Origin of the sequence: Hymenobacter citatus (genome assembly GCF_014333615.1) — a bacterium.
In the GTDB taxonomy this organism is placed as follows: domain Bacteria; phylum Bacteroidota; class Bacteroidia; order Cytophagales; family Hymenobacteraceae; genus Hymenobacter; species Hymenobacter citatus.
This window is the reverse complement of record NZ_JACSCY010000009.1, coordinates 1-115,343: the sequence shown is the minus strand read 5'-3', so window position 1 is coordinate 115,343 and position 115,343 is coordinate 1. Positions and strand designations below refer to the sequence as shown.

The window sequence follows — 115,343 nt, the reverse complement described above, 5'->3', positions numbered from 1 at the left end:
ATTATAAATGTGGTCGAAGTAATAAATGTTGATTTTGGTATTGGGCGCAGAAGGAATAACGGTTCCATTTCCTACCCGTGTCACATCTATACTAGTACCATCGCCGAAGAAGAAAGTAGAATTGGGCTGGTCTGCCACATCACGACTCGGTAGTTTGGTATACAGCACCATCTTGAAGAAGATGCGGCGCGGGTTGCGGGCGGGTGTGGTATCGGATTTGGCTTGAATGTCGCCGGCCCGGATATGTGAGGCGTAAGTGGCCAGCGGTAGTAACCACAAAATAAAAAGGGTTACCACTGCGAGTGGTAACCCTTTGCGCCAAGTAAGTAGGCTTACGTTCATGATAAGATGACTGATAAAGTTAACTGATAACCTGATGGTTACAAGTTAACGATTTATCTGCACCCAACCCTTATACGTGCGCTTGGTATTGTTGAAATCCAGGAACTCTACCTCAGCTTGGTAGAAATACATGCCATCGGCTAAGCGCGGGGTGCTGCTACCCTCGCCCACATTGCCGCCACCACTCCAGTTGATGCGTGGGTCCTGATTACCTTCGTACACCTTCACACCCCAGCGGTTGAACGCCCGGAACGTGATGCGTCGCACAGGGCTAGAAATCTTCGGCACGAAGGTGTCGTTCACACCGTCGCCGTTAGGCGTGAAGATGTTAGGCAACAGGAAGAATAGGCAGTCCTCGGCGCAAGCTTGGTTGCTGAGGTTGCTGCGCTGCCCAATGTTATCTACGGCTTGCACTTGGTAACACCCCGCAGAGGAGGGTAGGTTGCGGTGCACGTAACTCATAGTCGTTACGGAGTCTATAAGTGCGAAGGGCGCCTCAGCCGTGGCCTGGTAGAAAATGCGGTAATACACGATGCCGCTGGGGTTGCAGCCCGCCGGATTATTGCTATCCAGTGTCCAGGTGAGACGGTTGGTGTAGGTGAAGCCCGTCGGCGGGAAAGCGCCGTTTGAGGTGGAGCCCACCGTGCTGAGGCTGTCGCAGTTGAGCGAGCGAAGCGTGAGCACCGGCGTGCACGGCACCGCCCGAATGCACAGCTCCTGGCTCAGGTTGATCAGGTTGGTGGGTAGGCCCGCACCGCTGTACGAGCCGTTGGTCCGCATATAGTAGCAATACGTCTGTCCCGACGTCACACTTCGGTCGGTGTAGGTGCCGCCGGTGGCCGTGCCCGTTACGGTAGCAAGTTGCGTGAAAGTGGTGCTATTCTGCTCACGCCGGAAAATGACGGTTGGTTGCAGCGCGTTGTTCCAAGGCACATTATAGGTCCAGTTCAGCACATTGCCGGCGGTACCCTGGTCGGGCCTACCTGCTAGCAGTACGCTACTGGCCGGCCCCACCGACTCGGGGGTGGTAGACGCCGCCGTGAAGAACTCCAGCCGGTAGTTGTAGCCCGTACCTACGGTATTTAGGCCAGTGTCTACAAACACCGTGTCGTTCAGGTTGGTGGTCGTAAATACCTGCTGGGTAGGGTTGGCACTCTGCCCGGTAGCCCGGAACAAGCGGTAGCCGGCAGGCTCTGAGAAACCCGCGCTGCTGGTTGGTTTCGACCACCGCACCGTTATTTGCCCGTTGGCATCGGTGCGGTCCACTGTCACGTTACGCAGCAGCGCCGAGCGGCCGGAGATGGTCACGCAGGCCTCGGCCGAAGCAATACTCTCACCGCCTTTGGGCAGCGGGAATACGGCGTAGATGCGGTAGCAATATGTTTTGCCCCGCTGTAATCCCTGCCCGTTGTTATCATCCACAAACGAGCTCAGGTTGGCCCCTACTGCCCCTACCTGCACAAAGCCCAGGCCGGCCGGTATACCTGTGGTACAGGAATCGGGGTTGAAGTTCGACGGTCCTTCCTTCCGAAAAATCAGGATTTGGCTGGCCTGCTGGCAGATGTACCGGTCCCAGGTGAGGGTAGCCCGCGCTCCGCTGCCGCTGATGAGCTGCGCCTGCAAATTCTGCGGCGGCGGCCCCACCACCCGAATGCTCCACACCTTCTCGTCGATCAAGGGAGTATTGCCACTGCTGGGTCGGTCCTGCGCCTTAAACGTTACCAAATAGGGGTCGCGGCGCACGTCGTTGCATTCAGTATTCCACTGGAAAGTACCGGTTGCCGTAGGTGGACCGAGGGCCGTTTGCCGGAAGGTAGCCGGCGGAAAAATTCCGCTATAAGCAAATAAATCCACTGGGTTGCGGTCAGGATCGGTGGCCGTCACAACACCGTTCACCGTGGTGCCGGCCACCACGCAGATGTCGCGCGGAATCGTTATTTCAGGGCGCAGGTTAGTGCCGGGCACTACCGTAATCTGCATGTCGCGTACTACGCGGCCAATCAGGCGCGGCCGCGCACCTGCCACGCGCCGCCACTCCTGTATTTCGATAGCGACGTTATACTCACCCAGGCCAGACGAGCTAGGCGAATTCCACACGAGCTGGCCCGTATTAGGGTTGATGGTGAAGATGGACTTAGCGCCCACACTAGCGCCAATGTATGGTACCTGCACTCCTGGCGCATCCCGAATATTAGGATATTGAAAGCCAGGAATAACACTGGCCGTTACCACATTATTGAATACGTTAATCAAATCCTCCACTAGCGCCTGGGTGCGCTGGCTGGGTTGCAAGCTGTACACCAGCGAGTCGCCATCGGCATCGAAAGCCGCCGGATTATGTAGAAACACTTGGTTGGCCGCAGCTTTATCAATAGCCGGTGCCTTTAATACTGGTGAACGGTTGATGCCCAGTGATGGGTCGATCGTAACGCGGGTAGTAATATAAAAAGCGTACGTATCCGTACGCCCCGCCATATTCAGAATACCGTTGTTACGATATTCTCCTACGTAGCTTACATTATACTGCCCAAGGGCGTTATAGGTGTGTTCGAAGTAGAATACGTTGATGTCCGTATCCGCTGAAACCTGCGCGAAACCAGTTCGAGGTACATCCTTGATACTCGTACCATCGCCAAAGAAAAAAGTGGCCGTTTCTGCCTTCACCGATGAACCGCGGTTGGTATACAAAATCATCTTAAAAAAGATGCGGCGCGGGTTGCGGGCAGCCGTGGTATCAGACTTCGCCTGGATGTCGCCGGCCCGAATGTGCGACGCTTGCGCACGCGGCCCCAAGCCCAGAAACAGCATAAAAGCTAATATAAGCCCCAGAAATAGCCTGCGGCCCCAGCAGAGTAGCGGAAGGATCATATAGTGAACAGCTTAGAGAGCGGGAAGAAGAGTAGGAGAATATCAGGAAAAATCCGGTAGGAAACCAACAAATGTAGGACCACTGGTGTTGTGAAATGGTTTCAGGATTCTAACGGCGGTAGCTCCGGATAGATTCATGAACGATGAAACCCCTATCTAGATTGTTTCCTAGTAGGTCGGGGTGTACCTTTGGCCGTTGCAATTACATCACCTTCGCAAACCATTTCGCAGCTTTTAAATGAGTTGGATTAGTAAAACATTTTCCAGCAGCATTGGTCGCAAAATCATTGTGGCCATCACGGGCTTATTCCTGTGCTCCTTCCTTGTTGTCCACCTGATTGGCAACCTGCAACTATTTAAGAATGATGATGGCGTTGCCTTCAACATTTACTCCCACTTCATGGGCACCAACCCACTTATCCGCACCTTAGAATGGGGGCTATTGTTGGGCTTCGGTTTCCATATCTACGAGTCGCTCACGCTGTGGCGCCGCAACCAGGCCGCGCGCAGCGTAGGGTACGTATCGAACCACTCAGAGCAGAATAGCAAGTGGCAGTCGCGCAATATGGCCTTATTGGGCACCATCATTCTCATCTTTCTGTTGGTGCATTTATACAACTTCTTCTACCGTGCCCGCTTCGGCGAGCTGGACCCCGACATCAACAACAACGACGACTTGTATACGCTGGTAGTAAGCTCCTTTCATCAGTGGTGGTACGTGGCTCTGTACGTGCTGGCTCAGGTAGCGCTCTGCTACCACTTGCTGCACGGCTTCAAAAGCGCCTTCCAAACGTTGGGGCTCACGCACCGCAAGTATACGCCTGCCATTCAGGCTATTGGCTACGCCTTCTCCATCATCGTGTGCGCGGGCTTCGCCATTATGCCGCTGTACTTTTTCTTCTTCACCAACGGACAGGGCGAGCCGATTTCGTCGGTAGCGCCCTTGGTTGATTCCATTAACTTAGCGCTAAAGTAATGTTTCCGGACTCAAAAATTCCCGATGGTCCTATAGCTGAAAAGTGGGACAAGCATAAGTTTGACGTGAAGCTGGTGAACCCGGCTAACAAGCGTAAGTACGACATCATTGTGGTGGGTACTGGCTTGGCAGGTGCCTCGGCTGCCGCTTCTCTAGCGGAGCTGGGCTACAATGTGAAAGCATTTTCCTTCCACGACTCGCCCCGCCGCGCGCACAGCATTGCTGCACAGGGGGGCATCAATGCTGCTAAGAATTATCAGAACGACGGCGACTCCGTGTTCCGCCTGTTCTATGACACGGTGAAAGGGGGAGACTATCGCTCCCGCGAAGCCAACGTGTACCGCCTGGCGCAGGTGTCGGTGAACATCATCGACCAGTGCGTGGCGCAGGGTGTGCCATTTGCCCGCGAGTACGGCGGATTACTGGCCAACCGCTCCTTTGGTGGTGCGCAAGTGTCGCGTACGTTCTACGCTCGTGGCCAAACCGGACAGCAGCTGTTGCTGGGTGCCTACTCGGCCCTGAGCCGTCAGATTGCCTACGGTAAGGTAAAAATGTACACCCGCTCCGAAATGCTGGATCTGGTGGTAGTAGACGGTAAGGCCCGCGGTATCGTAACGCGTAACCTGATTACCGGCGACATCGAAACCCACGCTGCCCACGCCGTAATTCTGGCAACGGGTGGCTACGGCAACGTGTTCTACCTGAGCACCAACGCCAAGTACTGCAACGTGACGGCCGCATGGCGTGCCCACAAGAAAGGTGCTTTCTTCGCTAATCCCTGCTTCACGCAGATTCACCCTACCTGCATTCCTGTATCGGGCGACTACCAGTCGAAGCTGACGCTGATGTCGGAGTCGCTGCGCAACGACGGGCGCGTATGGGTGCCCAAGGAGAAGGCTACTGCCGAGCGTTTACGCAAGGGAGAGATTCGCGTGGCTGATATCAAAGAAGCTGACCGCGACTACTTCCTGGAGCGTAAGTACCCTGCTTTTGGTAACCTCGTGCCTCGTGACGTAGCCTCGCGTAACGCCAAGATGATGTGCGACGAAGGTCGTGGCGTAGGCTCTACGGGCCTAGCCGTGTACCTCGACTTTGCCGACAGCATCAAGCGCAACGGCGCCGATTGGGTAGCCGCTAAATACGGTAACCTGTTTGAGATGTATGAGAAGATTACGGGCGAAAATCCGTACGAGCTTCCTATGCGCATCTACCCCGCTGTGCACTACACCATGGGTGGTCTGTGGGTAGACTATAACCTACAAACCACGGTACCCGGTTTGTACGCGGCTGGCGAATGCAACTTCTCCGACCACGGTGCCAACCGCCTCGGTGCTTCGGCGCTGATGCAGGGTCTGGCCGATGGCTACTTTGTTATTCCGTACACCATTGGCGACTATCTCGCCAAAACGCCGCCTACTCCCGTTACCACGCAGGACCCTGCCTTTGCCGAGGCCGAAGCCGGCGTACGGGCGCGCATCGACAAGCTGATGAGCATTAATGGCACGCGCACCCCTACCGAATTCCACAAAGCCCTAGGCCATATCATGTGGGAGTATTGCGGCATGGCCCGCACTGCCGAAGGTTTGCGTCATGCCAAAGCCGAAATTCAGAAGCTTAAGCGTGAATTCTGGTCTGACCTGAAAGTGGTGGGTGTAAACGCTGACCTCAACCAAACGCTGGAAAGCGCTGGCCGGGTTGCCGACTTCTTGGAATTGGGTGAGCTAATGGTAGACGATGCACTGGACCGCAACGAAAGCTGTGGTGGTCACTTCCGTGAGGAATATCAAACGCCCGAAGGTGAAGCCCTTCGCAACGATGACGACTACGCGTACGTGGCAGCATGGGAATACCAAGGTGAAAATCAGCCGGAGAGACTAAACAAAGAAGAGTTGCATTTCGAGAACGTGAAGCTCACGCAACGCAGCTATAAGTAATTTATTGAGCTGTTAGCCACTGGCTGTTAGCTATTAGCGATATGCTGATAGGGTTATAGTCCACAAGAGCTAACAGCCATCAGCTAACAGCTAATAGCCAACAATAAAATGGCCGGAAGTAACCCCAACGCCAAGCCGATGAACCTCACTTTAAAGGTGTGGCGGCAAAAGAATCGTAACTCGGAGGGTAAGATTGTGGATTATCAGGTGAAAGATATTTCGCCGGATATGTCCTTTCTGGAGATGCTGGACGTGCTCAACGAAGACCTTCTGCATAGAGGGGAGGAGCCGGTAGCCTTTGATCATGACTGCCGTGAGGGCATTTGCGGATCGTGCAACCTGTTCATCAATGGGCGGGCACACGGACCGGAGAAGGGCACCACTACCTGCCAGCTTCACATGCGCAAGTTCAGCGACGGTGATACCATCACCATTGAGCCCTGGCGTGCCAATTCTTTCCCCGTAAATAAAGACCTGAGCGTAGACCGCTCAGCTTTCGACCGCATCATTCAGGCCGGCGGCTACATCAGCATCAACACGGGTGGTACCCCCGACGCCAACGAAATTCCGATTCCGAAAGAAATTTCGGACCGGGCGTTCGAGGCGGCTACCTGTATCGGTTGTGGCGCGTGCGTAGCGGCCTGCAAAAATGCTTCCGCCATGCTGTTCGTGTCGGCTAAGGTGTCGCAGCTGGCGCTGTTGCCCCAGGGCCACGTGGAGCGTAAGTCGCGTGTGGAGAACATGGTAGCACAAATGGACAAGGAAGGTTTTGGTGCCTGCACCAACATCGGTTCGTGCGCGGCAGAGTGCCCAGTGGGCATTTCGCTGGAAAACATTGCTATCCTGAACCGCGAATTTTTGGCCGCCAAGGCTACCTCGAATAACCTATCGTAGGCAGCGCGGTTGTACTGTACGGAAAGGCGAAGTGGGATTCCACTTCGCCTTTTTGCTTTCTCTCGTTTCTTTACGCGCATGATTACCATTATCGCAGGCACCAATCGGCCCAACTCCCGCGCTCGGCTAGTAGCCGACCTGTATGGCCAACTATTGGCCGATTTAGGGGCAGACTACCAACTGCTGGATCTGGCAGAGCTGCCGGCCGATTTCATCGAGACGGCCCTCTATGCGAATACCGGCCAGCATGCGGGCTTCAACCAGTTGGCCGCCAAAGCGGCTGCGGCCGAGAAGTTGGTGTTTATTGTGCCCGAATACAACGCGTCGTTGCCGGGGGCACTGAAGGGTTTCATCGATGGCCTTCCCTACCCTGGCGGTATCCGCGGCAAGAAGGCTGCGGTGGTGGGCCTGGGAACCGGTGCGCAAGGCGGTGCGCTGGCGCTATGCCACCTCACGGATATTTTGATGTACCTGGGCACAGTGGTGCTTCCTACCCGCGTGCGCCTACCCTTCATCGACCAATACCTTACGCAGAACGGCACCTTGAGCCATGAGCTATACATGCAGCTGTTGCGTGAGCAGGCAGCTCAGTTCATCGCGCTCTAGAAGGCTATCGGGCTGTCGGCAGCTTTTCGGAAAAGCAAAGCAGATCCTCCTGTTTTGCTTTGCTTTTACTGCGGCGTACCTACCTTTACGACTGTTTCTACTGCTCTGTTTGCCTGTATGACCCGTTGGTTTGCTGTTTTTCTCACTGCCTTGGTGCTGCTCCAGACGTTCAGTCAGGAGCTGCGGGTAGTGGATTATCAGCTACACAAGGAGCGGATTACAAAGCTGTTCTGCGTGAACAAAGCCCGGCCACAGCTCCATTGTAACGGCAAATGTCATTTGGCCAAACAGCTCCGCAAGGCCGCCGACGAGGAGGGCAAAGCGCCCAATGGCGCCGTGGTCAAACTTAAGTTTGAGGCGCTACCCTTGCTGCGTGTACACGTTGCACGACAGGTTTTTTATGCTGTCGTATCGCGCCGGTTTGCGCCGCGGCGAGCTGTGCACTACACTTTTTCGCCAGAACACGGCATCTTTCATCCCCCAAGCTTCTGGGCTTAGTTTTCGAATAGGGCGTACTGTCGTCATACGGCAGGCGCAACATTGCGCGTTTCTTACAAGGAGCGTGCGCTCGACTATCTATTTGCTTTTCAGAAGTTTCCCGATGAAATTTTCCCTACCTACCTTTTGGGTAGCCGCCGTGGCTACCGTATTTTCTCTGGCTGCCTGTAACGATAAAGAAAAAGACGCCCAGCCTGCTGTAGGCACAGTGGATATTGAAATGGAGCATGTAGTGGGCAATAGAGCATTGGCTCTCAACACTACTACATACACCAATCCGGCTAGCAACGAGCAGTTCACCATTTCTCGCTTCAACTACTACATTTCCAACGTCAAACTGCAAAAAGCCGACGGTACGGAGTACGCCCAGCCTGAGAGCTACTACCTAGTACAGGAGTCAGATGCTGAGTCGAAACACCTGCACCTGAAGGATTTACCCACCGGCGACTACACTGGTATATCCTTCGTGGTGGGCGTGGATAGTGCCCGCAATGTAGCCGGCGCCCAAACTGGCGCGTTGGACGTGAACAACAACATGTTCTGGAACTGGAACACGGGCTACATTTTCTTCAAGATGGAAGGCAACGTATTGGCTTCCAGTTCCTACCCTGCCAAAGCCTTTTTGATGCACGTAGGCGGCTTTACAAAACCTTATAATGCTGTACGCACTGTGAAGCTGGCGTTTCCGAGCAGCAACCTATTGGTGCGCGCCGACCATAGCCCCGAGCTGCACCTGAAAATAGACGCTTTGAAGGTGCTGAATGGCCCGCAACCCATTCAATTGAGCACGTTTATGGGTGCGCATATGCCGGGCGCCAATGCTGTGCAAGTAGCCAATAATTACGCGGCGGGTATGTTCTCGGTGGAGCACATTCATGCAAACTAGCAATGGGCACGGCCATTTCGCGGATGCTGACAGCCTCGCTGGTCCCGTTGCTGGGGCTGGCGGGGCTGCTGGTGGCCGGTTGTCAGCCTGATGCGGACGTGCTAAAGCAGCAGGCTGTACCGGGCGACACGCTTCCCAGCAACTTTCCTACCCCCGCCTACGCGCTGGAAACCAATCTGCCCGACCGGGCGACATTTGAGTTGGGCCGCACGCTGTTTTACGACCCACGGCTGTCACGCACCGGCGACGTGTCGTGCGGCTCTTGCCATCAGCAGTTTGTGGCCTTTGCGCACGCCGACCACCGCGTAAGTCATGGGGTAGACGGCTTGCTGGGTCCGCGCAATGCGCCGGCGCTACAAAATCTACGGTGGCGCCGGGAGTTGCTATGGGACGGCGGGGCTAAAAATCTCGAAACCATGCCGCTGGCCCCGCTCACCAACCCCGTGGAGATGGATGAGACGCTCGACAATGTGCTCAAAAAGCTCAATGCCGATGCCGACTACCAACGCCGGTTTGCGAAAATCTACGGCAAGTCGCCTATTGATTCCTACCAGTTTCTGCGGGCCTTGGCGCAGTTTACGGCCTCGCTTACCTCCGCCAATTCGCGCTACGACCACTACGTACGCGGCGAAGCGGGCGGACAGTTGAGCGAACCGGAGCTGCGCGGCCGTGCGCTGCTCGCGCAGAAATGCACGCCCTGCCACAGCACCGATTTATTTACGGACGAAACCTACCGCAACAACGGTCTGGACCGGGAATTTTCGGCCGATTCGGGGAGGGCGCACATCACCAACGTAGCGCAGGATAGGGGGCTGTTTAAGGTGCCTTCTCTGCGCAACGTGACCAAAACGGCGCCTTATATGCACGACGGCCGCTTTGCTACCCTACCCCAAGTGCTGGCCCATTACGACCACGGCGTGCAGGCCTCCCCTACCCTCGACCCGCTGCTGCGCCAGCCGGGTGGTCAATTGGGCATCCCGTTGACGGCACAGGAACAAGCTGATTTGCTGGCTTTCCTGGAAACACTGACCGATACGGAGTTTTTGCAGGACCGCCGCCTGGCCGAGCGCCAATAAGCGCGTGCTGCCGCTGCAAGGTTAGCAGCCTTTCATTCCTTTTTGCTTTTCACATGAATAAAATAGTACTGCCTACCCTGGCGTTTCTGCTACTCGCCGTGCCTACCTGGGCCTGCGATATTTGCGGCTGCTTTATGGGTATCACGCCCTACGACAACCAGAGCGGCTTTTCGATCATGCACCGCTACCGCGTGTTCAATGGCTACCAGCTGCTTGGGCAGCCCCACCGGCTGTTTCCGGCAGGCGTGCAGCCGTTTGTTCCATCGAATCCAAACTCCGACACGGGTTACAAGCACAACCACCAGGGCGACCCTACCGACTATGAGGCCTACCGTGTAGTGGAGCTGCGCGGCAAGTATTTTCTGGCTCGCCGGCTGGAATTGAACGCCTTTGTACCCTACGTCATGAACACCAGCCAGAGCAACGGCCAGCAACTCAATGTGGCCGGCGTGGGCGACGTAACGGTTTTCGCAGGCTACCACCTCATCCGCAATATCGAGACGCTGGGCATTCAGAGCCGCCTGATTGTGGGCGGCGGCGTGAAGCTGCCCACGGGCGACTACCGCCGCACCAACGCCGCCGGCCAGCGCTACGCTATGCTGAACCAAGTAGGCACCGGCACTACGGATGGGTTTGTGTACGCCAACTACATCGGTAGCCTGCACAACTTCGGGCTGAGCGTGAATGCCAGCTACCGCCGCACCACCCGCAACAGCTTCCAGAACAGCATCGCGCCTAGCGCCACCAATTTTGCTACCCTGTTCTACCGCCTACCCTTGGGGCCTAACTGGCAGGTTTATCCCTCGGCGCAGTTCTACTACGAGCGCACCAAGGGCGAAATGCTGGACGGTCAGCTCACGCACGAGCACGAGATGAACGACGCCCTACTCGGCCCCGGCCTTGATGTGTACTATAAGAACTTCTCCCTGAATACCAGCGTGCAACTCCCAGTTTACACCGCCACCACCGACCACCCCGCCAGCGCTGGCCGCATTGTGCTAGCCGTTGGGTACAGCTTCAAGCAGACGAAGTATTTGGTGAAATAAATGGTGAAGTGGTGAGGTTGTGAAGTTGTGAATGAAAACCTCTGTCATCCTGAGCTTGCGAAGGATCTTCTCACGTGTGAACGACTGACGTAACAACGACTTGTTCAACTGACATAAATTCCTTCGTAAGCTCAGGATGACAGAGGTTTTCATTCACAACTTCACAACCTCACCACTTCACCACTCCCTACAGCTCCCGCAAATGCTTGCCCGTTTGCCTACCCCAAAGTCCGTGTTTACTTTCCCCCACTATCTGGGCACTGTAGATGCCCTGGTGCCCGGAGAACAGGTAGCTTACCACGCACGCCAAGCCGATGTACAGCCCTCCTTCGGCCCCAAATAGCTCCAGCCCCATAAGAGTGCAGGCTAAGGGCGTATTGGCCGCGCCCGCAAAAACTGCCACGAACCCCATGCCCGCCAGCAGTGGCAACGGCAGCGGCAGCAGCAGCGCCAAGGCGTTGCCCAGGGTAGCGCCCACAAAAAACAATGGCGTCACTTCGCCCCCTTTGAAGCTGGCGCCCAACGTAAGCGCCGTGAGCAGGATTTTGAGCGCAAACGCATACGCCGGCAACTGCACACTGAACGACTCGACGATTACGGGCACACCTAGCCCGATGTAGCGCGTGGTGCCTAGCATCCACACCAGCAACGCCACCACGGCCCCGCCTACCACCGGGCGCAGGGGTGGGTAGGCAATCAGCTTTTTGTAGAAACCACTCACCAAGTGCGTAGCAGAGGCAAATGCCCGACCTGCCAGCCCAAAGGCGATGCCCGCCGCGGCGGCACTCAGCAGCCCTAGCACACTGGCCGTGGGCGCTACCATGTGGGGGTAGTGCGTGTGGCCAAGGCCATGTACATCGGGCAGATACAGCCCCCACCAGCGCGTTACATAATCGGCGCTGATGGCGGCCAGGAAGCTGGGCAGGATGGCATCGTAGCGCAGGCGGCCAATCAGAAAAACTTCCAGCCCAAACACCGCCCCGGCCAGCGGCGTACCGAAAATGGACGCGAAACCAGCACTGACGCCCGCAATGAGCAGCAATTTCCGCTCGCGGCGGTGTAAGCGTAGCGGACGCATGAGCTGGTCGGCGAGGGTGCCGCCCATTTGTACGGCCGTGCCCTCGCGGCCCGCTGAGCCGCCAAACAGGTGCGTGAGTACCGTGCCCAGGAGCACCAGCGGCACCATGCGCAGCGGCAGCGTGTGTTGCGGCTGGTGGATTTCATCCAGAATCAGGTTGTTGCCTTTTTCGGCCCTACCTGCCAGGTAGTGGTACATCAGGCCGATGAGCAGGCCGCCCGCTGGTAGCCACCAGATAATCCAAGGGTGCAGCTCGCGCCACTCGGTGGCCCAGGCCAGCGCTGCCAGAAACCCCGCCGAGGCCGTGCCGGCTAGCAATCCGATAATGGCGCTCAGAAACAGCCAGCGTAACAGAAAGAATACCTGCGGCCGGTATTCGTGCAGGAAGGCAACGGGAAGGTAGCGCATACGTGCGCCCAAAATACGCAAATGCCAGGGGTAGGCGTTCTACAACTTGCCTCCTATTGGTAACCCGAAACCATTTGCCCGGCACGCAACGTTGCGGCCTTATCGTGTATCTTGCTTACTGCATGCCCCTTTCTACCCCGCCCATGGCTTCATTACTCCGTTTCCTGCGTGGCCGTTTTTGGCCCGTTGTGCTGGTACTGGCCGTGGCGTGCAGCCCGAAAGGTACGATGGATGAGGAAGAGGAAGACCCAATCATAGCGCCTACCCCGTATGCGCTGCCGCTGCCGGCCACCTTTCCGCAAAACCCTACCATCCCGACGGATAATCCGCTCACCAACGAAGGCGTAGCGCTGGGCCGAATGCTGTTTTACGAAACGCGTTTGTCGCGTGATAATTCGATGTCGTGCGGCTCCTGCCACCAGCAGAGCAAGGCTTTCACCGACGGCCGGGCGCGGGCGCTGGGCGTGGACGGGCGGCAGCATCCGCGCGGCGCTATGTCGCTCACCAACCTATTATGGGAGACTACCCTAAACTGGGACGGCGCCGCCTCGACCCTCGAAACGCAGGCTCGCATCCCCATTGAGAACGAGGTAGAGCTGCACCAGCCGCTGACCGCGGGCGTGGCCAAGCTCCAGCAAACCGACTTCTACCCTCCCCTCTTTCTGAAGGCTTTCGGCTCGAAAACTATTACGGAGGAAAACACGCTAAAGGCACTGGCACAATTTGAACGCACGCTGATTTCGGCCAACTCCCGCTATGACCGCTACTTTGCAGGCGACCGGTCGGTGCTGACCCCCGATGAGGTGCAGGGCCTGCTGCTGTTCAACAACCACCCCGAGCCTAGCCACGGCATTGCGGGGGCCAACTGTTTCCACTGCCACGGCGGCACACTGTTTACGGCCCGCGACTTTTTCAACAACGGCCTCGACCTCAGCTTCGCGGATAATGGCCGCGGGCAGGCTACCCAGCAGGCATTCGACAACGGCAAATTTCGGGCGCCTACCCTGCGCAATATTGCCCTCACAGCCCCCTACATGCACGATGGCCGCTTCACTACCCTAGAGGAAGTGGTGGATCATTACAGCGACCATGTCCAGCGTCAAAGCCCCAACATCGACCCCAATATGCTGGATGCTACCAATGTGCCGTTTAGCAGCCAGCTCAGCCTCTCGGCCACTCAGAAACGGCAGCTAGTGGCCTTCTTGAAAACGCTGACGGACACGACGTTTGTGCAGGACAAGCGTTTTGCCAATCCGTTTACTCCCTAACTAGCAAGCAATAACCAGTTGCTTGCGGGCAAATTGTGTACTTTGCCGACATGAAACGCTGGTTTGCCTACGCGCTGCTCCTGCCGGGGCTTTTCCTGTTGATGGGTTGTTTTACGACGGCCCGCGAGCCTCACTCGCCGGCAGCCCGACCTGCCCGCGCCCCGCGCACACTCACCCCCGACCGGGAAATTGCCGAACCTGCGCAACCTGAAAAGGAAACCCCACCTAAGTCGTAGCATGGCGCAGCCGCAGGCATTGTTGTTACGACGGCGAAAAACTCAACGGCTCGTTGCACCAGCATTCTGCGTCGATACGCTCCGCTGCTTTCTGCCCTACCCCCTCCTATGTCCCGCTTACTATTCCTCTCCTTACTGGCTAGCTTGTCTAGTAGTGCCGCATTTGCTCAGTCGCAACCTACTACCCCTGCTCCCTTAGATTCGTTGAAGCTGGTGTATATGGGTTCTTCTGTACCGGCAGGTGTGGGAGCTACCAACCAACACGGCTACACGGCGCTTTATTCCGATTTGCTGGCAAAGCGAGCCGCCGCTGGGGTAGGGTTGCCTTGGAAAACGGCCAACATCAGCGTCTCCGGCAACAATACCATTGCCGTGATAAAGCGCTTCGATGCCGATTTGCTACCCCAGCACGCTAAGTATGTGGTGTTTGCCCTAGCGCTTGGCAATGAAGGCATCAAAGAAAAAGGCCAGCCAATTTTTGAGCAATTCAAGACCAATCTGGTCGCGCTCATCAACCAGGCACGGGCGCAAGGCATGGTGCCTATTATTACCAACGGTTACACGCGTAACGACTACGGCCCCGAGCAATACGATTTCACGCGCCGCATGAACTTGCTCATCCAGAGTTGGAACGTGCCCAGTATCAATCTACTCGGCGCCGTAGACGACGGGCAGGGCCGCTGGACTACGGGCTACTGGTACGATGGGCTACACCCCAACGACCGGGGCCATGCGGAAATGGCGCATACTATCGTCCCCTCGCTCTTTGATGCATTGCACGCAGGCAAACCCCTACCCTCCCACCGCCCAAGCAAGGGTATCAAGCTCACCAACACGGCCAGCCGGCCGGCGCCTGCCATCCGGTTGGTGCCCGAAGATGTGGTGCATCCTTTCACCACTATTATTCGCTTCAAAACCGGTACGGCTGGCCAGTTGGTGGCTATCCGCGACAGCGCTGGCCTTGCAGTGGGCACGTTACAGGTAGCGCCGAGCGGTGTAGTATCCTACAACTCGGCCAAGGGACAGCGCATCACCGGTAAAGTCCCCGTGGCGGACAATCATTGGCATCAATTAGCCCTTACGCACTACTACGCGCGCGGGACTACCCAACTCTATGTTGATAGCACCCAGGAAGGTAGCGTGGCGGAGCGCCTGCGCCCTACCCAGCTTGACCTCGGCGGAGCTACTGCCCCGCGTCGGGTGCAGTTACGCGACTGGTTTTTCTACCGCTCGGGCATGAATCAGGACGAAATCCGAGCTGTTGCTGCCGATTCCTTGCTCAAATCCAGCTTGGAACTCTATGCTCCCCTCAACGGCCGCCAAACTGCGTCTGACTCGCTCCAAAACCTGGCCCAGAGTCTGAATACGTTACATGTGGTTACTGCTTCACAAAAGATGCGAAAAACGAAGCGGCCTAGTACTCCTACCCGCTCGGCAATGTCGCAGCCGGCCACTACTCCTGCTTCCACTAAGCATCGTAAATGAGGCAGCAGCTACAGCTATAAGCAGTCTATCTGGTTAGGCTTAAAAAACACCGGCCCGCTGAAGCTACTTCAGCGGGCCGGTGTTTTTAGTTTCACTTGTTCTCTTAATCCACGTTGTCGTGCAGAAAGCGGTTGTCACCGAGTAGCTCGTTATCGTCTGATAGGTTGAAACGGCTGATGTTCTGCTCGCTGGAAGGTGTCACGTTTTCCAGCTTCACCTGGCGGCGTAGATAGGCCGGCGTTTCTAGCTGGTCTTTAATGGCTTCATTGGTGAGGCCATTGCTCAGGCCTTGCAAACGACGGCGGCGCTCCTCGGCGCGGGCATCGTGGGCGGGCCGAGCCGAAGGCTGGTAGGGCGTAGCGTGCACCGGCTGCTGCTGATACTGCTGCGGCTGTGGTTGCAGCACCGGCTCCGGGTTCGGCGTCGGCGACGGGTTAACGGGCGGCTCGTAGGTATACGGCGACGTTTCCAGGTCAAAGGTAACCTTGGGCGGCTCAGGAGTAACCGGAGGTGCTGGAATTGGAGCGGGAGCGGGAGCCGATGCTGGCGCACCAAACGTAGGCACAATCGAGTTATCGGAACGCGGCTCAACAGGCGCAGCCGGCGCAGGTGTTTCGGGTGTGCTAGGCGTTTCTTTGCTCACCAAGCTGTCGGTGATGGTGTGCGCCTCGCGAGCGAAGCCGGTGGCAATGACCGTCACCCGGATGCTCTGGCCCAGGGTAGAGTCGATGCCGTGGCCAAAAATCACCTCGGCATTCTGGCCCGCTTTGTCCTGAATGCACTCAGTAATTTCGGTCAGCTCGTCCATTTCCAGCTCTGCCTGGTCGCCCGACATGATGCTGAGCAGGATGCGCTGGGCGCCGTGAATGTCAGTATTGTTGAGCAGCGGCGAAGCCAGGGCCTCCTCGGCGGCACGACGGGCACGGTTTTCACCTTCCGTAATGGAGCTACCCATCACGGCGGCGCCCGAGTCCTTCATCACCGTTTTCACGTCTTCAAAGTCCACGTTCACATCGGCCGTCACCGTAATGATTTCGGCAATGGATTTGGCAGCCGTGCTCAGCACGTTATCCGCCTTGGCAAAGGCTGAGCGGATGGGTAGGTTGCCGTAAATCTCGCGGAGCTTGTCGTTGAGAATCACCAGCACTGTATCGCAATTCTCGCTTAGTTCTTTGATACCCTGCTCGGCTTGCTGACGCTTCTTTTTGCCCTCAAACATGAAGGGTGCTGTCACGATGCCTACTGTCAGGATGTCCAGTTCCTTGGCCACGCGGGCAATAACGGGGGCCGCGCCGGTACCCGTGCCGCCGCCCATACCGGCCGTGATGAACACCATTTTGGTGCCGTGGCTCAGCAGTTCGCGGATTTGCTCTTTGCTTTCAATAGCGGCCTGCTTTCCCCGCTCGGGGTTGGCACCTGCGCCCAGGCCTTCAGTCAGGTCCAGGCCGATTTGCAGGCGGTTGGGCACCGTCGAGGAGGCCAGGGCCTGCTTATCGGTGTTGCAGATAACAAACTCAACGTCCTTAATGCCCTGATTGAACATGTGGTTCACGGCGTTGGAGCCGCCCCCACCCACGCCAATCACCTTAATGATGGACGTGTTTTGCGCTGGTATATCGAAGGTGAAATTCATGTAGAAGGGTCTTAGGGTCTTGGGGGCTTGGGGTCTTGGTTTTCAGCAGAGTACTCAGAGTCAGGTTGCTACCGTAACAGCAAAACCAAGACCCCAAGACCCTAAGACCCCAACTACCTAATACTGCTTATCGTCGAAATCGTCGATGAGCAGGCCTTTGGTGCGGCTGATAATGTCCTGGAAGAACTTACTAGCGCCCGATGGTTTCTTGGGTTTTTCCGGCTCCGGTGCGGGAGCGGGTTGTTGCGCTACGGGCGTTGGCGGCGTGTAGCGCGGCTCTAGAGCTTGCGTCTGGTAGTAGGTTTGCGGCTGCTCCTCCTCGTAAACGCTCTGGTTGATACGCTCGTCGAGGGGGCGGTAGCCAGCCAATACCAAGCCCACCGTGGTAGCATACATCGGCGACTTCACGGCCTCTATCTTGCTCTTGCCCAAGTGCTCGTTGGGGTAGCCGATGCGGGTATCCATGCCGGTTACGTACTCCGTGAGCTGCACCAGGTTTTGCAGCTGCGAGCCGCCTCCCGTCAGCACAATGCCGGCGGCCAGCTTGTCGGCGTGGCCGGTACGCTGAATCTCGGCGTACACCAGCTCCACAATTTCCTCCATCCGGGCCTCAATGATGTAGGCCAGGTTTTTCAAGGAAATCTCCTTGGGAGCCCGGTCGCGCAGGCCCGGAATGCTCACGATTTCGTACTCGGAGGCTTCTTCAGCAATGGCTTTGCCGAACTTCACCTTCAGTTGCTCCGCCTGATTCTGCATCACGGCGCAGCCTTGCTTGATGTCGCTGGTCAGAATGTTGCCGCCAAAGGGTAGCACCGCTGCGTGGCGGATGATACCGTCCTTGAAAATAGCCAGGTCCGTGGTACCGCCGCCAATGTCGATCAACGCTACACCGGCCTCCTTCTCTTCATCCGACAGCACCGACATCGACGAAGACAGCGGCTCCAGGATCAGGCTGTCGATTTCCAGCCCAGCCTTGGTTACGCACTTGTTGATGTTATTGATGGCTGTGCTTTGCGCCGTGATAATGTGAAAGTTACCCTCAAGCCGTACCCCCGACATGCCCACCGGATCCATAATACCTTCCTCGTAGTCCACCTTGTAGTCCTGGGGCATTACGTGGATGATTTCGGAGCCGGGCGGAGTCACCAGCCGGTACATATCGTTGGTCAGGCGGTTCACGTCCTCCACCGTGATTTCGCTGTCGGTAGAAGCGCGCGTGATGCTACCGTTGTGCTGCAGGCTCTTGATGTGCTGGCCAGCAATACCCACGTTCACCACGCCAATATTGATACCGGATTGCTCTTCGGCCTGCCGGATGGCACGCTTGATAGCGTCTACCGTTTTGTCAATATTGGACACGATACCGCGCACCACGCCCTCCGACACGGCTTTGCCCATACCCAAAATTTCGAGCTTGCCGAATTCATTCTTGCGCCCTACCAGTGCGCAAATTTTGGTGGTTCCAATGTCGAGACCGACTACAATTTTATCGTTTTGCATGAGGCGGAGGCGTGAGGGTAGGGTGTTGCAGCTAGGTAAGCTAAGGAATATGACGCAAAAAACGCGTATTTCCGGCGTTTTTAAAAGAGACTATTGCTATTCGCAAATAATCTGATCTTTGAATTCCACGTTAACGCGGTGATAGGTATTCCAGCCCAGGGCAGGCGGAATTTGTCGGTAAAATACCATTAGTTTCGCAAATTTTTCCGAAATATTCTTCGGAAAACCAAATTCTATGCGTTGGTCGCCTACTTGTTGAGTGAGGGCAACTTTCCCATTTTGATCAATAAAAACTTCTGCTACCTGAGCACGCCAAAAAGGATGCTCATCAATGTAGCGCAGAAGCTCCAGGTAGTGCCGGCCAGTTGAATCCTGAAAAAAGCCGGCTTGCAAGGGCGCCCCACCCTGCCGGGCCACGGGCACCACGCGGGCCGTAAAGAGCGGCGAGAGTGGCAATTGACGGCCGTCGGCATCGAGGTAGGAATCCTGGCGAGTATCCGAGTGCGTAAGGCGGGCAATAGGTCGGCTCTGGCGCACATCAGCGTGCAGGTTGCCCGATAGGTCGCGGTATACCTGGGCATCCCTCACGAAGCTATGCGCCTTCAGGCGCCCTTCCAGCGCCCGCAGGTTCAGTGCTTCCGGGGCGCTACCCTCTAGCCGGTCCCGGCCGTTTCTGGTCAACAGTTGCGTCACTTCCCGCTCGCTAATAAAGTAGTTATTGAACTCATTACTAATTTTTACGATGACTTGCCCCACAGGCCGATGCGCCTGCCGGATACCAGCAAACACCAGTAGCCCAACCAGCAGCACCAGGCAGCCAGTGGCAAACAGTAGATTATTGGCTTTACGCTTCAGTTCCATTCCACTTACTATCTAAAATACTCCGCAACCGCGGCACTAGCTGGTCGATGTCGCCAGCGCCAACCGTAGCCAGCACGTCGAACGAGTCGTCGGTCTGAGCGGCGGTCAGCACCTGTTCTTTCGTCTGCAACGACTTTACGGGGGCCGTTATCAGATCCAGGAGCAATGCCGATGTGATACCGGGCAAGGGTAGCTCCCGCGCCGGATAGATATCGAGTAGCACCACCTCGTCGGCCAGGCTTAAGCTGTCGGCGAAGCCCGCCAGAAAATCACGGGTACGGGTGAATAAGTGGGGTTGAAACACCACCCGCAGCCGTTTGCCGGGGTAGAGCGCTCGTAAGGAACGCAGAAAGGCATCGATTTCGCGTGGGTGGTGGGCATAATCGTCCACATACACTTTCGGACCGGTTCTGGAAGTGGCCGTTACGATAAACTCGAACCGCCGCTTTACGCCCCGGTACGCCGCCACACCCGCTTTCAACGAGTCGGAATTGACGCCTTGCAACTGCGCTACGCAAGCAGCGGCCAACATGTTTTCCACATTGTGGTAGCCAGGCACCGATAATTGCAAGCCCATTGCGCTACCCGCTACGCTATGTAGGTCGAAATGAAACTGATGCCCCTCCGCGGTAATGGCAGAGGAATATAATTCGGGCCCCTCGTTTTTTGTGAGCCCGTAGCGGATGACGCGCACCTGCGGCCCCACCGCATCGGCCACACTGGCGTCGGCGGTATGGTTGAGCAGCAGGGTGCCACCGGGCTTTATCTGTCCCGCAAACTGCCGAAACGATTCCACCAGCGCGTCCTTGTCGCCATAGATGTCGAGGTGGTCAGCATCGGTGCTGGTGATGATGGCAACGTCGGGATATAGCGTCAAGAAGGACCTGTCATATTCATCGGCTTCCACTACGATGGGCGTATCAGCTGCCAGTTGCGAGTTGTCAGTTGTGAGAGCAGGCTTTCTATTTCTCTCCGGCAACAGCAAGTTAGAGCCGAGGTTAACGCTGATACCACCCAGGAACGCCCCAACAGGTAGACCGGCATGGTGCAGCAAATGCGCCAGCATACTGCTGGTGGTGGTTTTGCCGTGGGTACCGGCTACTGCCAGGGTAGGGCGACCTTCGGTAAGCACACCCAATACCTGGCTACGCTTGCGAATATCATAGCCCTGCTCTCGCAGCCACGCCCATTCTTGGTGGTCTTTCGGAATAGCCGGCGTAAGGACCACCAGCGTTTGCTCACGGTTTTCGCGCACTGCCGCCGGAATATTGTCTACCGCATCGGCATAATGAATGGCAATGCCCTCGGCGGTGAGCGCCTCGGTGAGGGGGGTAGCAGTTTTGTCGTAGCCGCTCACCTGATGGCCGTTGGCCTGAAACCACCGCGCCAGCGCCGACATCCCGATGCCGCCAATGCCCAGAAAATAGACGTAAGGTTTCAAGTAATTGAATCGTTAAGAATTAGAAGTCGGCTGCATCAGCTTTTCCAGCTCATCCACAATCGTAGCCGTGGCAGCCGGACGCGCCATGCTTAGTGCATTGGCCGCCAGCTGCTGGCGGCGCTCGGGCTGGTGCAGTAGGGCCAGCGCCTCATCGTAGAGGCGGGTAGCGGCTTGGCTGTCTGTCACCAATAGGGCAGCGTTGCGCTGCACTAAGGCCATAGCATTTTTGGTCTGGTGGTCTTCAGCCACGTTGGGCGAGGGCACCAAAATGCTTGGTTTGCCTGTGAGGCACAGCTCCGACACCGACAACGCGCCAGCGCGGCTCACCACTACATCGGCGGCGGCGTAGGCTAAGTCCATACGCTGAATGAATTCCAACGCGTGCAGGCCTGCCGCCGCATAGGGCGAAGCGGCGGGTGCCGCCTGGGGGTAGTACGTCTTGCCGGTTTGCCAGAGCAGTTGCACCCCTCCTTGCTGGAGGCGCGGCAGCGCGGCAGCCGTGGCCTCGTTGAGCGTGCGGGCACCCAGGCTACCCCCAACTACCAGCAGCACCGGCCGACTGGCGTCTAGCCCGAAGAAAGCCAGTGCCTCGGCGCGGTTGCCACTGGCAATTTCGGCGCGCACAGGGTTGCCGGTGAGCACCAGCTTCTCGGCCGGAAAAAACTTCTCCATGCCTTCGTAGGCCACGCAAATGCGGTCGACGCGGCGGGCCAGCAGCTTATTGACGAGGCCCGCATAGGAATTCTGCTCCTGAATAAGAGCCGGAATGCCACGCGAGGTGGCCGCTAGCAGCACTGGCGCCGAAGCGTAGCCCCCTACCCCCACCACCGCATCAGGCTGAAACTCTTCGAGTAGCCGCCCCGCCTTGCGCACCGACCGGAACACGCGCACCGGAAACAGCAGGTTTTGGGGCGTCAGGCGACGTTGCAGACCCGTCACATCGAGGCCCACGATGCGGTAGCCGGCTTCGGGCACGCGCGTCATCTCCATGCGGCCGTTGGCGCCCACAAAGAGAATATCCGCACTAGGGTGGCGACGGCGCAGCTCGTTGGCAATGGCTACGGCCGGAAAGATGTGGCCGCCTGTGCCGCCGCCGCTGATGATTATTTTCATGTTTATATTAAGCTGTTCGCCTCGTAGACCGTCATGCTGAGCTTGCAGAAGCATCTCGCGTGCTGATGTCTGAGTAGTATTGCAACGTCAGCACGCGAGATGCTTCGGCAAGCTCAGCATGACGGTCTGTGTGACCTTTCTCATATCTATATTACGTTCGGTAGGCGCGCGGCGGCAAGCTGCCCCTACCCCATGGCTACCCGCGGAATGCGGGCGGTATCGGTGGGCTCACCCACCATGGGGCGTACTTCCCGCTCGCCCCGGCTCACGGCCAGGATGATGCCGATACTGATACCAGTGAAAATCAGCGAGGTACCGCCCATACTCAGCAACGGTAAGGGTAGGCCCGTGATGGGACCCAAGCCTACGGCCACACCCATGTTCACCATGGCCTGCAAAACCAGACTAAAGCTGAGGCCCGCCGAGAGCAGCCCGCCAAAGGCGCCGGCGCTATTCATTACAGTTTTCAGCCCTCGATACAGAAAAGCTAGGTAGAGAAACAGCACGAAAGCGCCGCCTACCATACCATATTCCTCAATAATCACAGCGTAGATGAAGTCGGAATAAGGGTGAGGTAGGATGTTGCGCTCGGTGCTCTTGCCAGGGCCTTTGCCCGTAACGCCGCCTGTGGCAATAGCAATGTAGCTGTGTTCCAGCTGAAACGGCACCGGCTTCGATTTATCCGTGAAGCTCGACACGCGGCTCATCACCGTTTTGTAGCGCTGCCCCGAGGCCAGCCCTACCCCGCCGACCACTAAGCCAATGGCCACCATCACGGCCATCTGCTTCAACGGCACGCGCCCAATAAACATCAGCAGCAAACAGGTGATGAAGAGCAGCAGCGCCGTGGAAGCGTTACTCATAATGATGATACCGCAGATCAACCCTACCCACAGCATAACAGGTAGCAGCGTGGTTTTGAAGTCCTGCACGTGCTGCTGACGACGGCTGAGCATACTGGCCAAATGGGCAATGAGGGCCAGCTTGGCCAAGTCGGAAGGCTGGAAGGTTTGGTTGATAACTGGAATAGTCAGCCAGCGCGAAGCGTCGTTGAGGGTAGTGCCACCGAAGAAGAACGTGAACAGCAGCAACGGCACAGAAATCAATAGTGCATACAGCGACAGGCGCGAGTAGTAGCGGTAGTCGATGCGGTGGGCCAGCCACATGAAGAACAGCCCCACCAGAATCAGCCCGGTGTGCTTGATCAGGAAATACTCGGTGTTGCCGCCCATCTTCTTGTAGGCCAGCGTACCCGTAGCCGAGTACACCACCGCAATACTGATCAGCGAAAACAAAATCACAATTCCCCACAGGACCGGGTCGCCCTTGAGGTTGCGTTGCAGCCAGTTTTTAATGGGTTCCATGAGGTGAGATAGTGAGTAGTGAAATTGTGAGTAGTGAAATTGTGAGTGGGGTGCGGTGAATGGGGTCAATTCACAACTTCACTACTCACAACTTCACCATTTCCTGTACCGCCGCCGCAAATTGCCGGCCCCGGTCTTCGTAGTTTTTGAACAGGTCGAAGGAGGCACAGGCGGGCGAGAGCAGCACTACGTCGCCGGGGCGGGCCAGGGCAGCGGCGCGCTCTACGGCATCGGTCATGCTTTGGGTTTCGACGAGGTAGGGCACCACGCCGGTGAAGGCGTTGCGCAGCTTCTCGTTGTCGACGCCCAGGCAGATTAGCGCCTTTACGCGGGCTTCGGCCAGGGGCAGCAGCGAGGCGTAGTCGTTGCCTTTATCGGTGCCGCCGGCAATCCAGACGATGGGCTTGGTGATGCCGTCTAGGGCGTACCAAGCGGCTTCTACGTTGGTGGCTTTGGAGTCGTTGATGAAGGTAGCGCCGTTGATTTCGCCCACGGGTTGCAGACGGTGGTCGGCGTTGCGGAAGGTGGCCAGGGCGCTTTCAATCTGCTCCCGCCCTACCCCCGCCACGCGGGCGCAAAGCACAGCTGCCAGAATATTTTGCCGGTTGTGCTGCCCAATCAGCGGAGAATTAGCCGTGCTGATTTCCTCCGTTTTACTATAGAAACCGGGTAGCAAGTCCAAGCGCACCAAGTGCTCTTCCTCGTAGTAGCCCGCCAAATGAAAATCGGGGCGGTGGTGCAGGCTGAACGGCAGTTGCCGCACCGGCCGAAACGCCCCCTTGAAGTTGCGCTGGATATTCTCGTCGTCGGCGTTGTAGATGAAGTAGCCATTGCTGTCCTGGCGGCGCATAATGCGCAGCTTGGACTCGGCGTATTTTTCCAGCGAGTAGTCGTAACGGTCGAGGTGGTCGGGGGTGATGTTGAGCAGCACCGACACCCAGGGCTGAAAGTCGTGCGTGTCGTCGAGCTGGAAGCTGCTTAGCTCTACCACGTAGTAATCGTGCTGATCCTCAATCACCTGCTCGGCCAGGGAGTAGCCCACGTTGCCGGCTAGCCCTACCTTCAGGCCAGCCTCTTTCAGCAGGTGGTAGGTGAGCAGGGTGGTAGTGGTTTTGCCGTTGGTGCCTGTGATGCAGATGCATTTGGCCTGGGTGTAGCGTCCAGCTAGCTCAATCTCAGAGATGATAGGCGTGTTCTGCGCCCGTAGCGCCTGAATGATAGGCGCTTTCTCCGGAATGCCAGGGCTTTTCACTACCTCATCAGCCTGTAAAATCCGGGCTTCGGTGTGCTGGTTTTCCTCGAATTCAATTCCCGCCTGCGTCAGCTTTTCCTTGTAGCGCGGCTGAATCGGGCTTTTATCGGAGACGAACACGGCGTGGCCTTTAGCTTGCGCCAGCAGCGCCGCCCCTACCCCACTTTCTGCTGCTCCTAGAATGACAATGTTCATAGTTTGTTCTGATGAGTTTAGCCCGCAGAGGACGCAGTGTTTTCGCAGAAGACGCAGAACTCAGCGCCCTCTGCGAAAACACTGCGTCCTCTGCGGGCTAAAATTCATTACCTCAATTTCAAGGTTACCAGCGTCAAGACGGCCAGCATAATCCCCACAATCCAGAATCGCGACACGATTTTGGACTCGTGGTAGCCCAGTTTCTGGTAGTGGTGGTGCAGCGGCGACATGCGCAGCAGGCGCCTACCCTCGCCGTATTTTTTGCGGGTGTATTTGAAGTAGCTCACCTGCACAATCACCGACAGATTCTCAATCAAAAACACCCCGCACAATACTGGAATTAGCAGTTCTTTGCGGATGATGAGGGCCAGCACCGCAATGATGCCGCCAATGGCCAACGAGCCGGTGTCGCCCATAAACACCTGCGCGGGGTAGGAATTATACCACAGAAAACCCACGCACGCCCCCACAAAGGCCGTACAGAATACCACCAGCTCCCCAGAGTTTGGGATATACATAATATCCAGATAATCAGCCAGTACCGAGTTACCGCTCACAAAGGCGAAGATGGCAATGGTAGTGCCGATGATGGCCGAAGTGCCGGCCGCCAGCCCATCGAGGCCGTCGGTGATGTTGGCACCGTTACTCACGGCCGTGATGATGACGATGACGATGGGGATGTAAAGGAAGGCGTAGAGGCCATTGAAGTACGGCCCGGCGTAGCTGAACAGGTTGCCGTAGTTCAGCTCGTTGTTTTTGGCGAAGGGAATGGTGGTAATCATCAGCTTCACGTCTTGGTACACGGTGCTGGCGTCTACGGCCGAGAGCTGGCCGTCGGGCAGCAGGTACTGGCGTACGGTCACGTCGTTAGAGAAGAACAGCACCCAGCCCACCGTGATGCCCAGCCCTACCTGGCCCAGCACCTTAAAGCGACCTGCCAGGCCTTCCTTGTCTTTCTTCACTACCTTAATATAGTCGTCGAGGAAGCCGATGAGGCCCAGCCATACCGTGCTTAGCAGCATCAGAATGGTGTAGATGTTGTCGAGGCGAGCAAAGAGCAGCACCGGCACTAGGATGGCCAGCAGGATAATCAGGCCGCCCATGGTGGGGGTACCTTTCTTCTCCATCTGGCCCTGCAAGCCCAGGTCGCGGATGCCCTCGCCAATCTGGCGGCGCTGCAAGATGCGAATGAGCCGCCCCCCAAATACCTGGGCAATCAGCAGGGAAGTGATGACGGCCATGGCCGCCCGAAACGTGGTATATTGAAACACCCCCGCGCCCGGTAGGTGGTAGGTTTTGTACAAATACGTGAAGAGGTGGTAGAGCATGGGCGCGGTAAATCAGCAAAAAAGGACAGTCAGAAGGATTTCAAACTGCAAATGTTCAGCTTTTTGACGAGGCGTCAGGTATTGCGTTTGTTCAGATTTTGATTAGTACTGGTCGCGGTCCAGGGGCCGGGCAGGGCGTCGTGGTAGGTGGTGTGCACGGCGCGCAACTGCTGCACCTGAGCATCAGCCACAATTAGCGTAGTCGACAGCGCCGGCCCAACGAAGCGACGCGATGTATCGTTTTTCTCGGTTTGCTTCAGCCACAGGGTGGGGGTAGCAGGACGGCTCGGGTTCTTCTTCATTTCGCCAACAGCTCAAACATCTCGCGCAGCACTTGCTTGTCATCGAAGGGCGTGCGCACGCCCTTTATTTCCTGGTAGGTTTCGTGGCCTTTGCCGGCTACCAGCACAATATCGCCAGGCTGGGCCAGCGCCACGGCCGTTTTAATGGCCTCGCGCCGGTCGGCAATGGTGAGCACCTTGCCCATATCGGCTGGCGCTACGCCGGCCTGCATCTGGTGCAGAATATCGTTGGGGTCTTCGAAACGCGGATTATCAGCAGTCAGGATCACGCGCTCGGAGCCCTGGCAGGCCAATTTAGCCATAATCGGGCGCTTGGCCGCGTCGCGGTTGCCGCCGCAGCCTACCACCGTAATCACCTGCTGCCGTGGCTGGCGGATGTCGGCAATGGTATCGAGCACGTTTTCGAGGGCGTCGGGCGTATGAGCGTAATCCACAATGCCCGTCACCCGCGTTTGCACCGATACCACCGGCTCAAACCGCCCCGGCGCCGATAGCAAGCCCGATAGGATGGTCAGCACCGCGTCGGCGTCTTCCCCCAGCAGCACGGCCGCGCCGTACACAGCCAGCAAGTTGTAAGCATTGAATACGCCGATGAGGCGGAACTGCACCTCGCGACCGTCTACCTCCAGGTGCAGGCCGTGCACGGCGTTTTCGAGCAGCTTACCCCGGAACGTGCCTACCCCTCGCAGCCCGTACGACTCGCGCCGGGCCACCGTGTTTTGCAGCATCACCGGGCCGCGCTTGTCGTCGGCGTTGGTGAGGGCGAAGGCGGTTTTGGGGAGCTTGTCAAAGAAGCCTTTCTTGGCCTTGAGGTAGGCGTCGAAGGTGCCGTGGTAGTCGAGGTGGTCGTGGGTGAGGTTGGTGAAGACGCCGCCCGCAAAGTGCAGGCCCGTGATGCGGTGCTGCACCACGGCGTGCGAGCTAACCTCCATAAACACGTAGGCGCAGCCGGCCCGCACCATGCGCGCCAGCAATTCATTCAACCGAATGGCATCGGGCGTGGTGTGGGTGGCCGGAATCACCTCCTCGTCAATCTGGTTCTGTACGGTGCTCAGCAAGCCTACATGGTAGCCCAACTCGCGGAATAGCTTGTGCAGCAGGGTAGCGCAGGTAGTTTTGCCGTTGGTGCCCGTCACGCCTACCAGTTGTAGTTTCTGGGAAGGATGGTCGTAGAAAGTGGCAGCCATCAGAGCCATGGCGGCGGCGCTGTCGGGCACCAGCACGTAGCTTACGGCATCGGCCCGCTCGTCGGGTAGGGCTTCGCACACCACCACGGCGGCACCCTGCTCCACGGCTTTCGGAATAAACTGGTGCCCATCGGCTGCCACCCCGCGGAGGGCGAAGAACACGGTATCCGGCCCGGCCTGACGCGAGTCGAGGGTAAGGCCTTGCACCGTTGCCTCAGTAGGGCCCTGTTGGTCGAGTACCGGAATGCCGGTGAGCAGCGCAGAAAGAGAATGTGTTGTCAAGAGAAAAAACGACGCGACGGGCGCCGGTTAAGCTTTGGGTTTAGTTTCGGTCCGGCGCGGCGTTTGCTGCGTGATGGACGACGGCGCCGCACGTTTTTTGGTCGGTTCGGCAGGGTAGGTCACGGCCGGCTTGGGTTCACTGGCCACCGAGGGTAGCAGCACGGGCACCATCTGGCGGCCAATGGGCGCCAGCTCCAATACTACGATACTACCCCGTTTCAGGGCGCTACCCGCAGCCAGCGACTGGCGTTGCACACGGCCTGTACCTACGGTTTTCACGCGCAGGCCCCGGTTTTCCAGCAAAAATAAGGCATCGCGTAATGTCATGCCTTGCACGTTGGGCACATGGTCGCGCGACACGGGCTGGGCTACCACGGCCAGCTTGGCCGAGTCGCGGGCGGGCGTCACGCGCACCCAGTCTTCGGCTACCGCCTGCGGCGCGTCCATGCCTATCGAAAGTTTTTCGCACACTAGTTGCAACTCATCTTGCATACCGGCGCGCACGTAGGGCACCCGCGAGCGGGGGCCGCTACCCCGCGCCAGTAGGGGCCGCTGACTGGCCGCGTCGCGGGCCATGGCCTTATCGGCTACTTCCCGGAATACCGGCGCGGCCACCGTGCCACCGTAGATGCGGCCGCGACGAGGCGAGTCAATCACCACAATGCAGCTGTACTTAGGCTTATCGGCGGGAAAATAGCCGCAAAAGCTGGTGGAGTACATGCGGGTATAGTGGCCGTTTTTGAATTTCCAGGCAGTGCCGGTTTTGCCAGCAATGCTGTAATCATCGGTCTTAATGCCGCGGGCCGAGCCATTCAGCACCACCCCTTTTAGCATAGATTGCAGCTTGGCTACTGTTTTTTCCGAACAGATGCGCGGGTTCAGCACCCGTGCCTCGAAGCTCTCCAGCACCTTGTCGGCCTGCTTGATTTCCTTGACAATGATGGGCTCTACCTTCACGCCATCGTTGGCAATGGCGTTGTAAAACGCCAGCGTTTGCAGCGGGGCCAGCTTCAGCTCATAGCCAATGCTCATAGTAGAGAGCGAAGTACGGCTCCAGCTCCGGTCGTTAGGGTCCTTCACGTAGGGCCGCGCCTCGCCGGCCATCTGGAAGCCCAAGGGCTTGTCCAGCCCGAAGCTCTTGAGGTGGTCCGTGTACTTCTCAGGATTAGCAGAGAAATGGTCGTTGATGAGCTTGGCCACCCCAATGTTCGACGACTGCTCAATGGCTTTCTGAATCGTGACGCGGCCATTGGGGTGGGTGTCGGTTTTGATGGCGCCGGCAATCTTCATAGAGCCCGAGGTGCCGGTATTCACCGTGTCAGTCAGCTCAATGTCAGGGTCATCTTCAAACAAGGCCATCATCGAGGCCAGCTTGAAGGTAGAGCCCGGCTCAGTACGGCCCTGGTCGGCAATGGCGTAGTTGTAGTTCTCGGTATACACACCGTCGCCAATCTTACCCAGGTTGGCAATGGCCTTAATTTCGCCGGTTTTCACCTCCATCAGCACCACGCACCCGTATTGTGCATCATTGTCTACCAACGACTTATACAGGGCATTCTCGGCCACGTCCTGCAAGTTAATGTCGAGAGTGGTTCGGATGTCGTAGCCGGCTTGGGCCTTCACCTCTGAGCCGTCGTAAATGGGCTTGTTGCCGCCGGGTAGGCGCTCAAACAGGGCTTCGCCATCTTTGCCGGCCAGGCTGCGGTTGTAGGTAAACTCCAGGCCCGCGCCGTTTTTGTCTTCGTTCAGGAAGCCGATGGTGCGCTGGGCCAGCCCGCCAAACGGACGGAAACGCTTGTCTACCTTCTCAAAAATAACCCCGCCTTTGTTCTTCCCCAGTCGAAAAATGGGCCACGTAGCCAGCTGCTTTTTCTCCTGGAAATTGATCTGCCGCGAGTTCAGGCGAATGTAGCGCACCACGGGCGAGGCGTTGCGGGCGTTCTTGAGCTTGCGGGCATATTCCTGCGCCGACTTATCGCCGAAAAAGCGCGAAAGTAGCAGCCCCAGCGAATCGGCTTTGGCGCGCAGCAGGTCCTTGTCGACCACGCTCGGGTCCCAGGCTACCCGGTAGAAGGGGAGCGAAGTCGCCATAATGCTCTTGCCGTCGCCGGCCAGAATGGTACCCCGCGTGGCAAATACCGGCTGGTACACCACCCGGCGTTCCTGCTCCAGCGCCCGCCACTTGGCCCCTTCTTCCTCCGACTGAATGCGCGACACCTTCCACACGATGGCCGCCGAGAACAGGCACACCCCCAAAAAGGCCAGGCGAACCCGCGTAACTATGGCTTTTTTAACGTTTCCCTTCATTTCTTCTTCGCAGGTTTAGTGCGCGCTTTCGGGGCTTCAATCATACGCGGTGCGCGGGCGGGCGCAGCCACCGAATCGGGCGGTAATGCCCCGGCTTCCTCTTCGGCGGCCAGGCGGGCCAGCGAGTCGGCTACAACCCGTGCCGCCATGGAGTCGGCCGTGATGACGGGTAGGCGGTCCAGCTGGGCCTCGTCCAGTCGGCCAGCCGGCACCTTGATGCGGAACGGCGGCGACGAGCTTTCTACCAGCCCGTAGGCCGCTACTTTGCGGGCCACCTCGCTTTGCTTGCTGGCCTCCATATAATCAGAGGACAGGGTAGTAAAGTCGGCGCGCAAATCCTCGGTTTCCAGTTTCAGCTTCTGAATATTGCGGTTCATCCGCGTGGCGTAGTGCGTATTGCCGATGTAGAGCAACGTCAGGAACATCACAAACAGCAAGTGCGGTAGGTAGCGCACCGGCAGCCCCTCACGGAATAGCCCGTCCATCCGCATCATGCGGTCTACCACCGTAAATACGCTCCAGGTGCTAGCGGGCCGGCGCGGGGCGCGGTAGGGCTCCGGCTCTTCCTCGGGCTCCGGCTCGGGTATGTGGGTAGGCTCGGGCACTACCTCCGGCACAGGCATGGGCGCTGCCACCTCGCGCGGCACATTGGCGCGGGGTGGAGTTTTTTGCGGTGGTCTGACGGTATTAACGGCCATGTTTTATGAATTATGAATTATGAATTAGAAATTATGAAGTGCAGGCGGCGCAAATGCTTTTCCTACTCTTCTTATTCAATTTCATAATTCGTTTCATCGGCATTTAAAGCGTTCAAAAAAACTAATTCCTAATTCCTAATTCCTAATTCCTAATTCCTAATTCCTAATTCCCCAATGCGAAGTTTCGCGCTTCGGGCGCGGCTATTTTCGGCAATTTCGGCGGCAGTGGCTTCTATGGGTTTGCGCGTGAGCACGGTGAAGGGCTGGTGGGTATTGCCGAACAAATCCTTTTCTACTTCGCCGAAAAACTTGCCTTTGGCGAGGTAGTTTTTCACTAGTCGGTCTTCCAGCGAGTGGTAGCTCATCACTACTAGGCGGCCGCCGGGGCGCAATACTTGCGCCGTTTGCAGCAGCATTTCCTGGAGGGCTTCCATTTCCTCGTTCACCTCAATGCGCAGCGCCTGGAACACTTGTGCCAGGTACTTATTCTCTTTGCCGCGGGGCGTGCAGGGCGCAATAGCCTTCTTTAGCTCCGCGATGGTGGTAATGGCCCTACCCCGACGGGCGGCTACCACGGTGGCGGCTAGGGTGCGGGCGTTGGTCACCTCACCGTACATCCCAAAAATGCGGTGCAGCTCGGCTTCGGAGTAGTCCTGCACGATGTCGGCGGCGCTTTGGGCGGCTTCGGGGTTCATGCGCATGTCCAGCGGCCCGTCGAAGCGTGTAGAGAAACCGCGCTCCGGCGTGTCAAACTGGTGCGACGACACCCCTAGATCGGCTAGCAGTCCATCTACGGGTAGAGCGCCGCGGCGGGCTAGCTCGGCGTGCAGGTCGCGGAAGTTGGCGCGAATGAAGGTGAACTGCGGCCGGGCCAGGCGAGCGGCTTCGGCCTCGGCATCGGCATCCTGATCGAAGCTGTAGAGGTGGCCGGTGGTGAGATGCTCCAAGATGCGCGCCGAGTGCCCGCCTCCGCCAAAGGTCACGTCCACGTACCGGCCATCAGGGCGCAGGTCGAGGGCTTCGAGGCACTCGCGTAGCATCACGGGGCGGTGGTAGGCGGTATCGTTGGGGTAGGAAGTGCTCATGCAGCAAGCGGATTGGTAGGGGCCGCGTCGGGGGTGGTCAGGAATTTTTGGGCCAGCTTGGAGAAGCTTTGCTGGTCTTTGATGAGGAAGTTGTCGTAGCGCTCGGGGTCCCAGATTTCGCACCGGTTGCCGATGCCTACAATAATGGCCTCCTTCTCGATGCCGGCGTAGCGCAGCATGGTACGCGGCAGCATAAACCGGCCGATGCTATCCAACTCTACCTCCGTCATGCCCCGCAGGAAGTTGCGCTGAAACTGACGATATTCTTCGTTGAACTCGTCCAGCGCCATCACCTTCTCGTGAATCACGCGCCACGCCGACCGTGGGTACAGTACCAAGCACGGCTCGAAACCGCGCACCAGGATTAGTTGGTTGCCAGTTTCTTCCGGCAGGCTACCCTTCACCTTGGCCGGCAGCACCAGACGCCCTTTCGGGTCCAGCTTGCATTCATATTCGCCGGAGAGAAGGTTCATGGCAGTGCCTGGCGTCGTTTCAGGGATACTAGCAAAAGTACGGATTGCCTGGGAAAAGCCCACCACGATTTACCATTTTCTACCACTCCGGTAAAAGCCCGTTTCCAGTTTATTTGAGCGGTTTTGCATTTCTATCACCATAAAAAGCAAAGCGGCGCTACCGATGGGCAGCGCCGCTTTGACAAAATGGCAGAGGTGTAGTATTCGTCTGAACCACGGATTCGCTCGGATGTTGAGGGTGCCACGGATTTTGTAGACGGAACCGTCAGGAGGCGTCTGTCATCCTCCATCTGACGTCCGCATGCGAAGGATTTTCTCACGTGTGAACGACAGCCGTATCGACGAAGCGTTCTGCGGGCATAAGGTCCTTCGCTCTGCTCAGGATGACAAATAGGCTAAATCCTTCATCCACAAAATCCGTGTCATCCGACAAATCCGGGCGAATCCGTGGTTCAGACTACTTCGTGCGCCACAGGCGCCACCAAGGCAGGTAGGGCTGGTCGTGGTGCTCGTAGTGGTAGCCGAAAAAGTAGCAGCTCACGAAAGCCCACAAGTGGTGGCGCAGCTGGGTGCGTGACTTGTGCGGGTTGTCGGCAGCGTGCTCGCCCCGATGCGGCAGGTAGGTGCCGAAGAAGAACAGTTGCAGGGTAGCCAGCACGGCCGGCACCATCCAAAACGCAATAACATTTTCCTGCGGAAACCAGATTTTCAGCACGTTATAGGTAGCGGCCATTAGCACTACCTGCCACCAGGTCACGTAGTTCCAGGCGAAGCGCACGAACCAGAACAGGAAGCTGGGATGCTCGCCGTCGTGGTAATCGGGGTCGTCGGGGGTGGCTACGTGGCGGTGGTGCTGGTGGTGCTTGGGTAGCATCCGTGGGAACCAGTTGTAGGCAAATAGCAGCGCCGCGACAGTGCCAATGGCGTTGTTCAGGCGCGGGTTGGGGCTTACTACGCCGTGCATGGCATCGTGGGCCGTGATGAACAGGCCGGTATAGAGGTGCATCTGCACCAGCGCCAGCAGGTAGGGCCAGGGCATGCGCCAATTGGGCTGGTAGTAGGCCAGCAGATAGGCAAGCAGGCCCACCCACGTAGCCATAATCAGCAGCGCAATGCCAACCCCTTTGTAGCCCACAGATGTAGGTTTCAGGCGTTTTTGGGCAGGTAAGGCAGCAGTGGTAGACATAGGAGTTGCGCAGAGATACGCGAAAGTAACACTAGAGCGACCCGACGACGTTCAGAAACTCACTCAGCGCCTCATTCGCTCAGTCACTCGCTAGAGCCGCAGCAGCGTGTCGCGCACTTTCTCCATTAGCCACATGGGCGTGCTGGTAGCCCCGCAAATACCAATCGACTGCCCTGGCCGGAACCACTCGGTTTGCAGCTCTTCCACCTTCGACACGAAGTGCGTGTGGGGGTTGGTTTCGAGGCACACATGGTAGAGCACCTTGCCATTGGAGCTCTTGGTGCCCGACACGAAAATAACCTGATCGAACTGTGCAGCAAAACGGCGCAGGTCTTTGTCGCGGTTGCTCACCTGGCGGCAGATGGTGTCGTTGGCATTTACAGTGTGGCCGCGCTGCTCCAGCTCGCCCTTGATGCGGTAGAAGCTGTCGGTGCTCTTGGTGGTCTGGCTGTAGAGCGTGATATTGTCGGGTAGCTCGTGGCGCAACAGCTCGTCGAGGTTCTCGAACACCACCGCTTCGCCGCCGGTCTGGCCCAGCAGGCCGCGCACCTCGGCGTGACCGTGCTTGCCGTAAATGAAGATTTTATCCTTTTTGTCGAAGCTGGCCTTGATGCGGTTTTGCAGCTTCAGCACCACGGGGCAAGAAGCGTCAATCAGCGTCAGGTTGTTTTCCATTGCCAACTGGTAGGTGGCGGGTGGCTCGCCGTGGGCCCGGATGAGCACGGCCTCGCTACGCAGGGTAGCAAAGGTGTCGTAGTCGATGATGCGCAGGCCACGCTGGCGCAGGCGCTCTACTTCTTCATCGTTATGCACGATGTCGCCCAGACAATACAGATAGCCTTGCTCGTCGAGCAGGTCTTCGGCCATCTGAATAGCATAGATGACGCCGAAGCAAAAGCCGGAATTGGGGTCGATACGGACGCTCAGGTGGTGCGGCATAGCTTTCGGAATAACCGCAAAAACCGACAGAAGGTTACGGTGCGGCACGATATCCGGGAAAAGATACGCAAACTCAACCTTTCGGGCTACAAAACCCACGCATTTTCAGTGTTATAGGCGACCAAAAACCCGACGTTTTTCGAAGGACTGAATAACTCCTTCTTCTATGGGACTAGCTTGAATAATCTCGTTCTCTCGCCAAAATTGGGCGTTGTAGGGACGATTTTGCAGGGTTTGGAGGTCGTCGGTGCTGTGCTTCACCCGGCCGTAAGCCTGGCCAGGTAGGCGGCCAGTATATTGATACAGCAACAGGTAGGCTGATAGTAGCGACTGCACAGGTGGCCGGCTACCGGTTTGCACCTTCACGGCCAGCTCGCCCCGCGTACTAGCCAAGCGTGTGAGCGAATCGGCAACCGGTGCAAAGTCCGATACCAGCCGCAACGAATCCGACAACGGCTGAAATCCTTTCGTAAATGCCAGCATATTACCCATTCGCAAGCGCAGCTCCTGGCGGCGTAGGGCGGCCGTCTGGCGGTCGAGGTAGAGCGTGCCGACCGGCGCGGGCTTGTCGAGGCCCGGCCGGGGCTGAAAGTCGATAACGACGGTTTCGCGGCCGTTTTCGGTCTGGATTTCGCGCAGCGTGAAGGCAAACCGCTTGGCCGCATCCGCAGCCAGCGGCAGGTACAGGCTACCCCGTTTTGGGTATCGGGTGAAGGTAGGCAGCCGCATCAGGGTAGAAAAGTTTTTCATATGAAACGGCCCTGCCACCGCCGCGTAGCGCGACTCGCCCAGCTCCCACCCCACGATCTTCTGCGGCGTCAGCTCCACGTCGTAGAAGGCATCCGACAGCTCGTCGTAGGTGCCGTTGGTGCGGGTTTTCTGGCGATAGAAAGCCTTGCCAAAGTACGTGTCATTTTCGTGGCGGGCCAGCTTGGCGTAGGCGCGCTGTACCAGGTCTTCGGCCACGCGCTGGGGGTTGCGCACCACCACCTCGGGTAGCTGTACGGTGCTGGCGGGTAGGGTGATGGTGAGGGGCGCAGTGGTAGACACATCGGCCTCCGTGCGGGCATAGCCAATGCTGAGCACCACCAGCCGCTGCGGCAGGGGGGGCACGATCAGGCTGAACTCGCCTACCTCGTTGGTAGCAGTACCCGCTGTGCCATCGGGGAGGGCCACGCTGGCGTAGGGAACGGGTTGGTGCTGGGTATCCACTACCCTACCCGTCAGTCGAATAGTCTGGCTGAAAGCAGTCAGGTTAGTGACTAGTAGCGTACAGAATAGCAGAAGTTTACGCAGCATATTATGATTAAGAAGAGAGCTATAAGAGAGCTATAAGAGAGCTATCGACCGTCATTCTGCGCAGTAAGCAGAGTGCTCGGAAGGGCAGGAAGGTAGGTTTGAAGGCGGTACAAACAAAAGAAGCTCCAAACAGGAGCTTCCGGGCAACTATAACGAAGATCAATAAGCCGTCTTACAATGAAGTCAGGCGTTGGGCGTCGGGGCCGGATACGTGGCCGCGCTCTACCATAAAGTCGCGCACCAGCGAAAAAGATTCGTGGTCCATGCCAGAATCGGGGTGTTGCAGAAGGGTGCGTACCAGAAACTGCCGGTCATCGTCGACGTGCTGGCTGAGGCCCAGGAAGGCAGGCAGGTTGCTTTCCACGCTCAAGCGCAGGAAGCGGATTTCGGCGTTGTCGTTGTCGCGGCGCACAGCTTCTTCAAACAGCTTGGCGGCCTGCTGTACGTAGGTGAGCTTATTGAACATAGACGCGTCACGGGCCCGGATGGCTTCTGCGGCGGCTTTGTAGGCCAGCACCACGGCATCGTGCTGCGTGTAGGCAGCCATCAGCTGGTGAAACTTTTCACCGCCCTCTTTGCTGGCAGCGGCTTGTTGATACTGGCGGCGCAGGTTGGCAACGGAGTAGGGATTGGCGTCGGACACGAGACTGGAAAAAGTAAAAAACAGAGTGAAACAGAACGGCAAAAGGACCTTCACGCGGTGCAGGGTTGGTGGCTAGATAGCCCGGAGGCGGTAGCGAAAGTACGAACCTAGCAGCAAAAGCATTTTGGTGTTGTTGGGCACGCGCACTCGCTCACCCAAAATATGAGCAGCCGACAGCTTCCGAATTTTATAAAATAGCTTCAAATAATACACGTAGGCGAGATACACGCCCAGCCGCGCCGCACGCGGTAGCTGCACGATGCCGGCGTAGCCGGCCTCAAAATCGGCTAGGATATCTGCTTCAATCTCGCGCTTCACCTGGTCGTCGAACCGCTCGTACTGCACGCCGGGGAAGTACACGCGGCCCCGGTCCTCGTAGTCGGAGCGGATATCGCGCAGGAAATTCACCTTCTGAAACGCCGAGCCCAACCGCCGCGCTGGCTCGCGCAGGCGCTCAAATAGCGCTTTATCGCCCTCGCAGAAAATGCGTAGGCACATCAGCCCTACCACCTCCGCCGAGCCGTAGATGTACTCCTGGTACAGCGACTGGTTGTAGCTCTGGTCTTCCAGGTCCATCTCCATACTGCGCAGAAACGCGTCGATAAACTCCTGGTCGATGCCGTAGCGGTGCACCATGAGTTGGAACGCGTGCAGCACCGGGTTCAGGCTCAGCCGCTCGCGCAGAGCCTCGTCGGTCTGGCGCTTAAAGTCCTCGAACAGTGCGGCTTTGTCGTGGCTATGAAACGTGTCCACGATTTCATCGGCCCAGCGCACAAACCCATACACGGCGTACACGGGCAAATGGAAACGCTTGTCGAGCGTCCGGATGCCCAGCGTGAACGAGGTGCTGTAGCGCGTGGTAATCAGCTTACTACACGCCAGCGTGGTTTGGTCGAAAAGGGCAACGTGGTCCACTTTTTTAATTAGAAATTATGAATTAGAAACTATGAATTGGAGCGTCATGCTGAGCTTGTCGAAGCATCTCGCGTGCTGATGGCAGATAGTGTTTTTCGTCAGCACGCGAGATGCTTCGACAAGCTCAGCATGACGGTCTTTCGTCAGCACGCGAGATTCCTCGGCAAGCTCGGAACGACGTGCAACGCACCTACCCTCCGAAATCCTTTTCAATCTCCTTGGCTACTACCTGCCCTGAGATGAGCGAAGGCGGTACGCCGGGACCGGGCACCGTAAGCTGGCCGGTAAAGTAAAGATTATCAACTTTATTACTTTTCAACGCAGGCTTCAGGATGGCCGTTTGGCTTAGGGTGTTGGCCAGGCCGTAGGCGTTGCCCTTGTAGCTGTTGTAGTCCTGGATGAAGTCGCGGTGGGCGTAGCTGCGCCGGAACACCACCGCATCGCGGATACTCTGGCCGCAGTGCTTTTCCAGGCGCTCCATGATGAGGTGGTAGTACCGCTCGCGGGTCTCCTCGGTGTCATCCAGATTGGGCGCCACGGGAATCAGCAGGAACAGGTTTTCGCAGCCTTCGGGCGCCACGCTGGGGTCGGTTTGGGACGGGGCCGAGGCGTAGAACAACGGCCGGGTAGGCCACTGGGGCTGCTCATAAATCTCGTGCGCGTGCCGCCCAAAGTCCTCATCAAAGAACAGGTTGTGGTGACGCAGGTTGTCGAGGCGCTTGTTGACGCCGATGTAAAACAGCAGCGACGAGGGCGCCAGGGTGCGCTTATTCCAGTACCGCTCGGTGTAGTTTCGGTGGTCGAAGGCCAGCAGGTGCTGCTCGGCGTGGTGGTAGTCGGCGCCGGCTACTACCACGTCGGCGGGCTGAAAGCCGGTGGCGGTGCGCACGCCCGTGGTACGGCCGTTTTCCACCACAATTTCTTCTACGGCCTGGCTGTACTCAAACTGCACACCCAACTCCTGAGCCAGCTGCACCATGCCTTCCACGATCTTGTGCATGCCGCCCATGGGGTACCACGTGCCCAGCGCGAGGTCGGCGTAGTTCATGAGGGAGTAGAGCGCGGGCGTGTTTTGCGGGGTAGCCCCCAGAAACAGTACCGGAAACTCCACCAGCTCCAGCAGGCGCGGGTCTTTGAAAAACTTGCGCACGTGCTTGTGCATGCTTTGCAGCAAATCGAGGCGCAGGGCGTCTACCAGCAGGTGCGGCTTGGCAAACTCCAGCACCGAGCGACCGGGCATGTGCACAAATTTGTGCATCCCTACCTCGTATTTATAGGCAGCCTGGCGCAGAAACTCGTCCAGCCGCGCGCCGCTGCCTGGCTCAAAACGCTCAAATAACGCCCGCAGCTCCTGCATGGCCGCCGGAATATCCACGGCCTCGCCTCCGCGAAACACCACCTGGTAGGACGGGTCCAACCGCACCAACTCATAGTAGTCGGCTACCTTCTTGCCGAAACGGCCGAAGTATTGCTCAAATACATCGGGCATCCAGTACCAGCTCGGGCCCATATCGAAGGTGAAGCCGGCAGACCGGAACTGGCGGGCACGTCCGCCCGGGCTTTCGTTTTTTTCCAGCACCGTGACGCGGTAGCCCTGTTGCGCCAGGGAGGTAGCGGCTGCCAACCCGGCAAAGCCGGCCCCAATTACAAGTACATTCATTATCGCAGATGTTGCAGATTGACAGGATTTCGCAGATGCAGATGTGCGTCGTGCCACTCCGTGTCGCTACTCCGATACGGAAGCTCGGCCAACTCGTTCCGCCCTACCCTGTTCAGCTTGCAACAAACATACGGCCTACTCTGCCAACTTCGGCACAAACAGGCTACCCCTTTCCTACCCCATACGCTCGCAAAGCAAAAGTCCTAAGCTATAGAGCGGAGGTTCTATCACCGTTAACAGTGCGCGCCTGCATCCGCGAAATCCAGCCAATCTGCAACATCTGCGATAAAAAAACGGGCCGCGAACAACGTGACTTGCGTCAACACTGTTTGCGACCCGCTATACGCCCGGGGCAGTTGTACTCTCTCCCTATTCCCTACACGCCGGGAGCGTATACCTTTAATGCGTCCTTCAGTTCCTTCCGGGCAATGTGAATTCGGTTTTTAACCGTGCCAATGGGAATCTGAAGCTTCTCGGCTATTTCCAAATACTTGTAGCCGATGTAATACATCATAAACGGGGTGCGGTAATCGGCAGGGAGGTTGCCGATGGCCTCATTGATATCCGTTACTACGAAATCCGAGCTGGCGCCGTTGTGCGTAATGTAGTTTTCGTCGGTGTTGAAATACTGAAAATACTCCGTGCTGTCAATATTGCTATTGCGCTTGGTAATCTTGTTGTAGTTGTTAATGAAGGTGTTGCGCATGATGGTGTACAACCATGCCTTCAGGTTGGTGCCCGCCTTGAACTTGTCCTTGTTCAGCAGCGCTTTCAGCAAAGTTTCTTGTACAAGATCTTTCGCATCGTCAGCGTCGCGGGTCAGGTTCATCGCCACGGGCTTTAGAGAGTAAGAAATCTTCTGTACTTGGTTGGTGAATTCCAAAGAGGTCATACTGTTTAGCTTTTCGTGGCAAAAAGTTAAACAAAGATACGGGAGAAATTAAAAGTTGTGCACAATTGATAAAAAATAATTTTGATTATTTCCAAACAACGTACCCAACGGCATTCTAAGCGTACGAAACTGTTGATATTCAGATCATCATCTGAACTTCTAAAAAGCAATGGCCCTTTTCCTGTTGCCAGAAAAAGGGCCTGTACGCAGCCAGAAGGACGAAAAACGATGTATTAAAAAATTATGACTTCTGCGTAGCACGCACAGTCGTTCCACTTAGCTCAGGACTTCTGTAGGCTCCGGGTGTAGGCTCAAAGAGTTAGCTAATGCCAGAAAATCGGTCATCAAGCGCAGCTGTACCGCAGTGGCAGGTAGTTGCAGGCATTCGCGCTGCACCAGTGGGCCATACAAAAACAAGGGCGTGTGCGGATTAGTACGAGCCAGCTCCTCCACAAAGTTTTGCACCTGGTCGCGCTCCGGCACCGACGTAAGCACCGTGCACAAGGCGTAGGGCTGGTAGGCCTCGCATACTGCTGCCAGTTCTTTCACGGGTAGGCTTTGGCCCAGGTACAACACGTGGTGCTGCCGCGCCCGCAACGCGTAGCTCATAAATAGCAAGCCCAACTCGTGCAGCTCGCCCTGCGGCAAAAACAACACCCAGCGCCGGGCTTCTGTTGGAGGCACGTAGGGTAGAGCATCAATAGCGGCCACCATCTTCTGCCGTATCAGGTTGGATACCAGGTGCTCCTGCGCCGGATTAATGGTCCCTACCTGCCACATAATCCCTACCCTGCGTAGGAAAGGATACAGAATGTGCAGCATGGCTTCTTCGAAACCCAATTGGTCGAGAGCAGCGGCTATTTGCAGTTGCAACTGGGGCTCGTCCATGGCCACGGCAGCGGCTAGCAAGGCATTTACCTGCGGCACATAATCCTGACCCTCTTCGCCGCACTGCATCACGGCCTGACACAGTTCCTGCTCCGAGAGTTGGGCCACGCGCGAAATACGGTGCCCGCGGTTGCACAGCGTTGCCACGTTCAGCAGGCGGCGCAAGTCGCTCTCGCAGTACGTACGGATATTGGTGGAGGTACGCACCGGCCGCAGGATACCGTAGCGCTGCTCCCACATCCGAATGGTGTGTGCTTTTATTCCGGAGAGATTCTCCAGGTCGCTTATTGAAAACTTTCCCACGGCTGTTTTTAATTAATAATTACAAATGAATAATTATTAATTTTTCTCTATTCCCTTTTTATATGATTGTCACCTATTAACTCAACACCCCGCTGAAAGTTTTAATTAATACTTAGTCATTATTAATTATCTTCTTCCGCTGTCGCGCCATCTCTAAATATTTTGGCGACACCCACAGCAAACCAAATTCCACGGAGCCGTCGCGGCCGGTGGTTTTGTGGTGCATTTTGTGGGCCATGTTCAGTGCCCGCAGGTAAGTATTTTGTGATTTGCGCCAGAACCGTAATCGGCCATGAATCAGTACATCGTGCACGAAAAAATACACGGTGCCGTAGGCTGCAATGCCCACGCCTACCCAAAACCACCACCGTTGGCCGTTGTCGCCGGTGATAATGAGCGCAGCCGACAGACCACCGTACAACAGAAAGAATAGGTCGTTGTGCTCGAAAGGGCGTGGACTAGGCCGCACATGGTGCGAGCGATGCAAAAACCATAAGGGACCGTGCTGCACAAATTTGTGCATGAACCACGCCCAAAACTCCATTCCCAGAAAAGTAGCCGTCGTTACGGCCACGGCTGCCAGCGTTGTCATAGGGTGGTAACTTACTTTGTGAGGGTTTGTTTTCGGCGTTCTGTTCGCGCAGGTTAAAAAGGCTCCTATAACGTGGTTGTTTACACAGCACGTTGCGCATTATTTTGCTTTCCAAAAAGACAATAATAGCTACTTAATTTCCCCAATTTATTTTCTCTCGATTTAAAAAAGCAGCAATGCCCCGGCGGCAATCCAGGGAACTGCGGGCTTCGGCGTTGAGCTGTGCCACGTAGCGCAGGCTGTCTTCTAACGGCATTTCGGGGAGGCGGGCCAGCATTTCTTTGGTTGCTTCCATGCTTTGCGCTGAGTTTTCGACGCACAGGCGACGGGCAAACTGCTGCACCTGCTCGTCTAGTTCCGCTGCCGAGGTTAGAAAGTTGATTAGGCCGAACTCCTGTGCCCGTGTGGCGGAAATAACATCACCGGTCAGCAGCAGTTGCTTGGCGCGGCTCTCGCCTACCTTGCGTAGCAGGAAAACGCTTACAATGGCCGGCAGAAAACCTATTTTCACTTCGGTGTAACCAAACTTGGCCTCGGGCACGGCAAAAGCGAAGTCGCAGACGGTTACCAAGCCACAGCCACCGGCCAGCGCGTGGCCCTGCACTTGGGCAATGACAACCTTATTGAGCGTATAGATCTGGTGAAACAGCTGCATGAGGTGGGTGCTGTCGGCCAGATTATCGGTGTAGCCAAAGCCTTGCAACTCCTGAATGTAAGCTAGGTCGGCGCCGGCGCAGAACACGTTGCCTGCGGCCCGCAGCACAATCACTTTGCAGTTCTCGTCTTCTTCGGCGGTGTCAAAAGCCAGCTTCAGCTCAGTTACCATCTCAGCACTGAGGGCGTTGCGCTTTTCGGGACGGTTTAGGGTAATGTAGCCAATGGCATCGCGGCACTCATATCGAATATAGCGCAGGGCTTCCAGCTCCTTGGTAAGTATCGTATCCATGGTCGGCGGGGCTAAGCAGTGAAAGAGCGGCCGTCCACCTGACGCGTAACAGGCTCGACTGCTCCGAAATACACAGGGCAGTAAAACCAAACGTAACGAAAAGAAGGCAACCGTGAAACTATATAGCGCAAGTCAGATGAACTGGGTTGCGCGGCAGCGGGTTTACCTTCTTTATCGAGGAAGCTGAACCGTATAGGCGCCTTGCACCGTGACATCGTGCACCCGAAAACCGGCGGCCCGCAGCACGGAGTCTTGCCGCGCCACATACCACGACCGGCACGACGAATCGAACACCACCCGCGCCTGCCGGCCAAACACAGCAGCCAGCACCTCGGGCGACACGCGGGCATTGCGGCGCAATACCACCACATCTACCGGCTGCGGCTGGGTAGCGCTGCTTGGCTTTCCCGATACAAAAGCCAAGCGCACGCCCCGCCACACGCTAAGCACCAAACTGTTGTCGGCCTTTGTGGCCGGTATCGGCGCCCCGCGCCAGCCGGGGTAGTAGGCTACTTGCCGGGCCTCGCGCTGAATGATGCCGGGCACAATGCGGTAGGTTCGCTCGGTTTCGGTGAGGGGTAGGGAATCGGGGGTAATGATGGTGGCCGACGCACCTTGCCAGAAGCCCACCGCCGAGCGGCGCGGGATGCTGTAGATAATTAGATGCTCGTCGGGGGCGAGTTGGTAGGCCGCCCACACGCGGTTGCCAGCAAACACCCCTAGCAGGGCACACGCGATGCCCAGCCACGCCAGCCGCCGCGCCGCAAAAAAGATGAGTAAGGCTAGAATCACCGCAAAAATCAGCCACGCTTGCAGAGCCGTGATGTGGATACCCGCGATGAGGGCGCCGGGAAGGGCATGGCCAATCCAGAAGATGTATTCGTTGAAGAACCAGATCATCCACTCGAACAATACTGCTACGGCGCGCGGAGCCCAGTCCAGCACCGGCGCGGCAGCAGGTAGGGCCAGTGCCAGCAAGGTAGTCAGCCCCTTCACTACCAGCAGCACAATGCCTACATACACTGCCCCCGAAGAGACGGGCACCGCAATCAGATTGGAAAGCAGAAAGCTGAGTGGAAACTGATGAAAATAGAACAACCCCAGCGGAAACGTGGCTACCTGCGCCGCCAGCGACAGGGCCGTGGCCTGCCAGGTGGCATCAAGTAGTTTGCCCGCGCCGCGCCACACGCGTTGCTGCCACTGCGACTGCCAGGGCCGTAGGTGGCTCAGTGCCCAGTCACGCAGATCGAACCACCCCGCAATGCGCGGCTGCAAATGCACGATGCTGAGCACCGCCAGAAACGACAGCTGAAACCCTACATCCACCAGCAGGTAGGGATTGTAGCAGAGCAGCACAAACGCCGCCAGTGCCAGCGTATTGTACATGCTACTCTGCCGGTCTAAGGCCCGCGCCAGAATGATGAAGGAGAACATAACGGCTGCCCGCAGCACCGACGCCGAAAGGCCCGTCAGAAACGCGTAACTCCAGATAACGGCCAAGCCCAGCAGCGCCGCCACCAGCCGAAAAAACGGCCCGCGTCTACCCGGCACCAGCGTCAGCACCCACGATACGGCCCCAAACAGCAGCCCTACCTGCAACCCCGACACGGCCATGATGTGCGTGGTGCCCGTATTGGCGTAGGCCTGTTGGGTTTGCTGATCTACGTCGTCTTTGATGCCCAGCACCAGTGCCGCCGCCAGGGCGTACTCGCGCTTGCGGTGCACGTACTGCTTGAATACGCCCTCGATGGCGCGGGCAGCGCGCAGGCTCACGGCCACCAACGCATTGGGGGGCGCTACGCCCGTTTTCAGGTATTGATCGGGGTGCACAAACTGCTGATGGTATACCTGATGATAGGCCAGGTAGCGGCGGTAGTCGAACTCGCCGGGGTTGAGCGGGGCTTTACTGGGTGCGGGCGCGCCGCGCACCAGCCACACGTCGCCGTAGCGCGGCAGGACCACGTCCCTCCCCTGCTCCGTGCGCGGCACTGATACTCGGATGCCACCCGTAGCCGACTGCCACTGCCCGGCCACCCGCACCGCTTGCACACGCACGGTGGTAGCGTAGGTAGCGGGTCGCACCACAGAGGGTTCATCCACCACAGCCCGGTAAAATTCAATGTTACTCTCAAAGTAGTAGAGGTGGTCGGCGCGGCGCGACTCAGTGGCGTGCTGCGTGAGTGTGAGGCCAGCCACGTACAGCACCACCAACGCCAGCAAACCTGCCGCATCGGTAGGGCCAGGGGTAGGCTGACGGGCTGTCCACAGTTGAAATACGATGTAGCTGAAAATCAGCGCCAACAACACCCATTGCAACTCTGGCAATACGGCGCCCGCATACAGATACGTGAGAATACCAGCCGCCAACGCCAACGTCAGGCGCACGAAGGCAATAGGAGCCCAATGCAGCATACAATACGCGGGATAAAGTGAATAGAAAATCGATTACATAATCCGATAGGACGCTAGCTGACCGTATAAAAAATATGCCATTCAACAAGCAAACGAGGAACCCGAGGTGCCGCAATGGCTGCCTCAGATTCCTCGTTGCACTCGGAATGACATGGTATTATTTCCGCAGTTCCATTTTGTAGTGCTCAATATCGCATTCCGAGAACTGTTCGCCTACCTTCTCAAACCCGTGCCGCTCGTAGAAGCGCACGGCCGGTAGCTGGGAGTGTAGGTAGACCGTAGCATCGGGGTGGGCCGCCCGCACATCTTGTAGCACAGCGCGCAATAGGGCTGCACCGGCTTCCTGATTGCGGTAGCTGGCCAGCACAGCAAACCGCTCCAGCTTTACGCCTTTGTCGGTGGGGCGCCAGCGGGCGGCACCGCAGGGCGTACCGTCGGCCGATATGGCTAGGTAGTGGGTAGCGTCGGAGCGGTCGTGCTCATCGTATTCGGCATCAGGCGGCACGCCCTGGCCCTGTACAAATACAATCTCGCGGATATGGAGGGCAGAGGCTATTTCTTCGGCGGTGTTAACTTGCTGGGCGGTCATAGAAGGCATAAGAAAGGTGAAACGACAAGCAACAAATAAATGGGTTCTTGCAAAGAAAAAGCGGCCAGAACTATATCCGGCCGCTTCTCTCTACAAAAACATTCTTTACAACTGCTGCTCGTGGTTCACGGGCAGGTCCTGCATGCCGTCGTCCTCGGGGCGGGCGTCGGGGTGGCGGGCTGGGTCGGCGGTTTCGCGCACGAACCGTTGCTGACCGTTGCGGGGTGTGTACTCGCGGGGCGGGCGGTTGGCCTGCTCGCGCTGCTGCTGCACATCGAACTTGTCGTAGGCCTGCACAATTTCCTTCACCAGCTTGTGGCGCACCACGTCGTCGGCACTCATCTCTACGAAGCCAATGCCGTGCACCCCTTTCAGAATATCCAGGGCCTGCATCAGCCCCGATTTCTGCTTGGTGGGTAGGTCGATCTGGCTCCGGTCGCCGTTCACCATCACCTTGGCCGAGGGACCCATACGGGTCAGAAACATCTTCAACTGCGAAGGCGTGGTGTTTTGGGCCTCGTCCAGCAGCACGAAGGCGTTGTTGAGCGTACGACCGCGCATGTAGGCCAGCGGAGCAATTTCGATGATCTTGTTTTCCTGGTAGAACTTCAGCTTTTCGGGCGCAATCATGTCCTCCAAAGCATCGTAGATCGGGCGCAGGTAGGGGTCTACCTTCTCCTTCATATCGCCGGGTAGGAAACCCAGGCTTTCGCCGGCCTCCACCACCGGGCGCGAGATGATGATCTTCTTGACCTCCTTGTTTTTGAGCGCCCGCACCGCCAGCGCCACCGATACGTAGGTTTTGCCCGTACCAGCCGGCCCCAGCGCAAAGGTCAGGTCGTGCTTCATCACCGTGTCCACCAGCTTCTGCTGATTGGGCGTTTTGGCTTTGATCACGCCGCCTTTAGCCCCAAACACAATCACATCGGCAATGGGTGCCGTGGCCATAATGCGCTCCTGCTGCTCGTCATCTACGGCCCCAATATATTCGCTCACGGTGCGGTCCGTAATCTGGCCATATTGGTGGTAGTGCTCAATGAGTCCCGATAGGATTTCATTGATGCGGGTAATGACGGGCGTCTGGCCCTGAATCTTAATTTCGTTGCCGCGGGAAATGATTTTACTACCCGGAAAGGCAGCCGCGAGTTGACGGATATTCTGGTTGTCGGGCCCCAGGAAATCAAGTAGGGACACGTTTTCGAGCGTGATGACTTTCTCGACCAAATCAGGAATTTTTAGAGGGATGGGAATACATGAAAAGAAGTATCGGCTATCGGTTTCCACCGAAAAGGCCTACTTTTGCCGCCCCCGCAGGGGGTAAGCAATAGTACGAATAACTCAGGATTTTGGCATGGGGTTGATTACGTTTCTGTCTGACTTCGGCTACCGCGACCATTACGTGGCGGCCGTGAAGGCGCGGATGCTGCAACTAGCCCCCGCGCAGGCGGTGCTCGACATCAGCCACGCCATCGAACCCTTTAACATCGCGCACGCCGTTCACGTTCTCCAAGCGGTATTTCGTGATTTCCCGTTGGGCACGGTCCACCTTATCGGCGTCAACGATTTGGGTAGTGCGCAGCCCGCCTGGCACGCCGCCAGCTACGAGGGGCACTATTTTGTAGTGGCCGATAATGGCATCCTTTCGTTACTCACGGAGGGACGCCCCGAGGAAGTGGTACGCTTGCAAGCCGCTCAGCCTACCCCCTCCCCCACCCGCGACATTCTGACACCGGCGGCCGTGCACCTGGCTCAGGGCGGCCAACTCACCGACCTCGGCCTGGAAACCGCAACGTTTCGCTCGCTGGTGAACCGGCAGCTACGCTTGCAAGACCACCGCATCACGGGTCATGTGGTGCACGTCGACCATTATGGCAACCTCATTACCGACATCACGCGCACGGCTGTGGAGGCTGTCGGTCATGGCCGCATCGGCACCATTCGCTTTGCCCGTGAGAGTGTACAAGAGTTGCACCCACATTACCAAGCAGCCCCTCCCGGCGACGTAGCATGCATCTTCAACAGCCAGGATCAGCTTTGCATTGGAATCAACCAAGGCAATGCAGCTGAGTTGCTGGGGCTGCATTTCGACTCACAGGTAGAGGTTCACTTCCCATCGGAGGTTTCTATCGCGGAGGTAAATGCTTGATTACTGGCTGCAATTGAGCTTTTTATTTCTGTTTTTATATTATGTTAACTAGAAACATATTTTCAAAGTGTGCTGTCTTTGCTCGGTTCAGCTGTGCTATTCTTTACCCTGCCGAAACCCGTAGCCAGTAAGCTTGTTACTTACTTCTATCTCGCACTGGGCGCCAGCTTTCTTCTCTTATGACCACGGATTACTTCGAATTTTATCATCTCCCTGAGAGCTTCCGGCCCGATGAGGCTACTATTAAGCGCCAGTATTATGCGCTCAGTCGCGAGTACCACCCCGATTTCCACGCCACGGCCCCACCCGAGCGCCAGCAGGAAATCCTGCGCTTGGCTACGCTCAATACCAACGCCTACCGCACCCTCTCCGACGCTGATGCACGCATGGCCTATATTTTAGGCCGTCACGGCCTCTTAGAAGAGGGAAAACAGGAGCTGCCACCAGATTTTTTAATGGAAGTGATGGAGCTAAATGAACAGCTGATGGAGCTGGAATTTGACCCCGACCAGGCAGTAGTAGAGCGGGTGGAAAATGAGGTTAATGAACTGAACAACACCTTAGAAGTAGGCATAGAACCCGTATTAGTTGGGTACGACCAGTTACCTACCGATGCTCGCCCGCAAGCCCTACAGCAGATCCGCACCTATTATTTGAAACGGCGCTACCTCTTGCGTATTCGAGAAAGTCTCACTAAGTTTGCCACCCGTTCGTGAGTTACCGACCCGAACGGTTGTTCAGAAGCCCAGATGGCGGAATCGGTAGACGCGTTGGTCTCAAACACCAATACCGCAAGGTGTGCCGGTTCGACCCCGGCTCTGGGTACTAATACAAAAGCCCATGCGAAGCTTCGCATGGGCTTTTGTATTAATCTGGTTCCTATACTTTAGCTGCCCCTTTTCTTCACGATGAGTACGTGTAGAAGAAGCGAGGCGCAACTTAAAAGAAATCCTACGCTATTTCCTTGGGTTCAGGATGAAGGACTTCATCATTTCTAGGAGAAGTGAATCAGCAGCGTTTAGCCCAGGTGCCTTTAGATCTAATGCGTCCGGCTCTACGTAGCCTTGCAGTTGAGTAAACTCTTCTGACGACACTGTTTTGAAAGCCATCGACCATTGGCTGAAGTTACGCTGCATAATCTCCTTGTCGGCAAGCTTTACCACGTTTTGGTGTCGTGGGTCGTTTAACAGCTTCGCATACAGCAGTACCAAGTCATTTTCAGCTCCTTCGATGATTTGCATGAACTGATTATCACCATAAATCAGGGCGCCTGTGATGTCCTTTGCTTCGTTGGCGGCGCGGGCCTGCAGCAGCAACTCCCGCAACTGCTCCTCGCTCATGGGCTCTACGCCCCGGCTCATATAAATTATCTGGTGCATGCAAATGGTGTGTTTGGTATGTGTCGAAAGATAAAGCCCTTTCCCGATACCCCCACCCAACTGCCTTATAAGTACTTTGCCAAGTACGTCTGCGCCTCTTTAAGGCTACTGAATGTATGGGGTGTTTGCGCAACGGGGGCCATTTCTTCTAGCAGTAATTGCACTGATGCATCTTCTTCCGATAGATAAACAGTGGAGAGCTGATTGGGCCGCATTACATTGCTCGAGTACCATTGCTCTTGTATCCAGCGTTGTTCGTCTAGCGTTAGCGCCTTCATATTGCGTGCGTCGCACAGGATGCGCTGCCAGCCTCGGTCTACCAGAAAGCTACCCAAGTATTCCAACAGATTCCGCAAATCGTTTGAACGACGTGTCAAGGCATGATAACGTACCAGAGCATACCCATCGGAATGCGCGGCAATAATACCAGCTGTGTTTTCGAAAACGATGGGTAGAGCGACAATAGGCATAGATAAATGCAAAATCTGTTGAAACTCAACAGTGCAAATACATAGCCATTTTGTTGTATTATATTAATATTATTCCAAGAATAAGACAAACAGGAGGTTTATATTCATAGAATATATTCGTTAACTTATTTATAAGCAGCTTTTTAATATATAGGAACTGTTTTTCCCAGTAAAAGACAAATCTTCTGATCTTTCTCCTTTAAGAAAGTGCCTTTTCATACTCTGTTATTAGCTTCCCTATTGGGAGTTAGTATGGTTATGCTAGATCTGCTTTGATGATGTGTGATAGACAGTTCAGAACCTCTATGAAAGTCTTACTATGCATGGTAGCAGGACTTTATAGAGGTTCTATTTGAAAACTAATCAGATTTTGTGTAGTAAATCCGCAACTGCAGCTGGTGGCTGGTGTTGCGAAAGCTACCGAGTATGGCCCGATCCGGCGACTCGGCAGAACTTGGACTTAGTAGCAGCCCAGTGTTGGTGGAAGTGCGGCGTACCAAGCCGGCGAGGTAGGCCGTCAGGTCGAGCGTGTACTGGCCTTGTTGCAGTCCCGTACGTGCCGATTGCGCAGTGGTGTATGAAAAGGTGTGCGCAGTACCATCGGACGTGGTGAAAAGGGCACCAGCCCGGTTGGAAGCATCCGTGAGGCGTAGAGTGAGCGAGGTAGGAGGTGGCATATACGGCCGCTGCTCGGCGCTGGGTACTTCTTCTAGCACGAGCTGCGCGGATACGATGGTAGCCATTCCGCTAAGGTCATTCAGGTTCAGCAGGTACGGAATTTCGATCTTGGTGTATAGTCCCAGGCCACCTTCCACAAAGGTTTCCTCGGCCGTCTGGCTACTGGGTACTGCTTGCCGGGTGTTCTGCAACGACGCCAACAACGTGCCGCGCCGGTCGTTGCGCAATTGGTAGAAATGACGGGTAGAAACCGGAAACTCCTGCGTGAGGGCCGTAGACGGACTACCCGAATCGTGGTAATACAGGGTGAGCCCGGCGGAAGTGGCGGCGAAGCGAATGAGCGCAGCATTATCGGTGCTATCGGGCGTTACAACCAAGCCTTTCAGGTAGTAAGCCAACTCGTCTGCTGTGCTTAAGCGGCCAGCCCGGCCCAGCGTCATCAACTCCTGGCCTAGTGCATCGGGTAGCCGCAGCCGGATGCTGCGCGCACCAGACCGGGCCCGCATCGTTTTCGATACCAACGGTTTGCTGGCGTAGGCCAGGGTGTTTACCGTATAATAGGTAGTCGTTGGCGAAAACTGTTCGGTGAGGCGATGCACCTCCAGATGCTGTGTGCGGGTAGTGTCGCCGTAACGGTAGGCATCGGCCGGCAACACCAGTACCAGCGAGTCAAAAGTGCTGGTAGACACGGGCGTGAAAGCCGATTCTAAGCCCAGCTGTACAAAACTGCGCGCTTCTACCGTGCCCAGCCGCGAGTCGCGGTATCGGCCTACCAGTAAATAGGACGAGGTGGAGGTAGGCACCGAGTCTAGCAGCACCGTGCTGGTGCGCACCGTAAATGTATCAACGTAGACGCCCCCTGCGCCATTGGTCGCCTGCATATCCAGCCCAATGTCGTTGGCTTCTTCGCAACTGGTCAGCAGCAGTGCTACCAGACTACCCATCAACAGGAGCAGTCGCCCGATTAGCCAGCCGCCAACCGGGCGGCGCTGCTTAGTTTTCTTCCTCATCGGGTGCAAGCTGCCAGAAGTCATCCAGGCGTAGAGAACCTGTAAGGCCGGTACCAATATAGCCGTAGTTGCCAATGGCAAAGCCTACTGCCTGGGAGCGTGCCGCGCCGCTGAAGTTGCTCAGTGGGTTTTTCTGCGCCCAGGCATCTGCCGAGGGCGAATACTCCCAGCAATCGGCGCGTACGCCGCTGCTGTTGCCCAGTGCAATAAAGCCCCGGTCGCCAATCACGAAGCTGGTGGCATTGTCGCGCGGGATAGCGCTGTAGTCGTAATCCAGATCCGTATTCAACACCAGCTTGTTGTGCTCAGTCCAGACTTCGCTGGCCGGGTCGTAGGACCATACATCGGTCTGATACACGCCATTATCGGAGCCCAGCAGCAGGTAGCCTTGGTTATTGAGCGCGAAGCTGGTAGCGCCCAGGCGCTTGTTGCCGCCGAAGCTGGGCTTCTGCGTCCAGGTATCGGTGGCAGGGTCGTATTGCCAGAAATCCTTCTTGTAGTTACCGTCGTAGCCGGTGCCTACGTAGCCTTTGTCGTTGATGCTGAGCGCCGTAGCGCCGTAGCGGGCCGAGCCGCCGAAATCAGCCTTTTGGGTCCACTTGTCGGTGGTTGGGTCGTACTCGTAGAAGTCGCCGAGGCGGTTCACACCGTCGTAGCCGGTGCCCACGTAGCCCTTGCCATTGGCCGAAAACCCTACGGCCATGTAGCGCGCTGCCCCCGGAAAATCAGCCTTCTGAATCCAGGTGTTGGTGTTGGGATTGTACTCCCAGAAATCCTTAAATCGAACCGTGCCATCGGTACCCAGGCCCACGTAGGCCCGGTCGCCGATAGTGAAGCTGACGGCCGAGCTACGGGCCAGCCCCTCAAACTGCGAGCGGGAGGTCCACACGCCGTATATCGTGGCAGTATCGTCGCTGTCGTCGCTACAGGAGGTCAGGCTCAGCAGGCCAACCACTACCAGCCATAGCAGACTGCTATATCGTTTTGTTTGCATCAAAAAAGAGAGATTTAAGGGAATTACAGAAGATGGCGTGGGCACACGTTTTCCCTACCCAGCTGCCAGGCAGCCAGGCAATGGCATGAGCCAAGCCAAGAATTGAGCAGGGTACCCACTACCCTACCACACGTCACGTTCACGTGGGTAGGGCATCGGCAGCTCGTCAGCCACCGGTGAGCACCACATAGGAGAGTCGCCTACCCAAGCAGCCGTTGCATGCCCGCTTCTTTTCGTTGAAAAAGATGGCGGCACGCATTGCAGTTGGGTAGCCGCCTACCCCTAACGATCCGAGGAATCCAGCGTAGCTGCTCCCTGAATTCGTGTGCTATCACCATCATGCAGGATTAGACAAGCTTCTTTTTAAAACCCTGCGGCCACCTCGTGTATTTTTTCAAAATGTATTCGCGCAAGCCACGTTGAGGTCAAACGGCAGTCATACAGCTGCATTCGGATGCGAGAAAAGAGGCGAAAACCGCCTGGGTTTTCGCCTCTTTTTCAGTATTAAAAGGGTGGCGGTCCACTAGGAGTACCGGGTCCGCCATGGCCGCGTCGTCCTGACCGCCAACCAGGCCTGGGCATACCCTCACGACGGCCGGGAGGGCCGCCCCCGCCGCGCAGCATGGGCAGCTCGGCCAACACCTGCGTTAGTTGCTGGCGCTGCGCGGGCGTGCACAAGGCGGCTATTTGCTGAAAATGGCGGAGCGTGAGCACGTCAACCTGCGTCATGGCGGCGTGGCCGACGGCGGCACGCTGGGCCAACTGCTGGTCGGTGAGGGTCGTATCGTCCAGCAGCTGAAAATAGTTGAGTCTATTAGTGTGGGCGCGTTCCATGAGCGGGCGCATCTGCCGAAAATACATAGCCCGTAGGCTATCGAAGCGCGTGCGCTGGGCGGGCGTGAAGTGCAGCCGCTCGGCCAGGAAACTCTCGGCGCCTTCTGGTCCGGGGCCACCGCGGGGGTGCCAGCCGCCCGGCATCCGGGCAGGAGCCAGCCACAGCCAGGCTAGCAGGCTCACGTTTAGTATTACCAATACGATAAGGCTTCCCCATAACAGGCGAAAGCTCGACAAGCGCGGGGGAGGGCTATTCATACGCAACAACGTAGGGAGTCAGTTGATATTCGGAAGCGAAAGAGTCGAGGGGTGTGGTAGCAGTTGTGGAAGCAACCGTACGCTGGTAGGCGAAATGCAGTACGGCCCCCATGTTGATGGCTACCAGCAGGATAAGCACCGCCACCAGGTAGGCGGGACGCTGGAGCCACCAAGGCAAAGCGCCGGTTTTCGTGGCAGTGGCATCTAGCCGGGCCTGTACGCGGGTGAAGAGAAACGGGGTAGGCGCCGCGGGTGGCAGGTGCCGCAAACGCTGTAGGTCGGCCTCCAGGGCGTCGTCGGGGCCGGTTTGGGAAGGTAGGTGCGAATCAGGCATGGTAGTAAGACTGTAGTTGTTTGCGGAGTGCCTGCTTGGCGCGTACCAGCAGCGACTCGACGGCGGGAACGGTGGTTTCCATCACCGCCGCTATTTCCTGATAGCTCAGGTCTTCGCGGTAGCGCAGCGTGAAAGCCACTTTCTGCTGATTTGCCAGCCGATCAATAGCCCAGAACAGCTGCTGCATCCGCTCCTGGTCTTCCAGCAACACCCCCGGATGGCGAAAATCGGGTGGGTGGTGCTGCACTTCGTTGTTGTCGCCGAAGAGGGTAGTTAGAAAAGCGAAACGCTTCTTGGCTTTTCGCTTTTGAAGGGCGTTTAAGGCGCGGGATGTGGCAATCCGGTACAGCCAGGTAGTAAGGGCCGCATCGCCCCGAAACCGCCCCACGGTTTGGAACACTTCTACGAACACCTCCTGCGTGACGTCCTCCGCTTCCTCGGGCGACTGCACCAGGGCCAGCACCGTGTTATAGATGCGGGTTTGGTGACGCTCTACTACGGTGCGGAAAGCGGCTTCGCTACCCTGGCGGAGCTGCTCCAGCAACTGGGCCTCGTCGGGAAATGACACTGACAAACGGGAACTACTAGGTGTTTCGGCGGGAGAAACAAGCGGACTAAGAGCAACTGCCCGCTCGGCAAGGCGCATCGGCGGCTGATAACCGGCCAGCGTGGTCATTTACGTTTGCAGCCACTCGGCCAAGCAGTCGACTTGCTACGCCCTACCCCTGACCCACTCCCCATCATACTTCTCTTGTACACAAACATAGCAACGCAACCTGGTTGATTACACCACGTTAGGCCGCATTACTTGGCATTCCCTGCGGTCGGCTGTCACTTGCAGCCGTTTTTTGTAAAAAAACTTCTGAAAACGCGTTTTCAGCTACGTATGGCGGCTATCAGGGCGGTGGAGCCGCCGGCATCATCGTCGGTTACCAGCAGCAGCTCATAGTGCCCACGCCCAATGCGCCGCCGCACGGCCACGCCTTCCACTTTGCGTAGGTAGGGTTGGCCATCCGGCTGCACCAGTGGCACCCACCTGGGATTTTTGCCGGGTTCGGCCATGCCTACCAAGCTGCCCAACACAGCTCCATCGGCCACGGGGTCGAGTGTATCTTCTACGGAAGCTGTTACGAACAAGCGCCCATCGTACCAGGTAGCGCCAGATAATCCGGCTGCATGCCCGGCCACCGTGGGTAGCGCCAGCACCTGCTGCTGGATAGTGGGCGGCTGCGCGGTGCGGAGACGAATGAAATCCAGTGCCGGCCCCAGCGGTAACCGAAACGACAGGTTTTGTGCCCCTACCCCAATGCCCCGCTGAAACAGCCACAGCTCCGTGGTAGTGGCAGCAGCAGCTTCCAGATTCAGGCTGATGCCGGCCGGAAGTCGTGCCCGTAGCAGCTTATACAACGGCCCCAGCGCCACAGGGTACACCGTAGCCGCACCATGCAGCAGTGGCACCCAGAACCCTATTTCGCGGGTAGGTGCGCTACCCGACCCAAAGGTCAGCAGGCCGGTTTCGCCGGTAGGTAGGGTTAGCGCGGTCAGGCATTCCAGGTCGGGCTTTTCGGCTTTGGGAATGCGGCCGGTGCTGAAGTGCGCCGTTTCGAACAGCGTGGTAGGTTGCCCTGCGGCCAGCGAGGCCGCATCCAGTGTGTACAGGAAGGGGCTATCGTCACCTACTACATACGCCCGCTCACCTATCAACTCTACCCCCGACGCAGAGGGGAGGTCCGGCAATATCAGTTCGTGCAGGATGGTGGCTTGCATGGGGCCTGAGTAAGGTCGGTTACGGGGTAGAGACACAACATTTTGTGTCTAGTCGTTGCGGATGTTGTTTCATCATATAGATGCCGACTGCTCAACGACGAGACACAAAATAGTGTGTCTCTACTCTGCCATCACCAACGCTAAGCTAATCCTTGGTAATGGTGAACTCTACGCGGCGGTTGAGACGGCGGGTTTCTTCGCGGGCGTTGCTGGCGCGGGGCTTGGCGCCGCCGTAGCCCACAGTAGCAATGCGGCTGGCGGCCACACCGCGGCTCACGAGGTAGCGCTTCACCTCCTGCACCCGCTCCAAAGAGAGCTGCACATTCAGCTGCGGATTGCCCACGTTGTCGGTATGACCTTCCAGCTGGATGCTCACGGCGGGGTTGTCGGCCAGGGTGCGGGCCAAGCGGTTTAGTTCTTCGTAGGAAGCGGGCAGCAGGTCGTATTTACCCTGAGAGAAAATCAGGGTAGGGAGCTCCAGCTTGGAGCCCACGGCTGCCGGCACCAGCAGCAGGTCGCGGCGCATGGAGCCAGCCACCGTTACGGTGTCGGAAGCCGTGAGGAAGCCAGTGCTGGTGGCCGTGAGGCGGTACTGGCCGGGCGGCAGCGAAAACTGGTAGAAGCCCGTGCCCGCATCGGTGCGGCCGGTGGCGTTGAATACCATGTCGGAACCCAGGCGCACAGCCCTTACTTCAGCCGATACGGCCTGGCTGGTTTTGGTGTTCAACACTTTGCCTGTGAGCATGATGCGCGCTGCTACGGATTTGGCCGTAGTATCGGGCGCAGGCGGCTCCTGCGTCACGCCGGTGATGGTCCGAAACAAGTCGGCGGGGGCATCGAGCTTGGGCGCCGAGGCAAAGAACGCGTGCTTGCCGTCGCTAGACACCGACAGGTAAGCATCAAACCCTACCCCATTAATGGAGCCGCCCAGGTTGCGCGGCGCGCTCCATGAAGTCCAGCTTAGCGTATCCAGTCGCGTGCTGGCAAAGATATCGGACCCACCAAAGCCAGCATGGCCGTAGGAGGAGAAATACAGCGTTTTGCCATCAGGCGACATCCAGGGCGCAAAGTCGTAGCCCGGCGAGTTGATGACGCTGCCCAGGGTTTGCGGCTCGCTCCAGGTGCCATCGGCCAGGGAGTAGCTCACATACAGGTCGTTGCTGCCCTGCGTGTCGCTACGCTCAATGGAAAGCAGCAACACTTTCTCATCGGGCGTCATAAAGAACGTGTTCGACGGACTCACGGAGTAGTAGTTGCGGATGGGCAACGGCTCGGGCAATGCATTTTTACCCTTGGCTCCCGGCACAGCCCGCGACACGCCTTCGTCGCGGAAGGAGTCGCGGGTGTAAGTACCGCGTAGCAGCAGGGCTTTACCATCCTCCAGTACCGACATCACGCCGTTGTTCTGGGCCGTGTTCAGCCCTTCGAGGCGCGAGGCGGGGCCCCAGGTTTCGCCGTTGTCGGCAGAAGTACTCACCCAGATATCCCCCGACTCGGTGTTGCCTTCCGTGTTGCCGGCGTATTTAGTGCGGGCCAAGTAGAGGCGTTTGCCATCGGGGGTAGGCACGGGTTGTAGCTCGTTGGCGGGTGTGTTGAGGGCTGCTAGAGGCCGCACGGGGCCAAAGCCAGGCGCCGTGACGTCAATATTGAGTTGCAGCTTGAACAGGCGCCACTGCTGGGTAGCACGGTTTTGGGGTGCCTGCCCTACCACGGGCGTTGCGTTGAAGCGGTCGGCGCCGGCCAGGGCGGCGCATTTATCATTGCCGCGGTTGATGAGCTGCAAGGTGCCTACCGGGCCGGTGGGCACCAGGGCCCACTGCTGGTAGAAGCTGCCCGTCCAGGGGCGCTGCACAATTGGCGCGTTTTCGTCGGGGCGCTCCAGGGTTAGGCACATCGTGCTGTTGCGCGACTCGATGCGGTAGTACTGGCTGCCGGCCATCACGGGCACAAAGCGCCATTGCTGGCTGCGCGCCTGATTGAACTCCCACTGCACGGCAGCAGCACCGGCTTCGGCAGATGAGTTGGCAATATCGAGGCTGCGGCCGCTACTGCGGGCAATAATACCGTACCAGGCGCCTTCTTCGGGCATGATGCCCGCCGTTTGCGCCCATCCAGATTGACCTACTCCTACTACCAACAACAGCAGCCACAGGCCGCGAACTAGCATTGAATTCATGTGTGCACAACAGATGAAACGGCCCGCAAGTTAGCCCAAATCTGCAGCCGGACGTAGCCAACAACTTATTCTACGGATAAGGAAGGTAATAATGACTCTTGTTTAAATGCCGAAACGCCGCCCATTGCCTACTGGCAACGGGCGGCGTTTCGGTTTGGCTGACGGCTCGCGCGCAGGCAGCGAGCAGCAGTGCTATTTGGTGTTGTTGATGTACTTGAACCGTACAAACCGGTCGTTTTCGTAGATGGCCGCGAAGTGGCCGCCAGACGTGCTCTGCACCTCTTTTTTGGGTTCAATTGTCCGGCTGGGTGTAGCAGTAGTGGGCACTGCAGGGTAGGAGCCGGGAGCCAGTGTTGGGACATGGCAGATAAAGGAGAGGATTTTTGATGCCATAGATGTGTTTGTTAAATGAAGCTGTATAAAAGAAAGAGTCTGATGTCCTCCGCTGTAATGATTCAAATGTAATTATGTTCTTATTTAGTAGAATGATAAAGAGAACTATTTTTTCTTGGCTAAGTTAAAAATACCTAGTACCCCGTAGACCTTTCTCCGTACTGGTACGGAGGAAAATTAGACTGTAGCGGTTTCTACACAAGCTATACTGAGCCGTGCGCCTACTTGCCATTTAGTTTTGCTGAACAAGCTCTACGGACACTTTTAAACTTACAAGCTCAACCGTGGAAGAATTTCTGGCGGGACTCTACGACCATGTACTGCTTTTGTTGCCTTCTCCCAGAAAAAGCCTAGCTCTTCTTACTAGTGCTGAGCTTACCGCTATTTAATAAGTACAAATACGGACCCATTCAGGCTCCCCTATGGTAGATTCGTTAAGCCGCAGATTTGGGTCAGGGAATCAGCTTGTGCCGTAGGGCATATTGAATCAACCCCACCACCGATTTGGAGTTCGTCTTCACTAAGATGTTCTTCCGATGCGTTTCCACCGTTCGCTCGCTAATGAAGAGCGTTTCGGCAATCAGGTTGTTGGAATACTCGCGGGCAATCAGGCGCAGAATCTCGTGCTCCCGCGCTGTCAGGTTTACGGGCGTGGCACCTCCAGCGGCGGAATGTTGCAGGAGCGTGTTGCCTACCTCCTGACTGAAAAAGGTACGGCCCGCCGCAATGGTCCGGATAGCCGTGCTTAGTTCTTCGCGGGTTGTGTTCTTCAGCAAATAGCCCATGCCGCCGGCGTCCAGCACTTCGCGTATCTGGGCGTAGTCGTCGTCCATGCTCAGCACCAGCACGCGTACTTGGGGGTGGTGGGTGCGGAGCGCACGTGTCAGCTCCACCCCCGACATCTGGGGCATATTCATGTCTATCACCGCCACCTGCACTTCCGGATGCGCAGGGAACTGGGCCAGCGCCTCTGGCCCGCTGCTCGCCTGCCCCACAATGCAGATATCGGCCTCCGGGTGCAACAGCGTTTTGACGCCCTCCAGCACCAGCGGATGGTCATCTACCAGATATACGGAAATACGCTGTTCACTCATTCCAGTCTAACACAATGCCGCGCTGCGGCCTGATTTTACCATACTCTGCTTTTACGAGAGCGACGCTACCAAAGGTAATGCGAAATTATATATAGGAATATGATACTTCTTTTGTGGCGTTTCGAGCACTGTTTTATCAACCTAGCTGGTACTACCAACCTACTTCCTATAACTAAAAAAAGCCGCTTCTTCGGGTGAAGAAGCGGCTTTTCATGGCTCATAGCGGGTGCTATTTCAGCCCATACTTGGTCACGAACTTGTTGCTCAGGTACGTTTGCTTGTTGTCGCGGTTGAACTCACGGCCATCGATATAAGCGTGGGTGAGGTCGTTGGTGCGCATGTCGAGCAGGTCGCCGCGGCTCACTACCAGGGTAGCGCTTTTGCCGGTTTCCAGGGAGCCGTAGTCCTTGTCGAGGCCCAGAATTTGGGCGGGGCTAAGCGTTACGGCGGTGAGGGCCTGCTCTTTGGTGAGGCCGAAGCCGGCGGCCGTGCCCGCCACGAAGGCCAGGTTGCGCGAGCCGGCAGTTTCCATGCTGCCTTCGTAATCGAGGCAGTAGCGGATGCCGGCTTTTTGCAGGGTAGCAGGCAGCTTGTAGGCCTGGTCATAGTCGTCGCCGTCGCGTAAGGGTAGGGCATGAATGCGGGAGAGCACCACGGCCACGTCGTTCTGCTTCAGGAAGTCGAGCATCATCCAGGCGTCGCGGGCGCCTACCACCGTCACCTTCTGCACGCCCAGGCGCTTGGCAAAGCGCACGGCCTCCAGAATTTCTTTGCCGTTATCGGCGTGGATGTAGAGCGTTTTGGACCCATCGAACAGGCCGCCCAGCGAGGCCAGCCGCAAGTTGGTAGCGTGAGCAGTGGAGAGGTAGCGGTAGGCCGACGCCTCAGCAAACAACTGCTCCAGCTCGTTGAGGCGCTGCTGGCGGGCCTGCTCCCGACGCTCAGCGGCGCGCGGGTCGTTGGCGGCGCCCCCAAAGAAGCGGGGCGGCGCCGAGGTAGGCCACACCAAGTGCTGGCCCTCGTCGGGGCGCACGGCGGCGTCTTCCCAGTTCCAGGCATCCAGCTGCACCACGCTGCTTTGGCCGGAGAGCAGGCCGCCGCGGGGCGTAATCTGGGCCAGCAGCACGCCGTTGGTACGCACGGTGGGTAGGATGTCGGAGTCGGTGTTATAGGCAATCAGGGACCGGACGTTGGGGTTCAGCTCGCCTACCTCCCGCTCGTCCACCGTCGCCCGCACCGATTCGGTTTCCGTGAGGCCCAGGGTAGTGTTGGGCAAAATTAGGCCGGGGTAGATTTCTTGGCCTTTCACATCCACCATTTCAGCGTCGGCGGCGGGCGTGTAGCCGCTGCGTGCGCCAGCGTACAGGATACGGCCTTTATCGAAAGCCACCACGGCATCGGGTACTACCGTGCCGTTGCCCACGTGCAGCGTGCCACCTGTGAGGACAATGGGCTTGCTTTGGGCCGGTGCTGGCATGGGCACCTGGGCGTGGGCGGCGGTGGCCGTTAGTAAGCTGATAGCTAATAGCTGTTGGCTTTTAGCTTTTTTCAGCCGGGAAAGAAATGTAGTATATCGTTTCATGATGGTTGTCGTTGCTGAGGTAGGGGCGCGTTGCACGCGCCCGTCGTTGCGGTGGTTGCGGGCACTCAAGCTGAATCGTGCAGCCTACCGAACGGGCGGCTGCAAGCAGCCCCTACTTCGTTCTGTACCGGTTTACTGATCCTCTTCCTTCTCCTCGCCCAGCGTGTCGCAGGTGTAGTGGCTGTTGGTGCGGGCGGCTACCTCCTGGGCGGGGGCGCCGGACTTGCGGGCACTCACCATTTTCTGGATGATGCGCAGGCGCTCCTTTTGCATCTGGTCACGCAGCTGCTGATCTTCTTCCAGGCTGAACATCTGACGGCCGTCCACGAAGGTGCGCTCGGCTTTGGCGTACACGCTCAGCGGGTGCTCGTTCCAGAGCACCACGTCGGCGTCCTTGCCCTCCTTGATGCTACCCATGTGCGAGTCGAGGTGCAGCATCTTGGCCGGGTTGATGGTGATGAGGCGCATAGCCTGCTCTTCGCTCAGCCCGCCGTATTTCACGGTTTTGGCGGCTTCCTGGTTAAGGCGGCGACTCATCTCGGCGTCGTCGGAGTTGATGGCCACGTTCACGCCTACCTTGGTCATGATGGCGGCGTTGTAGGGAATGGCGTCGCGCACCTCGTTTTTGTAGGCCCACCAGTCGGAGAAGGTACCGGCGTTGATGCCGCGGGCCGCCATCTTGTCGGCTACCTTATAGCCTTCCAAGATGTGCGTAAAGGTGTTCACCTTGAAGCCCATGCGGTCGGCCACGTTCATCATCATGTTGATTTCCGACTGCACGTAGCTGTGGCAGGTGATGTGGCGGTCGTCGCGCAGGATTTCTACCAGCGCCTCCAGCTCCAGGTCGCGGCGCGGGGGCTCGGTTTTGGCCTGCTTGCTTTTCGACAGCTTATTATAGGTAGCCCACTCCTTTTCGTATTCCTTGGCGCGGGTGAAGGCATCCACAAACACCTGCTCAGTGCCCATGCGGGATTGGGGGAAACGCAGGGTATTGGCTTCGCCCCAGTTGCTCTGCTTCACGTTTTCGCCGAGGGCAAACTTGATGAAGCCCGGCGCATCTTTGATTTTCAGGTCATTCGCATCCATGCCCCAGCGCATCTTGATAATAGCCGACTGTCCGCCGATGGGGTTGGCCGAGCCGTGCAGGAGCTGCGCGGCCACCACGCCGCCGGCCAGGTCGCGGTAGAGGCCCACGTCCTCGGGGTCCACCACGTCGCCTACCCGCACTTCGCTGGTCACGGCCTGGGTGCCCTCGTTCACGCCCTGCGAAATGGCAATGTGCGAGTGCTCGTCGATGATGCCGGGGGTGAGGTGCTTCCCAGTGCCATCTACGGTGCGGGCGCCGCTAGGGGCGCTCAGGTTCTTGCCTACCTTGGCAATTTTGCCGTTTTGCAGCAACACGTCGGTGTTTTCGAGTTTGCCGGCGGCTTCGCTGGTCCACACGGTGGCGTTCTTAATCAGCACGGTTTCCTGCTTGGGAACCTCGGTGCGACCATAAGAGGCAAACGGGAACGTCAACTGTCCGATTTCCATAGGCCGGGGCGTGCGCGCTGAGTCGCGGCGGGCCGCTAGGGTAGCGCCCTCCTGACGGCGGGCCGTCCACTTCACCATGCTGGCGTCGGGCAGCTCGGCGTCGCCGCGAAACGTGTTGCCTTCGGCGGTGTAATAGCCACTGAGGCGCATGGAGCCGGCATTTTTGCCTTTCGCAGCAGCGTACACAATAGTAGCCAGGTCGCTGGTTATGGTCATGGTGCCTTTCACCGTGTCGGCGGCGGCGCGCACTACCTTCATCTGGGGCGCTTCGGGCTTGCCGCTCACCAGCATCTTCACCTCGGGCTGCTGACCTACTTGCAGCGTGTACACGCCGCGGTAGTCGTTGGGCAGCTCCGTGAGCTGGTACCGCTCGCCCTGCACCCAGTTATCGAGCATCACGTTGTCGTCGGCAAACAGCTTGTTGGAGCACACCAGGAAGTTGGCCACCATGCCGGGCTTCAGGCTGCCTACCTGGTCCTGCGCTTTGAGTAAGGCGGCGGGGGTGGCAGTGAGGGCCTGGAGCGCCTGCTCCTCGGTGAGGCCGTATTGCATGGCCTTTTTGAGGTTGGGCATAAACTTCTTTTTGTCCTTTAAATCACTGGCCGATAGGGCGAACGTCACGCCGGCTTTGGCGAGCATGGCGGCGTTGGCGGGGGCCATTTCCCAGTGCTTGAGGTCTTCCAGGGGCACGCGGGTGGCGTCGTACACGTCGTCTACCTTGTAGGCATCGGGGTAGTTGAGGGTGAGGACCAGCGGGGCGTTGGTGGCCTTCACCTCGGGTAGGCGTTGGTATTCGTCGCCGGCTCCTTTAATAATGTACTGCACCCCAAACTCGTCGCCTACCCGGTCGGCGCGCAGGGTGTTCAGCTTGTTGCTGGCCTCGAAGATGGCGGGCAGGCCACGCTGGCCGTTGAAGGCTTGCAGCGACAGGTTTTCCTCGCGGCGCGGGTTGCGCTGGTTCCAGTTGGCGTCGAGGTAGGTTTGGCGCAGCAGGGCAATGCTACCCATAAGGGAGCCGGGGTAGTCCTGGGTAGAGCTGCCCTTGTCGAAGGAGAAGCCGGTGGCGGCGCGGTCCACGAGAATCACCTCGTTTTCGCGACGGTTGGTATTCAGCGTCACCAAAGAGCCGGTGCCGCGGGCAATGCCGTCGGGCTGCAAGGTCATCACCGCACCGAAGCCCAGCTTACGGTAGGCATCTGCCTGCTCAGAATTCACCTTGAACATCTCAGCCGCGTTGGTTTCGGGCCGGATGGCCTGGTTCCAGTCGTAGGCGCCCTCCTTTTGGCTCTCAAACTGCGGCCCCGCCTCGCGCCTACCCCGGCGCTCGGGCATTTTCACGTCGGGCACGCCGTAGCTGGTAAACATATCCACGAAGCCCGGATAGATGTACTTGCCTTTCAGGTCTTTCACCACCGCGCCCTGCGGAATGGCGACTTTGTTGCCCACGGCCACTACCCTACCGTCGCGGATAACGAGTGTGGCGTCGTCGAGCTTGGTTTTGTAGTCGGTGTAGACGGTGGCGTGGGTGAAGGCGTAGAGGCCCTCGCGCTGGTCGTAGACGCCGTTGCGCGGGTAGGTAAGGGGTTGCTGGGCCCAGGCGGGTAGGCCGGTGGCCAGTAGCCCGAGCAAACCCAGCATGCGTAGTTTTTGGTGCATAGAGTGAATGAAAGAGTGTGGTTTGGAGGAAAAAAACGGGTGGGGGTGGGCGCAGAACAGAGCAGTGGTAAGCTACCCAAAGAAGCGTTGCCAGCCAAACGGGTTGCATGGGCTGAGCTATATAGCAGCATCACCCGGACTACACTGCAATGAACCAAAGAAACAGCTGCCGATATACTTTTTACAGGACAGCTTTCCCGACACTGATAAGGCTGTTTATAAGCATTTTACAATCAGATTTCCATTACCCTATTCGCCTAATCACTAATAGTCAACAAAGCTCAAAAAATGCAAGACTCTTTGATCAGAAATACCAGGAAATTGGTATTGCCGCCGACCAATATTGCGTGGAACTTCTTAAAAAAAGAGGAATTCTGCCTTTATATAACGAATTGAATATAGGTCACTTACCGCACCCCTACCTATTGAAGCACCTCTTTTAGCCTTGTTTCTCCTCATCTCATTCCCTTTTTCTCGCTTATGCTACACCGTTTTATTTCTCTTGGCGCGGGCGTGCGCCACACTGGTTTAAGAGCTGCTCTCCTTCTACTGCTAGTATGCGCCGCTCTTGGTGCATATGCACAGGGACCCGGCTCTGGTGGTCCTGGCTCGGGCGGTCCTTCCCCTGGCGGACCCACGCAAGCTCCTATTGATGGAGGTGCTTCGCTGCTGCTGGCTGCCGGAGCGGCGTATGGCGTGCGACGCTTAGCCGGACGGCGGCGGTAGAAGCGCTACCCTCCTTCCTGACCACTTAATTATATACTGGCAACCAGCTGCTTTCCGGCTGGGCTGGCGGCGCTTTGGTTTCTCTTCTGATGTGATGCGCCCTACTCTTCTACGCCTCCAGCCATCTATCAACAACTGGTAGCAAGCTGATTATCAGCATTTATACACAATCACACGAGCAGCCCTAATCCCTTAGGCGTATGGTATAACCTTTTCCTCCTTTTCTCTATCTGCTAACGCATGCCAGAGGCGCCAGCACCCTTTCGTTTGCTCAGGTTGGCTTCTTCGGCGCTGTGCTATTGCTCCTTATAAGCAACCTCGTGCTACGCTGGCTGCGGCTCCTATACTAGGTGGCGCAACGCTCGCTCTTCTTCTCCTCTTTCTTCCTCTTTTGAGCTTACAACCAGCTGTTTTGGCCTGGTCTGGCTACGCTTTTGTCCTTTTTTCACCCCTACCCTTTTCTGTGTATGAAACCTACCCCTACTACTTTCCTTCTGGTTGTGCTACTTGTGCTGAGCACGCTGGCCGCCCATGCCCAAACCATTCGCCGCGTGAATAACACCGGCATTACGGGCACCAACATCTACACCACCCTGCAAGCCGCCCACGATGCCGCCGCCAGCGGAGACTTTATCTACCTGGAGCCAAATGATAATTCGTATGGCAACCTGACGTGTACCAAGCAGCTTACCATCATTGGCACGGGCTATTTTCTGGAGCAGAACCCTGGCTTGCAGCTGGATAAGCGCGAGGCGACAGTGGGCGCTATTTCTTTCAATAGTAGCAGTGCTGGCTCTCGTATCACAGGGTGTACTATTGCTTCTACTTTGTATGTTGGTGCTAGTAATATGATTGTGGAGCGTAATTATCTACGCTCTGTTTTATACATCGGCTATAGCGGCTCAGAAGGATATACTTCCGTTGCGAATACTGTAGTACGGCAGAACTATATCAATTCCAATCTATCGTTCTTTCTCAACACTAATAGCGTAACAAACACACTAATAGCAAACAACATAATAGTAGGCGGCATAGGTGGAGGCAACAATGCAAATCTGACTAACACGGTTATTACCAACAATGCTATTGGTAGTGCAACAGGCAACAATGGCGCTGGTATCGACGTGAACAACACCGTTATTAAGAACAATATTCTGACTTCTACTTCGGCGAATATTTTCACCCTGCGCAACAACGCCGTGAGCTATAACATCAGTGCGGGGGCGCAGTTTGGCACTGGCAACGGCAACCAGCAGAACGTGAGTGCGACCAGCCTGTTTGTGGGCGGCACGGCCTCTACCGATGGTGCCTACCAGCTGCGGACGGGCACCAATCCGGCCCGCGGCGCCGGGGAAAACGGTACCGACGTAGGCCCCTTCGGCGGGGCGACACCCTACCGCGTGGCGGGTATTCCAAACGTGCCCACCATCTACCAGTACAACCAGACGGTGTCGGGCAACACGCTGAATGCTACCATCAGCACGCGGTCTAACAACTAGGGGCTCCGGGCTACCTAACGCGCTTTTCCGATGAACTGCCTGCACATGGTGCGGCGCGGCTGGCTGGGGCTGGTCGTGCTGCTCGTGGCGGCGGTGGCGGCCGTTGTGCCGCTGCACGCCCAAACTACGCCTCCCCTCGATCGGGTGGAATACTTCCTCGACACGGACCCCGGCTACGGCCGCGCTACAGCCGCTACCCTACCGGCCACGCCTACCACCACGCTGCCCAGCCTGAACTTTGCGGTTGATCTGAGCACGACGACACCGGGCTTCCATAACCTGTTCATCCGCTCGCGGGCGGGGGGTAGCAACTGGAGCCAGACCTACCGCCAGCTGGTGTACGTAGATACGGTGGTAACCACGCCGCCCGCGCCGGCTATTAACCGGGTAGAATACTTTGTAGACACAGACCCCGGCTACGGCCGCGCCACGGCGGCCACCCTACCCTCTACGGCCAGCACTACCCTCTCGGACGTGACCTTTGCGGTGCCGCTGGCGAACCAGACGCCGGGTTTTCACGCCTTGTACTTCCGCTCGCGCGATGCCAACGGCGCCTGGAGTCTAACCCATCGCCAGGTGTTTTACGTGGAACCCGCTACGACCAACAACCCACCTGCGGCCTTGGCTGGGTTGGAGTACTTTGTAGATACTGACCCTGGCTATGGCCGCGCCACCAGCGTAGCCATCAATGGCGGTATTGAGGCTCCGGATGTGCGCTTCTCGGTGGGGCTGGGCTCCCTCGCGCCGGGTTTTCACACGTTGTTTTTTCGCTCGCGCGATACGGCCGGCAAATGGAGCCTGACCCAGAGCCGCCTTTTTTACGTGGACGCACCCGCTGTAACGACCATACCGAATCTGAATAAGGCGGAGTACTACTTCGACACCGACCCCGGCTATGGGCAGGCAATCAACATTCCCATTGCTACGCCCGCCCCGGAGCTGGCCAACCTCAACTTCATTGCCGATGCCAGCGCCCTGCTCGACGGGCCGCACCGCCTGTTTGTGCGCGTGCGCGACGCGGCCGGTAAGTGGAGCCAGGTGCTGAACCGCAGCTTCGTGAAAAGCGGCTGCTCCAGCTCCAACAATCTGGCCGCGAACTTCCCGAATGCCAACTACACCGGCAACGGCTTGACCAGCGCCGCCGTGCTGGCCATTTTCAACGACAACGACGTGACGGGCAGCTCTTCCACGTTTTTCAACACCTACTACGCGCAGGTAGATTTAGGCACGGCGCCGCAACCTTTCTCTACGGTGCAGCTGAATCTGCGCAACGTGAACAGCGCAGCCGTGAGCTACACCCTGCAAATCGAAGCCTCCAGCAACCTTACCAACTGGACCACCATCGATACTTACCAGTCGACGCTGGCGGCCGGCCAAACGGAGCCTACCGTGGTGACTCGTACCCTGGCCACGCCCCAAAATAACGTGCGCGGGCTGCGGCTTCGGTTGCTGCTGCCTACTATTCAGCAGGGCATTCAGCTGACCAACGCGGGCGTCTACAACTTCACCTGCGTAGGCCCTACCATTCTCAGCTTCACGCCCGGTGGCGGCCCGGCCGGCACGGTGGTTACCATCACGGGTACCAATCTGAGCGGGGCTACGGCGGTGAGCTTCAACGGCACAGCGGCCGGTCCTATTCTCAGCAATACTGCTACCAGCCTCACGGTGGCCGCACCCGCCGGTGGTACTTCGGGACAGATTTGCGTGACCACGCCGGGCGGCACGGCCTGCTCGACGCAGAGCTACGCCTACCCGCCCACTATTGCCACGGGCACCGTAACCCAGACGACTATCTGCGGCGGACAGTTTATTCAGGTGCCGTTCAGCACCAACCGGGCCGATTTTGGCAGCGACAATACGTTTAAGTTTCAACTGTCGGATGCCAGCGGAGTATTCTCCAACGATTCGCGGCTGTTTGGTACGCTCATCAGCTCCAACGCCAACGGCGGTACGCTGCAGGACTCCATTCCCTTTCGGACGCCGGCCGGCAGTGGCTACCGGGTGCGCGTGGTAGCGTCAGCCCCGGCTGTATTTGGGACGGATAATGGCGTGAACCTCAAGGTGAATCAGTCGCCCGTGAGTCGGGCGGCCGGGCCGGCTACTGTGCCCAATGGCAGCGCCATCAGCCTGAGCGTAGCGCCCACTTACCCCGGTGCTACCTACTCCTGGACGGGTCCGAACGGCTTCCGCTCCTCGGAGCAGAACCCCACCATTGCCAGTGCCACCGTGCCCGGCGTGGCGCGCTATTCCGTCACGGTGTCGCTGGGCGGCTGTAGCTACGCCAGCTTCGTCGACGTAACGGTGCAGCCAAATATTATTCCCATTCTAACGCTGAACTCCTTTGGGGGCGACCTGTGCTTGGCTACGCCGCGCAGCCTGAGCTTCGTGGTAACGGGAATAGCCTTCCCGAGCGGCAACGTTGTCACGGCGCAATTGTCGGACGCCAGTGGCTCGTTTGCGACACCAGTGGCCATTGGTACGGCGAACTTTAGCGGCTTGGGCAACGGTTCCATTTCCGTTACCCTACCCGGCACCACCGCTACCGGCAGCGGGTATCGAATTCGGCTGGTGGGCTCTACCCCCACTTCCGTAGTCAGCAATGATAACGGCACAGGCCTGACAGTGAATGCCCTACCTCCCGTGACGGTGAGCAGCAACTCGCCCGTGACGGCGGGCGGCACCCTGCAGTTGCAGGGCGGCCCCAGCGCTACCGGCAACACTTATTCCTGGACCGTGCGGCGCGCCGATGGCAGCGGGACCTACTTCTTTAGCGGTCAGCAGAATCCCCAGCTTGCCAACGCCCAGCCGGTGCAGTCGGGTAGGTACCAGCTGCGCATTACCAACGCGGCCGGCTGCTCCGATACAGCTTCGGTTAAGGTAGTGATACAGCCTGTGGCACCTGTTACCACGCTCACGCTGAATGCCTTTAGCGGGCCCCTATGCGCGGGCAGCAGCTACACGCTCAACTACACCGCCGCGGGCCCCAACTTCAACGCGGGCAATACCCTCTCGGCGGTGCTGTCGGATGCGGGCGGCGCGTTCTCGGCCAGCAGCCCGGTTATCGGCTCGGCCACGGTAACAACGGCGGCGGCCGGCACGTTGCCCATCACCATTCCTGCCACCCTCACCGCCCTCAGCGCCACCTACCGCATCCGGCTGGTGAGCAGCAGCCCGGCCCTGACCAGCGAAACGGGTAGCTTGCTGATTACCAATCTAGGCGTGGCGGCGGCCGGGTCGAACTCGCCCGTGGTGGCGGGCACTACTATTTCGCTTACCGCTACGGGTGTGAGCGGCGCCACCTACCAATGGACTGGCCCCAACGGCTACGCAGCCACGGGACCCAACCAAAGTATTGCGGCCGCTACTACTGCCAATGCGGGCACCTACCGCGTTGCCATTACGCTGAACGGCTGCTCTACCACGCTGAGCACCACCGTCAACGTGACGCCAGCGGTTCCGACGGCCAGCATCCAGACCGGCACGCTGACCAACAGTTTGTGTGCGGGCTCCGCGCTGCGTATACCCTTCACGGCCGATGGTTTCACTGTGGGCAACGTCTTCACAGCCCAGCTCTCGGACGCCAGCGGTAGGTTTGGCGCTGCCCCAGTAGTCATTGGCACGCTCAGCAGCGCTACTAGCGGCAGCATTGCGGCCACGCTGCCGGCCAGTATACCTTCTGGCACGGGCTACCGCATTCGGGTGGTAGGCAGCCAGCCAACTGTTGTTGGGGAGGATAATGGATCTAGTTTGAGCATTAATCAACCGCCTGTCACGCAGATTATAGCCCCCGACGCCATCCGTTACGGCTCCCCTATTCCGCTGCGCCTGTCTGCTGCTACTCCGGGCGCTACTTACTCCTGGGTAGTCAGCGGCGGAACAAACTTCTTTTTCCGCTCTACCGATCAGGCCCCTACCACTCCCAACATTACGGTGGTGGGCACAGTCAATATCTCGCTTGTAGTAACGCTGGGCAGCTGCACCTACCTGGCTTCGAAGGATGTAACGGTGCTGCCAGCCCAGCAGCCTGTGCTTACCCTCTCGCGGTATGGCGGCTTACTGCCGATCTGCCTGAACACTCCGTTTAGCTTTGGCTTTACCGTTACGGAAGCGCCTTTCCCCAGCGGCAACGTTATTACGGCGGAGCTTGCCAACGTCAATGGCGGATTTACGGCTACTGTTGGTACTGTCAATTTTAGTGGGCAAGGGCAAGGTTACGTGTCTATTACGCTACCACGTAACACGCCGCCGGGTGGCGGGTATATCCTTCGGCTGATTCCTTCTACGCCGGCCACCGTAGTTCTAGCCCCGCAAACCACCACCATCACGCTACGGCAGCAGCTCACCGTGGCCGTCAGCAGCAATTCGCCGGTGGTGGCGGGCGGCACCTTGCAACTGCAAGCCACTTCCGGCGCGCCCCCCTACACCTGGACCGTGCGCCGCCCCGACAATAGCACGTTCACCGTTAGCACCGGGCAAGATCCGCAGCTGACCATTCCCAACGTGCAGCCGTCGCAGTCGGGCCGTTATGTGCTAACGGCTTCCACCTCCCCCGATTGCACCGACACGGCCTCGACGGTAGTAGTTGTGCAGCCTGTTGCTTCTACGGCCAGTATTCAGACTGGCACGCTAACGGCCAGCAGCTACTGCGCTGGTACTACGCTGCGTGTACCCTTCACGGCCGAGGGCTTCACTGCAGGCAACATTTTCACGGCCCAGCTCTCAGATGCGAGCGGTGTGTTTGGCGCAAATCCTGTTACCCTGGGCACGCTCAGCAGCGCCACCAGCAGCACTATTGCGGCCACGCTGCCGGCCAACACGGCGCCGGGTACAGGGTACCGCGTTCGGGTGGTAGGCAGCCAGCCCGCTACCACTGGCACTACTAACGGCGCGAATCTGACCATCACGCCAGCCGGGACGCTTACTTGGTTGGGCTCGGTGAGCAGCAGCTGGTTTGAAGCGGGCAACTGGAGCTGCGGCACAGTGCCCACGGCAAGCAGCAACGTGCTGGTTCCGGGCGGGTTGTCGCGCTATCCGTCGTTGGCCGCTGGCGACCTTACCCCCACGGCTCTCAACCTGACTATTGCGAGCGGCGCTTCGCTTTCGTTGCATACTAATGCGTTTGCACTGTTGGGCAATTTAGTGAACAACGGCACCCTGAATGCCGACGCGGGCACCCTGCGGTGCGTGGGCACCACCGCCCAAACCATCGGCGGCAGTAGCACCGTGCGGCTCTACAACCTGCTTATCGACAACGCGGCCGGTGTGGCACTGCAAAGTGCCGTGGGTGTGCGGCACCTGCTTGCCCTACCTCGTGGCAACCTGGCATCCGACGGGCACCTGACCCTACTCTCCGATGCCTCGGGTACCGCTCTGGTAGAAAACCCCGTGGGTGGCGGCATAGTAACCGGGCGCAGCACTATGGAGCGGTTTGTGGCCGATGCTACCAGCGCCGGCTATCAGCACTATGCCTCGCCTATGCAACTGGGCACGGCCAAGGTGCAGGAGTTTGCCGACGATATACCCGCATTTGTGCTGAACCCGAACTACAACACGCAAGGCACTTCCGTAATGCCCTTTCCTACCCTGTTCGAATTCGACGAAACCCGCATAAGTTCGGCGCTCTTTGATGTCTTTGACCGGGGCTGGAAGGTACCGGCTGCTACTGATAACCTAGTGCCCGGCCGGGGCTACTCGGTGCAGGTGCTGCCTACTACCACCGTCGACATCAGCGGCACGCTCACTACCAGCGACGTGCGCTACCCGCTCACGCGCGGGCCATACAGCAACTCGGGCTGGCACTTGCTGGGCAACCCCTTCCCTGCCCCTCTCAACTGGGACCGGGTACCGGCCGCCGCAGGAGTTGACCAGGCGGTGTATACCTACGTGCCGACTGGCCCCTACACGGGCTACTACCGCAGCTATGTGAATGGTATGGGGCAGAATGGCGGCTCCAACACAATTGCTGCCATGCAGGGCTTCTTCGTGCGGGCTACCAGCAGCGCCAGTTTGCTGCTGCCTAGTGCAGCCCGCGCTACCCTCACGCCGGTTGCCGCTACCTCGGCCCAACGTAGCAAGACGACGGCCACGGATGCCGCGGCAGTTACGGCCAGCAGCCGCGCCGCGGCAGCGCCTACGCGTCCGCTTGTGCGGTTGAGCCTGCATAGTGGCACCGGGCCTACCGATGAGACGGTGCTCTATGCCACGCCTGCTGCCACTGCCTCCTTCGACCCAGCATTCGATGCCTACAAAGTGCAACTCAACAGTGGCGGCACACCGTCGCTCTGGACGCAGGCTGGCACCGAGGCCTTGGCCATCAACGCGGTGGCAAATCTTGCAGAAGTGGCTTCTGTTCCCTTAGGCCTGCACATAGAGCGGCCGGGCGAATACACGCTGCGAGCAGTAGAGCTGGCCCAGTTGCCCACTGGTACTGAGGTCTGGCTGGAAGACGCCGAATTACACCAACAACAGGATCTGCGCGTCAGTGCTACTTATACATTCCGGGCCACGGCAGGCACTAGCAAAGCGCGGTTTTCTCTGCTCTTTCACCGTCCCGATGCCACGGCTAGTACGGCCGCTGTGTACCTCTACCCTAACCCGACCACTGGCACTACTACCCTGGAGCTAACAGGCCTAACGTCGACCGCGCCCGTGCAGGTAGAAGTGCTGAACACGGTAGGCCAAACCGTACGGAAGCTGACGCACCAGCCCCGCAGCAGCCGGCTCAGCGCTACCCTCGATGTAATAGACCTGCCCGTAGGCGTGTACCTGGTGCGCATCCGCACGGCGGAGGGCACCACCGTGAAACGGCTGGTGCGGGAGTAGCGCAGCGCTTTCCTCAGCCTACTTACCGAACGAAAAAGCCCCAATGCAGACGCATTGGGGCTTTTGTTGTCCTGACCAGCGTTTCGTCGGAGGCATTCCTACCCTCATCTTGTACCGGTGCCCGTAGCAACTTTGTCGTTGCAGGATCGGTATGCGTAAGTATCCATCACCTATCCTACCCCTACCCCCATGTTTCGCAAAGGCAGCAAAGTCAGCTGGAAATACGGCACCGGCACGGCCACCGGCAAAATCGAAGAAGTGCACAAAGACTCTATCACGCGCAAGCTGAAGGGCAGCGACATCACCCGTAATGGCACCGCCGACAACCCCGCCTACCTCATTACCCAAGAAAACGGCGACCAAGTCCTCAAGCTGAAAAGTGAGGTAGAAGCAGCGAAGTGAGTTGCCAGACCGTCATGCTGAGCTTGCCGAAGCATCTCCCGTGCTGCTGTGAGATAGTATTCAACGTCAGCATGCGAGATGCTTCGGCAAGCTCAGCATGACGGTCTATTAACTATAAAAAAAGCCCCGCGAACCAACGTTCGCGGGGCTTTTTTTATAGTTCCTACCTTACTTGCCGGCAGCCTCAGCGGCCCGCTCGCGGTTGAGCTTGCTGTTGTGACGACCGTAGAAAAAGTAAATCACGATGCCAATGGCCATCCAGATGATCAGGCGCAACCAGGTGTCCCAGGGCAGGTTGAACATCATGTAGCCGCAGATCAGGATACCCATGCCGGGCACCAGCGGTACCCACGGCGTGCGGAACGGACGGTGCAGGTTGGGGTCGCGGCGGCGCAGGGCGATGATGCCGCCGCACACAATTACGAAGGCCAGCAGCGTACCGATGCTTACCAGCTCACCTAGCAAGCCCACGGGCAGGATACCAGCCACAATGGCGCACACAACACCCGTGAAGATCGTCGTAACGTAGGGCGTCTGAAACTTGGGGTGCACTTTGCCAAAGATGGGCGGTAGCAGGCCGTCGCGCGACATGGCGAAGAAGATGCGGGGCTGCCCCATGAGCATCACCAGTACCACCGAGGCCAAGCCGGCAATGGCGCCCAAGCCCGTGAAGTAATACAGCCAGCCCAACGAAGGACCCGCAGCTTGCAGCGCTACCAGCACTGGATCGGGCACGTTCAGGTTTTTGTACGAAGTAAGACCCGTAAGTACCAGCGACATCAACACGTAAAGCAGCGTGCAAATACCCAGCGAGAGCAGCATGCCAATAGGCATGTCGCGCTGCGGGTTTTTAGCCTCCTGCGCAGCCGTACTCACGGCATCGAATCCAATATAGGAAAAGAACACCACGGCCGCGCCGCGCACAATACCTTCCCAACCGTAGCGCGAACCACCGCCGGGCAAATTCTCTACGGGCGGAATAAAGGGGCTCCAGTTGGCCGCATTCACATACTTAAAGCCGAAGGCAATAACCAACAGTACAATGGCCACCTTCACAAACACGATGATGTTGTTGAAGCGAGCCGATTCCTGAATACCAATAACCAGTAGCACCGTCATAGCCCCGATAAGGAGCACAGCCGGCAGGTTGATAACAGCGCCTGTGGTGCTGAAATGCGCGCCGTCGTAGGCGATAGGAGCCTGCGAAATGGCAGCGGGCACGTGCACACCGGCTTTTTCCAGAATGCTTACCAGGTTACCGCTCCAGCCCACGGCCACGGTGGCCGCACCAAAGAGATATTCCAAGATCAAATCCCAGCCAATGATCCAGGCAACGAACTCACCCAGCGTGGCATAGCCGTAGGTGTAAGCCGAGCCGGCAATCGGAATCATGGAAGCGAATTCGGCGTAGCACAAGCCCGCAAACAGGCAGCCCAGGCCGGCAATAATAAAGGAGATGACAATGGCCGGACCAGCCGCGTTGGCAGCGGCCGTTCCCGTCAGCACGAAAATGCCGGCGCCGATGATGGCCCCGATGCCCAGCATGGTGAGGTTGGTAGCCGTTAGGGTCCGCTTGAGGCCGCCGCCCTCGCCCTCGTCGGCTTCGTGCATCAGCTTATCGAGGGACTTTTTGGCGAAAATATCTGCCATAGAAGAGAAGGGAGAAAAAGAGAATGAAAAGTGTAAAAGGTGCGCTTACAAAGCCGCGAAATCAGTTCAGGTGGCCCGAATATAGCTTTTATCTGGTTAATGCGAGCGTAGCGACAACGCGCTAAAACATTTCTTCGGCCTCGTTAAACCTTGCTTTTGGGGCGCTGTCCAACGGCCAGTAATCACCCAAAAACAACGTAATAGTTGCTTTCAACCATGAAAAAATCCCTCATTCTGTTTGCTGCTTTTGTCTTTACCATGGGCGCCGCTTCGGCTCAGACCACTACCCAAAATGAAATGGGACAAATGCAGCGCCCCATGCGCGGCCAGGGCATGCGCAACATGACGCCCGAGCAGCGTGCCGACCAGCAAGCCCAGCGCCTCACCAAGCAGCTCAGCCTCTCGGCCGACCAGACTACGAAAGTGAAATCCCTGGCCCTGGCCCAACAGCAGGAGCGGCAAACCATGCGCACCCAGGCTAGCGCCGACCGCCAGGCCATGATGCAGAACATGAAAGCCTCCCACGACAAATACGAGGAGCAGCTGAAAGGCATCCTGACCAGCGACCAGTACACCAAATACACCCAAATGCGCGATGAGCGCATGAACAAGATGCAAGACAAATTGCAGGACCGCAAAGGCAAAAAAGGCAAGATGAAGGCCAGCACGAACGGCTAGTCGTAGCCTCTTAGTTTCTATTTTAACGGCCCGCTTGTTTGCACAGGCGGGCCGTTTTGCGTGGTTTCCGCAGCGGTTTCACCAGGTATTCTACTACCGGCCAGCCGTGGTAAATGCCGCTTTTCTGGCGGATGCATGGCTCGGCGGCTGAGCATGGCGTTGTCTGTGATAAATGCCCTGCCCTCTATTACGGGGCTACACGGCATTGCATAACCGCCTTATTTTTTATCCGATTGATGACCAATATATTACGCCTCAATTTTTTAACCCTTCCTTTCCCTAACCTCCCGGCGCACGTTGCGTTTGCTTATATTTGAGAATATGCGTTGGCGGGCCTGGCCCGGCCGATGCCGCGTCCGGACCAGCTTACCGCGCGGCGCCGCAGTCACTATATGCTTCCCTCATGAGTCCCCTGCCTAGTAGTCAGTCTGTTCAGATTCAGCAGTTTTATGATAAAGGACTGGCCCATGCCAGCTACGCTATCCGGTGCGGCCGCTACGTGGCGCTCATCGACCCCAGCCGCGACCCGCAACCCTACTATGATTTCGCCGACGAGCACGATGCTACGATTGAGGCCGTCATCGAAACTCACCCCCACGCCGATTTCGTTAGCTCGCACCTGGAAATAGCAGAGGAAACCGGCGCTACCATCTACTGTAGCAAGCTCACGAAAGCCGCCTACCCCCACCAGAATTTCGACGATGGCGACCGGCTCGTGTTGGGCACTGTGGAGCTACATGCCCTTAGTACCCCCGGCCACTCGCCCGACAGCATTTCGGTGCTGCTCATCGATGATTTGGGTCAGACCCGCGCCGTGTTCACCGGCGACACCTTGTTTGTGGGCGACGTGGGCCGGCCCGACCTGCGCGAAAGTGAGGCCGTGGGCGGCCACCAGCGCGAACACCTGGCCGTGCAGCTCTACCACAGCCTCCACAACAAGCTCCTGACCCTGCCTCCCGCCACCAAGGTCTACCCCGCTCACGGGCCTGGCTCGCTGTGCGGCAAAACTACCAGCACCGAGCTAGACAGCACTATAGGCAAAGAGGCACGCTCCAACTACGCCCTTCAGCCCATGACGGAGCCAGAGTTTGTGCGGGTGCTACTGGAAGATCAACCCTTTGTGCCCAAGTATTTTGGGTACGATGTTCTTCTGAACAAGCAAGGCGCTTCTTCTTTCGAAAACAGCGTGCGGTGTGTGCCGCGCCTGCAAGCCGATGAACCCCTGGAGCCCGGCGTGCTTATTATCGATACCCGACCAGCGGAGCAATTCAAGGCAGGCCACCTACCCTCGGCCATCAACTTGCAGGATGGGGGAAAATTTGAAACCTGGCTGGGCTCGGTAGTAGGCCCCGACGAGCCGTTCTACCTCATTGCCGACACGCGTATTGCTCTGGACACCGTTATTCGCAAAACGGCCAAAATCGGCTACGAAACAAACATCAAAGGCGCGCTGCTTACCCCGCCCATTCTGCCGGCCGTGAGCCTGCAGGTGGATGTGGAAGATGTGCGGCAGCACCCCGAGGAGTTTACGATAGTGGACATTCGCAACCGCTCCGAGGCCGCGCAAGCCCTGTTTCCGGGGACGCTGCTGATTCCCCTACCCGAGTTGCGCGAGCGAGCCGGCGAAATCCCGCGCGACAAGCCAGTGCTGGTGCATTGCGCCGGCGGCTACCGCTCGGCAGCGGGTGCTAGCATTTTGGTTCCGCTTCTCCCTGGCACTGCCGTATATGATCTGGGCGAAGCCGTGCAGGAGTTTCAATAGAGCCGCTTCGTGGGCACGTATTGCTGCTATCAGCTGTTGAGCCCACACTTCTGTTGTCATTCCTTACTTATCTAGATTTCCCGCGCCCGTCTTATCCATAAAGACGGGCGCTTGCCAAACGCCCCTACATGAAGGTTCTGCATACCGCCGACTGGCATTTGGGTCAGCGCTTCGTAGGTGGCCACGAGCGCACAGAGGAGCACCGCCACTTTTTGGAGTGGCTGGTGCAGACTGTGCGCGAGCAACGGATAGAAGTATTAGTGATGGCCGGCGACGTATTCGATACGGGCTCACCTTCCAACCAGGCGCTGGAGTTGTACTACTCCTTCCTGCTGCAAATGCGCAATACGGGCTGCCGCGACGTGGTGCTGGTGGGCGGCAACCACGATTCGCCGGCTACCCTGAACGCGCCCGCCCGCCTGCTGCGCCACTTGCGCGTGCACGTAATTGGCTGCGTGCCCGATTGTTTCGACGACCAAGTGCTAGTAATTGACAACGCACAGGGTCGCCCTGGCCTGGTGGTGTGCGCCGTGCCCTTCCTGCGCGACCGGGATGTGCGTTTGTCGGTACCAGGCGAAAGCGCCGAGGAGCGTGAGGCCCGCATCAAGCAAGGTATTGCCGACCACTACGCCCGCTTGGCCGAGCTGGAAACCGTATGGCAGCTGAAAGCCGCCGGCCTACCCGTGTTGGCCACGGGCCACCTCTACGCTGCCGGCGGCTCCCCTTCCGATTCGGAACGCACTATCCATGTGGGCAACCTGGGGCAGGTAACGGCCGAGCATTTCCCGACCGTCTTCGATTATGTGGCCCTGGGGCACTTGCACCGTCCGCAGCGCGTGGGCGGGCGGGAACACATCCGGTATTCGGGTGCGCCCATTGCGCTGTCGTTTTCCGAAATCGACTACCCCAAGGAGGTCGTCTTGTTGGAATTCACCCCGGATGGGCTCACCATTGCCTCCCTACCCGTGCCGGGTGTGCGCCGGCTGGTGCGCTTCCACGGAAACCTCGACGAGGTGCTCACCCAGCTCACTACTTACGACAATGCCGACTACCCTCTGCCTGCCTGGGCCGATGTGGAGATTCGCTCGGAGCTGAGCCAGCTAGAGGTAGCCGAGCAGTTATTGAAGGTGATAGAAGCCTTGGACCGGCAACAACTGCACGTGCTAAACCGACGCCATTTTCGTGTGGCAGCCCCCCATCTGTTGGGTCAGGAAGAAGAACCCCTCACCCGCAGCCTGCACGATTTTACGGAGCGCGAAGTATTTGCGCAACGCCTGGAAACGGAGCCGGAAGAAGACCGACCGGAGCTGCTGCGCACGTTTGACGAGCTGCTGGAAGGAATGTAGCACACTGCTCATTGCTGGCCTACCACCTCCTGAACTATCAGCTACTGACTACTCCCAAAAACTAGCCCACGGAAAAACACGGCCAGCAGTACGCCTACCAATACTTGCAGCGCCTAACCCGTAAACAGCAGCCCTAGTACGGGGCGGCTACCAAGTCAATGACAATGCCGGCCCGCTGGGCAAAGCTGGTGGAAGAGGATACGTCAGACATTCCAAACAAGCAGGTGCAACCCTTGCTTACGTAAGGGCCGGGCCAAAAGCAATTCTTTCCTACCCTGGAACTGTTCCGATAGCCTTGCTTCTCCACAACCTTCGGGAAAGGTAGGCGGTACTACCCTCTGTAGCCGGCACGCCCATGTAGTGTAGCCCGGTTACTCACCTAATTCCTTCACTTGCTTTATGGCTACAGACTCAAAAGCTGGCTCCACCGCTTCGCCTGCCACCATTGTATTGGCCGGCTCTACCGGTTCGCTCGGTTTGCTTATTGCCCACCATCTCCGTCAGCGAGGCGCTACTGTGCGGGCCTTGGTGCGCCCTAGCAGCAGCGCGTCGGCCGAGGCGGAGTCGTTGCGCCTGCAAGGTGCTACGGTGGTAGTAGTTGATTATGACAGCGTGGCTGACCTCACGCAGGCTTGCCAAGGAGCCGATTGTGTAGTATCGGCGCTATCGGGGCTGCGGCCGGTGATTGTGGATGCCCAAACACGCTTGCTAGAGGCGGCCGTGGCAGCCGGCGTGCCCCGCTTTATCCCCTCCGACTATTCTGCCGATTTCACCCGGCTACCCGGAGGCGCAAACCGCAACTTCGACCTGCGCCGGGAGTTTCAGCAACGGCTCGACCAAGCGCCCATCAAGGCCACGTCCATCTTCAATGGCATGTTCATGGATCTGTTCACCGGGCAGGCGCCGCTCATTCAGCCAGGCATACGCCGAATCGTGTACTGGGGCAGCGCCGATCAGCCATTAGAATCTACTACAATGGTTGATACGGCCGCTTATACGGCCGCCACTGCCCTCGACCCCACCACGCCCCGCTACCTGCGTATTGCCGGCGACGTTACCACCGTGCGCAACCTGCAAGCTATTGCCAGTGAGGTGATGGGCGAGCCATTTAAGCTATTGCGGGTAGGCGGCCTGGGCGTATTAGAAACGATGATTAAGGTAACGAAAACGCTCATGCCGGCCAAAAACGAGGTGTTTCCACCGTGGCAAGGCATGCAGTACCTGCACAACATGCTCTCAGGACAAGTCAGCTTACCCACACTAAATAACGACCGATACCCCGATCTGCACTGGACGAAGGTGCGGGACGTACTGCCGAAAAAGGGGTAGGCATCAACAATAACTGTTTAGGCAATAAGCAAATAGAACATTCCTTCGAACAACGGGAGAAATTTCGGGTGCCTATGCTGGATAGCAATTTTCATCGCTTGCAGTGAAAGCGGTAGCGAATGCACGTAGTATCAGTTCTGTAAGATTTATCCTTGTTCGCCCTACCAAATAGCGGTTGGCAATAGCCGCCACGCTCCTAACCTAGGCCTTTGCGGGCGTACCCGCAAAGGCCTGTTTGCGTAAGTAAGGGGCAACTACCCGCCACCCTGCTACGCACTGATGGATATATTTCCTCCCGAAAACGCCTCTCACTGGAAGCAACGCGCCTACCGCATTATCTTCGAATCGGACACGCCCGCCGGTCAGGCGTTTGATGCGGTGCTGCTCGTAGCCATTGTGCTAAGTGTGCTCACGGTGATGCTGGAAAGCGTAAGCCAGATTGCGGCGCAATATGGGCCCTTGTTGCGGGCAGTAGAGTGGGCCTTCACTGGCTTGTTTCTGCTAGAGTACATTATCCGGCTGGTGGTGGTGCGCCACCCTTTAGCCTACGCACTAAGTTTGCTAGGTATTATTGATCTGCTGGCCGTGCTACCTACTCTGGCCTCGCTGGTGATGGTTGGTAGCCACTATCTGGTAGTCATCCGGACGCTACGGCTGCTGCGTGTGTTCCGCATTTTCAAGCTGGGCCGTTTTGTGGGCGAAGGCGAGTTTATTGTGAGTGCACTCAAGGCCAGTCGTTTCAAGATTCTCGTATTCCTGGCGGCCGTACTCACGCTGGTTATTGTCATCGGCACCTTCATGTATGTGGTAGAAGGTGGGCAAAACGGCTTCACCAGCATCCCGAAGAGCATCTACTGGGCCATCGTCACGCTGACTACGGTCGGCTACGGCGACATCTCGCCGGGCACTGTGCTGGGCCAAACCATGGCCTCTATCCTGATGATTCTGGGCTACGCCATCATTGCCGTGCCCACCGGTATTGTATCGGCCCAAATGGCCCGCCCTACCCCCGATGCGCCTGCTTTCAAACAAGCAACTTGTCCTGCATGCCAGGCCATCGCCCACCGCAACGACGCCGCCTTTTGTTGGCATTGCGGGGAGAAGCTGTAGAGGCTGCTATATTCTACACTGCATTTAGCACCACACTAGGCTTACACTACTGCCAACCAGGGCTGTAGCATCTTTTTGAACTCCTCGTCACTGAATTTGAACTTGACACTACTGGTACCTACTAAAATACGCGTTGTGTAGGCAGTGGACCAAAGAAACGTTTGCTCCTCAAGTGCCCCAATACAAGACCAGGGAATGAGCAATGGAGGGTGGCCTATATGGAAAAGAAACGCCACGGACAATGATAAGCCGGACGCTGACGCGGCTGCTTGGATTACACCGTTGTACCTGGCTAAGCCTAGTTTGGCATGGCGCAGTCGAAACTGCGGCTCTATCATTTCTCCCGGCGCAACCTCAAATTGTGTAGACAGTTGGTGCCAGCCAAAAAAGGAGATGAGTTTACAAACCACGCACCAGAAGCCTATAAACACAGCTATGAACGCCGGGATAAGTAGGGGCGACAACGAACTATTCATGTACTAAATAACTGCAATTCGCTGCGCATAGCACTTACGCACGCCTACTTTTCGAGTGCCAAAAGATGAATCTGCTCCTTTTCGCGTCATACAGTTTCTTTTAGCGCAGTAACTTCGTGGTCCGCCCTGGTGTTTACTCCGCATGAAAATTCTCCGCGTCCGCTTTTTCAATCTCAACTCCCTGCGCGGGGAGCATTTTGTCGATTTCAGCCACGCTCCGCTGGCCGATGCGGGGCTGTTCGCCATCACAGGTCCTACCGGCGCCGGCAAAACCACCATTCTCGATGCCATCACGCTGGCCCTCTACGGCCAGGTACCGCGCCACGAGGGTAGCGGCCCCGAGCAGGTGATGAGCCACGGCACGGGCGAGAGTTGGGCCGAAGTGGAGTTTCAGGTGAACGGCAAAACCTACCGCTCGAAGTGGGGGCAGTACCGCGCCCGTCGCAAGCCCGGCGGCAATCTCCAGGACCCCAAGATGGAGCTAAGCGAGCAGCCCGAAACACCGAATCCGGAAGCCCCAGACAAGTGGCCGATTCTGGAAAGCTACAAGTCGCGGGTGCCGGTGCGCGTGGCCGAGCTGAGCGGGCTGGAATACCGGCAGTTTTTGCGCTCGGTGCTGCTAGCCCAGGGCGACTTCACCCGATTTCTAAAATCGAGCCCCGGCGAGCGGGCGCAGCTGCTGGAAAAGATTACCGACACGCGCAAGTACTCCGATATTTCGGTGGCGGCATTTCAGCGGGCCAAGGAAGAAGCCCAGCGGGTAGAGCAGCTACGGGCGGGTTTGGCAGGTGTAACGCTGCTGTCAGCGGAAGAGGTAGGAGCACTGGAAGCGGAGGCGCAGGAGCTCACCACCCAGCTGGAAACCGCCACTGCCACCCAGGAGCAGCTGCGCGAGGCGCGGCAGTGGCACCAGAAGCTGCACGACCTACGCCAGCGCCAGCACACCACCCAGCAGCGTCAGCAGCAGCTGGCCGCCCAGACCGAGACGCTGGCCCCATTGCGGCAGCGTTTGGCGCTGCATCAGCAAGCCGCGCCCTTCGCCACCGACTACGCGTTGCTCCGCCAGGCCGAGCAGCAGCTAGGCCAGCTACGCACCGAGGTAGGCCAGCTGCAAGAGCAACTGCCGCAGTTGCAGGAGCGCCGCGCCACCGCCGAAGCCACCCTGCACACCGCCCGCGAGGCCCATGCGCAAGCCACTGCCGCCCAAATGGAGCAGGAGCCCAAGCTGCGCGCCGCCGAATTGCTCGACCATCAGCTGGCCGACCAACAAGACCAGCTTGCGAAGGGTAAGCAAGAGTATCAAGGCTTCAACCTTCAGTGGAAAGAGCAAAAAAACACGGCCACCCAGGCTGCCGCGCAGGTGCATCAGCAGGAGCAGCAGGCCCGCACGTTGCGCGAGTGGCTTACGCGTCACACCGTACTCAGCAGCGCATCGGAAGCTTTGGCGCCTTTGAGCGGCTACCTCCAGGATTGGCAGCACAACCGTACTGAGCTTACAGGGCTGACGGAGTTGATTCGGGAGCGGCAACGCCAGCTGACGGCCGCTACCGACACTGAGGCCAGCAGCACGCAGCTACTCGCCGGAACCAATACGCAGCTCACTACCCTGGCCCAACGGCACGCCACCGCCACGGCCACTCGCACCGAGTGGCGCTACCAACTGACGCATCACGTAGCCCGCTTGCACCGCGAGGCTGCCACGCTGGATGCCAGCTTGCAGGACTTGCGCCGCCTCATGCACGCGCATCAGCTTATTCTGACCCACGAGGAAGCTCGTCGGCACCTTATAGCCGGCGAGGCGTGCCCGCTGTGTGGAGCCGTGGAGCACCCCTATGCCACCGGCGTACTGGGCGTGAGCGAAGACTCTGTGCAGCGCGATCGGGAACGGGAGCAAGCCCTAGAAAAGCAGTCAGTGGCGCTGAAAGGGCGCATCAACCGACTGGTGAGCATCAGCGGATTATTGGAAAACGGCACCCCCTTAAGCGAGTCCGAAACGGCGGTAGTGCGGTGGCTGTCGGAGGAAGAGGAAGCGACTATCCCGGCCACCGTGCGTGCTTTGGCTAAAGAGCTAAGTGAGACGGAGCAGCTACAACAACAGGCCCAGCTCATTCAGGCCAAAGCCCAGGCCGACCAACACAACGCCCGACAGCAGCAGCAACAGCTTCGGACTGAGCTAGAGCGCCTGACCACGCGCTTGCAGGACGCGCGCGAGCAGGAGCCTTTGATGAAGGAGAACATCACCAGCCTGATTCGGTCGTTCGGGCTGGAGTTTTCGGGTGAAAACGGCGCGGCACTGGTACGAAATTTGGAAACTGCTGGTGCCGATTTCCGCCGCAAGCAGCTGGAAGCTGAGCAGTTAGAACGTAAGCTGGACTTGGAAAACGAACGCGCCGCCACTGCTGAGAAAGAGCGCCAACGGCTGCAAGTAGAGCTGGATCAGCGTCGCGAGGCCCTGGAGCAACAACACAAGGCAATTGTGCAGCGCCAGCAGCAGCGCCACGAACTGCTACCTACTACCACTAGCGTAGCCGATGCCCGCCAGCAACTGGAAACGGCCGTGCGCACCGCCGACCAGCGCCGCCAGCAAGCCGAGCAGCAGCTACAGCAGCAGATCACCACGCTCACCATTGCCACCGATAAACTGCGCCAGCGCGAGCAAGACGCTACACAACAGCAGCAAGCGCAAGCCGAGCGCCACGCTACCCTGTCGGCTACGCTGGGCGCGGCCGGCCTCGCGCCCGACCCGACTATTCTGCCTACTCTGCTCCTACCCGATGCGGAGGTAGGCAACCTACAAAGCCAGCTGCGCCGCCACGAGCAGGAAACCAGCCTGGTCGAACAAACCCTGCGCGAAACCGCCGAGCAGCTTCAGCAGGAGGAAGCCCGCGCCCTCACGCCGGAGCCGGCAGAGGTTATTACGCAACAATTGACCATCAACACCCAGCAGCTTGCTACCCTCAACCAGCAGCTGGGCCAGCGCCAACAGCGCCTCGCCGACCACCGCGCCGGGGTAGCCCGGCACGCTTCGTTGGTGGTGGAAATTGAGAAGCAGCAGCAGGAAGCGTGGCGCTGGCGCCAGCTCACGGACCTCATCGGCTCGGCCGACGGCAAGAAGTTCAGCGAGTTTGCCCAAGGCCTGACGCTGGCACGACTCGTGGATTTAGCCAACCGCCACCTGCACCGCTTCTCCGACCGCTACCGCATCAGCCGCAACCCGCAGGAGCATCTCGATCTGCTCATCACCGACCACTACCAAGCCGATAACGTGCGCTCCATGAACTCGCTATCAGGCGGGGAAAGCTTCTTGGTGAGCCTCGCGCTGGCCCTGGGACTCTCGGAGCTGGCCGGCCGCAAAACGCAAATCGACACGCTCTTTATCGACGAAGGCTTCGGCACGCTCGACCCCGACACGCTCGATGTGGCCCTGTCGGCCCTCGAAACCTTGCAGGGCACTGGCAAAACCATCGGCATCATTTCTCACGTGGAGGCACTAAAGGAGCGCGTGAGCACGCAAATCAACGTGCGCAAGGGGGCAGGCGGCGTGAGCACGTTGCGGGTCATCGGATTTGGGGAAGAACAGTAGCGCCTATTTCCAGCGCATTCCTACCCCCAACTGCCCGTATCTCTGTCCACGTCCAGTAGCGGCGCGGCTCTATAGTGGCGTAGCCTTGCCGAAAAAATGACACGACTTCATGCTCTACTTCTTCCGTCGAAATCGACGATTGATACAGAGGGCGCTGGTCGGGGTCGGCGTAGCGCTGGGCTTTGGTGAGGCCTTTGCCGGAGAGGCGCAGCAGCGGGCCGGTGTCGGTGATGCCATCGTGGGTCCAGCGGCGGGTGGTCTGTTCCAGCGCATTCAAACGATTAGCCAGCGCATCGAGCGGCAGCCGGGGTAGCGTGGGGCGCGACTCCAGGTCAATCCATGTGGTGTATTTGTACTCCAGTTCGTAGCGCTGCTTGTCATAGAGGCTCAGCACCATATCGAAACCCGCCGTGGGGCCGAACAGGGCGTAGTAGGGCAGCGGCTCCGGCGTGCGCACCACCATCAGCCCAATTTTGGGATAGGGTGTGAGGCTGGTAGCGGGGCTTTGCATGATGGCTGCGGCTTGCTGCACCCGTTCGTATTCCGGCAGCCACACGGCGCGTTCGGACGCTGGGTTTTCCAGCACCGCGGCGAAGCGCGGCAGGAACCACGCAAACTTTTCGGCCGAAGCCTCGTCCTCGCGTCGGCGGCGGGCGGGTGCACCAAAGGGCTCGTAAAACCGCGCTTTTTCCTCGGCATTCAGCCAGCACACCAGTTGCAAGGCGTGGTTGGCCTGCGGGTCGTGCCAGTCGATTTCGCGGAAGTCGCCGAGGGTAGCCACCAGGCGCAGCAGGTGCACGTGGCGTAGTGCCAGCTCGGGGTAAAGCAGGCTCCACACGCCCACAAATCCGTCTACGTCGAAATGATTGGCCGATACGGCTTGAGCTTCCAGACCGGGCGTGGCGGGCTGGTGCAGGGCGCGCAGCACCGAGCCAGCGCTGGTATCGTCGCGCAGAGGCTCGGGGGTAGCGGCTCCGCGCCAGTGCGCCAGCGTGAGGGCGGCGCCCAGGCCCGTGCTATCCACCAAGATGGTAGGCTGCTGGCGTAGCTGGGCAAAAGGGACAAAAAAGCGGGAGGAACTCATGTCGGTAAAGGTAGCAGCCTGCCTGTTTCTGCTCGAAAGCAGAAGCGCAGGGCACACATCCAACTATGCATAATCCTATTTTAAATTACATAAGTAAAATCATTTTATTTATACTTCCCACGCCGGTTGGAAATCCGCTCTACGCGATTGTTCCGAATCCAACCCAGGTACTTTTGCAACTCCTCGGCTTCCCGCAGCGCCTCGATAGTGCCGTACTGCCGAGCCAGGGTTTTGTTGGGCAGTAGGAGGTGCACCGTACTATGACACGGCTGGCATAAGTCGGCTACAGGTCCATACTTACCACCTTCTTCCCGTGGCACCAAGTGGTGGCGCGTCACCTGCCTCACCCGCCGTAAGCAGAGTGCGCATTGCGGCTCTTCCGGCACAGATTTAGCAATTACCTCTTTCCGACGACGTGCCATATACTACTTATCTACTTGAGTAGCATTTTTTATGGTTACCGTATAAAAATTTATGTATATTGTAAATTTCATAAATACAATCACTCTATACTTCCAATATATTTTATATTTTACCAATTCTTTTAAAATCTGTTAATCCAGATTTTTTAGCCATAGCAGTTGCTTTCAAAAGACATTATACAAACAGCTCTGCTGTTTGAAGAACCCCAAAACCTGACTTTTCACTCCTTACATTTTATCTTTTGCGTATGCCCACTTCTACTTTCTCTTTTTCCTCTGTATCTGGTTTGACCACGCTGCTGCGGGCAGCTGGTTTTGCGTTGGCTCTGCTCCTGCTAACCTCTACTGCCTCCCACGCGCAAACCTGGATGGTATCGACGGACACGTACGTGAAGCTGGGCGTGGTAGACAAGTTTGGGCAGTTGGGAGCGTACACCGCCAAGTTTGTGGTGACCAACCAGTCGACGGGCAAAACATACATGCTGGACAAGCAAATACCTGCGGGCCAGAAAGGTGTAGACGTTATCTTCCCCTCGGAGCCCTCCGAACCCGACTACTTTAAGTCGGACCGTAACGAGGCGGGCACGGCCGCGCCCGGCCGCTACGTGTGGGAATGCCAGGTAAGCGGCAAAAAGGTAGTGGGCGGCTTCTTCGAATTTGAAAAGGCTGGCAACGACGTAACGGTTATTGAGAAGCGGAAGTAAAAGCCTTTTTGTCGGCGCCTGCGTATGCGGAGTAGTTTGTTTTTCTATCGAACTCCGCAACCATTGTTCCCATGCCGAAAAAGTCTTTTTCTGAGTTGATTAACAGCCCTGGTATGCCGGTGCTGGTCGATTTTTATGCCGATTGGTGCGGTCCGTGCAAAACCATGGCGCCCATTCTGCAACAGGTAGCCCAGCAGCACCAGGGCAAGTTGCGCATCATTAAGATTGACGTGGACCGCAACCAAGCGGTGGCCCAACAGTTTCGGGTGCAGAGCATCCCTACCCTTATTCTGTTTCAGAATGGGCAGCCCGTGTGGCGGCAAGCGGGCGTGGTGCCTGCGCCGCAGCTCAATCAGACGTTGCAGGGCTTTGTCAATCGTTGAAGTAGCTTTGTTGGTGCGCAGCTCCTAACCAACAGACTATCCGGCGAGGTCGGGCGTTGGAAGTAGGCGGCATTTGCCCGCACTTTTCTCCTGTTCGCCCCTGAAATCCTTCGTCTGTTGTTTGCACGCTGTACCCTTCTAATAGTTAGTCTGCTACTGCCCTTATTTGCGCTGGCGCAAACGCAGTATACCCTCAGTGGCGTGGTGCGCGCCGCCGACACGCACGAAGTACTACCCGGCGCGTCGGTGGCAGTGCCTGCCTCGGCCACTGGCACCGCCACCGATGCCCAAGGCGCCTACTCCTTGCCCCTCCCCCCGGGCACGCACGAGGTAGTAGTCTCTTTTCTTGGCTATCAACCTGTTACGCGCACCATTACACTGCGCCGCGACCAGCGCCTATTGGTAGAGCTGCCTACCGCGGCCAATGAGCTGGGCGAGGTGATTGTGCGCGGTACGGGCACGCTGGAGCAGAAACTCCAGACCACACAAATGAGCGTAGAGCGCCTGACCACCCGCGAGGCCAAGCTCCTGCCCGCGCTGTTTGGGGAAGTTGATTTGCTGAAAACGTTGCAGCTTAAACCCGGCGTACAAAACGGCGGCGAGGGTACCTCGGGCCTGTTTGTGCGCGGCGGCTCATCGGACCAAAACCTGGTGCTGCTGGATGATGCGGTGGTGTACAACCCGGCGCACTTGTTTGGGCTGTTTTCGGTATTTAACCCCGATGCCGTGCAGAGCGTGGACCTGTATAAAGGGGGCTTTCCGGCCCAATATGGCGGGCGTCTTTCCTCTATTATTGATGTGCGCCTGCGCGAAGGCAGCCACGAGAAGGTAGGCGTGAGCGGCGGCATCGGCCTGATTTCGTCGCGCCTGGCTGTGGAAGGACCCTTGAACAAGGGCAAGGGCTCCTTTCTGGTTTCCGGCCGCCGCACGTATTTCGACGTGTTCACGCGGGCCATCAACCGGGTGAACCAGGATGACCCGGATTTCAGCCCTATTCCTGACTACTACTTTCAGGACCTCAACCTGAAAGCCAACTACCAGCTGGGCCGCAAAGATCAGGTGTTCCTGACCGGCTACTACGGCAGCGACGTGTTTGGTTTCAACAGCGACGGTGGCTTCAACATCAACTTTGAGTGGGGTAATACCCTAGGTGCCCTGCGCTGGCAGCACACCTTTGCACCGCGCTTGTACCTGAATACTACAGCCTCCTTCACGCGCTATCGTTATAACATCGGCAATGCGCTGGACGAGTTTAGCTTTGGCCTAGCTTCTACCATCCGCGACCTAAGTCTGCGCTCCGACCTGGAATACCACACCGCCGATAATCGGCACATTCTGAAGGCTGGGGCAACCGTCACCTCGCACAACTTTGGGGTAGGCCGTTTGCAGGCCGAAAGCGTGAGCAACCTAGTCAACTTCGGCTCCGATGTTAGCTACACCGGTCAGGAAGGCGGCTTGTATGCGTCCGATAACTTCACCGTCAACGACAAGTGGCAGCTTGATTACGGCCTGCGTCTGTCGGGCTTTCACAGCGGCTCCGACACGTACGGTGGCATTGAGCCCCGCGTGGCGGCGCGCTATTCCCTTTCCCCTACCCTCAGCCTGAAGGCCAACTACGCGCTGATGTATCAGTACGTTCACCTGGTCACGAACTCGGGCGCCTCCCTACCCACCGATATCTGGTACCCCTCGCGGCTATCGGTGAAGCCGCAACGCTCGCAGCAGGTGGCCACGGGCGTGAGCTGGCTGCTGGGCGGTGGCAAGTACCTGCTCACCAACGAGGTGTACTATAAGTGGGCCGAAAATCAGATTGATTTTCGGGATGGTGCCCAGCTGTTTGCCAATGCCGATCTGGACCAGGAGTTCCTATTCGGCAAGGGCTGGGCCTACGGCGACGAGATTTATCTGGAGAAAAAGGAAGGAAAAACCACTGGCTGGATTGGCTACACGCTGGCTTGGACCAAACGGCGGTTTCCGCCCCAGCGCGGCACTACGGGCATCAACAACGGTGCGGTTTACTACCCTACCTACGACCGGCGCCACAACCTGACGGTGGTGGTACTGCACCAGCTTTCGCCGCGCATCAACCTTACAGGCTCGTTTGTATTCACCTCAGGAGCTGCTACCACGCTGCCGCAGGGGCGCTTTGTGTACCAGGATGCGCTGGGCAACGGCGGCAACCCGGTAGCGGTGCCGCTCTACCCCGAGCGCAACACCTACCGCATGGCGCCCTACAACCGCCTCGACCTGGGCTTGGTCTATAAGCTGCGGCCCCGCCACGGCGAGTCGGACCTGACGCTGAGCATCTACAATGCCTACAATCGGCGCAATCCGTACTTCATCTACTTCGACCGGATAGAAGATCCGCAGACCAACCTCACCACAGGCTACAGAGCCCGGCAGGTGTCGCTGTTTCCGACTATTCCGTCGGTTACGTACAACTTCAAATTCTAACGTGATGCGCTGTTTCCGCCGCCGACCTGCTGCCTGGCTGTTGCTGAGCCTCTTCTCTCCTACCCTGCTGGCCGGCTGCGGCAGCCTGCAACAAGATATTGATGTGGATCTGCCCTTTGGGCCGTCGCAGTTGGTGGTGGAGGCGTATCTGGAGCCCAACGTGGTGCCTCGCCTAACTGTGACCGAAACGCAGCCCTACCTAGCCGATGCGCTGCTACCTCTAGTGGATGATGCGACAGCCATCATCATCCGCCCCAATGGCACCCGCGACACGCTCACGTACGCGCCGACCATCGACCGCACAACCCGCAAAGGCTACACGCACATTGGTCGGCGGCGACTGAATGCCCGCCCCGGCGACACCTTCGGGCTAGAAGTATATGATAAGCAAGGTAGGCGCCTCACCGGCACGGCCACTATGCCTGCCACTGTACCAATCCAGAAGGTAGAGTGGCGCTTCAACAACGAAACTGGCAACCAGCGCAAAGCGTACATTCTCAACACCTTTCAGGACCCTGCCGGCCTCGGCGACGCCTACCGTTTTATGGTGCACCGCCGCTCCCTTCTCCGCGAACCAGAAGTGGAATACATCGTGCAAGACCGCCTCACCGATGGCCAGAGTATCACGCTGGGCACGTCCTACGAGTTTAACCCCAACGACACGCTCATCGTCAGCCTCTTCCACCTCGACACGCCTTACTACAACTTCCTGCAATCGGTGCAGGACGCACGCAGTGCCAACAACAACCCCTTCGCGCAGCCATCGGGCGTAAAATCAACCGTAACGGGCGGCATTGGGGTATTCACGGTCCTGAGCGTGCAGCGGCAGAGTGTTATTCTGCGGGAATAAGGTGAGGTGGTGAGATAGTGAAATGGTGAGTTTGACGTTCTGTCATCCTGAGCTTGCGAAGGACCTTATCACGTTGAACGTGTAGGTGTTACGATAATCGTTCTACGGGCATAAGGTCCTTCGCAAGCTTAGGATGACAGAACGTCAAACTCACCATTTCACTATCTCACCACCTCACTTACTCAACACTGCTCCACCACCGCTTTCAGCAACACGGTAAGCCGTGGCTCCGCATCAGCGGCTACGCGCAGAATATCAGCCAATTGCACGCGCTTGAGCTTGCCAGGCGCGCACAAATCGGTGATGACGGATATGGCCAGTACAGGCAACTGCATGTGCACGGCGGCAATAACCTCTGGTACGGTGCTCATGCCTACCCCATCGGCCCCGATGGTGCGTAGGTAGCGATACTCGGCGGGCGTTTCCAGCATGGGGCCGGGTAGGGAGGCGTACACACCGCGCCGCACTTTATCGGCAAAGCCCAGGTCCTGAGCGGCTTTTTCGGCCAGGGCCAGCAGGCCTAGGTCATAGGGCTCCAGCATGTCGGGGAAGCGCGGACCCAGCTCGTCCAGGTTTTTGCCGATGAGCGGGTTGGTGGGTTGCAGGTTGATGTGGTCCTCAATCAGCATGAGGTCGGCGTAGTTGTAGTCGGGGTTGAGGCCGCCGCCGGCGTTGCTCACAAACAGCTTCCGAATACCCAGCAGCTTCAGCACGCGCACCGGAAACACCACTTGCTCCATGGAGTAGCCCTCGTAGAAGTGGAAGCGTCCCTGCATCACCAGCACCCGCCTACCCGCCAGCGTGCCCGCCAGCAGCTTGCCCGAGTGACTTTCCACCGTCGACACCGGAAAGTGCGGAATATCGGCGTAGGAAAACGTGTGCTGCACGTCAATTTCCTGAACGAGTCCGCCCAAGCCGGTGCCGAGGATGATGCCGAATTCGGGTTGAAAGTCGTCTAAGCGGGCTTGGAGGTAGGCAGTGGCTTCGCGGAGGTGTTGCATGGGGGTGGGTTGAACTGTAAAATTATCTGTCATCCTGAGCTTGCGAAGGACCTTCTCACGTTGAACAGTTGTCGTACCAACGACTCGTTCTACTGTGAAAAGGTCCTTCGCAAGCTCAGGATGACAGATGCAATTAATCGTTACTCAATTGTCATCTCAAACGGCATGCGGGCCTGCACGCCGCGCATCTGGATGAGCTTATTATACTGCTCGTATAGGGGGTAGAGCGTGCCCATTTCCTGTTTCACCATGCGCAGGCGCACTTCCTCGTTCAGGCTGCTGAAGGTGCTTTCCAAGAAGGTTTTCTGGCGGGGTAGGCGTTGCAAGGAATAGTCGCCTTCTTTCAGGTTGGCGCGGCGGGCGGCAATGCGTAGGGCGTCGTCCATAGAGCCCAGTACGTCGACCAGGCCGCGGGCCTTGGCCTCGCTACCCGACCACACCCTACCCGACGCCAGGCGGCGCAGGCGCTCTACGGGCATGTGGCGGCCCTGGGCGGCTTTGGTGGTAAAATCGGCGTAGATGCGGTCTACCTCCTGTTGTAGCTGCTGCTTCTCGTAGGCTGTGAGCGGACGTGTGATGGTGGGAATATCCGAGAATTCGCCCGTTTTCACGCGGTCCGTCGTCACCCCGATTTTGTCGCTCAGGAACGGCCCGATGTTCGGCAACACGCCAAACACGCCGATGCTACCCGTGATGGTGTTGGGGTGAGCCACAATCGTGTCGCAGGCCATGGCAATGAAGTAGCCGCCCGAGGCCGCCACGTCCGACATGGAGCAGATAATGGGCTTCACCTTCTTCGTCAGTACCACCTCGCGGTAAATAATATCCGAGGCCAACGAGGAGCCACCGGGCGAGTTCACGCGCAGCACCACGGCCTTCACCTTATCATCCATGCGGGCTTTGCGAATGGCCTCGGCGAAGCGCGTGCTGCCAATGCTGCTGCTACCGCCTTTACCGGTCACGATGTCGCCCTCGGCGTAGATAACGGCAATACGGTTGTCGCCCAGCGTTTCGTCCTCGCTGTTTTTGGCGTAGTCGCTCAGGTCAATAGTACTCAGCTTTTTGTCTTTCGCTACGCCTACCTTGCCTTTGATGTAGTCGGTAGCTTGGTCGTAGTAGCCCAGGTGCGTTACCAGGCCGAGGCGCTTGGCGTCGTCGGCGTTGTGCACCAGCATCGAGTCGCTGATGACCTTGAGGCGCGGCCCCGGAATGTGGCGCGCGGTGGCCACGTGGCCCAGCATATAGTCGTTGAGCGAGTTCAGGAACGACGACGTTTGCAGCCGCGCCGAATCCGACATGCTGGTGCGGAAATACGGCTCCACGGCGCTCTTAAACGAGCCTACCCGGAAGATATAGGGCTCCACGCCCAGCTTGTCGAACAGGTTTTTGTAATAATACGTCTCCGAGCTGAGGCCATTGAACTCCAGCGTGCCCTGCGGATTGAGATAGATGCGGTTGGCCACCGATGCCAGGTAGTAGCTCTTTTCCGACTGCGCATCGGCATACGACACGATGAATTTGCCCGACTTCTTGAAGTCCAGCAGCGCGTCGCGGATTTCCTCCAACGAGGCCATGCCGCCCTGCACCAACTCCACGTTCAGCAGAATGCCCTTGATGTCGCCGTCGTCCTTGGCGCGGCCAATGGCCTCTTTCACCTGCTCCAGACCAATATCATCGGCCTGCGAGCTGATGAGCGAGGCCAGGGAGCTGCGGCTTTCGCGCTCGGCCAGGGGCTTGTCCAGCTTGATTTCCAGCACCGAGTTGCTGGCCACCGTCACCTCCTTATCGGCGGAGCTAGCCAGTGCAATCAATGCTCCTATTACCAGCACAAAGCTCAGTATACCAAACAGTACCAGCCCCGTGAGGGTAGCCAGCACATACTTAAAAAATTGTTTCATGGAGGAGAGTCAGATAATAGAGATGCGGGAGAAAGATACGAGGGGATAGAGTAGAACGGGTCATGCTGAGCGCAGCGCAGCGGAGTCGAAGCATCTCGCTCGCTTCGTTGAATTAGTTATGCAACGTCAGCACGCGAGATGCTTCGACTCCGCTGCGCTGCGCTCAGCATGACTCGTTCTACTGTGCTCCTATCCAATTACGCCGGCAGCGCCTCGATGCTACCCGTATCCTGCAGTGCCTGACGCAAGGCCGTTAGGCGCGTGAGCAGGCCTTCCAGCTGGTCCAGGGGCAGCATGTTGGCCCCGTCCGATTTGGCGGTGGCGGGGGTGGGGTGCGTTTCGATGAACAGGCCATCGGCGCCCACGGCAATGGCGGCTTTGGCAATGGTTTCGATGAGGGCCGGCTGCCCACCCGTCACGCCGCTGCTCTGGTTGGGCTTTTGCAAGGAGTGGGTCACGTCCATCACCACGGGCACGCCAAACTGCTGCATGGCTGGCAGGTTGCGGAAATCTACTACCAGATCGGAGTAGCCGAAGGAGTTGCCGCGCTCCGTTAGAATCACGTGCTCGTTGCCGGACTGCCGCACCTTGTCCACGGCAAACTGCATGGCGTCGCCGCTCAGGAACTGGCCTTTCTTCACGTTCACCACTTTGCCGGTTTTGGCGGCAGCAATCAGCAAATCGGTCTGGCGGCACAAGAAAGCCGGGATTTGCAGTACGTCTACGTACTCGGCGGCGAAGGCAGCCTCGGTGGTTTCATGGATGTCCGTCACGGTAGGCACGCCAATTTCGCGCCCTACCTTTTGCAGGATGCGCAGGGCCGTTTCGTCGCCGATGCCGGTAAAGGAATCCAAGCGGCTGCGGTTGGCCTTGCGGTAGGAACCCTTGAAAATGTAGGGAATCTGGAGCTTATCGGTGATGTGCTTGATGCGCTCGGCAATGCGCAGGGCCATGTCTTCGCCCTCGATAACACAGGGACCAGCCATCAGAAAAAACTGACCGGAATTGGTATTGCGGAAATGCGGGAGAGCGTTGGCGAGTTGGGCAAACATAGAAGCGAGGTAGGGGCCGGCGCCGCGGGGCTACTGGCTGGTCAGACAAAAAATGAGGGTAGAGAGTGAGAAACGCAAGCTACAGCTTAACCTCCGTTTTCCGACGCAGACAGATAAACAACTCCCTACCCTGCCGGGGTTTCAGCGAATTGTAGGCCGGCGCGAAATGCACGAAATCAAAGTACGGCTCGAAATAGGCACGGTACTCCGCGGCGCTACCCCCAAAAGGTGGGCCGGGTTGCGAGAATTCCGTATCAAACAGCAACCCCATTAGCTTGCCGCCGGGGCGCAGCAGCGCGGCGCTCTGCCGGGCGTAGGCGGGGCGCTGGGCGGGGTCGAGGGCACAGAAGAACGTTTGCTCTACCAGCAAATCGAACGGCTCGGCGGGCGTGAGGGCGAAAAAATCCTGCAATAGCAAGTGCTCCGCCGGGAAGTCGGGCACGCGGGTTTGCAGCGCCGCCAGGGCGTCGGGCGCTACGTCGGCCACCCACACCTGGGGGTAGCCCTGGCCGTGTAGATACTCGGCCTCGTAGCCCCGCCCGGCGCCCGGAATGAGGATGCGGCGGGCATTCGGCCCAGACAACTGCACAAAATAATCGCGCAATGGCGGCGTTATCTGGCCCGCGTCCCAGCCGGTTTGGTGGGCCTCGTAGCGGCCCTGCCAGTAGCTGGCATCCAGCTTTTGCGTAGGTTGCATCTTCCTGTCCGATTTACCCTTGGACTTGCGCACGTGCACAATCCCTTTATTTTTGTGCACAAAGGTACTAGTCCTACCCGCATCTGCCGGGTATCATTTAACCCTCCCACTACATGGAACCGAATCAAAACCCTGAACCTAAAAACAACAACCGCGTCTGGCTATTCGTGGCCCTTTTTCTGGTGCTGCTGGGCATCAACGGCTTTTTGTTCTACCTGAATCAGCAGAAAGGCAAGCAAAACGAGCAGCTGACAGCCACCGTCAAAGAGAAAGACACCAAGCTGGAACAGCAAATCAAAGAGTACGAAACCCTGAAAGCCGATTTTGAGCGTCAGAGTCAGGAAGTACAGGGCATGGGCCTGGCCAACGACTCGCTGGAAGCTCGTATTGCTGCCATCAACGCCGATTTGCTGAAGCTGCGCTCTTTCCGCAAGGGTAGCTTCTCTATTGCCGAGCAGCGCCGTTTCAAGGAGCGCGCCGCCAACTTTGAGAACCAGCTGCGCAAAAAAGACGAGGAAATTGCTCAGTTGAAGGCTGATAACGAAGCCCTCTACACCGAAACCACTACCCTGAAAGAGCGGCAGAACAAGCTCACCGACACCATCTCCACGGTGGTGCGCTCCAACCAGGAGCTGTCGCAGAAAGTGGAAGTAGCCTCCCGCCTGCAAGCCGACAACATCCGGGTAGGCATCATCAACGGCCGTAACAAGGAGAAGGACGACGACGACAACGAGTTCAAAGCCAAGCGGGTAGAGAAAGTAAAAGTTACGTTCAACCTGGCCCGCAACGACGTGGCGCCCAAGGAAACCAAGCAAATCATGATGCGCCTGATCGAGCCCGACGGCTCGGCGCTGTATAACCTGAGCACCGGCGGTGGCACGTTCATGGTCGATGGCTCGGAGGCGTTCTACACCGCCAAGCAGGACATCGTGTTCGACAATACCCGTCAGCCCGTGCAATTCCTGTACGCTAAAGGCGCACCCTATAAAACTGGTTTGCACACCGTGGAGCTGTACTCGGGTGGCGTGATGATCGGTAAAACCACGTTCACACTGAAGTAATCTGAACCACGGATTCGCTCGGATTTTTCGGATTACGCGGATTTTGTAGACGTATTTATACAGAAAGAGCTTGCCACATGGCAAGCTCTTTCTGTTTTGTGGGGATTTGGAAGTCGACTACAAAATCCGTGTAATCCGAAAAATCCGAGCGAATCCGTGGTTCAGGTTATTGATGGTCCTCCAGCTTTTTGATGGTACCGCTGATGTTTTCGGTGAAGATGCACACCACGGAACCGGGGCGGGCGGTGCGCAAGGCGTGGTCGATGGCGTCCAGCTCGTTTTCGATGTAGGTGATGGGAATCTCGGGCTTGTCCAGCTGTAGGCCACGCGTCATTAGCTCGCGCAGTTCCTCGGCGGTTTTGCCGCGCAGGTCACGGTCCTGGCGCAGAATCACTTCATCGAAAATCTGCCCGGCGATGCGTGCGAAGCCCAGTGTATCCTCCTCCCGCCGGTCGCCCAGCCCCGACACGATGCCTACCTTGTGCGTGGCTTCGGTAGCGTTCAGGAAATCCGCAAATTTCGTGATACCCGCCGTGTTGTGGGCATAGTCTACAATCACCTCAAACTGCGGATACTTAAACACGTTCATGCGGCCCGGCGTTTTGCTGGCCGAGGGCACAAACGTGCGTAGCGCCGTTTTGATGTCGTCCTTATCGAAGCCAGCCAGATAGCCAGCCAGCGCCGCCGCCAGGCTGTTCTCGATGTTGAAGCCGGCCCTACCCCCAAACGTCACCGGAAACTCCACGGCCCGATCAATGCGCAGCTTGTAGCTGTTTTTGTAGATGGTGATGTAGCCTTCCTCGTACACCGCCGCCACACCGCCATCCTCCACGTGCTCCAGAATGCGCGGGTTGTTCTCATCCATGCTGAAGTAGGCCACACGGCAGTCGAGCTTGTGGCCCATCTGGTATACCAGGTCGTCATCGCCATTCAGCACGGCCCAACCATTTTTACGCACCGTGCGGGGTAGCACGCCCTTCACAGCAGCCATTTCCTCCACGGTATAAATATCCCGCAGACCCAGGTGGTCGGCGGCTACGTTGGTAACCACGGCAATGTCGCAGGAGTGGAAGCCCAGACCGGAGCGCAGCATACCGCCGCGGGCGGTTTCCAGCACCGCATAATTCACGGTGGGGTCCCGCAGCACAAACTCGGCGCTTTGTCCGCCGGTGCAGTCGCCTTTCTGGAGCTGCACGCCTTGAATATAAATACCATCCGTGGTCGTGAAGCCTACCTTATATCCCTTTGAGGCCACCATGTGGGCAATCAGGCGCGTGGTAGTAGTCTTACCGTTGGTGCCCGTTACGGCAATGATGGGGATGCGGGTAGGCACGCCGGGCGGAAACAGCATGTCTACCACGGGCGCGGCCACGTTGCGCGGCAACCCATCGGTAGGCGAAATGTGCATCCGGAAGCCGGGCGCGGCATTCACCTCAATCACTGCCCCGCGGGTTTCGTTGAGCGGCACAGCAATATCGTCGGTGAGCAGGTCGATGCCGCAGATGTCGAGGCCGATGGTGCCGGCCACGCGCTCGGCCAGCAACACGTTGTAGGGGTCTACCAAGTCAGTCACGTCGGTGGCGGTGCCGCCGGTGCTGATGTTGGCCGTGCTCTTCAGGTAGATGGTTTGGCCAGCGGGCAGCACCGAATTTAGCGTGAGTTGCTGGGCGGCCAGAATATCCAGCGTGTGTTTGTCGGCTTTGATGGCCGTGAGCACCTTTTCGTGACCGATGCCGCGGCGGGGGTCGGTGTTCACCTCATCAATCAGCTGCTGAATGGTGTGCGTGCCGTTGCCGGTTACGGCGGCGGGGGTGCGCTTGGCCGCAGCCACCAGCTTACCGTTCACTACCAGCAATCGGAAGTCGGCCCCTTCGATAAATTGCTCCACAATCACGGCGCGGGAATACTCCTGCGCCGCTTTCAGGCCCACCACGGCATCTTCCCAGTTCTGAATCTTGATGGTAGCGCCTTTGCCATGGTTGCCATCCAGCGGCTTGGTTACGATGGGAAAGCCCAGCTCGTCAATAGCATCGCGCAAACCCTCTTCCGAGTACACGGTTGTGCCACGGGGCACCGGCACGCCCGCGTTTTTCAGCATCGCCTTTGTGCGGTTCTTATTGCCCGCAATTTCTACGCCCGCATTGCAGGTGTAGGTAGTGGTGGTGGCCCAGATGCGCTTCTGGTTCACACCGTAGCCCAGTTGAATAATATTGCTGTTTTCCAGCTGGATATACGGAATATTGCGAGAAGCCGCTTCCGACACAATGCTCTGCGTGCTGGGGCCGAAATACTCTTCCTCCCGAATATCGTGTAGCTCGGCCAGTATCGGCTTGAGGTCCACCGATTGGCCTTTACACAGCGCGTCCAACACTTCCACTGCATATTTGGCAGCTTGGCGGCCGGCTCGCTCCTCGCGGTAGGCAAACACCACCATCTCCATGCCTTCTTCGTGCGCAGGGTAGGACTTGCCCCAGAATACCGGCATGCCGGCTTGGCGCTGCAAGGCCAGCGCCATGTGTTGCAGCACGTAGGCCAGCGGCTCGCCATCGGCCAACTGCTCGCGGGTGAGGGGTGGGTGCTTGGCCGCCTCGGCAGAATGGTGCGGATTGGCCATACCCAGGTTTGGGAATAGCTCCGCCAACTGGTCCGGTAATTCAGACACGCTATTCGACCAAGTGCCGGCCAACTCCCCAAAGTCAACCTTCATGACAATCAGGCGAGTGTGTTTAACGGACCAATAGCTAGGGCCGCGCATGGTGCGCAGGTCGACAATTTTCATACGATAAGCGTGGGTGAAAACGGAGTATGCCCGCCCTATACGCAGGACCGGCTCAAAAGATAGACTTACTACTGAGCTTGCAAAATAGTTATGCTTACAGCTTGTGTACCCGGCTTCTGCTTCCGCCTACCCCATTACACGCAAAAAGCCCCGGTCGGGGCTAATCGACCGGGGCAAGCAAGCAAAACAGGAAGAGGTGACGGGCGGATTCGAACCGCCGTAGGAGGTTTTGCAGACCTCTACCTAGCCACTCGGTCACGTCACCGGATTGGGAGCGCAAACATACGTCAATAATCGACTTATGCCAAACAGAAGCGCTTCTTTTCTTGCCTTTATTCACTAAACTTCTGTATCATAGCAAGTTTTAGTACGAACAAAAAAGCCCCGGATTGCTCCGGGGCTTCCTGTTTCCAGCTTAGAAGTCAGCTTACGCTTTGTCTTCCGTGTTGGCTTCGTCGTCCGAGTCAAGCAGGTGCTTGGCGCGGTCTACTACGTCTTCGGCAGCGTGTGTCACGGTGTCGATGGCGTCGGAAGCGGCTTTGGTTACGCGGGCAACCAGGCCTTCTTCTTCGGCGGGAGCTTCAGCAGCGGGAGCAGCTTTTCTGCCGGCTTGCGCCTGCAATTTCTGCTCACCAGCCTCACGCTCCGAGCCCATCATCCGGTCACGCAGGGCGCTCAGTGCGTCCAAGTCACCCAGCGTCGACTTCTCAGCCGGCTGCGAGGTAGCCTTTTTCACGTCGGCTGCGCTTGTGGAAGCGGCACCACCAGCGGCGGTCGGTGTCTTCTTCTTGAACTTGGCGGCGCGGCTTTCCTCTTCCTGCGACTGGTTGTATACAGCCGTGTGCGAGAGTACAATGCGACGGTCGTCCTTCGAGAACTCTACCACGCGGAAGTCGAGCGATTCGCCGTTTTCAGCCTGCGAGCCGTCTTCTTTCTGCAGCGACTTAGGATACGCGAAGCCTTCGATGCCGTAGGGCAACTCCAGCACGGCACCACGATCGTTCTTCTCGGTGATGGTAGCACGGTGTACCGAACCAGGGGTGAATACCGTCTGGAACGTATCCCAGGGGTTTTCTTCCAGCTGCTTGTGGCCCAGGGCCAAGCGACGGTTAGCTACATCCAGTTCCAGAACCAGCACGTCCAGACGGTCGCCTACCTTTACCATTTCGGAGGGGTGCTTGATCTTCTTGGTCCACGACAGGTCCGACACGTGCACGAGGCCGTCTACACCTTCTTCCAGTTCTACGAACAGGCCGAAGTTGGTCAGGTTACGCACCAGGCCGTTGTGTTTGGTACCTACGGCGTACTTCGTAGCGAAGTCGCCACGAGTCCATGGGTCTTCGCTCAGCTGCTTAATACCCAAGCTCATCTTGCGGTCTTCGCGGTCCAGCGTCAGAATCTGCGCTTCTACCACATCGCCCTGCTTGATGAAGTCCTGCGGGTTGCGCAGGTGCTGGCTCCAGCTCATTTCCGAAACGTGGATGAGGCCTTCTACGCCAGGGATGATTTCCATGAATGCGCCGTAGTCGGCTACGTTCACAATGCGACCTTTCACTTTCGAGCCTACGCCCATGTCCTCGGGCAGCGAATCCCATGGGTGCGGGGTCAGCTGCTTCAGGCCCAGCGAAATACGCTTCTTGGCTTCGTCGAAGTCCAGTACTACCACGTTCAACTTCTGGTCGAGTTGCAGCACTTCCGAAGGATGTGCAATGCGGCCCCACGAGATGTCGGTGATGTGCAGCAGACCGTCTACGCCGCCGAGGTCGATGAACACGCCGAAGTTGGTCATGTTCTTGATAACGCCCTCCAGGATCTGGCCTTTCTCCAGGTTGTTGAGGATGGCTTCGCGCTGCTTCTCGAGGTCTTTCTCGATCAGGACTTTGTGCGAAACTACCACGTTGTCGAAAGCAGCGTTGATTTTCACCACTTTCACTTCCATGCGACGACCTACATAGATGTCGAAGTCACGGATAGGCTTCACGTCAATTTGCGAGCCGGGTAGGAAGGCTTCTACGCCGTCCAGGTCCATGATCAGACCACCTTTGGTGCGACGCTTTACTACGCCTTCCAGAATGGTGTCATTCTCCAGGGCATCGTAAATAGCTTTCCAAGCCTGCTTGATCTTCGCCTTCTTGCGCGACAGGATCAGCTGACCATTTGCGTTTTCCTGCTCCTCAATGAACACTTCCACCTCGTCGCCGGGCTTCAGGTCGGGCAGGTCACGGAATTCCGACACCGGCACCAGTCCGTCGGACTTGAAGCCAATGTTCAAGATAACGTCGCGGTCGGTGATGCCTACCACTACGCCTTTCACTACTTCTTCTTCCTGGACGGTCGTCAGCGTGTCGCTGTACATTTCCTCCATCCGGGTGCGCTCCTCTGCGGAATAGTTACCGCCGAAGCTGTTGGCTCCGACGTTGTCCCAGTCGAAGTTGTCTACTACTTCTGCCATATTAGCTAGTGGCCCTCGTGTACACGTTCGGCGCAGGGCCCGCCTCCGAATCGCGTTTTTGCTTGATACACAGCGCTAAAGCGCCGGCCCACCACCCTGGCGGGGGCGCAAAGATACGTAAATTTGTTATCAAGTCATTCGTATTCTGTTGAATAGCTTTTTTATTGAAAGTACTATATACTTCACTTAACATGCTCATAAAAAAGGCCGCTCCTTGTAGAGCGGCCTTCTCAATAAAGCCATTTTTAGCGCCTGCCCAACTCGCGCAAATGGGCTACGTGCGAAGCTACCGCATAGCGCATCTTCGGGTATTCGTTGTATTCGATGCCGAATTCCTCGCACACTTGCCGGATAATCTTGTTGAGAGCGGGGTAGTGCACGTGGGAGATGGTGGGGAACAGGTGGTGCTCTACCTGGAAGTTGAGGCCACCGACCAGCCAGCTCAGCACTTTGTTATCGGTAGCGAAGTTGGCCGTGGTCTTGATCTGGTGAATAGCCCATTCGTCTTCCAGCTTGTTGGTGGTAGCGTGCGGCACCGGAAAATCGGCGTGTTCCACGGTATGGGCCAGCTGAAACACGATGCTCAGCGTGAAACCAGCTACTGCCATGAACAGCAGGAAGCCTACCAGCCAGCTCACGAACCCTACCATATAGATAGGTAGGGCCACAAATAGCCCCAGGTGAAGCGCCTTAAAGCCCCAGAAAACGCCCTGGTCCGACGCGTTCATCTTCTTGATAGGCATTTCCCCGATTTTACCCCGGAAATACTTCTGGTAATCCATGTAGAAAATCCAGGCGATGAACAGCAGGGCGTAGAAAAACCAGAAGTACAGGTGTTGGAAGCGGTGCAGGCGGCGGCGCGGCTGGCCGGGGCTGAGGCGCAGCCAGGGTTGCGCGTCCAGGTCGTCGTCCACGCCGTCGATGTTGGTGTACATGTGGTGGATGAGGTTGTGCTTCATGTTCCACATGAAGCTGTTGCCGCCCATCACGTTCAGCGTGAAAGCGGCAAACTGATTTACCCAGCGCTTTTTGCTGAACGAGCCGTGGGCGCCGTCGTGCATCACGTTGAAGCCAATAGCGGCTCCAATGGCACCCAGCAACAAGCACTCCGCAATGGCCAGCCAGGTAGGCGGCGTCAGGAATACCAGATGCACGTACACTGCTACGAAGGCAGTTGTCAGAATCAGAGCTTTGATAAACAGGGAGTTGCCGCCTGTAGTGGCTTTGCCGGCCTCGGCAAAGTAGGCGTTGGTGCGGCGCTTCAGCTCCTGGTGAAAGGAGCGCGAAGCCGCGAATTTGGGTGCGTGCATGAAGAAAAGGGGATAAACAGGAGGGCAAAGGTACCTCTTCCTGTTGAGGGAACAGCGGGTAGCTGCGGTGCAAAATTGCGTGCCCTATCCGCCCAACCTGCACCGTACGCCGATAGTTCCTCTCCCCTACCCGCCGTATCTTTGTTAAGTGCTGACGCCTACCCCACCGGAGCCCGAAACCCGCAAGATCATCCACCTCGATATGGACGCCTTTTACGCGTCGGTGGAGCAGCGCGACAACCCCGAGCTGCGTGGTCGGCCGCTGGCGGTAGGTGGCGCCCGCGAGCGTGGCGTAGTGGCGGCCGCCAGCTACGAAGCGCGGCAGTTTGGCGTGCGCTCGGCTATGCCCGCCACCACGGCACGGCGGCTGTGCCCGGAACTGCTGTTTGTGCCGCCGCGCTTTGAGGTATATAAAGGTGTGTCGCGGCAGATACACGCCATCTTTGCCGAGTATACGGAGTTGATTGAGCCGCTTTCGCTGGATGAGGCCTACCTTGATGTGACCCAGAACCGGCCGAACATTCCATCGGCCACGCGCATCGCGGAGGAAATACGGGCGCAGATTCTAGCAAAAACGCAGCTCACGGCCTCGGCGGGCATTTCCTATAATAAGTTTCTGGCAAAGCTGGCCTCCGATTACCGCAAGCCCAATGGCCAGTTCGTAATTCGGCCGCACGAGGGACTGGCGTTTGTGGAGCAGCTAGCCGTGGGGCAGTTCCACGGCATCGGGCGCGTAACGGCGGCGCGCATGGAGCAGTTGGGTATCCGCACGGGTTGGGATTTGCGCCAGCAGTCGGAAGCCTTTCTGCGGCAGCACTTTGGCAAGGCCGGCTCGCACTACTTTGCCATTGCACGGGCGCAGGACCACCGCCCCGTGGTGGCCGACCGGGTGCGCAAATCCATCGGCGCCGAAACCACTTTCCCCCACGACCTTACTGCCCTACCCGACCTCACCGAGCACCTGCAACCCTGCCTGGAAAAAGTGTGGACGCACTGCGAACGAACCGGCCTGCGTGGCCGCACCGTCACGCTGAAGGTGAAATACGCCGATTTTCAGCAGATTACTCGCTCGCGCAGTTTTTCTACTCCCCTCACCGACGTAGCCACGGTGGCGCGCATCAGCCACGAGCTGCTCACGGCCCTCCTACCCCTGCCCAAAGGCGTGCGCCTGCTGGGCGTTTCGTTGTCGGGGCTGGAAACGGAGGCCGATATGGTAGGGCGGCAGTTGGGGCTGGGGTTGTAGTCAGATGAAAGAGGCTCTGAATTCCAGCGGCGACATATTGGTTTTGGTTTTGAACAGCTTGCTGAACGACTGCAAATGCTCGAAGCCTAACTCATAGGCAATTTCGCTGACGCTCAGGGTAGTAGTTGCTAACTTTTCCTTGGCTTTGGCTATCAGCCTGGCGTGAATGTGCTGCTGGGTGTTTTGCCCGGTCACGGAACGCAACAGGTTGCTTAGATACTTGGGCGAAAGGTGCAGACAATCGGCCACGTAGTGCACGGTTGGCAAACCCTGTCCCAGCACATTAGTACCATTGAAGTGTTCTTGCAGCAAGGTTTCCAACCGTTCGAGCACCTCGTGGTTGGCCTTTTCGCGGGTGAGAAACTGGCGGTGGTAAAATCGGTCTGCGTAGTGCAACAGGCTTTCCAGATGCGACACGATAATCGGCTTGCTGAACTGGTCGATGGAAGCAGCGTATTCCTGCTCAATGGCGAGCAGAAGACTCAAAATAGTTGCCTCCTCTTTAGCAGATAGAAACAGGGCCTCTTTAAGCGAATAATCCCAGAAATCGTACTGCCGGATGGTGTTAGCGAGCGAGGTATTCCAGATGAAATCGGGGTGCATATACACCACCCACCCCGATTTTTCCACTGCTTCTTCCGGATCAGCCACTGCCATACTAAACACCTGGTTGGGCGCCATAAACGAGAGGATGCCTTCGTTGAAATCAAACGAATGCTGCCCGTATTTGACGTGGACATTGTGCATGCGCTTGACCGAAATGGAGTAGAAGTCGAAGACCATACTCGTTGGCTCCTCACCGTAGCGGTGCGGCACGGTGCCCACATCCACCACGCTAAACAGCGGATGCTGGGGCTTGGGCAGCTGCACAAACTCGTGAAACTCGCTTATTGTGCGAAATCGCCTCATAGCAGTTCGCCGTTTTCCTGACGAATGGCCAGCACCAGCTTGCCCCGTACGTGCCAGGTTTGACTTTCGCGGTGGGCATCGGCCACTTCCGCCAGCGAAAACACTTTGTTGATCAGCACTTTGACTTTACCCGCGTCAATTAGCCCAGCCATTTCCTCCAGCCACTCCTGCCGGGGCTGGTTGTTCGATAGCTCGCCCGTGGCCTGTTGCCGGTCCAGTGCCGTCTGCACCGCCTCATCAAAGGGAAAATCAACGTTGACACTGACGAAAATACCGCCTTTCTTTAATACGGCCACGGCTTTCAGCCGCTCGGCGTTATTGCGCAGGGGCGAGGCCTCCAGCACCAAGTCCACATCGCGTACCGATTCTCCCAGGGGTTGGCCTCGGTAGTCAAGCACCTCGTCGGCGCCCAGCTGCCGGAGGTAGTCCAGGTTGCTGGCCGAAGCGGCACCAATGACGTACGCCCCCTTGGCCTTGGCAAACTGCACCGCGAAACTACCTACCCCACCCGAAGCACCCTGAATCAGAACCCGTTGACCGGGCTGTAGCTTACCGTGCTCGAAGAGAGCCGTCCAGGCTGTGAGGCCGGCCAAAGGCACGCCCGCTGCCTCATTGAAGTTGAGACTTTCGGGTTTGCGAGCAAACTGGCTGGCTTTGGCCACGCAGTATTCGGCGTAGCTGCCATTGCCAGGAAAGCTTGGCTCGCCGTATACTGCATCGCCTTGCTGAAACCCCGTCACCTCGCTGCCTACCGCTTCTACTACGCCCGCAGCATCCCAGCCCAGCGTCATGGGTAGGGTCAGGTAGGCCCGTAGCGCATCGTTACCGCCTTCACGCACCACCCAGTCTACGGGGTTAACGCCGCTGGCATACACTTTTAGGAGGATTTCGTCGGGTGCCGGTGTCGGCCGCGCCACTTCTTCTAGTTGCAGAACCTCAGGTCCGCCAAAGGCATGAATTCTAACCGCTTTCATAAGAAACTGGTGTTGGTTGATTGACCTTGCAAAGGTCGACCTCACCCGCCTACCCTATTTAACCAGACTGCCCTTTGTTTCAGTCGAAAAGACGCAGTAGAGTATTTTAACCGTCAACAAACCCCTTATTCTACCGGAACTACACAAAACGAGAACTGCTCGACCACCGGAGCGAGTTCAGCACAGCGCTAGTGGTCGACCAGTTCTCACTTTGCGGAAGCTCTATCTCTCGTTACCCCTTCGTGATAAATCGGCCTTACTCCTGGGTAGGGTCCCAGCCGCGTAGCACAGTAGCCAGGGTGTACTGCTGCGCCTCTTGCTCTGTGAGTAGATGCGCCCATGGCACGCGCTGCTTGGGCGCGGCACCGGGGCCAGTGTTTTGGTACTCGGCGTAGTAGGCCGTGCGCTTGTTTTCCTCCTTGCCCCAGGGGTCCCAGCCTTCGGGCTTAATAAAGCTGCCTAACTCGCAGTGCAGGTACACGGTTTTGGCGTAGGGACGCCAGGGGCGGCCCAGGGCGTAGCTGTTGGCCGGCGCGTTGCCGGTTAAGCGACAGTGATTGAGCACGTAGCCGTAGCGCGTGGTATCGGGAGTAGAAGCAGCCGTGACGAAGGAGCCGCCTTTCTTGCAGAAAATCTCGCACCGCTCAAACCACGCCGTGCTGGAGCCGAAGATAAAATCCGTAGTGCCCTCGATGTAGCAATCCTGGTAGTACTGCCGACTGCCGTAGCCATAGGTGTAGAGCGTATCCTGAAACCCCAGAAACCGGCAACTCTTAAATCGGGCTTTATCGCCGGCCACCCACACGGCTACCGCCTGCCCCACCGGTCCCGATGAGTTTTGAAACGTCAGATTTTCGGCCGAAAAGTCGGTGCCGAAGATGTAGATACTGGCCGAGCCCGAGGTGCCTTTGTCCTCCCCAAAGCGGTTCTTTTTCTGGTTGTAGTCGTCGTAGGTAAGAATGGTGGCGCGGGCATCTTCGCCTATCAAATGCACCAGGTTTTTGGTACCGGCTAGCACCAGCTTCTCCTTATAAGTGCCTTTCTTGATAAAAATCGTGGTGACTTTCTTCCGAAAATCAGGCACGGCATCAATGGCGGCTTGCACCGTGCGGAACTGTCCGCTGCCATCCTGCGCCACCACAAAATCGTACCCGAAGGCACGCTGTGTGAGCAATATATTGAGCAGACAGAACAAGAAAATCAGATGCTTCATGGGGTAGTGGGCTGGGCATCGGGGCCCTTGGTGGGCGGCACGGCGTTTTTGGGTAGGGGTCGGGCAAGGTGGTCGGCTAGCGGCGAGTGTTGCGTTTTCAGCTCGTTCACAACCAGTTGCGCCATTTTGCGGGCACCCAGCTCCGAAAAGTGTGTATTGTCCTGGCGGCCGTAGGGGTAGTTGGGATGGTCGCCAGGCGCGAGTTGCAGGAAGAGCAGCTTGCTGTTCGCTTCCCCAAACTGCTGCAACAGCTCCCGGCTTAGTTTGTCCAAATCAATCAACGGCACTTTTTGCCCCGTTGCCACTTCCGTAGTGGCAGCTGAGTAGGCCACGTGCGTTTCCTGCTGCTTGCCGCCCACAAATTTGAGGCGCGTGACGGGCGTAATCAGCACCGGATACGCCTGTTTGCGGCGCGTTTCAGCCACAAACTTCAACAGGTTTTTACGGTAGTCGGCTACTGGGGTGTAGCGGTCTGGATAATTCTCGGCCTCGTCGTTGTGCCCGAACTGGATGAACACGTAGTCGCCGGGCTGCAAGGCATCTACAATGGGCTGCCAGCGGTTTTCGGCCAAAAACGTGCGCGTGCTACGGCCATTTTTGGCATGGTTGGCCACTACAATGGTCGAATCGAAGAAGGTAGGCAGCGGCATCCCCCAGCCTGTTTCCGGGAAGGTCTGCGGTATTTTCTGGGCGATGGTAGAATCACCAATTAGGTACACCGTGGTTTTGTGGGTAGGCGGCAGCTGGAAGGCGAGCAGCCCTACTAAAAGCAGAAGGCCAATGCTCTTTATATATGACATGCTGTGGTCTTTACTTACTAAGTATATATCCCTACCGTGCTTGCGCATCCACGGTCTTCTTGGACTCGCGCTGCACAACGCGGTCAGCCAGCTCCAGCTTTAGCGCACGGATATCGGACAAAACCAGTTCGGCCATTTTGCGGGCGCCCAGCTCCGAGAAGTGCGTGTTATCCTCGCGGCCATCGGGGTAGTTGGGGTGCTCGCCGGGTGCCAGGTGGTTAAATAGCAACTTGCTGTTTTCCACCCCAAACTGCTGCAACAGCGTCTGGCTTTCGCGGTCCAGATCAATGAACGCCACTTTTTGCTCCTGCGCAATGGTCCGCACCAACGCCGAGTAGGTATCGTGCGTACCTTCAATCTTTCCGGCATCGTTGAACTTGCGACGCGCTACCGGCGTGAGCAGCACAGGAGTGGCCTTGTGGGCGCGGGTTTCCTGGACGAAGCGCACCAAGTTGGCTCGGTAATCGGCCTCGGGTGTGTAGCTTTTTTTCGTCGGCACCTCGTCGTTGTGACCGAACTGTATGAACACGTAGTCGCCTTCTTTGAGCGCGGCTGCCACGGGCTGCCAGCGGTTTTCGGTGAGGAAGGTTTTCGTGCTACGTCCGTTTTGCGCCCGGTTGTCGACGGTAACGGTTTCGTCGAAAAACACCGTAAAGGGCATACCCCAACCCGTTTCGGGGTAGGCCTTGCGCTCCTTGATGGATATGGTAGAGTCGCCGACCAGATACACGGTAATGTTCTTTTTGGGCGGCCCAAAGGCCAGCAACGCTAGCAGCAACATGGCTCCCGCGAGCCGGAACAGCGGATGATTCATGGGTGGGAGATAGGTAGGACGAAGTACATACTACCGGTTTACCCTACCTTTCCCAAGCCGGGTGCTGCATTTTTCTACGGGAACGTTGCCAAACGCAGTATTTTGCATCCTTCCGCTGCCGTTCTCCCTAACCTTTGTGCTGGCGCGGGGCTGTGCCCCGCGTCTACTACGAGCAGGCCTCTGGCCTGAGCTGTTTGCACAAGTTGACGCAAGCGAATGCAGGCCAGAGGCCTACTCGTAATAGACACGGGGCACAGCCCCGCGCCAGCCATTTAACTACCGCCGTACCACAATTTCATCCTAATACACGTATGCCCGATTCCAGATACGATGCCGTGGTAGTTGGCTCCGGCCCCAACGGTTTGGCGGCCGCCATTACGCTTCAGCAAGCCGGCTTGTCGGTGCTGCTAATTGAAGGAAAGGACCAACTGGGCGGTGGCCTGCGCACGGCCGAGCTCACGCTCCCCGGCTTCCGCCACGACATTTGCTCGGCCATTCATCCGCTGGCTGTTGCTTCTCCGTTTTTTCAAACCCTACCCCTCGCGCAATACGGGCTTACCTACATCACCCCGCCCGTAGCTGCGGCCCATCCCTTCGATGGGGGCACGGCCGCCGCCGCGTTTAATTCCCTGGCCGATACGGCCCGCCACCTGGGCCAAGACGAACAGCGCTACCGCCAGCTCCTAGAGCCGCTGATAGCCAACTGGCCCGCCATTGCCAATGATGTACTGGCGCCCTTGCACCTGCCCAAACACCCCATCCAGATGGCGCAGTTTGGTGCGCCGGCCATGCTGCCGGCCTCTGTGCTCACCAGCTATTTTCAGCAGAAAGAAGCGCGGGGCTTATTTGCTGGTATGGCTGCTCACGCCATTCAGCCACTTAGCAACCTTACTACCTCGGCCATTGGTTTGGTGCTGTTGATAGCAGCCCACCGCGGCGGCTGGCCCCTACCCCAAGGCGGCTCACAATCCATTGCTGATGCGCTGGTGGCACACTTCCGGGCGCTGGGCGGCACGGTAGAAACCGGCACGTTCGTACGTTCCCTCGACCAATTGCCCCATGCCCGCACCGTGCTGCTCGACGTAACGCCCAAGCAGCTGTTGCAGATTGCTGGCCACAGCCTTTCGGCGGTGTATCAGTGGCAGCTGCGACGCTACCGCTACGGTATGGGCGTATTTAAGGTAGATTGGGCCCTGGATGCGCCGATTCCCTTTACGGCTGCCGAGTGCCGCCAGGCTGGTACCATTCATATCGGAGGCACCCGCGAGGAAATTATTGCCGGCGAGCGGGCCACGGCCCAGGGCCACCACGTCACGCGGCCATTTGTGCTGCTGGCCCAGCAAAGCCTCTTCGACCCTACCCGCGCCCCGGCCGGCAAGCACACGGCCTGGGCCTACTGCCACGTGCCCAACGGCTCCTGCATCGACATGACGGCCGCCATCGAGCAGCAGGTGGAGCGCTTCGCCCCCGGCTTCCGCGACCGGATCATCGGCCGCCACACCTTCGATACGGCCCAGATGGAAGCCCACAACCCTAACTACGTGGGCGGCGACATCAACGGCGGGGTGCTAGACATCGGCCAGCTCTTCACGCGTCCGGCCCTGCGGGCTTCTCCCTACCGCACGTCTGCCAAAGGCCTCTACCTATGTTCCTCGGCTACCCCTCCCGGCGGCGGCGTGCACGGCATGTGTGGCTACCACGCCGCCAAGCAGGCATTGCACGGCGTGTTTCAGCTACCGGCTGCGCCGTTGTATGAGGGGTAGGGCAGAACGGAACATCATTCCATTACACTGCGCATTCAGCAAAGAGCAGCCGTCTTACGCATTACTTAGCGGTTGAAGGCACTTTTGTTTCAACCTGGGATTATAAAACGTATCAGCTCAGAGCTTAACTACTGAAAATAAAAAAGAGAAGAACTAATATTCCATTCACTGCAATCGGCGCTACTAGCGAGCTAAAATATAATCCTTATTTATTAAGTAGACAAACTAAAAAATCACTCCACCTTAGTTATAGCAACAATAAGTACTTACTGCTTCATATGTTCGTCATATTCTTCCTTTGACAAGACTCTTGTTCCTTGCCCGGCAACAAAATACCATTTGCCATTCTGCTTAATATACGTTTCTGTTCGAACAACCCTTATTGGGAAATCTCCCTTCTTTGTATCAAAAATAACATCTAACACAAAGTTCTTCACTGCTGCATCTCCATTATAAATTCGGAGAATTGTGCTACCAGGAACGGGCTTAGCAGACTTAAAGGTTGCTCCCGCTTCTTTGAAGCCTTTTTCCCATTCACTATATCCGTAAGATATCCTTCCCTCTGGCCCAACTGCTATATAGTCATCGTTGTTGAATCTGGTATTATCGTTTTTCCTGCTCAGCGCCTCAATGGCTTTTCGGTCTTCCGGATAAGAGGAAGTGTCATATTTATTTGTGGGTGGCGTTTGAGCATAGACGTTTGACACGAATAATGAAGCAAATATTGTTACAATCAATTGCCACTGCATCTTTTGTACATTCTGTGCCATTGTACGCAATTTTTATTTTGAAGAAAACCCACGCATAGCAGCCGTATACTATTTTATGTAAGCACTTCGCCTAATTATTTATATCCATAATTCTATAAAAATAAATAAATACAATTTTCTCTTATCATTTATATCTAAAATAAGTAATGTAAGATACATAAACAAAAAAGCCTGACCATCCGGCCAGGCTTTTTGCATAAACAATAACCACTTACAAGTTGGCCTTCGTCAGCACTTCCACCATTTCCTCCGAGATGCCGGTGGTGCTGAAGCCGCCGTCGTGCATGAGGTTTTGCATGGTCACGTAGCGCGTGAGGTCCGAGAACAGCGAGATGCAGTAGTCGGCGCAGGCTTCGGCGGGGGCGTTGCCGAGGGGCGAAAGTTTGTCGGCGTAGTCGTAGAATGCGTCGAAACCGCTGATACCGGCGCCGGCCGTGGTCTTGGTAGGCGACTGCGACACGGTATTTACACGTACTTTTTTCTGCTTACCCAGGCGCTGGCCGTAGCTGCGGGCAATGCTTTCGAGCACCGCCTTCGCCTGCGACATATCCGTGTAATCGAGGAAGGCACGCTGGGCGGCAATATACGACAGGGCCACCACCGAGCCCCACTCGTTGAGGGCGTCCTGCTTCTCGGCCACGTGCAGCATCTTGTGCAGCGACAGCGCCGAGATGTCCAGCGTCTTCTGGAACCAATCGTAGTTCAGCTCGCCGTAGTGCTTGCCCTTGCGGATGTTCGGCGACATGCCGATGGAGTGCAGCACGAAGTCAATCTTGCCGCCCAGCTGCTCCTGCGCACCCGAGAACAGCTTTTCCAGGTCCTCTACCGAGGTAGCATCGGCCGCAATGATGGGAGCGTTGCATTCCTCTGCCAAAGCGTTGATTTCGCCCATGCGCATGGCCAGTGGGGCGTTGGTCAGCACGAAGCGGGCGCCCTCGGCGTGGGCTTTCTGGGCCACTTTCCAGGCAATTGATTTTTCGTTGAGGGCGCCGGAGATGATACCGACTTTGCCAGCGAGTAGATTAGGCATGAAGTGAAATGGTGAGATTGTGAAATGGTGAGTCTGCGTTCTGAGGGCGCAATTTGCGCAATATGTGCCATATGCATCGCCCGAACATAAAACTCACCATTTCACAATCTCACCATTTCACCGCTTACCCCACCAACTCCTCGCCGCGCATGGCTAGTAGCTCGCGGGCGCTTTGGAAGGCGTATTCGCTGGGGTTGGCACCGGAAATCATCTGCGCGATTTCGCTGATACGCTCCTGCAACGTTAGTTCGCGGATGCGGCTGATGGTGCGGTCGGCGCGGTCTTCCTTGTACACAAAGTAGTGCGCGTCGCCGGCCGCGGCCATCTGTGGCAAGTGCGAAATAGCAATGAGCTGGTGCTTCTTCGCCATTTGCTGCATCATGCGGCCTACCTTCACCGCAATTTCTCCGCTGATACCCGTGTCGATTTCGTCGAATACGATGGTGGGTAGGGCCGTTTTGTCGGCCAGCATGTACTTGATGCACAGCATCAAGCGCGAAAACTCACCACCCGAGGCAGCTTTGCTCAAGGTTTGCGGCTGGGCGCCCTTGTTGGCCGTGAACAGGATACTCACCACATCGATGCCGCTGGTGGTAGGTTGGCCCACACTATGCTGCACCACAATGCGCGAGTTGGGCATACCTAGGTCGGCGAGCAGGGCCGCCAGCTCCTTCTGAAACTTGGGGAAGCTGCGTTGGCGTTGCTCTGAGAGTTGCGTAGCACGGCGCGTGACGGTTGCCAACGCTCCTTCGGTATCCCTACGCAAGCGGCTGATTTCCTTGTCCAGGTTCAGCACCGAGCCCACCTTCTGGCGCAGTTCCTCGCGCACTTCCAGTAGGGCGGGCAGGTCGCGCACTTGGTGTTTGCGCTGCAAATTGTAGAGGGTAGTGAGGCGACCTTGTAGCTCGTCGATGCGGGCCGGGTCGCCCTCGGTGCGACGCTCGGCAGTTTCCACCTCGTCAGAGATGTCGTGCAGCTCAATCAGGCAGCTGTCGAGGCGCGCTTTCAGGTCCTGAAACACATCGGCGTAGGCTGATACCTGCCCGAGCAGACTAGACGCCTCTTTCATGCTGCCGGTGGCGCAGTACTCGCTTTCGGAAAGGGCCTGCAAGGCCTGCGTCAGCTTGAACTTGATTTCCTCGGCGTGCTCCAGCTGCTTTATTTCCTGCTCCATTGCCTCTTGGTCTTCGGTATCGAGGCGAGCCTCTTCCAGCTCGTTCAGCAGAAAGCTATTATAATCCAGTTCTTTATTAGCCTGTGCTATCTGACTTTCCACGCTCTTGAGGTCGGCTTCCAGCTTGCGGTACTGGCGGTAGGCGGTGCCGTACTGGGCACGGGTAGGCACCAGGCCGGCGTATAGGTCGAGCAGGTTAAGCTGAAACACCGCGTCGCCGAGCAGCAACGTATCGTGCTGGGAGTGGATGTCCATCAGGTTTGCCCCGATCTTGCGCAGGGCGTCTAGCGTCACGGGCGTGTCGTTCACAAACGCCCGCGACTTACCGGCCGGACTAATCTCGCGCCGCAGGATGCACTGCGCGTCATAATCTAAGTCTTCGGCCTCGAAGATATCCTGCAACTGGTAGCCGCTAATATCAAACTGCCCTTCAATCACGCACTTTTTCTCCGTGTCGAAAAGCATTTTAGAATCGGCGCGGTTGCCGAGCAGCAGCCCAATGGCCCCAAGCATGATGGATTTGCCGGCCCCGGTTTCGCCGGTGATGATATTCAGCAGGGCCGAAGGCTGTAACTGCAATTGCTCGATGAGAGCGTAATTTTTGATGCGTAAATCAACTAGCATGGGAGTAGATAGAAGCTGGAAAGGTGGACCAGTCGGGCTATCGGCAGCTCAACCAGCGGAGTTCAACCGGGCTTTTCCAAACGCAAAAGCCCGCAATCAGCTAATAAAATTAGCTGATTGCGGGCAACTTACAAGAGACCACCAATTTTTTTAGTAGAAAATACTGATTTTATCCTGATTCAAGAACGGAGTAGAGACACACAATATTTTGTGTCTCGTCGTTGAGCAGTTTGCATTTTATCGTTAGGCCATTGGGCGGTCATGCTGAGCTTGTCGAAGCATCTCGCGTGCTGATGTGGGATACTATCT

91 protein-coding genes and 2 tRNA genes (1 of these 93 running past the window's edge) are annotated in these 115,343 nt (G+C 57.6%); 31 read left to right on the top strand and 62 right to left on the bottom strand.

Going from position 1 to position 115,343, the window contains the following annotated elements; genetic code table 11:
• Both H8B15_RS12805 and H8B15_RS12800 read right to left on the bottom strand, forming a co-directional pair.
• Positions 1-279, bottom strand: partial view of a T9SS type B sorting domain-containing protein gene (locus H8B15_RS12805; RefSeq protein ID WP_187320077.1) — the 5' portion only. It extends 2,496 nt beyond the left edge of the window; 279 of the gene's 2,775 nt are visible here — the first part of the coding sequence; its start codon is at positions 277-279; its stop codon lies off the left edge, out of view.
• 108 nt (positions 280-387) lie between these two features.
• A complete protein-coding gene (locus H8B15_RS12800) occupies positions 388-3,150 on the bottom strand; it encodes a T9SS type B sorting domain-containing protein (protein ID WP_187320076.1) in 2,763 nt (920 codons plus the stop codon).
• Positions 3,151-3,448: 298 nt separating this feature from the next.
• Here H8B15_RS12800 and H8B15_RS12795 point away from each other — a divergent pair, with 298 nt between their 5' ends.
• From H8B15_RS12795 to H8B15_RS12760, 8 genes are all read left to right on the top strand, one after another.
• Positions 3,449-4,186 (top strand): succinate dehydrogenase cytochrome b subunit, encoded by a 738-nt coding sequence (locus tag H8B15_RS12795; protein WP_187320075.1) that lies wholly within the window; start codon positions 3,449-3,451, stop codon positions 4,184-4,186.
• On the top strand, positions 4,186-6,120 hold the full coding sequence (locus H8B15_RS12790; protein ID WP_187320074.1) for a fumarate reductase/succinate dehydrogenase flavoprotein subunit: 1,935 nt from the start codon (positions 4,186-4,188) through the stop codon (positions 6,118-6,120). The genes H8B15_RS12795 and H8B15_RS12790 overlap by 1 nt, the downstream gene beginning before the upstream one ends.
• A gap of 138 nt (positions 6,121-6,258) precedes the next feature.
• On the top strand, positions 6,259-7,014 hold the full coding sequence (locus tag H8B15_RS12785) for a succinate dehydrogenase/fumarate reductase iron-sulfur subunit (protein WP_185284202.1): 756 nt from the start codon (positions 6,259-6,261) through the stop codon (positions 7,012-7,014).
• A 78-nt stretch (positions 7,015-7,092) separates the two neighbouring features.
• A complete protein-coding gene (locus H8B15_RS12780; RefSeq protein WP_187320073.1) occupies positions 7,093-7,620 on the top strand; it encodes an NADPH-dependent FMN reductase in 528 nt (175 codons plus the stop codon).
• Positions 7,621-7,737: 117 nt separating this feature from the next.
• Positions 7,738-8,118 (top strand): hypothetical protein, encoded by a 381-nt coding sequence (locus H8B15_RS12775; protein WP_187320072.1) that lies wholly within the window; start codon positions 7,738-7,740, stop codon positions 8,116-8,118.
• A gap of 103 nt (positions 8,119-8,221) precedes the next feature.
• Positions 8,222-9,004, top strand: coding sequence for an MbnP family protein (locus H8B15_RS12770; RefSeq protein ID WP_187320071.1), 783 nt, complete (start codon positions 8,222-8,224; stop codon positions 9,002-9,004).
• A 2-nt stretch (positions 9,005-9,006) separates the two neighbouring features.
• On the top strand, positions 9,007-10,080 hold the full coding sequence (locus H8B15_RS12765) for a cytochrome-c peroxidase (protein WP_246455455.1): 1,074 nt from the start codon (positions 9,007-9,009) through the stop codon (positions 10,078-10,080).
• Between the two features lie 53 nt (positions 10,081-10,133).
• On the top strand, positions 10,134-11,126 hold the full coding sequence (locus H8B15_RS12760) for a transporter family protein (RefSeq protein ID WP_187320070.1): 993 nt from the start codon (positions 10,134-10,136) through the stop codon (positions 11,124-11,126).
• 187 nt (positions 11,127-11,313) lie between these two features.
• Here H8B15_RS12760 and H8B15_RS12755 read toward each other — a convergent pair whose 3' ends face one another.
• Positions 11,314-12,612, bottom strand: coding sequence for a voltage-gated chloride channel family protein (locus tag H8B15_RS12755; RefSeq protein ID WP_187320069.1), 1,299 nt, complete (start codon positions 12,610-12,612; stop codon positions 11,314-11,316).
• Positions 12,613-12,734: 122 nt separating this feature from the next.
• On the opposite strand from H8B15_RS12755, the gene H8B15_RS12750 reads away from it, so the two are divergent.
• The 3 genes from H8B15_RS12750 to H8B15_RS12740 all read left to right on the top strand — a co-directional run bounded on the left by H8B15_RS12750 (position 12,735) and on the right by H8B15_RS12740 (position 15,601).
• Positions 12,735-13,880, top strand: coding sequence for a cytochrome-c peroxidase (locus H8B15_RS12750; protein WP_246455451.1), 1,146 nt, complete (start codon positions 12,735-12,737; stop codon positions 13,878-13,880).
• A 50-nt stretch (positions 13,881-13,930) separates the two neighbouring features.
• Positions 13,931-14,116, top strand: a complete 186-nt coding sequence (locus tag H8B15_RS12745) for a hypothetical protein (RefSeq protein ID WP_187320068.1) — start codon at positions 13,931-13,933, stop codon at positions 14,114-14,116.
• A 108-nt stretch (positions 14,117-14,224) separates the two neighbouring features.
• Positions 14,225-15,601: an SGNH/GDSL hydrolase family protein gene (locus tag H8B15_RS12740; RefSeq protein WP_187320067.1), complete on the top strand. Its 1,377-nt coding sequence runs from the start codon at positions 14,225-14,227 to the stop codon at positions 15,599-15,601.
• 103 nt (positions 15,602-15,704) lie between these two features.
• On the opposite strand, the gene ftsZ is transcribed toward H8B15_RS12740, so the two are convergent.
• The 27 genes from ftsZ to H8B15_RS12605 form a co-directional block, all read right to left on the bottom strand.
• The gene (ftsZ, locus tag H8B15_RS12735; protein WP_187320066.1) at positions 15,705-17,234 is read right to left on the bottom strand and encodes a cell division protein FtsZ; all 1,530 of its coding nucleotides are present in this window, start codon (positions 17,232-17,234) and stop codon (positions 15,705-15,707) included.
• 117 nt (positions 17,235-17,351) lie between these two features.
• Complete coding sequence (gene ftsA, locus H8B15_RS12730; RefSeq protein ID WP_187320065.1) at positions 17,352-18,734, bottom strand: cell division protein FtsA; 1,383 nt, start codon at positions 18,732-18,734, stop codon at positions 17,352-17,354.
• 96 nt (positions 18,735-18,830) lie between these two features.
• Positions 18,831-19,595, bottom strand: a complete 765-nt coding sequence (locus H8B15_RS12725) for a cell division protein FtsQ/DivIB (protein ID WP_246455450.1) — start codon at positions 19,593-19,595, stop codon at positions 18,831-18,833.
• On the bottom strand, positions 19,579-21,036 hold the full coding sequence (gene murC, locus H8B15_RS12720; RefSeq protein WP_187320064.1) for a UDP-N-acetylmuramate--L-alanine ligase: 1,458 nt from the start codon (positions 21,034-21,036) through the stop codon (positions 19,579-19,581). Before murC ends, H8B15_RS12725 begins: the two co-directional genes overlap by 17 nt.
• A gap of 12 nt (positions 21,037-21,048) precedes the next feature.
• Positions 21,049-22,149, bottom strand: coding sequence for an undecaprenyldiphospho-muramoylpentapeptide beta-N-acetylglucosaminyltransferase (gene murG / locus H8B15_RS12715; protein ID WP_187320063.1), 1,101 nt, complete (start codon positions 22,147-22,149; stop codon positions 21,049-21,051).
• Positions 22,150-22,334: 185 nt separating this feature from the next.
• Positions 22,335-23,513, bottom strand: coding sequence for an FtsW/RodA/SpoVE family cell cycle protein (locus H8B15_RS12710; protein WP_187320062.1), 1,179 nt, complete (start codon positions 23,511-23,513; stop codon positions 22,335-22,337).
• Between the two features lie 85 nt (positions 23,514-23,598).
• Positions 23,599-24,960: a UDP-N-acetylmuramoyl-L-alanine--D-glutamate ligase gene (gene murD / locus H8B15_RS12705; RefSeq protein ID WP_187320061.1), complete on the bottom strand. Its 1,362-nt coding sequence runs from the start codon at positions 24,958-24,960 to the stop codon at positions 23,599-23,601.
• Positions 24,961-25,067: 107 nt separating this feature from the next.
• Entirely contained in the window at positions 25,068-26,288 is a 1,221-nt protein-coding gene (mraY, locus tag H8B15_RS12700; protein ID WP_187320060.1) for a phospho-N-acetylmuramoyl-pentapeptide-transferase, read from the bottom strand.
• Between the two features lie 74 nt (positions 26,289-26,362).
• Positions 26,363-26,590, bottom strand: a complete 228-nt coding sequence (locus tag H8B15_RS12695; protein WP_185282829.1) for a hypothetical protein — start codon at positions 26,588-26,590, stop codon at positions 26,363-26,365.
• Positions 26,587-28,059, bottom strand: coding sequence for a UDP-N-acetylmuramoyl-L-alanyl-D-glutamate--2,6-diaminopimelate ligase (locus H8B15_RS12690; protein WP_425489803.1), 1,473 nt, complete (start codon positions 28,057-28,059; stop codon positions 26,587-26,589). Before H8B15_RS12690 ends, H8B15_RS12695 begins: the two co-directional genes overlap by 4 nt.
• A gap of 27 nt (positions 28,060-28,086) precedes the next feature.
• A complete protein-coding gene (locus H8B15_RS12685; protein WP_187320059.1) occupies positions 28,087-30,366 on the bottom strand; it encodes a penicillin-binding protein in 2,280 nt (759 codons plus the stop codon).
• The gene (locus H8B15_RS12680; protein WP_187320058.1) at positions 30,363-31,064 is read right to left on the bottom strand and encodes an FtsL-like putative cell division protein; all 702 of its coding nucleotides are present in this window, start codon (positions 31,062-31,064) and stop codon (positions 30,363-30,365) included. Before H8B15_RS12680 ends, H8B15_RS12685 begins: the two co-directional genes overlap by 4 nt.
• Positions 31,065-31,213: 149 nt before the next feature.
• Positions 31,214-32,149 (bottom strand): 16S rRNA (cytosine(1402)-N(4))-methyltransferase RsmH, encoded by a 936-nt coding sequence (gene rsmH, locus H8B15_RS12675; protein WP_187320057.1) that lies wholly within the window; start codon positions 32,147-32,149, stop codon positions 31,214-31,216.
• Positions 32,146-32,622 carry a division/cell wall cluster transcriptional repressor MraZ gene (gene mraZ, locus H8B15_RS12670; protein WP_187320056.1) on the bottom strand — a complete coding sequence of 159 codons (477 nt, stop codon included), beginning with the start codon at positions 32,620-32,622 and terminating at the stop codon, positions 32,146-32,148. Before mraZ ends, rsmH begins: the two co-directional genes overlap by 4 nt.
• A gap of 457 nt (positions 32,623-33,079) precedes the next feature.
• Positions 33,080-33,808 carry a fatty acid desaturase gene (locus tag H8B15_RS12665; protein WP_187320055.1) on the bottom strand — a complete coding sequence of 243 codons (729 nt, stop codon included), beginning with the start codon at positions 33,806-33,808 and terminating at the stop codon, positions 33,080-33,082.
• 90 nt (positions 33,809-33,898) lie between these two features.
• Positions 33,899-34,747: a 4-hydroxy-3-methylbut-2-enyl diphosphate reductase gene (locus H8B15_RS12660; protein ID WP_187320133.1), complete on the bottom strand. Its 849-nt coding sequence runs from the start codon at positions 34,745-34,747 to the stop codon at positions 33,899-33,901.
• A 111-nt stretch (positions 34,748-34,858) separates the two neighbouring features.
• The gene (locus tag H8B15_RS12655) at positions 34,859-36,046 is read right to left on the bottom strand and encodes a carboxypeptidase-like regulatory domain-containing protein (RefSeq protein WP_187320054.1); all 1,188 of its coding nucleotides are present in this window, start codon (positions 36,044-36,046) and stop codon (positions 34,859-34,861) included.
• A gap of 172 nt (positions 36,047-36,218) precedes the next feature.
• Positions 36,219-36,689 carry a hypothetical protein gene (locus tag H8B15_RS12650; protein WP_187320053.1) on the bottom strand — a complete coding sequence of 157 codons (471 nt, stop codon included), beginning with the start codon at positions 36,687-36,689 and terminating at the stop codon, positions 36,219-36,221.
• A gap of 72 nt (positions 36,690-36,761) precedes the next feature.
• Positions 36,762-37,604 (bottom strand): squalene/phytoene synthase family protein, encoded by an 843-nt coding sequence (locus H8B15_RS12645; RefSeq protein ID WP_187320052.1) that lies wholly within the window; start codon positions 37,602-37,604, stop codon positions 36,762-36,764.
• Positions 37,605-37,794: 190 nt separating this feature from the next.
• Positions 37,795-39,264 (bottom strand): phytoene desaturase family protein, encoded by a 1,470-nt coding sequence (locus H8B15_RS12640; protein WP_187320051.1) that lies wholly within the window; start codon positions 39,262-39,264, stop codon positions 37,795-37,797.
• A 376-nt stretch (positions 39,265-39,640) separates the two neighbouring features.
• Positions 39,641-40,156 carry a sigma-70 family RNA polymerase sigma factor gene (locus H8B15_RS12635; protein WP_185282819.1) on the bottom strand — a complete coding sequence of 172 codons (516 nt, stop codon included), beginning with the start codon at positions 40,154-40,156 and terminating at the stop codon, positions 39,641-39,643.
• Between the two features lie 276 nt (positions 40,157-40,432).
• Positions 40,433-41,347, bottom strand: coding sequence for a MerR family transcriptional regulator (locus H8B15_RS12630; protein ID WP_187320050.1), 915 nt, complete (start codon positions 41,345-41,347; stop codon positions 40,433-40,435).
• 112 nt (positions 41,348-41,459) lie between these two features.
• Complete coding sequence (locus H8B15_RS12625) at positions 41,460-41,939, bottom strand: sterol desaturase family protein (RefSeq protein ID WP_187320049.1); 480 nt, start codon at positions 41,937-41,939, stop codon at positions 41,460-41,462.
• Positions 41,940-42,072: 133 nt separating this feature from the next.
• Entirely contained in the window at positions 42,073-42,885 is an 813-nt protein-coding gene (locus H8B15_RS12620; protein WP_187320048.1) for an enoyl-CoA hydratase/isomerase family protein, read from the bottom strand.
• Positions 42,886-43,056: 171 nt separating this feature from the next.
• A complete protein-coding gene (locus H8B15_RS12615) occupies positions 43,057-45,297 on the bottom strand; it encodes a ComEC/Rec2 family competence protein (RefSeq protein WP_187320047.1) in 2,241 nt (746 codons plus the stop codon).
• A 157-nt stretch (positions 45,298-45,454) separates the two neighbouring features.
• Entirely contained in the window at positions 45,455-45,895 is a 441-nt protein-coding gene (locus tag H8B15_RS12610; protein ID WP_343069158.1) for a GNAT family N-acetyltransferase, read from the bottom strand.
• Positions 45,896-45,991: 96 nt separating this feature from the next.
• Entirely contained in the window at positions 45,992-47,110 is a 1,119-nt protein-coding gene (locus H8B15_RS12605; RefSeq protein ID WP_187320046.1) for a PhoH family protein, read from the bottom strand.
• Positions 47,111-47,237: 127 nt separating this feature from the next.
• Here H8B15_RS12605 and H8B15_RS12600 point away from each other — a divergent pair, with 127 nt between their 5' ends.
• The 3 genes from H8B15_RS12600 to H8B15_RS12590 all read left to right on the top strand — a co-directional run bounded on the left by H8B15_RS12600 (position 47,238) and on the right by H8B15_RS12590 (position 48,857).
• Positions 47,238-48,032: an SAM hydrolase/SAM-dependent halogenase family protein gene (locus tag H8B15_RS12600; RefSeq protein ID WP_187320045.1), complete on the top strand. Its 795-nt coding sequence runs from the start codon at positions 47,238-47,240 to the stop codon at positions 48,030-48,032.
• Positions 48,033-48,211: 179 nt separating this feature from the next.
• Positions 48,212-48,748 carry an iron-sulfur cluster co-chaperone HscB C-terminal domain-containing protein gene (locus tag H8B15_RS12595; RefSeq protein ID WP_187320044.1) on the top strand — a complete coding sequence of 179 codons (537 nt, stop codon included), beginning with the start codon at positions 48,212-48,214 and terminating at the stop codon, positions 48,746-48,748.
• A 27-nt stretch (positions 48,749-48,775) separates the two neighbouring features.
• A tRNA-Leu gene (locus H8B15_RS12590) sits at positions 48,776-48,857 on the top strand.
• 131 nt (positions 48,858-48,988) lie between these two features.
• Here the strand turns inward: H8B15_RS12590 and H8B15_RS12585 are convergent.
• The 13 genes from H8B15_RS12585 to H8B15_RS12525 all read right to left on the bottom strand — a co-directional run bounded on the left by H8B15_RS12585 (position 48,989) and on the right by H8B15_RS12525 (position 64,190).
• The gene (locus H8B15_RS12585; RefSeq protein WP_187320043.1) at positions 48,989-49,411 is read right to left on the bottom strand and encodes a BLUF domain-containing protein; all 423 of its coding nucleotides are present in this window, start codon (positions 49,409-49,411) and stop codon (positions 48,989-48,991) included.
• 65 nt (positions 49,412-49,476) lie between these two features.
• Positions 49,477-49,881, bottom strand: coding sequence for a hypothetical protein (locus tag H8B15_RS12580; protein WP_187320042.1), 405 nt, complete (start codon positions 49,879-49,881; stop codon positions 49,477-49,479).
• A gap of 359 nt (positions 49,882-50,240) precedes the next feature.
• A complete protein-coding gene (locus H8B15_RS12575; protein ID WP_187320041.1) occupies positions 50,241-51,569 on the bottom strand; it encodes a DUF4270 family protein in 1,329 nt (442 codons plus the stop codon).
• Positions 51,553-52,563, bottom strand: coding sequence for a Kelch repeat-containing protein (locus H8B15_RS12570; protein WP_187320040.1), 1,011 nt, complete (start codon positions 52,561-52,563; stop codon positions 51,553-51,555). Before H8B15_RS12570 ends, H8B15_RS12575 begins: the two co-directional genes overlap by 17 nt.
• A gap of 504 nt (positions 52,564-53,067) precedes the next feature.
• Positions 53,068-53,655, bottom strand: a complete 588-nt coding sequence (locus tag H8B15_RS12565) for a Spy/CpxP family protein refolding chaperone (protein ID WP_187320039.1) — start codon at positions 53,653-53,655, stop codon at positions 53,068-53,070.
• Positions 53,648-53,989 (bottom strand): hypothetical protein, encoded by a 342-nt coding sequence (locus tag H8B15_RS12560; RefSeq protein WP_187320038.1) that lies wholly within the window; start codon positions 53,987-53,989, stop codon positions 53,648-53,650. Before H8B15_RS12560 ends, H8B15_RS12565 begins: the two co-directional genes overlap by 8 nt.
• Positions 53,982-54,557: an RNA polymerase sigma factor gene (locus H8B15_RS12555; RefSeq protein WP_343069157.1), complete on the bottom strand. Its 576-nt coding sequence runs from the start codon at positions 54,555-54,557 to the stop codon at positions 53,982-53,984. Before H8B15_RS12555 ends, H8B15_RS12560 begins: the two co-directional genes overlap by 8 nt.
• A gap of 308 nt (positions 54,558-54,865) precedes the next feature.
• The gene (locus H8B15_RS12550; protein WP_187320037.1) at positions 54,866-55,756 is read right to left on the bottom strand and encodes a DUF6929 family protein; all 891 of its coding nucleotides are present in this window, start codon (positions 55,754-55,756) and stop codon (positions 54,866-54,868) included.
• 145 nt (positions 55,757-55,901) lie between these two features.
• On the bottom strand, positions 55,902-57,932 hold the full coding sequence (locus H8B15_RS12545) for an OmpA family protein (RefSeq protein ID WP_187320036.1): 2,031 nt from the start codon (positions 57,930-57,932) through the stop codon (positions 55,902-55,904).
• Positions 57,933-58,124: 192 nt separating this feature from the next.
• Positions 58,125-58,325 (bottom strand): hypothetical protein, encoded by a 201-nt coding sequence (locus tag H8B15_RS12540; protein ID WP_187320035.1) that lies wholly within the window; start codon positions 58,323-58,325, stop codon positions 58,125-58,127.
• Between the two features lie 452 nt (positions 58,326-58,777).
• A complete protein-coding gene (locus H8B15_RS12535; RefSeq protein ID WP_187320034.1) occupies positions 58,778-59,419 on the bottom strand; it encodes a response regulator transcription factor in 642 nt (213 codons plus the stop codon).
• A gap of 229 nt (positions 59,420-59,648) precedes the next feature.
• Positions 59,649-61,070 (bottom strand): amidohydrolase family protein, encoded by a 1,422-nt coding sequence (locus H8B15_RS12530; protein ID WP_246455449.1) that lies wholly within the window; start codon positions 61,068-61,070, stop codon positions 59,649-59,651.
• Positions 61,071-61,133: 63 nt separating this feature from the next.
• Positions 61,134-64,190 carry an amidohydrolase family protein gene (locus H8B15_RS12525; RefSeq protein ID WP_246455448.1) on the bottom strand — a complete coding sequence of 1,019 codons (3,057 nt, stop codon included), beginning with the start codon at positions 64,188-64,190 and terminating at the stop codon, positions 61,134-61,136.
• 480 nt (positions 64,191-64,670) lie between these two features.
• On the opposite strand from H8B15_RS12525, the gene H8B15_RS21395 reads away from it, so the two are divergent.
• The 4 genes from H8B15_RS21395 to H8B15_RS12510 all read left to right on the top strand — a co-directional run bounded on the left by H8B15_RS21395 (position 64,671) and on the right by H8B15_RS12510 (position 73,639).
• Positions 64,671-64,916 (top strand): PID-CTERM protein-sorting domain-containing protein, encoded by a 246-nt coding sequence (locus tag H8B15_RS21395; RefSeq protein ID WP_425489802.1) that lies wholly within the window; start codon positions 64,671-64,673, stop codon positions 64,914-64,916.
• Between the two features lie 467 nt (positions 64,917-65,383).
• Positions 65,384-66,415 (top strand): hypothetical protein, encoded by a 1,032-nt coding sequence (locus H8B15_RS12520; protein WP_187320033.1) that lies wholly within the window; start codon positions 65,384-65,386, stop codon positions 66,413-66,415.
• Between the two features lie 30 nt (positions 66,416-66,445).
• On the top strand, positions 66,446-73,237 hold the full coding sequence (locus H8B15_RS12515) for a T9SS type A sorting domain-containing protein (RefSeq protein WP_187320032.1): 6,792 nt from the start codon (positions 66,446-66,448) through the stop codon (positions 73,235-73,237).
• Positions 73,238-73,426: 189 nt separating this feature from the next.
• Positions 73,427-73,639 carry a hypervirulence associated TUDOR domain-containing protein gene (locus tag H8B15_RS12510; RefSeq protein ID WP_187320031.1) on the top strand — a complete coding sequence of 71 codons (213 nt, stop codon included), beginning with the start codon at positions 73,427-73,429 and terminating at the stop codon, positions 73,637-73,639.
• Positions 73,640-73,807: 168 nt separating this feature from the next.
• Here the strand turns inward: H8B15_RS12510 and H8B15_RS12505 are convergent, their stop codons facing one another.
• Complete coding sequence (locus tag H8B15_RS12505) at positions 73,808-75,289, bottom strand: amino acid permease (RefSeq protein WP_187320030.1); 1,482 nt, start codon at positions 75,287-75,289, stop codon at positions 73,808-73,810.
• 216 nt (positions 75,290-75,505) lie between these two features.
• Between H8B15_RS12505 and H8B15_RS12500 the strand changes: the two genes are divergently transcribed.
• The 6 genes from H8B15_RS12500 (at position 75,506) to H8B15_RS12475 (ending at position 85,573) form a co-directional block, all read left to right on the top strand.
• Positions 75,506-75,967, top strand: a complete 462-nt coding sequence (locus tag H8B15_RS12500; RefSeq protein ID WP_187320029.1) for a hypothetical protein — start codon at positions 75,506-75,508, stop codon at positions 75,965-75,967.
• Between the two features lie 403 nt (positions 75,968-76,370).
• Complete coding sequence (locus tag H8B15_RS12495) at positions 76,371-77,729, top strand: MBL fold metallo-hydrolase (protein WP_187320028.1); 1,359 nt, start codon at positions 76,371-76,373, stop codon at positions 77,727-77,729.
• A gap of 128 nt (positions 77,730-77,857) precedes the next feature.
• Positions 77,858-79,075 (top strand): exonuclease SbcCD subunit D C-terminal domain-containing protein, encoded by a 1,218-nt coding sequence (locus H8B15_RS12490; RefSeq protein WP_187320027.1) that lies wholly within the window; start codon positions 77,858-77,860, stop codon positions 79,073-79,075.
• Between the two features lie 399 nt (positions 79,076-79,474).
• Positions 79,475-80,404 carry an NmrA family NAD(P)-binding protein gene (locus tag H8B15_RS12485; RefSeq protein ID WP_187320026.1) on the top strand — a complete coding sequence of 310 codons (930 nt, stop codon included), beginning with the start codon at positions 79,475-79,477 and terminating at the stop codon, positions 80,402-80,404.
• Between the two features lie 279 nt (positions 80,405-80,683).
• Entirely contained in the window at positions 80,684-81,514 is an 831-nt protein-coding gene (locus H8B15_RS12480) for an ion transporter (RefSeq protein WP_187320025.1), read from the top strand.
• A gap of 618 nt (positions 81,515-82,132) precedes the next feature.
• Entirely contained in the window at positions 82,133-85,573 is a 3,441-nt protein-coding gene (locus H8B15_RS12475) for an AAA family ATPase (protein ID WP_187320024.1), read from the top strand.
• Here the strand turns inward: H8B15_RS12475 and H8B15_RS12470 are convergent.
• Together H8B15_RS12470 and H8B15_RS21035 are read right to left on the bottom strand one after the other, a co-directional pair.
• Complete coding sequence (locus tag H8B15_RS12470) at positions 85,548-86,657, bottom strand: DUF6687 family protein (protein ID WP_187320023.1); 1,110 nt, start codon at positions 86,655-86,657, stop codon at positions 85,548-85,550. The genes H8B15_RS12475 and H8B15_RS12470 overlap by 26 nt on opposite strands.
• 104 nt (positions 86,658-86,761) lie before the next feature.
• Complete coding sequence (locus tag H8B15_RS21035) at positions 86,762-86,911, bottom strand: helix-hairpin-helix domain-containing protein (protein ID WP_246455446.1); 150 nt, start codon at positions 86,909-86,911, stop codon at positions 86,762-86,764.
• Positions 86,912-87,327: 416 nt separating this feature from the next.
• Here H8B15_RS21035 and H8B15_RS12460 point away from each other — a divergent pair, with 416 nt between their 5' ends.
• From H8B15_RS12460 to H8B15_RS12445, 4 genes are all read left to right on the top strand, one after another.
• Positions 87,328-87,783, top strand: a complete 456-nt coding sequence (locus H8B15_RS12460) for a hypothetical protein (RefSeq protein WP_187320021.1) — start codon at positions 87,328-87,330, stop codon at positions 87,781-87,783.
• A 71-nt stretch (positions 87,784-87,854) separates the two neighbouring features.
• On the top strand, positions 87,855-88,166 hold the full coding sequence (gene trxA / locus H8B15_RS12455; RefSeq protein WP_187320020.1) for a thioredoxin: 312 nt from the start codon (positions 87,855-87,857) through the stop codon (positions 88,164-88,166).
• Between the two features lie 117 nt (positions 88,167-88,283).
• Positions 88,284-90,620, top strand: a complete 2,337-nt coding sequence (locus H8B15_RS12450) for a TonB-dependent receptor (RefSeq protein ID WP_246455444.1) — start codon at positions 88,284-88,286, stop codon at positions 90,618-90,620.
• 4 nt (positions 90,621-90,624) lie between these two features.
• Positions 90,625-91,470, top strand: a complete 846-nt coding sequence (locus tag H8B15_RS12445; RefSeq protein ID WP_187320019.1) for a DUF4249 domain-containing protein — start codon at positions 90,625-90,627, stop codon at positions 91,468-91,470.
• A gap of 182 nt (positions 91,471-91,652) precedes the next feature.
• Here the strand turns inward: H8B15_RS12445 and H8B15_RS12440 are convergent, their stop codons facing one another.
• The 4 genes from H8B15_RS12440 to H8B15_RS12425 all read right to left on the bottom strand — a co-directional run bounded on the left by H8B15_RS12440 (position 91,653) and on the right by H8B15_RS12425 (position 96,118).
• A complete protein-coding gene (locus H8B15_RS12440; protein ID WP_187320018.1) occupies positions 91,653-92,471 on the bottom strand; it encodes a purine-nucleoside phosphorylase in 819 nt (272 codons plus the stop codon).
• 140 nt (positions 92,472-92,611) lie between these two features.
• Entirely contained in the window at positions 92,612-94,369 is a 1,758-nt protein-coding gene (gene sppA / locus H8B15_RS12435; protein ID WP_187320017.1) for a signal peptide peptidase SppA, read from the bottom strand.
• A gap of 197 nt (positions 94,370-94,566) precedes the next feature.
• Positions 94,567-95,421 carry a 3-deoxy-8-phosphooctulonate synthase gene (gene kdsA / locus H8B15_RS12430; protein WP_187320016.1) on the bottom strand — a complete coding sequence of 285 codons (855 nt, stop codon included), beginning with the start codon at positions 95,419-95,421 and terminating at the stop codon, positions 94,567-94,569.
• Between the two features lie 79 nt (positions 95,422-95,500).
• Positions 95,501-96,118: a methyltransferase domain-containing protein gene (locus tag H8B15_RS12425; RefSeq protein WP_187320015.1), complete on the bottom strand. Its 618-nt coding sequence runs from the start codon at positions 96,116-96,118 to the stop codon at positions 95,501-95,503.
• 113 nt (positions 96,119-96,231) lie between these two features.
• Here H8B15_RS12425 and H8B15_RS12420 point away from each other — a divergent pair, with 113 nt between their 5' ends.
• Positions 96,232-97,179, top strand: a complete 948-nt coding sequence (locus tag H8B15_RS12420; RefSeq protein ID WP_187320014.1) for a hypothetical protein — start codon at positions 96,232-96,234, stop codon at positions 97,177-97,179.
• Positions 97,180-97,345: 166 nt separating this feature from the next.
• On the opposite strand, the gene cphA is transcribed toward H8B15_RS12420, so the two are convergent.
• From cphA to H8B15_RS12400, 4 genes are all read right to left on the bottom strand, one after another.
• Entirely contained in the window at positions 97,346-99,958 is a 2,613-nt protein-coding gene (gene cphA, locus H8B15_RS12415) for a cyanophycin synthetase (RefSeq protein WP_187320013.1), read from the bottom strand.
• A gap of 194 nt (positions 99,959-100,152) precedes the next feature.
• A tRNA-Cys gene (locus tag H8B15_RS12410) sits at positions 100,153-100,223 on the bottom strand.
• Positions 100,224-100,385: 162 nt separating this feature from the next.
• The gene (gene rpsA / locus H8B15_RS12405) at positions 100,386-102,410 is read right to left on the bottom strand and encodes a 30S ribosomal protein S1 (protein WP_246455443.1); all 2,025 of its coding nucleotides are present in this window, start codon (positions 102,408-102,410) and stop codon (positions 100,386-100,388) included.
• A gap of 245 nt (positions 102,411-102,655) precedes the next feature.
• Positions 102,656-103,720 carry a fatty acid desaturase family protein gene (locus H8B15_RS12400; RefSeq protein WP_187320012.1) on the bottom strand — a complete coding sequence of 355 codons (1,065 nt, stop codon included), beginning with the start codon at positions 103,718-103,720 and terminating at the stop codon, positions 102,656-102,658.
• A 202-nt stretch (positions 103,721-103,922) separates the two neighbouring features.
• Here H8B15_RS12400 and dinB point away from each other — a divergent pair, with 202 nt between their 5' ends.
• Positions 103,923-104,963, top strand: coding sequence for a DNA polymerase IV (dinB, locus tag H8B15_RS12395; RefSeq protein WP_187320127.1), 1,041 nt, complete (start codon positions 103,923-103,925; stop codon positions 104,961-104,963).
• On the opposite strand, the gene H8B15_RS12390 is transcribed toward dinB, so the two are convergent.
• The 5 genes from H8B15_RS12390 to H8B15_RS12370 form a co-directional block, all read right to left on the bottom strand.
• On the bottom strand, positions 104,964-105,872 hold the full coding sequence (locus H8B15_RS12390; RefSeq protein WP_187320011.1) for a helix-turn-helix domain-containing protein: 909 nt from the start codon (positions 105,870-105,872) through the stop codon (positions 104,964-104,966). It lies immediately after the preceding gene.
• Positions 105,869-106,846 carry an NADP-dependent oxidoreductase gene (locus H8B15_RS12385; RefSeq protein WP_187320010.1) on the bottom strand — a complete coding sequence of 326 codons (978 nt, stop codon included), beginning with the start codon at positions 106,844-106,846 and terminating at the stop codon, positions 105,869-105,871. Before H8B15_RS12385 ends, H8B15_RS12390 begins: the two co-directional genes overlap by 4 nt.
• Positions 106,847-107,102: 256 nt before the next feature.
• Positions 107,103-108,059 (bottom strand): pectinesterase family protein, encoded by a 957-nt coding sequence (locus H8B15_RS12380; protein WP_187320009.1) that lies wholly within the window; start codon positions 108,057-108,059, stop codon positions 107,103-107,105.
• Positions 108,056-108,859 (bottom strand): rhamnogalacturonan acetylesterase, encoded by an 804-nt coding sequence (locus tag H8B15_RS12375; protein WP_187320008.1) that lies wholly within the window; start codon positions 108,857-108,859, stop codon positions 108,056-108,058. Before H8B15_RS12375 ends, H8B15_RS12380 begins: the two co-directional genes overlap by 4 nt.
• A 31-nt stretch (positions 108,860-108,890) precedes the next feature.
• Positions 108,891-109,673: a rhamnogalacturonan acetylesterase gene (locus H8B15_RS12370; RefSeq protein ID WP_187320007.1), complete on the bottom strand. Its 783-nt coding sequence runs from the start codon at positions 109,671-109,673 to the stop codon at positions 108,891-108,893.
• 311 nt (positions 109,674-109,984) lie between these two features.
• Here H8B15_RS12370 and H8B15_RS12365 point away from each other — a divergent pair, with 311 nt between their 5' ends.
• The gene (locus tag H8B15_RS12365; protein ID WP_187320006.1) at positions 109,985-111,436 is read left to right on the top strand and encodes a phytoene desaturase family protein; all 1,452 of its coding nucleotides are present in this window, start codon (positions 109,985-109,987) and stop codon (positions 111,434-111,436) included.
• A 266-nt stretch (positions 111,437-111,702) separates the two neighbouring features.
• Here H8B15_RS12365 and H8B15_RS12360 read toward each other — a convergent pair whose 3' ends face one another.
• The 3 genes from H8B15_RS12360 to recN all read right to left on the bottom strand — a co-directional run bounded on the left by H8B15_RS12360 (position 111,703) and on the right by recN (position 115,034).
• Positions 111,703-112,206, bottom strand: coding sequence for a hypothetical protein (locus H8B15_RS12360; RefSeq protein WP_187320005.1), 504 nt, complete (start codon positions 112,204-112,206; stop codon positions 111,703-111,705).
• Between the two features lie 211 nt (positions 112,207-112,417).
• Positions 112,418-113,236, bottom strand: a complete 819-nt coding sequence (locus H8B15_RS12355; protein ID WP_187320004.1) for an enoyl-ACP reductase FabI — start codon at positions 113,234-113,236, stop codon at positions 112,418-112,420.
• A gap of 124 nt (positions 113,237-113,360) precedes the next feature.
• Positions 113,361-115,034 carry a DNA repair protein RecN gene (gene recN / locus H8B15_RS12350; protein WP_187320003.1) on the bottom strand — a complete coding sequence of 558 codons (1,674 nt, stop codon included), beginning with the start codon at positions 115,032-115,034 and terminating at the stop codon, positions 113,361-113,363.
• Between the last annotated feature and the right edge of the window lie 309 nt (positions 115,035-115,343).

Coding starts and splice junctions, on each gene's coding strand:
- H8B15_RS12800 (WP_187320076.1), bottom strand. CDS start 3,150: ATGCTGTTTCTGGGCTTGGGGCCGCGTGCGCAAGCGTCGCACATTCGG.
- H8B15_RS12795 (WP_187320075.1), top strand. CDS start 3,449: ATGAGTTGGATTAGTAAAACATTTTCCAGCAGCATTGGTCGCAAAATC.
- H8B15_RS12790 (WP_187320074.1), top strand. CDS start 4,186: ATGTTTCCGGACTCAAAAATTCCCGATGGTCCTATAGCTGAAAAGTGG.
- H8B15_RS12785 (WP_185284202.1), top strand. CDS start 6,259: ATGAACCTCACTTTAAAGGTGTGGCGGCAAAAGAATCGTAACTCGGAG.
- H8B15_RS12780 (WP_187320073.1), top strand. CDS start 7,093: ATGATTACCATTATCGCAGGCACCAATCGGCCCAACTCCCGCGCTCGG.
- H8B15_RS12775 (WP_187320072.1), top strand. CDS start 7,738: ATGACCCGTTGGTTTGCTGTTTTTCTCACTGCCTTGGTGCTGCTCCAG.
- H8B15_RS12770 (WP_187320071.1), top strand. CDS start 8,222: ATGAAATTTTCCCTACCTACCTTTTGGGTAGCCGCCGTGGCTACCGTA.
- H8B15_RS12765 (WP_246455455.1), top strand. CDS start 9,007: ATGGGCACGGCCATTTCGCGGATGCTGACAGCCTCGCTGGTCCCGTTG.
- H8B15_RS12760 (WP_187320070.1), top strand. CDS start 10,134: ATGAATAAAATAGTACTGCCTACCCTGGCGTTTCTGCTACTCGCCGTG.
- H8B15_RS12755 (WP_187320069.1), bottom strand. CDS start 12,612: ATGCGCTACCTTCCCGTTGCCTTCCTGCACGAATACCGGCCGCAGGTA.
- H8B15_RS12750 (WP_246455451.1), top strand. CDS start 12,735: ATGCCCCTTTCTACCCCGCCCATGGCTTCATTACTCCGTTTCCTGCGT.
- H8B15_RS12745 (WP_187320068.1), top strand. CDS start 13,931: ATGAAACGCTGGTTTGCCTACGCGCTGCTCCTGCCGGGGCTTTTCCTG.
- H8B15_RS12740 (WP_187320067.1), top strand. CDS start 14,225: ATGTCCCGCTTACTATTCCTCTCCTTACTGGCTAGCTTGTCTAGTAGT.
- ftsZ (WP_187320066.1), bottom strand. CDS start 17,234: ATGAATTTCACCTTCGATATACCAGCGCAAAACACGTCCATCATTAAG.
- ftsA (WP_187320065.1), bottom strand. CDS start 18,734: ATGCAAAACGATAAAATTGTAGTCGGTCTCGACATTGGAACCACCAAA.
- H8B15_RS12725 (WP_246455450.1), bottom strand. CDS start 19,595: ATGGAACTGAAGCGTAAAGCCAATAATCTACTGTTTGCCACTGGCTGC.
- murG (WP_187320063.1), bottom strand. CDS start 22,149: ATGAAAATAATCATCAGCGGCGGCGGCACAGGCGGCCACATCTTTCCG.
- H8B15_RS12710 (WP_187320062.1), bottom strand. CDS start 23,513: ATGGAACCCATTAAAAACTGGCTGCAACGCAACCTCAAGGGCGACCCG.
- murD (WP_187320061.1), bottom strand. CDS start 24,960: ATGAACATTGTCATTCTAGGAGCAGCAGAAAGTGGGGTAGGGGCGGCG.
- mraY (WP_187320060.1), bottom strand. CDS start 26,288: ATGCTCTACCACCTCTTCACGTATTTGTACAAAACCTACCACCTACCG.
- H8B15_RS12695 (WP_185282829.1), bottom strand. CDS start 26,590: ATGAAGAAGAACCCGAGCCGTCCTGCTACCCCCACCCTGTGGCTGAAG.
- H8B15_RS12685 (WP_187320059.1), bottom strand. CDS start 30,366: ATGAAGGGAAACGTTAAAAAAGCCATAGTTACGCGGGTTCGCCTGGCC.
- H8B15_RS12680 (WP_187320058.1), bottom strand. CDS start 31,064: ATGGCCGTTAATACCGTCAGACCACCGCAAAAAACTCCACCCCGCGCC.
- rsmH (WP_187320057.1), bottom strand. CDS start 32,149: ATGAGCACTTCCTACCCCAACGATACCGCCTACCACCGCCCCGTGATG.
- mraZ (WP_187320056.1), bottom strand. CDS start 32,622: ATGAACCTTCTCTCCGGCGAATATGAATGCAAGCTGGACCCGAAAGGG.
- H8B15_RS12665 (WP_187320055.1), bottom strand. CDS start 33,808: ATGTCTACCACTGCTGCCTTACCTGCCCAAAAACGCCTGAAACCTACA.
- H8B15_RS12660 (WP_187320133.1), bottom strand. CDS start 34,747: ATGCCGCACCACCTGAGCGTCCGTATCGACCCCAATTCCGGCTTTTGC.
- H8B15_RS12655 (WP_187320054.1), bottom strand. CDS start 36,046: ATGCTGCGTAAACTTCTGCTATTCTGTACGCTACTAGTCACTAACCTG.
- H8B15_RS12640 (WP_187320051.1), bottom strand. CDS start 39,264: ATGAATGTACTTGTAATTGGGGCCGGCTTTGCCGGGTTGGCAGCCGCT.
- H8B15_RS12635 (WP_185282819.1), bottom strand. CDS start 40,156: ATGACCTCTTTGGAATTCACCAACCAAGTACAGAAGATTTCTTACTCT.
- H8B15_RS12625 (WP_187320049.1), bottom strand. CDS start 41,939: ATGACAACGCTGGCAGCCGTGGCCGTAACGACGGCTACTTTTCTGGGA.
- H8B15_RS12620 (WP_187320048.1), bottom strand. CDS start 42,885: ATGGATACGATACTTACCAAGGAGCTGGAAGCCCTGCGCTATATTCGA.
- H8B15_RS12615 (WP_187320047.1), bottom strand. CDS start 45,297: ATGCTGCATTGGGCTCCTATTGCCTTCGTGCGCCTGACGTTGGCGTTG.
- H8B15_RS12610 (WP_343069158.1), bottom strand. CDS start 45,895: ATGCCTTCTATGACCGCCCAGCAAGTTAACACCGCCGAAGAAATAGCC.
- H8B15_RS12600 (WP_187320045.1), top strand. CDS start 47,238: ATGGGGTTGATTACGTTTCTGTCTGACTTCGGCTACCGCGACCATTAC.
- H8B15_RS12595 (WP_187320044.1), top strand. CDS start 48,212: ATGACCACGGATTACTTCGAATTTTATCATCTCCCTGAGAGCTTCCGG.
- H8B15_RS12585 (WP_187320043.1), bottom strand. CDS start 49,411: ATGCACCAGATAATTTATATGAGCCGGGGCGTAGAGCCCATGAGCGAG.
- H8B15_RS12580 (WP_187320042.1), bottom strand. CDS start 49,881: ATGCCTATTGTCGCTCTACCCATCGTTTTCGAAAACACAGCTGGTATT.
- H8B15_RS12575 (WP_187320041.1), bottom strand. CDS start 51,569: ATGAGGAAGAAAACTAAGCAGCGCCGCCCGGTTGGCGGCTGGCTAATC.
- H8B15_RS12570 (WP_187320040.1), bottom strand. CDS start 52,563: ATGCAAACAAAACGATATAGCAGTCTGCTATGGCTGGTAGTGGTTGGC.
- H8B15_RS12565 (WP_187320039.1), bottom strand. CDS start 53,655: ATGAATAGCCCTCCCCCGCGCTTGTCGAGCTTTCGCCTGTTATGGGGA.
- H8B15_RS12560 (WP_187320038.1), bottom strand. CDS start 53,989: ATGCCTGATTCGCACCTACCTTCCCAAACCGGCCCCGACGACGCCCTG.
- H8B15_RS12550 (WP_187320037.1), bottom strand. CDS start 55,756: ATGCAAGCCACCATCCTGCACGAACTGATATTGCCGGACCTCCCCTCT.
- H8B15_RS12545 (WP_187320036.1), bottom strand. CDS start 57,932: ATGAATTCAATGCTAGTTCGCGGCCTGTGGCTGCTGTTGTTGGTAGTA.
- H8B15_RS12540 (WP_187320035.1), bottom strand. CDS start 58,325: ATGGCATCAAAAATCCTCTCCTTTATCTGCCATGTCCCAACACTGGCT.
- H8B15_RS12535 (WP_187320034.1), bottom strand. CDS start 59,419: ATGAGTGAACAGCGTATTTCCGTATATCTGGTAGATGACCATCCGCTG.
- H8B15_RS12525 (WP_246455448.1), bottom strand. CDS start 64,190: ATGCACCAAAAACTACGCATGCTGGGTTTGCTCGGGCTACTGGCCACC.
- H8B15_RS21395 (WP_425489802.1), top strand. CDS start 64,671: ATGCTACACCGTTTTATTTCTCTTGGCGCGGGCGTGCGCCACACTGGT.
- H8B15_RS12520 (WP_187320033.1), top strand. CDS start 65,384: ATGAAACCTACCCCTACTACTTTCCTTCTGGTTGTGCTACTTGTGCTG.
- H8B15_RS12515 (WP_187320032.1), top strand. CDS start 66,446: ATGAACTGCCTGCACATGGTGCGGCGCGGCTGGCTGGGGCTGGTCGTG.
- H8B15_RS12510 (WP_187320031.1), top strand. CDS start 73,427: ATGTTTCGCAAAGGCAGCAAAGTCAGCTGGAAATACGGCACCGGCACG.
- H8B15_RS12505 (WP_187320030.1), bottom strand. CDS start 75,289: ATGGCAGATATTTTCGCCAAAAAGTCCCTCGATAAGCTGATGCACGAA.
- H8B15_RS12500 (WP_187320029.1), top strand. CDS start 75,506: ATGAAAAAATCCCTCATTCTGTTTGCTGCTTTTGTCTTTACCATGGGC.
- H8B15_RS12495 (WP_187320028.1), top strand. CDS start 76,371: ATGAGTCCCCTGCCTAGTAGTCAGTCTGTTCAGATTCAGCAGTTTTAT.
- H8B15_RS12490 (WP_187320027.1), top strand. CDS start 77,858: ATGAAGGTTCTGCATACCGCCGACTGGCATTTGGGTCAGCGCTTCGTA.
- H8B15_RS12485 (WP_187320026.1), top strand. CDS start 79,475: ATGGCTACAGACTCAAAAGCTGGCTCCACCGCTTCGCCTGCCACCATT.
- H8B15_RS12480 (WP_187320025.1), top strand. CDS start 80,684: ATGGATATATTTCCTCCCGAAAACGCCTCTCACTGGAAGCAACGCGCC.
- H8B15_RS12475 (WP_187320024.1), top strand. CDS start 82,133: ATGAAAATTCTCCGCGTCCGCTTTTTCAATCTCAACTCCCTGCGCGGG.
- H8B15_RS12470 (WP_187320023.1), bottom strand. CDS start 86,657: ATGAGTTCCTCCCGCTTTTTTGTCCCTTTTGCCCAGCTACGCCAGCAG.
- H8B15_RS12460 (WP_187320021.1), top strand. CDS start 87,328: ATGCCCACTTCTACTTTCTCTTTTTCCTCTGTATCTGGTTTGACCACG.
- trxA (WP_187320020.1), top strand. CDS start 87,855: ATGCCGAAAAAGTCTTTTTCTGAGTTGATTAACAGCCCTGGTATGCCG.
- H8B15_RS12445 (WP_187320019.1), top strand. CDS start 90,625: ATGCGCTGTTTCCGCCGCCGACCTGCTGCCTGGCTGTTGCTGAGCCTC.
- H8B15_RS12440 (WP_187320018.1), bottom strand. CDS start 92,471: ATGCAACACCTCCGCGAAGCCACTGCCTACCTCCAAGCCCGCTTAGAC.
- sppA (WP_187320017.1), bottom strand. CDS start 94,369: ATGAAACAATTTTTTAAGTATGTGCTGGCTACCCTCACGGGGCTGGTA.
- kdsA (WP_187320016.1), bottom strand. CDS start 95,421: ATGTTTGCCCAACTCGCCAACGCTCTCCCGCATTTCCGCAATACCAAT.
- H8B15_RS12425 (WP_187320015.1), bottom strand. CDS start 96,118: ATGCAACCTACGCAAAAGCTGGATGCCAGCTACTGGCAGGGCCGCTAC.
- H8B15_RS12420 (WP_187320014.1), top strand. CDS start 96,232: ATGGAACCGAATCAAAACCCTGAACCTAAAAACAACAACCGCGTCTGG.
- cphA (WP_187320013.1), bottom strand. CDS start 99,958: ATGAAAATTGTCGACCTGCGCACCATGCGCGGCCCTAGCTATTGGTCC.
- rpsA (WP_246455443.1), bottom strand. CDS start 102,410: ATGGCAGAAGTAGTAGACAACTTCGACTGGGACAACGTCGGAGCCAAC.
- H8B15_RS12400 (WP_187320012.1), bottom strand. CDS start 103,720: ATGCACGCACCCAAATTCGCGGCTTCGCGCTCCTTTCACCAGGAGCTG.
- dinB (WP_187320127.1), top strand. CDS start 103,923: ATGGACGCCTTTTACGCGTCGGTGGAGCAGCGCGACAACCCCGAGCTG.
- H8B15_RS12390 (WP_187320011.1), bottom strand. CDS start 105,872: ATGAGGCGATTTCGCACAATAAGCGAGTTTCACGAGTTTGTGCAGCTG.
- H8B15_RS12385 (WP_187320010.1), bottom strand. CDS start 106,846: ATGAAAGCGGTTAGAATTCATGCCTTTGGCGGACCTGAGGTTCTGCAA.
- H8B15_RS12380 (WP_187320009.1), bottom strand. CDS start 108,059: ATGAAGCATCTGATTTTCTTGTTCTGTCTGCTCAATATATTGCTCACA.
- H8B15_RS12375 (WP_187320008.1), bottom strand. CDS start 108,859: ATGTCATATATAAAGAGCATTGGCCTTCTGCTTTTAGTAGGGCTGCTC.
- H8B15_RS12370 (WP_187320007.1), bottom strand. CDS start 109,673: ATGAATCATCCGCTGTTCCGGCTCGCGGGAGCCATGTTGCTGCTAGCG.
- H8B15_RS12365 (WP_187320006.1), top strand. CDS start 109,985: ATGCCCGATTCCAGATACGATGCCGTGGTAGTTGGCTCCGGCCCCAAC.
- H8B15_RS12360 (WP_187320005.1), bottom strand. CDS start 112,206: ATGGCACAGAATGTACAAAAGATGCAGTGGCAATTGATTGTAACAATA.
- H8B15_RS12355 (WP_187320004.1), bottom strand. CDS start 113,236: ATGCCTAATCTACTCGCTGGCAAAGTCGGTATCATCTCCGGCGCCCTC.
- recN (WP_187320003.1), bottom strand. CDS start 115,034: ATGCTAGTTGATTTACGCATCAAAAATTACGCTCTCATCGAGCAATTG.